The organism is Gryllotalpicola kribbensis, from assembly GCF_039538245.1.
GTDB classification, from domain to species: Bacteria; Actinomycetota; Actinomycetes; order Actinomycetales; family Microbacteriaceae; genus Gryllotalpicola; species Gryllotalpicola kribbensis.
The window spans coordinates 397,284-509,198 of record NZ_BAABBX010000016.1; the positions used below are offsets into that span (position 1 = coordinate 397,284).

The window sequence follows — 111,915 nt, forward strand, 5'->3', positions numbered from 1 at the left end:
AAGCTGCGCGCGCGCCGCGGCACCGTCGCCAGCTAGGCACGCACCCATGAGAAAGGGGCTCCCCATGCGGGGAGCCCCTTTCTCGATGCTCTAGTAGCTCTCGGCGATCAGGTCCTCGGGAACCTCGGCCGCGGCATCCTCGTCGACGAAGAAGACGGTGCGCTTGCGGCCCTTGGCACCGGCGGCCGGCACTTCGAGGTACGACGCGCCCGCGAGGGCGAGGCCGAGGGCGGATGCCTTGTCGGCGCCGGCGAGCACGAGCCACACGCGCTCGGACGAGTTGATCACGGGGCGGGTGAGCGACAGCCGCTCAGGCGGCGGCTTCGGCGAGTTGCGCACCGAGATGACGGGGGCGTCGGTGACGCGGATGCCCGCCAGGTTCGGGAACAGCGATGCGATGTGCCCGTCAGGGCCGACGCCGAGGAAGGTGATGTCGAACCGCGGCCACTGGCCGCCGTCGGGGGAGAAGCGGGCGAGCTCGGCGGTGTACGCCGCGACGCCCTCTTCCAGCGAGGCCACCTCGTCGCTCGCCGCGAAGGGGTGGATGTTCTCGGCAGGAACCGCGATGTGGTCGAGAAGGGCCTCGCGCGCCTGCAGCTCGTTGCGGTCGGCGTCGCCCTTCGGCACGAAGCGCTCGTCGCCCCACCAGAAGTGCACCTTCGACCAGTCCACGCTGTCGCGCGACGGTGACTCGTTGACGGCGGCCAGCGAGCCGATGCCGATGGTGCCCCCTGTGAGCACGACGTGGGCGTCGCCGAAGTCGGCGATGACGTCGACCACCTTGGTGAGGAACCGGGCCGCGACCGAAGCGGCGAGTGCTTGCTTATTCGGGTGGACAAGCACCCGCCGTTCGTTCGTCATAGTCTCCTCAGACTACTGCGGTGGTGGCGCCGACTAGTGACCGAGCAGAGCGATGCCCTTGGTGATGACCTGGCCGTACAGCTCGTCGGGGTCGAGCCGACGCAGCTCCTCGGCGAGGCAGTCGCGCAGGTTCCGGCGGGGGAGCGCCAGGTCGTGCGTGGGCTGCCCCGGCTGCTTCAGGGTCGCGATGCCGGGAACGTCGCGCTCGAGCTCGATGTCACCCGAGGCGCGCGTGAGGCGCACGCCGTGGATGCCGCTCGAGCCGTTCGCGCGGGTGGTGATGTCCTTGTTCACCGGCGCGTCGAGCGCCATGCGCAGCCAGGCCGCGAGCAGGTACGTCGAGGGGGAGTCCTCTGCACCCGTCACGTGCACCTGGGTGACCGGCTCGTACGGCGCCTGGTCGAGCGCCGCCGCGAGCTGCGCACGCCACAGCGTGAGGCGCGTCCAGGCGAAGTCGGTGTCGCCGGGCGCGTACGTGACCGAGTTGTGGCGGATCGCCGCGGCCGGGTCGGGCTGCGTCGAGGCATCCGTGATGCGCCGGGTCGCGATGCGCCCGAGGGGCGAATCGGAGACCTTGATCGGCGCCTTGCGCGGCCACCAGGCGACGACGGGGGCGTCGGGCAGCAGCAGGGCCGTGACGAGGCCCTCCTCGTCGTCCGCGACGTCGCCGTAGGCGCGCAGGATGATGACCTCGGAGGCGCCGGCGTCGGCGCCCACGCGGATCTGCGCGTCGAGGCGGTGGCCCACCGACGCGAGCGCCGGGTCCTCGTCGTCGGCCTTCGCGATGACGATGACGCGCATCGGATGCTCGCGCGAGGCGTCGTTCGCGGCCTCGATGGCCTCTTCCTCTTCGCCCATCGCGGTCGAGATGACCAGGGTGAGCACGCGGCCGAGGGTGACGACGCCACCCTCGTCGCGGATCTTCACCAGGGTCTTCGCGACGCCGTTGGTAGTGGTGTCTGACAGGTCGACGATCACGGACGCCTCCAAACTCGGCCGTCGCGGGCCATCATGTCGTCTGCGGACTTGGGGCCCCACGAGCCCGGCTTGTACTGCTCGGGCTGGCCCTGCTTCGCCCAGAACTCCTCGATCGGGTCGAGGATCTTCCAGGAGAGCTCGACCTCCTCGTGGCGCGGGAACAGCGGCGGGTCGCCGAGCAGCACGTCGAGGATGAGCCGCTCGTAGGCCTCAGGGCTCGCCTCAGTGAACGAGTGGCCGTAGCCGAAGTCCATCGTGACGTCGCGCACCTGCATGCCCGCACCCGGCACCTTGGAGCCGAAGCGGATCGTGACGCCCTCGTCGGGCTGCACGCGGATCACGAGGGCGTTCTGGCCGAGCGCCTCGGTCTGCGAGCCGTCGAACAGCTGCTGCGGGGCGCGCTTGAACACGACCGCGATCTCGGTGACGCGGCGGCCCAGGCGCTTGCCGGTGCGCAGGTAGAACGGCACTCCTGCCCAGCGGCGGGTACCGATCTCGAGCTTGATGGCGGCGAAGGTCTCGGTCGCGGACTGAGGGTTCATGCCCTCTTCCTCGAGGAATCCGAGCACCTTCTCGCCACCCTGCCAGCCGCCCGCGTACTGGCCGCGCGCGGTCGCCGTGGACAGGTCCTCGGGCAGGCGGACGGCGGCGAGCACCTTCTCCTTCTCGGCGCGCAGGTCCTTCGCGTCGAAGCTGATCGGCTCTTCCATGGCGGTGAGCGCGAGCAGCTGCAGCAGGTGGTTCTGGATGACGTCGCGGGCAGCGCCGATGCCGTCGTAGTAGCCGGCACGGCCGGCCACGCCGATGTCTTCGGCCATCGTGATCTGCACGTGGTCGACGTAGTTGGCGTTCCAGATCGGCTCGTACAGCTCGTTCGCGAAGCGCAGCGCCAGGATGTTCTGGACCGTCTCCTTGCCGAGGTAGTGGTCGATGCGGAACACCGAGTCGGGCGGGAAGACCGACTCGACGACCGAGTTCAGCTCACGCGCCGTCTTGAGGTCGCTTCCGAAGGGCTTCTCGATGACGACGCGGCGCCACTGGCCCTCCTTCGAGTCCGCGAGCCCCGACTTCTTCAGCTGCTCGGTGACGAGCGGGAAGGCCTTCGGGGGGATGGACAGGTAGAAGGCGTGGTTGCCGTTGGTGCCGCGCTCCTCGTCGAGGGCGTGGATCGTGTCGGCGAGGCGCTGGAAGGCCTCGTCGTCATCGAACTCGCCGGGGACGAAGCGGATGCCCTGGGCCAGCTGCTGCCACACCTCGTCGTGGAACGGGGTGCGCGCGTGCTGCTTGACGGCCTCGTAGACGACCTGCTCGAAGTCCTGGTCGACCCAGTCGCGTCGAGCGAAGCCGACGAGGGCGAAGCCGGGGGGCAGCAGGCCGCGGTTGGCCAGGTCGTAGACTGCCGGCATCAGCTTCTTGCGCGACAGGTCGCCCGTCACGCCGAAGATGATGAGCCCGGACGGGCCCGCGATGCGGTTCAGCCGTTGATCGTCACGGCTGCGCAGAGGATTGAAATCCTTGGTGATCTCCACCGGGGACATTGAGCTCGCTTACTACTCGTTGACCGCGCCGAAGAGGGTCGCGATGTTCGCCTCAGGGTCGGTCAGGTTCAGGGTGAGCACCGGGCGGCCGTGCTGCGCCAGCACGGCGCCGTCACCGGCGGCCTGTGCGTTGATCAGCTGGCCGAAGGTGAACGGGCGCTCCGGGATCTGCAGGTCCTGCGGGTGCGTCGAGGTGATCTGCAGGAACACGCCGACCGCAGGGCCGCCCTTGTGGAACTGGCCGGTGGAGTGCAGGAAGCGCGGGCCCCACCCGAAGGTGACGGGGCGCTTGGCACGCGCCGCGATCAGGTCGCGGATGCCGGCGAGCTGGGGCAGGGCGATGCGGTCGACGTAGGCCTGCACCGCGACGTAGCCGTCCTCGGGCAGCTGGGCGAGCAGGGCGCCGATGGCGCTGTCGAGATCGGATGCCCCACCCAGCAGCCCCTCGGTCGCGCGCACCTCGATGCCGGCCTCGGTGAACACCGGGGCCGTCTCTTCGGGGGTGGCGTCGAGCAGCGCACGCGCGGCGGCCTTGGCGGCCTCGACGTCGGGCTGGTCGAAGGGGTTGATGCCGAGCAGGCGCCCCGCGACGGCGACGGCGAACTCCCACAGCACGAACTGCGAGCCGAGCGAGCCCGAGACGAGGATCTCGCCCTCGTGACGCGCCTGGGGCAGCAGGTGGAACTCGGTCGCGTCCTCGACGAGGCGGGCGATCTGCAGGTCGTCGAGCGTCTCGGACAGCTCGGGCGCCTCGGTGCCGAGGACCACCGGCAGCACGCCGGTGCCGAGCTTGCCGGTCGACTCGGCGATGAGCTGCTCGGCCCAGTCGCCGAAGCCGACGAGCGGGCTGCCGTCGGTGACGATGCCGAGCTTGCCCTTCGACGCCATCGCGGCGCCGAGGATGAGGCCGGGGTTCTTCTCGTCGTCGATGGCCAGCTCGCGCAGCACGGCCTCGGCCTCGACGAGCAGCTCTTCGAGGTCGACGCCGGCGAGGCCGGAGGGCACGAGGCCGAACGCGGTGAGCGCCGAGTAGCGGCCGCCCACGTTCGGGTCGGCGTTGAAGACCGTGAAGCCGGCTTCACGGGCGCTCTGGTCGAGCGGCGAACCCGGGTCGGTCACGATGACGATGCGCTCGGTCGGCTCGATTCCGGCGTCGCGGAACGCCTTCTCGTAGATGCGCTTGTGGCTGTCGGTCTCGAGCGTGGAGCCCGACTTCGACGAGACCACGACGGCCGTCGTCTCGAGCCGGTCGCCGATCGCGGCGAGCACCTGGCCGGGGTCGGTGGTGTCGAGGATCGTAAGCTCGACGCCCTCGGTGTTGGTGATCACCTCGGGGGCGAGCGACGAGCCGCCCATGCCGCCCAGGACGATGTGATTCACGCCGGCCGCGCGCAGCTTGTCGCGCAGGGCGTAGATGTCGGCGATGAGCGGCCGCGAGATGTTCACGGCGTCGATCCAGCCGAGGCGCTTGCTCGCCTCGGACTCGGCGTCAGGACCCCACAGGGTGGGGTCCTGGGCGAAGATGCCCGACGCGACGAGGTCCTTCACGAGCGCGGGGAGGGCGGCCTCGACGGCCTCCTTCACCGCGCCGCTGACGTGGATCTGGACCGTCACTTGGCGGCCTCCAGCGAGGACTCGAGCGCGCCCTGGACGGACTCGACGAGCTCGTTCCACGAGGCGATGAACTTGTCGACGCCCTCGGTCTCGAGCAGCTGCACGACGTCCTCGTAGCTCACGCCGACCTTGGCGACGGCGTCGAGCACGCTCGCGGCCTCGTCGTAGGCGCCGGTGATCGTGTCGCCGGTCACCTCGGCGTGGTCGAAGGTCGCCTCGAGCGTCTTCTCGGGCATGGTGTTGACGACGCCGGGGGCGACCAGGCCGGTCACGTAGAGCGTGTCGGGCAGGCTCGGGTCCTTGACGCCCGTCGAGGCCCACAGCGGGCGCTGCAGGTTGCCGCCGGCCGCGAGCAGGCCCTGGGCGCGCTCGGTCGCGAACTCCTGCTCGAAGAGCTGGTAGGCGAGAACCGCGTTGGCGACGCCCGACTTGCTCTTGAGCGCGAGCGCCTCGTCGGTGCCGATGGCGGTCAGGCGCTTGTCGATCTCGGTGTCGACGCGCGAGACGAAGAACGAGGCGACGGAGTGGATCTTCGAGATGTCGATGCCGGCGGCCTTCGCGGTCTCGAGCCCCGTCAGGTAGGCGTTGATGACCTCGCGGTAGCGCTCGAGCGAGAAGATCAGGGTGACGTTGACGCTGATGCCCTTGCCGATGACGGCCGCGATCGCCTCGAGGCCGGCCTTCGTGGCGGGGATCTTGATCAGCGCGTTCTCCTTGCCGACCTTCTTCCACAGCTGCTCGGCCTCGGCGATGGTGCCGGCGGCGTCGTTGGCCAGGTTCGGCTCGACCTCGATCGAGACGCGCCCGTCGACGCCGTTCGTCGCGTCGTAGATCGGCTTGAAGATGTCGGAGGCGTCGGCGACGTCGGCCGTCGTGAGCTCGAAGATCGCCTCGGTGGCCGACTTGCCGGCGGCGGCGAGCGACGCGAGCTTCTCGGTGTAGCCCTCGCCCTTGCCGATCGCGGCGGCGAAGATCGTCGGGTTCGTGGTGACGCCCGTGACGTTCTTCTCGTCGATGAGCTTCTGGAGCCCACCGGAGGTGATGCGGGTGCGCGACAGGTCGTCCAGCCAGATGCTGACGCCCGCGGCGGCGAGCTTCGCGGTAGGAGTAGTCATTTGCTTCTCTTCTTTCCTTGAGATCTCTGGGCTCTCAGACGGTCACTTGCCGTTGGCGGCCAAGGACTCCTTGGCGGCCGCGAGCACGGCCTCGGTCGTGATGCCGAACTTCTCGAACAGGGTCTTGTAGTCGGCCGAGGCGCCGAAGTGTTCGATCGACACGATGCGGCCCTTGTCGCCGACCCAGCTGTGCCAGGGCAGGGCGATGCCGGCCTCGACGGCGACGCGGGCGGTGACGGACGCCGGAAGCACGGACTCCTTGTACTCCGCGCTCTGCTCGGCGAACCACTCCTGGCTCGGCACCGAGACGACGCGGGCGTTGATGCCGTCGGCCTTCAGCTTCTCGCGCGCCTCGACGGCGATCTGCAGCTCGGAGCCGGTCGCGATGAGGATGATGTCGGGCGTTCCGTTCGGCGCCTCGGCGAGCACGTACGCGCCCTTGCCCACGAACTTGGCGGAGGCGAAGGTGTCGCCGGATGCCTCGCCGTCGCCGCGCTCGAACACGGGGATGTTCTGACGGGTCAGCGCGAGGCCGACCGGGCCGCCATGGCGCTTGACGGTCTCGAGCCAGGCATACGCCGTCTCGTTGGCGTCACCGGGGCGCACGATCGACAGGTTCGGGATCGCACGCAGCGCGGCGAGGTGCTCGACCGGCTGGTGGGTCGGGCCGTCTTCGCCGAGGGCGATCGAGTCGTGCGTCCAGACGAAGATCGACGGGATGTCCATCAGGGCGGCGAGGCGAACCGCGGGGCGCATGTAGTCGGCGAACTGCAGGAAAGTGCCGCCGTAGGCGCGCGTCTTGCCGTGCAGGGTGATGCCGTTGAGGATGGCGCCCATCGCGTGCTCGCGGATGCCGAAGTGGAGGATGCGGCCGTAGGGGTTGCCCTGGCCCCACTCAGGCGTGGTGATCGAGCTCGGCAGGAACGAGCCGCCGCCCTCGATGGTCGTCAGGTTCGACTCGGCGAGGTCGGCCGAGCCGCCCCACAGCTCGGGCAGCTGCGCGGCGAGGGCGTTGATCGCCTTGCCGCTCGCGGCGCGGGTCGAGACCTCCTTGCCGGCCTCGAACACCGGCAGCGCCGCCTCGAGGCCCTCGGGCAGCTCGCCGGCCTCGAGGCGGTCGAACAGCGCCTTGCGCTCGGGGTTCGCAGCGGCCCAGGCGTCGAAGCTCTTCTGCCACTCGGCGCGCTGCTGCTTGCCGCGCTCGATCGCGCCGCGGGTGTGGGCGAGGACCTCGGGGTCGACGTCGAAGCTCTTCTCGGGGTCGAAGCCGAGGGCCTTCTTGACGCCCGCGACCTCGTCGGCGCCGAGCTTGGCGCCGTGCACCTTGCCCGTGCCCTGCTTGGTCGGCGACGGGTAGCCGATGAGGGTCTTGAGGATGATGATCGACGGCTTGTCGGTGACGGTCTTGGCCGCCTCGATCGTGTCGAACAGCTCCTGCACGTCCTCGTGGTACTCGCCGGTCTTGAACCAGTCGACCACGCGGACATCCCAGCCGTACGCCTCGTAGCGCTTGGCGGTGTCCTCGGACAGCGCGATGTCGGTGTTGTCCTCGATGGAGATGTTGTTCTTGTCGTAGATGACGACGAGGTTGCCGAGCTGCTGCGTGCCGGCGAGCTGGCCCGCCTCGCTCGTGACGCCCTCTTCGATGTCGCCGTCGCCGGCGATGACGTACACGTAGTGGTCGAACGGCGACGTGCCGGCCGGGGCCTCCGGGTCGAAGAGGCCGCGCTCATAGCGCTGGGCGTAGGCGAAGCCGACGGCCGAGGCGAGGCCCTGGCCGAGCGGGCCGGTCGTGATCTCGACGCCCTTGGTGTGGCGGTACTCGGGGTGGCCCGGCGTGAGCGAGCCCCAGGTGCGCAGCGCCTCTAGGTCGGAGAGCTCAAGGCCCCAGCCGCCGAGGTAGAGCTGGATGTACTGGGTCAGGGAAGAGTGGCCGACCGAGAGGATGAACCGGTCCTGGCCGACCCACTGGTCGTCGCTCGGGTCCTTCCGCATGATCTTCTGCCACAGAAGGTAGGCCGCCGGGGCCAGGCTCATCGCGGTGCCCGGGTGGCCGTTGCCCACCTTCTCGACGGCATCTGCCGCAAGCACTCGGACGGTGTCGACCGCCTTGTTGTCAATGGAATCCCATTGCAGAGCTGCCACTGGAACTGACCCTTCACTATTCAGTGCGGCCGGGTCCTGTTGCATACCCGCCGCTTATCGGTTGTGCCGCCACGGACGTCATTGGCAACCGCGGCGCTTCGCAGACTTCTCCCAGCCGGAAGGTTGGAATGTTGTCTCGTCTGTGTAAAGCCTCGGAAGGCGAGCACCCAACAGCATAGTCGCGCCCGTGCACCCCCAGACCACCTGGGCCGTGAACTAGACTCGGTGCGACACAAAACCCCCTCGAGGAGCCATGGGCATTGCCGTAGAGCGTCAGGCGGAAGCCGGCGAACACAGCGCCCCCGCACACATCGGCTTCGGCCGCAAGGCGTCCGCGTACTTCGCGCTGACGAAGCCTCGCGTCATGGAGCTGCTGCTGGTCACGACGATCCCCGTCATGATCCTTGCGGACAGGGGCCTGCCGAACGTCTGGCTCATCATCGCCACGGTCATCGGCGGCGCCCTCTCCGCCGGCAGCGCGGCGGCGTTCAACATGTACATCGACCGCGACATCGACGCCGTCATGAAGCGCACCAAGAACCGACCGATCGTCACGGGCGAGGTCAGCCCGCGCGAGGCCTACGTCTTCGCGTGGACGCTCGGCGTGGTCTCGACGGTGTGGCTCGCGCTCACCACGAACCTGCTCGCCGCCGGTCTCTCGGTCGCCGCGATCCTGTTCTATGTCTTCGTCTACACGCTGTGGCTCAAGCGCCGCACCGCGCAGAACATCATCTGGGGCGGAATCGCCGGCTGCTTCCCGGTGCTCATCGGGTGGTCGGCTGTCACCGACCGCCTCGACTGGGCTCCGTTCATCCTCTTCGCCGTCGTCTTCCTGTGGACCCCGCCGCACTACTGGCCGCTGTCCATGAAGTACCGCGACGACTACAAGGCTGTCGGTGTGCCGATGCTCGGAGTGGTGCGCGGTAGGGCGCAGGTCGGCCTGCAGGTCATCCTCTACGCGTGGGCGACCGTCGCGTGCTCGCTGCTGCTGATCCCCGTCGCGAACATGGGTTGGCTGTACGCCATCGGCGCGGCCGCCGCGGGCGGCTGGTTCATCTACGAGACCCACCGGCTGTACCACCTGGCGATCAAGCACGAAGACGTCTCGCCGATGCGCGTGTTCCACGGCTCGATCACCTACCTCTCGATCCTCTTCCTGGCGGTCGCCATCGACCCGCTCCTCCACTTCTGAGTACCCGGGATGCCTCTACTGAAGACCCCTCTGGGCTGGGCAGCCGACCGCTGGGCGCTGAGCCCGCGCGTCCTGCGCTGGGCGACCACCTTCGCCCTCGTCATGGGCGTGCTCATCGTGCTCGGCGGCGGCATCGTGCGGGTCACCGGCTCGGGCCTCGGCTGCCCGACGTGGCCCCAGTGCCAGGCGGGCTCTCTGACGGCGACGCCCGAGCTCGGCATCCACGGGTTCATCGAGTTCGCGAACCGCACGCTCACCGACGTCCTCGTCATCGCGGTCGCCTGCGTGATCATCGCAGCGCGGCTGCAGCGTCCGCGCGTGCGCAGCATCACGCGCCTCGCGTGGAGCCAGTTCTGGCTCGTCGTCGCGAACGCGGTCGTCGGGGGAGTGAGCGTGCTCGCGAAGCTCAACCCCTACGTCGTCGCGCTGCACTTCATCATGGCGATGGCCCTGCTCACGTCGATCGCGCTGACCTGGCACCGCGTCCACGAGCAGGCCGATCGCCCGCGCGACGTCGCGCCCGCCGCCAAGGCGCTGAGCTGGGTCACCGCCGCTGTGACGCTCGTCCTGATCGCGGCGGGCACCCTCGCGACCGGCTCGGGGCCGCACTCCGGCCAGGCCGCCGACGGGTCGCCCGTGCAGCGCATGGGCTTCGACTGGCTCGCGGTGACCTGGGTGCACGGGCTCCTCGCGGCCGCGACGCTGGCCCTCGGCATCCTGCTCGTTGTCATCCTGCGGGCGCCGGGCGAGCGCGTCGCACGTGAGCGCGCGATCTTCTTCGTCGCAGCGGTCGTGGCGCAGGGGCTCATCGGCGTGGTGCAGGCGGTCACCGGCCTTCCCAACGTGCTCGTGATCCTGCACGTGGTCGGCGCCGGGCTCGTCTGGATCGGCGCCGTGCGGCTCGTGCTCGACGTCCAGCCGGGGCTGTTCCCCTCCGTGCACCTGGGCGAGACATCCGTAACCGCCGATTCGCGCGAGCCGCGCGCAAGTCTTCGATAGACTCAGAAGGTTCATGGGTGCGCGCCCGCGCATCCGCCAGCCATCCGCACAATCGCCTGTCGCGACGGACTCGTGACCGCCGCAGTGGGTACGGGCGAGCCGGTCTGATAACCGGTTACGGGCGGCAGTAAGCGAGGTAAATCAATGTCAGACGTTCTCATCGACCGTCCTGAGCTCGCGGGCCTCGGCCAGTACGAGTTCGGATGGGCGGACCCGGACGCCGCAGGCGCGTCCGCACGCCGCGGCCTGTCGACCGAAGTCGTCAGCGACATCTCGGCCCTGAAGAAGGAGCCGGAGTGGATGCTGCAGCGCCGGCTTCGCGCGCTCGAGATCTTCGGGAAGAAGCCGATGCCCACGTGGGGCGCCGACCTCTCCGAGATCGACTTCGACAACATCAAGTACTTCGTCCGCTCCACCGAGAAGCAGGCGCAGTCGTGGGAAGAGCTTCCCGAAGACATCCGCAACACCTATGAGAAGCTCGGCATCCCCGAGGCCGAGCGCCAGCGCCTCGTCGCCGGCGTCGCCGCGCAGTACGAGTCCGAGGTCGTCTACCACCAGATCCGCGAGGACCTCGAGGCGCAGGGCGTCATCTTCATGGACACCGACACGGCGCTGCGCGAGCACCCCGAGTTCTTCGAGGAGTACTTCGGCACCGTCATCCCCGCCGGCGACAACAAGTTCGCCGCGCTGAACACCGCGGTGTGGTCGGGTGGCTCGTTCGTCTACGTGCCGAAGGGCGTCCACGTCGAGATCCCGCTGCAGGCCTACTTCCGCATCAACACCGAGAACATGGGCCAGTTCGAGCGCACGCTGATCATCGCCGACGAGGGCTCGTACGTGCACTACATCGAGGGCTGCACGGCCCCGATCTACAAGAGTGACTCGCTGCACTCCGCCGTCGTCGAGATCATCGTGAAGAAGAACGCCCGCGTGCGCTACACGACGATCCAGAACTGGTCGAACAACGTCTACAACCTCGTCACCAAGCGCGCCGTCGCCCACGAGGGCGCCACTATGGAGTGGATCGACGGCAACATCGGCTCCAAGGTGACGATGAAGTACCCGTCGATCTACCTGATGGGCGAGCACGCGAAGGGCGAGACCCTGTCGGTCGCGTTCGCGGGCCCCGGGCAGCACCAGGATGCCGGCGCGAAGATGATCCACATGGCGCCGTACACCCAGTCGTCGATCGTCTCGAAGTCGATCGCCCGCGGCGGCGGCCGGGCCGGCTACCGCGGCGAGGTGCGGGTCGACCCCAAGGCGCACCACGCCGCGAACACCGTGCGCTGCGACGCGCTGCTCGTCGACACCATCTCGCGCAGCGACACCTACCCGGCGATCGACATCCGCGTCGACGACGTGCAGCTCGGTCACGAGGCCACCGTCTCGAAGGTCAGCGAAGAGCAGCTCTTCTACCTGATGAGCCGCGGTCTTCCCGAGGACGAGGCGATGGCGATGATCGTGCGCGGCTTCATCGAGCCGATCGCGCGCGAGCTGCCGATGGAGTACGCCCTCGAGCTGAACAAGCTCATCGAGATGGGCATGGAAGGATCGGTCGGCTGAGTTGAGCACGACATACACCGAGACCGAGGTCCCGGCGCTGCCCAGCGTGCCGGTGCAGACCCGCTCAGAGCGCCCGACGTCGACCAATGTCGACGACTTCGCGAAGGTCACCGGCCGCGAGGCCGTGTGGAAGTACACGCCCGTGGACGAGCTCACCGAGCTCACCGAGGGCGCGCTCGACGGGTCGAGCTACGACTTCCGAGTGGCCAACACCCGAGGCATCCGCACCTCATGGGTCGCGCGCGACCACGAGCTGGTCGGCGCGGCGGGCCTCCCCGAGGACCGCGCGAGCGCCAACGCGTGGACGCACTTCGAGCGCGCGCTGCTCATCGAGTTGAGCGGAGACGACGCGTTCGAGGCGACGCTCACCCGCGCGAGCCTCGGCAGCGCTCCGCGCGCCGCGCACACGATCGTGTCGGTCGCGCCGAACACGCACGCGACCCTCGTGCTCGAGAACCAGGGCGACGCCCAGCTCGCCGAGAACGTCGAGATCGTCGTCGGCGAGGGCGCGAACCTCACGCTCGTCACCGTGCAGGACTGGTCGGATGCCTCGAAGCACGTCGCCGCGCACTTCGCGACCGTCGGCCGCGACGCGAAGCTGAAGCACGTCGTCGTCACGCTCGGCGGCAAGATCGTGCGACTCAACCCCTCGGCCCGGCTCGCCGGCCAGGGCGCAGACTCCGAGCTGCTCGGCGTGTACTTCGCCGATGCGGGCCAGCACCTCGAGCACCAGGTCTACGTGTTCCACGAGGCCGCGAACGGCAAGAGTCGCGTGACCTACAAGGGCGCGCTGCAGGGCGAGGCCGCGCACACGGTGTGGATCGGCGACGTGCTGATCGGGCCCGACGCGGTCGGAACCGACTCGTACGAGCAGAACCGCAACCTGGTGCTCACCGAGGGCACCCGCGCCGACTCCGTGCCGAACCTCGAGATCGAGACCGGCGACATCCTGGGCGCAGGCCACGCGAGCGCCACGGGCCGTTTCGACGACGAGCAGCTGTTCTACCTGCAGTCGCGCGGCATCCCCGAGGACGAGGCGCGCCGCCTCGTCGTGCGCGGATTCCTCGTCGAGATCGTGCAGCAGATCGGGGTGCCGTCTCTCGAGGAGCGCCTGAACGCCGCCATCGAGGACGAGCTCGCCGCGGGGAGCGGTGCCGTTTCAGGGGGCGCTGCCTAATGGCATCCGTCAAGGTGTGCGCGTTCGACGACCTCGTCGTGAACCAGGCCAAGCGCGTCGTCGTCGACGGCGTGCCTGTCGCTGTCGTGCGAGACGCCTCCGACCAGGTCTTTGCGATCGGCGACACCTGCACCCACGGCGACATCTCGCTCTCCGAGGGCTTCGTCGAGGGCGAGACGATCGAGTGCTGGGCGCACGGGTCGCAGTTCTCGCTCACCAGCGGCAAGCCGCTCAACCTGCCGGCCTACGAGCCGGTCCCTGTCTTCGAGGTCGAGATCGCCGACGGCGATGTGCTGATCGACCCTTCCCCCAAGAAAGTGAATGTGTAAATGTCTGTTCTCGAGATCCGCGACCTGCAGACCACGGTCGAGACCGAGCAGGGCACCAAGCAGATCCTCCGCGGCGTCGACCTCACCGTGAAGTCGGGCGAGATCCACGCCGTGATGGGCCCGAACGGCTCGGGCAAGTCGACCCTCGCCTACACGATCGCCGGGCACCCGAAGTACACCGTCACGGGCGGCACCATCACGCTCGACGGCGAGGACGTCCTCGCGATGAGCGTCGATGAGCGCGCCCGCGCCGGCCTGTTCCTCGCCATGCAGTACCCGGTCGAGATCCCCGGCGTCACCAACACCAACTTCCTGCGCACCGCGAAGACCGCCATCGCCGGCGAGGCCCCCTCGATCCGCCAGTGGTCGAAGGACGTCAAGGACGCGATGACGAACCTGCGCATGGACCCGTCGTTCGCGGCCCGCAACGTCAACGAGGGCTTCTCGGGCGGCGAGAAGAAGCGCAACGAGATCCTGCAGCTCGAGCTGCTGAAGCCCCGCTTCGCGGTGCTCGACGAGACCGACTCCGGCCTCGACGTCGACGCGCTCAAGATCGTCTCAGAGGGTGTGAACCGCGCGCATCAGGCATCCGATCTCGGCATCCTGCTGATCACGCACTACACGCGCATCCTGCGCTACATCAAGCCCGACTTCGTGCACGTCTTCGTCGCGGGCAAGGTCGCGGAAGAGGGCGGCCCCGACCTCGCCGAGCGCCTTGAGGAAGAGGGCTACGACCGCTTCGTGTCGGCCCTCGACGCGAGCTGACCATGGCCACCGCACTCGCTCCCGAGAAGTTCGACCAGGTGGTCGAGTCGCTCAAGGACGTCGTCGACCCCGAGCTCGGCGTCAACGTCGTCGACCTGGGGCTCATCTACGACCTCGCGTGGGACGACGAGCACGACGCGCTCATCATCTCCATGACGCTGACGAGTGCCGGCTGCCCGCTGACCGATGTGCTCGAGGAGCAGACCGGCCAGGCGCTGGACGGGGTCGTCGAGCGGTTCCGCATCAACTGGGTGTGGATGCCGCCGTGGGGCCCCGAGCGCATCACCGATGACGGGCGCGACATGATGCGCGCCCTGGGATTCTCGATTTGAGGTCTTAATGCTTGCGGTCTCGAACCTCGAGATCCGGGTCGGCGCCCGCACACTCATGGCGGGCGTCGATTTCCGTGTTCAGAAGGGCGACAAGATCGGACTGGTCGGCCGCAACGGCGCCGGGAAGACGACGCTCACCAAGGTCCTTGCGGGCGACCTGCCGCCCACCGACGGCACCGTCACGCGCTCGGGCGAGCTCGGCTACCTGCCGCAGGACCCGCGCACAGGCGACCCCGAGATGCTCGCGCGCACGCGCATCCTCGACGCGCGCGGCCTGGGCACGCTCAACCTCCAGATCCACGAGGCGACGCTGAAGATGTCGGATGCCGACCCGGCGGTCGCCGACAAGGCGATGCGCCGGTACGCCAATCTGCAGGAACGCTTCGAGGCGCTCGGCGGCTACGCGGCCGAGGCCGAGGCCGCGTCGATCGCGTCGAACCTGAACCTGCCCGACCGCATCCTCGACCAGCCCCTCAAGACGCTCTCCGGCGGCCAGCGGCGGCGCATCGAGCTCGCCCGCATCCTGTTCTCGGACGCGGACACGATGATCCTCGACGAGCCGACGAACCACCTCGACGCGGATTCCGTCGTCTGGTTGCGCGAGTTCCTGAAGAACTATCAGGGCGGCTTCATCGTGATCTCGCACGACGTGGTGCTCGTGGAGGAGGCCGTCAACAAGGTCTTCTATCTCGACGCCAACCGCGCGGTGATCGACGTCTACAACATGGGCTGGAAGAAGTACCTGGCTCAGCGGGCCGCCGATGAGGAGCGCCGCAAGAAGGAGCGCGCCAACGCCGAGAAGAAGGCGTCCGCTCTGCAGCTGCAGGCCGCGAAGTTCGGCGCCAAGGCGACGAAGGCGGCCGCCGCGCATCAGATGATGGCGCGCGCTGAGAAGCTGCTGTACGGCCTCGACGAGGTGCGCCAGGCCGATCGCGTGGCGAAGCTGCGGTTCCCCGAGCCGTCGCCGGTCGGGCGCACGCCGCTCAAGGCATCCGATCTGTCCAAGTCCTACGGGTCCCTCGAGATCTTCACGGCCGTCGATCTCGCGATCGATCGCGGGTCGAAGGTGGTCATCCTCGGCCTCAACGGCGCGGGGAAGACGACGCTGCTGCGCATTCTCGCCGGGGTCGACGAGCCCGACACGGGCGAGCTGGAGCCGGGGCACGGCCTCAAGATCGGCTACTACGCGCAGGAGCACGAGACGCTCGACGTGCAGCGCTCCGTGCTGCAGAACATGGTGTCGGCATCGCCGCACCTGACCGAGACGGATGCCCGCAAGGTGCTCGGCTCGTTCCTCTTCTCGGGCGACGACGTGCACAAGCCCGCCGGGGTGCTCTCCGGCGGCGAGAAGACGCGCCTCGCGCTCGCGATGCTCGTCGTGTCGTCGGCGAACCTGCTGCTGCTCGACGAGCCGACGAACAACCTCGACCCGGCGTCGCGCGAAGAGATCCTCGACGCTCTCGCGCACTATTCGGGCGCCGTCGTGCTCGTCTCGCACGACCCGGGCGCGATCGAGGCGCTGAACCCCGAGCGCGTGCTGATCATGCCGGAAGGCACCGAGGACCTCTGGACGCCCGACTACGCCGAGCTCGTCGAGCTCGCGTAGGGCGATGTCAGAGGCATCGGGCACGATGCCGGCCATGACCATGACGGACTCCGCGACATCCTCTTTGACCCGCGAGCAGGCGCTCGCGTCGCTGCGCGCGCTCGTCGGCCGGCCGGGCGCCGAGTTCCACGACGGGCAGTTCGAGGCGATCTCGGCGCTCGTCGATGAGAGGCAGCGGGCGCTGGTCGTGCAGCGCACCGGCTGGGGCAAGTCCGCGGTCTACTTCGTCTCGACGATGCTGCTGCGGGCGCGCGGCGCCGGCCCGACCCTGCTCGTCTCACCTCTGCTGTCGCTCATGCGCGACCAGGTCGAGGCGGCCGCACGCGCAGGCGTGCGCGCTCTCGCGATCAACTCGGCGAATCGTCACGAGTGGGGCGAGGCGACGGCGCGGCTCGCCGACGACAGCGTCGACGTGCTGCTCGTGTCCCCTGAGCGGCTCAACAATCCCGACTTCCGCGATCGGCAGCTGCCGACGCTGATCGCGCGCACCGGCCTGCTCGTGATCGACGAGGCGCACTGCATCTCCGACTGGGGCCACGACTTCCGGCCCGACTACCGGCGGCTGCGCGAGCTCGTGGCGACGCTCCCCGCGCACGTGCCGGTGCTCGCGACGACGGCCACGGCGAACGAGCGCGTCGTCGCCGATGTCGCCGAGCAGCTGGGCGGCGAGAACGTGCGCACCATCCGCGGTCCGTTGGCGCGCACCTCGCTGCGCCTCGGGGTGCTGACCCTTCCCGACGCAGAGGCGCGCCTCGCCTGGCTGGTCGCCAACCTCGGCTCCCTGCCCGGCAGCGGCATCGTCTACACGCTGACGGTGGCTGCCGCCGAAGACGTCGCGCGCATCCTGCGCGAGGCAGGGCACGAGACATACGCATATACGGGGCGAACGGATGCCGAAGAGCGCGCGGACCTCGAGCAGAGGCTCAAGCGGAACGAGGTCAAGGCGCTCGTCGCCACGAGCGCGCTGGGCATGGGGTTCGACAAGCCCGATCTCGGCTTCGTCGTGCATCTCGGCGCCCCGTCGTCGCCGGTCGCCTACTACCAGCAGGTGGGCCGCGCCGGGCGAGCCACCGAAAGCGCCGATGTGCTGCTGCTGCCCGGCCCCGAAGACCAGGCCATCTGGAACTACTTCGCGACCGCCTCGATGCCCGACGAGGGGAAGGCACTCGCCCTGATCGCGGCACTGAGTGACGCGCCCCAGTCGACGGCCGTGCTCGAGAGCCGTGTCGATCTGAAGAAGTCGGCACTCGAGCTGCTGCTCAAGGTGCTCGACGTCGACGGTGCCGCGCGGCGGGTGCAGGGCGGCTGGGTCGCCACGGGCCGACCTTGGGCGTACGACACCGAGCGCTATCGACGGGTCGCCGAGGCGCGCGCGGGCGAGCAGCGCGCGATGCTCGCCTACGAGCGCACGTCGGACTGTCGCATGCAGTTCCTGCAGCTCGCGCTCGACGACGTCGACGCGCGCCCGTGCGGGCGCTGCGACAACTGCGCGGGGGCGTGGTACCCGACCGCCGCGACCGGTGCCGCGCGCCAGGCGGCGGGCAACGCGCTGAAGCGGGCGGGCGTCGAGGTCGAGGTCCGCAAGCTCTGGCCGACCGGCGCCGACAGCGTCGGGGTGCCGGTGCGCGGCAAGATCCCCGCCGATGAGCAGTGCGAGCCGGGGCGCGCGCTGGCGCGACTCAGCGACCTGGGGTGGGGCGGCCGCCTGCGCGAGCTGCTCGCGAGCGGCGCGCCCGACGAGCCGTGCCCGCCCGAGCTGCTGAGCGCGTGCGTCCAGGTGCTCACCGAATGGCGGTGGGCCGAGCGGCCCGCGGCGGTCGTGTCGATGCCGTCGCGCCGGCGGCCGACCTTCACCGCGTCGCTCGCGCGCGGGCTCGCCGACATCGGGCGACTGCCGTATCTCGGCGCGCTGGGGCTGCGGCACGGCGGCCCGGCGGGCGGCCCCGGCGGGAACAGCGTCTTCCGTCTCGGCTCCGTGTGGGGCCGCTTCGACGCCTCCGATCTCGCGCTGCCGCCCGGCGCCCCCGTTCTGCTGGTCGACGACCTCATCGACAGCCGGTGGACGATCACGGTCGCCGCGCGCGAGCTCCGCCGCGCCGGCGCGAGCGCGGTGCTCCCGTTCGCGGCGGCGCTGCAGGGGTAGCGGCGAGCTACCGTAAGAGGAAGCGTTCAGCGAGACGCGAGAGGATCGAAGGCGGCCCGCCGAGCCGCTCCCAGCCCACGCCCGCCCCGACAGAAGCCAGTAGTCCGTGCCAGATCGTCACCCGCATGGGTCGTTGCAGCGCCGCTCAGCACGCGCTGTCGACATTCGCCGCCCGGGGGCTCTCGAGCGGAAGACGGCCGCCGTCTACGACACGACGACCGAGGGCATGGTCGGGTGGGAGTTCACCCGCACGCGCCGCTGGATCGTCTACATCCTCGCCGCAGTGGTGTTCGCCATCGCCTGCGTCTTCCTCTCGCACTGGCAGTACGACCGCGGCCAGCAGGCGACGCGCTATAACGCGCGCGTCGAGCAGAACTTCCACGCGGCGCCGGTCTCGCTCGACACCGTGCTTCCACGACTCGACGCCTACGACGCCCATGACCAGTGGAAACCCGTCGCGGTCACGGGGGAGTACCTCACGAAGGACCAGCTCTTCGTGCGCACCCGCCCCTGCGGCAACGGCACCGGCTTCGAGGTGCTAACGCCCCTCAAGCTCTCAGACGGCAAGATCTTCATCGTCGACCGCGGCTGCATCGGGCCCGGGTCGGACCCTGCCCGGCCCAAGTCCGAGCCCAAGCCACCGAGCGGCACGGTCAGCCTCGTCGCGCGCATCGAGCCGAGCGAAGCGGTCAAGGGCTCGACTCCCGCGATCCGGAACCAGATCGAGTCGATCAACCTCGAGCAGGTCAGGCAGCGGCTCGGCGGCGGTGCCGTCTACACGGGGGCCTACGGTCTGCTCGACACGCAGACGCCCGCGTCGGCGACGGCGCTGACGAAGGTGGTCACGGGCGCGCCCACCGTCGGCACGGTCATCCACTGGTCCTACATGATCCAGTGGATGCTCATCGCGATGATCGGCTTCGGCGGCCTCTGGTACGCGATGCGCACCGAGTTCCGCCGCCTCAACGCCGACCATCCGGAAGAGCGCGAGCGCGCCCGTAAGCGACGGCAGAGGGCGGCGCGCAAGAAGTTCACCGACGCCGAGATCGAGGACGAGCTCCTCGACGGCTACGTGCCGCTGTCCCGCTGGGGCATCGAGGGCACCGTCTCGGTCCTGCCGCCCGCGCCGCGCAGCTTCGGGGCGATCGGCGGGGCGTCCGCGGCAGGCGCGCCGGGGGCCGATGCGTCGGCATCCTCTCAGCAGTCGCCGCGGCGCGGCCCAGACGTGATCGTCATCCAGCCGAGCGAACCTGCGACGGGTCCTGCTGAACCGGCGGATTCCGGCGACTCGACCGGCCCTGATCGTCACCCCGATCGAGTGGACTGACCATCACGGGGAAGCCCCGTGAGCTCAGGAATCCGTTCAGGAACTCGCGATGCTCGTCGCAGGCGAGCCACGTCTTGAGTCGCCCCTCGGCGTGGATCTTGGGGTTCCGCCAGTCGAGCCGCCACGAGGCGGCCTCTCGGCAGCCCGCACGCGAGCACTCGTGAGCCGTCGGCTCGCCGAACAGGCTCACCGCCGGTCCTCGCGCCGCACGAGCGCGCCGGGCCGCTCGACCTGGCCGCGAGCGCCCGACTGGGCCGCGTTCGCGACGACGACCGCGAAATAGGGCAGGAAGATCGCGCCGAGGGCCGGGATCAGCAGCCACCAGCCGCGCACCCAGATGCAGGCGAGGACGCACAGCACGCGGATGCCCATCATGATCGAGTACTCGAGCATTCGCCGGCGCCGCTCCTGATCGGGGGAGGGCGGCAGCGAGGTGATGGTGTGCGACGTGCTCTTCATGGGCTCCGGTCAAGCCTAAGCCGCGGGTGCCAATACGATTCCTATATGCCTGAATCAACTCCTCGCACCGTGCTCGTCACCGGCGGAAACCGTGGTATCGGCTTCGCCATCGCCGAGGAGTTCGTGGCCCAAGGGCACCGCGTCGCCGTCACGGCGCGCTCGGGCGAGGGGCCGGCCGGCGCCCTCACGGTGCGCGCCGATGTGACCGATGCGGATGCCGTCGACGCCGCGTTCACCGAGGTCGAAACCGCCCTGGGGCCGGTCGAGGTCGTGGTCGCGAACGCCGGCATCACCCGTGACACCCTCATGCTGCGCATGAGCGACAAGGACTTCGACGCCGTCGTCGACACGAACCTCGGGGGCTCCTTCCGCGTCGCCAAGCGCGCCCTCAAGGGCATGCTCAAGTCCAAGCACGGCCGCATCGTCTTCATCTCGTCGGTCTCGGGTCTCTACGGCAACCCCGGCCAGGTGAACTACTCCGCCTCGAAGGCGGGGCTCGTCGGCATGGCGCGCTCGATCACCCGCGAGCTCGGCAGCCGCGGCATCACGGCCAACGTCGTCGCCCCGGGCTTCATCGAGACCGATATGACGGCCGAGCTGCCCGAGGAACAGACCGCCGCCTACAAGAAAGCCATCCCCGCCGGCCGCTACGGCACGGCGCGCGAGATCGCGAAGGCGGTCGCGTGGGTCGCCTCCGACGACGCGGCGTACATCTCGGGTGCCGTCATCCCCGTCGACGGCGGCCTCGGAATGGGGCACTGACCCGCGGGCTTCGGCTTCGCCGGAGCGGCCTCAGCCGCGTAGGCCCAGAAGCGGCAGCAGCTGCGACAGGTCCTGCCGGTCGACGATCACATCGGCCTGCTCGCGCACACGCGGCTTGGCGTTGAAGGCGACCGCGAGGCCGGCGATCGCCATCATCTCGAGATCGTTGGCACCGTCGCCGACGGCGATCGTGCGCGAGGCGGGGATGCCGGAGGCATCCGCCCACTCCTTGAGGGCGGTCGCCTTCGCCAGCGCGTCGACGATCGCACCGTCGACCCGACCCGTGAGTCGACCGTCGGCCACCTCGAAGCGGTTGGCTCGCCAGAAGTCGATGCCGAGCTGCGAGGCGATCGGGTCGAGGACCTCGTGGAACCCGCCGGAGACGACGCCGACCTTGCCGCCCGCGGCGTGCACGGCCTCGATCAGCTCACGCACCCCGGCAGTCACGGTCAGACGCGAGCGGACCTCGGCGAAGGCATCCGTGCTCAGCCCCGCGAGGGTCGCCACGCGCTCGCGCAGCGACGCCACGAAATCGAGCTCGCCCATCATGGCGCGCGTCGTGATGTCTGCCACCAGGGCGGTGGTGCCGGCGTGATCGGCGATGAGTTCGATCACCTCATCGTGCAGGAGCGTCGAATCCGCGTCGAGAACGACCAGGAACGGCGCAGCGACCTGCGCGAGCGAGGAACTCATGGAACGACGCGAACTCCCTTTCCGACCACGACGAGGCCGGACTCGGTGACGGTGAAACCGCGCGCACGGTCGCGCGCGAGGTCGATGCCGACCTCGGCGCCCTGCTCGATGACGACATCCTTGTCAAGAATGGCACGGCGCACGTGCGCGTCGGGGCCGATGGTGACGCGGTCGAAGGCGACGGTGTCGGTGATGTTCGCCCCGGAGTCGATGAGCGTCCACGGGCCGAGCACGCTGCGCTCGACATGCGCGCCCGAGATGACCGAGCCGAGCGAGACGATCGAGTCGATGGTCGCGCCGATCGACCCGCGCGCGTCGCGCACGACCTTGGCCGGCGGTGAGTTCAGCTCCTGCGAGTAGATCGGCCACTCGCGGTTGTACAGATTGAAGATCGGCAGCGCCGAGATCAGGTCCTGGTGCGCCTCGAAGAACGACTCGATGGTTCCCACGTCGCGCCAGTAGGCGCGGTCGCGCGCCGTCGACCCGGGCACGTCGTTGTCCTTGAAGTCGTAGACGCCGGCCTCGCCGCGCTCGACGAAGTACGGCACGATGTCGCCGCCCATGTCGTGGTTCGACTCGGGCCGCTCGGCGTCGCTCTCGACCGCCTCGACGAGCGCGTCGGTGTCGAAGACGTAGTTGCCCATCGAGGCGAACACCTCGTGCGGCGAGTCGGGCAGCCCCACCGGGTCGGACGGCTTCTCGCGGAACGCGCCGATCTTGTCGGGGTGCTTGGCGTCGACCTCGATGACGCCGAACTGGTTGGCGAGCGAGATCGGCTGGCGGATCGCCGCGACCGTCGCCCGCGCGCCCGAGGCGATGTGCGCCTCGATCATCTGCGCGAAGTCCATGCGGTAGACGTGATCGGCGCCGACCACGACCACGATGTCGGGCTTGGCGTCACGAAGCAGGTTGAGGTTCTGCAGGATGGCGTCGGCCGAGCCGGAGAACCAGCGCTTGCCGAGGCGCTGCTGGGCGGGCACCGACGAGACGTAGGAGTTGAGCAGTTGGGGGAGGCGCCAGGTCTGCGAGATGTGGCGGTCGAGCGAGTGCGACTTGTACTGCGTGAGCACGACGAGCTGTCGCAGGTCGGAATTGACGAGGTTCGAGAGCGCGAAGTCGATGAGACGGTACTGGCCGCCGAAGGGCACCGCCGGCTTCGCTCGGTCCGCCGTGAGCGGCATCAGGCGCTTGCCTTCGCCGCCTGCCAGAACAACGCCGAAGATCTTCCTGCCAGCCCTCATGAAACCGACATTAGTTGGCCTCGCGTGCCTGTACTAGCGTCTTGACTATGCGAGTCGACCTCATGACACGTGAGTATCCACCCGAGGTTTACGGGGGCGCGGGGGTCCATGTCGCCGAGCTCGTGAAAGCGCTGCGCACGCACATCGAGGTGCGCGTGCACGCCTTCGGAAAGCCCCGCGATGAGGCGGGCGTGTACTCCTACGGGGTGCCTGCGGAACTGGCATCCGCCAACCCCTCGATCACCACGCTCGGCGTCGACCTGCAGATGGCTCAGGCGGCCGGCGGCGCCGACATCGTCCACTCGCATACCTGGTATGCGAACGGTGCAGGCCACATTGCGAAGCTGCTGCACGGAATCCCGCACGTCGTCACGGCGCACAGCCTCGAGCCCCTGCGGCCGTGGAAGGCCGAGCAGCTGGGCGGCGGCTACCGCGTCTCGAGCTGGATCGAGCAGACGGCATATGAGGCGGCGGATGCCGTGATCGCGGTCTCAGAGGGCATGCGCCGCGACATCCTGCGCTCGTACCCGGCGATCGACCCCGCGAAGACGCACGTCGTCTACAACGGCATCGATCTGTCGGCGTGGCAGCCGAACCCCGACCGCGACGCGGCGCGCGCTCTCGGCGTGGACCCCGACCGGCCCGCGGTCGTGTTCGTCGGCCGCATCACCCGTCAGAAGGGCCTGCCCTATCTGCTGCGGGCGGCGAAGTCGCTGCCCGCCGACGTGCAGCTCGTGCTCTGCGCGGGCGCGCCGGACACCCCCGAGATCATGGCAGAGGTGCAGGGCCTCGTCGCCGAGCTGCAGGCCGAGCGCTCGGGCGTCGTGTGGATCGAGCAGATCCTGCCGCGCGACCAGCTCACCGCCGTGCTCTCGGCATCGACCGTGTTCGTCTGCCCGTCGGTCTATGAGCCGCTCGGCATCGTGAACCTCGAGGCGATGGCGTGCGGGCTTCCCGTCGTCGGCACCGCCACGGGCGGCATCCCCGAGGTCGTCGTCGACGGCGTGACCGGCCGACTCGTGCCGATCGAGCAGATGCAGGACGGCACCGGCACGCCGATCGACCCCGATCGCTTCGTCGCCGACCTCGCCGCCGCGCTCACCGAGGTGGTCGCCGACCCTGCGCGGGCGCGGGTCATGGGGCAGGCGGGCTACGAGCGTGCGAGGGATGCCTTCTCGTGGTCGTCCATCGCCGAGCAGACGGCATCCGTCTACGCCGGCCTGCTCTGATCCGAGCCGTGATCTGCCGATAGGGTTGGAGGCATGTCGAGCACCGTCGTCAGCATGCAGTCCGCCGGAGTCGAGCGCTCAGGCACCACGATCCTCGAGGGCATCGACTGGACCGTGACGAGCGACCAGCGCTGGATCGTGCTCGGCCCGAACGGCGCGGGCAAGACCACGCTGCTGCAGCTCGCGGCCGCTCAGCTCGCGCCCACGGCGGGCACCGTCACCCTGCTCGACGAGAACACGGCCGAGATCGACCCGGCCGAGCTCCGCCCCCATATCGGCTTCGCCTCGAGCTCGCTCTCTCGCCGGCTTCCCTATGGCGAGACCGTGCTCGACATCGTGCTCACCGCCGCGTACGGCATCACCGCGCGGTGGAAAGAGGAGTACGAGGACATCGACGAGCGCCGCGCCCACCGCGTGCTCTCGGAGTGGAAGGTCGACCACCTCGCCGACCGGAAGTTCGGCGAGCTCTCCGACGGCGAGCAGAAGCGCGTGCAGATCGCCCGCTCAGTGATGGCCGACCCTGAGCTGCTGCTGCTCGACGAGCCCGCCGCCTCGCTCGACCTCGGTGCCCGCGAAGAGCTCGTGCAGCTGCTCGGCGGCTACGCCAGCTCGCCCTCGGCGCCGGCGATCATCATGGTGACCCACCACGTCGAGGAGGTCCCGGTCGGGTTCACGCATGCCATCGTGCTCGCGGGCGGCCGGGTCGCCGCTGCGGGGCCGATCGGCGAGACGCTGAACTCCGACGTGCTGTCGGGCGCGTTCGGCATCGGGGTCGAGGTCACCGAGACTGAGGGCCGCTTCACCGCCCGCGCCAAGTCGTGATCGCTTCCGCGACCTGATAGAATCGGTGTTTGGCCCCCTCGCGTGACGCGAGATTGTGTCCTTCAGACCTCGGCGGGCCGACGATTTCGCACTTCACACCTATCCATTCGACTGTTTCAAAGGCACTGACTATGAAGGCTGACATCCACCCGAACTACGCCCCGGTGGTCTTCCGCGACCTGGCTTCGGGCGCGACGTTCCTCACGCGTTCGACCGTGAACAGCGACAAGACCATCGAGTGGGAGGACGGCAACACGTACCCCGTCATCGACGTCGAGATCTCGTCCGAGTCGCACCCGTTCTACACCGGCAAGCAGCGCATCATGGACTCGGCCGGTCGCGTCGAGAAGTTCAACCAGCGCTTCAAGGGCTTCGGCGGCAGCAAGTAAGCAGCCACCGCTCAGCACCTCGCGAAAAGGCCCCGGGTTACCCCGGGGCCTTTTCGCATGCCCGGTGACGGTCTCGCCCGTCAGAAGCGCTCTGGCCAGGTGCCCGTCGCGACGAAGTTGAGGTCGCCGAGCTTGTTCCGGCGGAACTCCGCGTAGCTCTCCTCCTGCTGGCGGAACCAGTCGACCTGGCGTGCGTGCAGCTCGGCCGCCGTCATCGCGAGCTCAGCGGCGAACTTGACGGCGATGGCCTGGGCGACGCGGCCGGCGGCGATCGCGTCGTAGCCGGCGTCGTGCGCGTCGTCGCCGAGGTCGACGCCGTAGAACTGCGCCGTGAGCTCGAGCGTGCGCTTGCCCTTGCGGTAGCGGTCGACGGCCTTGTCGATGACGAGCGGGTCGATCACCGGCAGCGGGTTCTCGAGCGGAGTGACCCCGTGGCGCTTCGCCTCGCGGTTGAGCACAGTGAAGTCGTAGGGCGCGTTGTAGGCGACGACCGGGATGCCCCGCTCGAACAACACCCGCAGGGCCGACACGATCTCGGCGACGCCCGTCGCGGCATCCATGCCCTCGAGGCGCACGCGCTCGGTCGTGTAGCCGTGCACCGCAGCCGCACCGTCGGGGATCTCGACCATCGGGTCGATCACCCAGTCTTGCCGCGACACCGTGATGCCCTGCTCGTTGATGACGCCCACGTGCGCCGTCACGATGCGCGCCGTCTCGGTGTCGACGCCCGTCGTCTCGAGGTCGAAGACGCCCAGCTGCTCATGCCATCCGCTCATGCCTCCAGGGTAGAAGCGACCTCTGACACCCGACTGCTGCGACGCTCGGTAGCCTGAGAGGCGATGCACGAGATCGAGCTTCCCGGCGGGGTCACGCGCTGGGTCGCCTACGGCCCGGAGGGCGACTCGGCCCCGATCATCGCGGTGCACGGCTTCCGCGGCGACCACCACGGCCTCGAGCCGATCATCGAGCGTCTCACCGGCCGCCGGGTGATCGCCCCCGACCTTCCCGGATTCGGGGCATCGGATGCCTTCGCCGATCGCCCACACGACATCGACGGCTACGCGCGCTGGCTCGGCGAGTTCCGCCGCGCCGTCGCCCCCGACGGGACCGTCACGCTGCTCGGGCACTCGTTCGGCTCGATCGTGGTGTCCGCCGCCCTTGCCGATCGCCGCGTCGAGGCATCCCTCGCCGTTCTCGTGAACCCCATCGGCGCGCCCGCGCTCAAGGGCCCCAAGGCGATCGGAACGGCTGCCGCGGTCTTCTACTACTGGCTCGCGCGCGCCCTGCCTGCGCGCGCGGGCAACGGGCTGCTGCGCAGCCCCGCCATCGTGCGCGCGATGAGCATCGCCATGGCGACCACGCGCGACCCTCAGCTGCGGCGCTGGATCCACGGCCAGCACGACGCCTATTTCTCGCTGTTCGCCGACCGCAGCTCTCTGCTCGAGGCGTTCCGGGCGTCGGTGTCGCATGACGTGAGCGAGTACGCCGAGCGGCTCCGGCTGCCCGTGCTGCTGGTGGCCGCCGCGCAGGACCAGATCACTCCGCTCTCGGCCGAGCGCCGGCTCGCCGGCCTGCTGCCCGACGGCACGCTCGAGGTGATCGACGGCGTGGGGCACCTCATCCACTACGAGAAGCCGGCCGAGGCGGCCGCCCTCATCGAGTCGTTCCTCGCGAGCCGCGCGGGGCGCCCCTCGTGAGGGTCCTGTTCGACTGCCGCTACGTGCGCACCGGCCGCCACGACGGCATCAGCCGCTACAGCGCCGAGCTCGTGCGCGAGCTCGCGAAGCTCACCCCGGTCGAGATGCTGATCAGCGACGAGGCGCAGCTCGCGAACCTGCCCGAGCTGCCGTGGCACAAGATCGGCTCGCAGACCGGCCCGGGGGAGCCGTGGCGCGCACGCGAGGTGAACCGGCTTCACCCCGACGTCGTCTTCACGCCAATGCAGACCATGGGGTCGCGCGGGCGCACCTACAGGCTCGTGCTCACCGTGCACGATCTCATCTATTACCGGCACCGCACGCCGCCGCGCTCGATGCCGTGGTATGTCAAGATCGCCTGGCGGCTCTACCACCTGTCGTGGTGGCCCCAGCGCCGGCTGCTCGACGGCGGCGACGCCGTCGTCTCGGTCTCGCAGACGACCGCCGATCTCATCGCCGAGCACCGCCTCACCCGACGCCCCGTGCACGTGGTGCCGAACGCTGCCGCCGACCCGTCGCCCGCCGCGCTCGAGGCGGCGGAGCACCGCCTGCCGCCGGCCGGGTTGCCGCGCCGCCTCGTGCATATGGGCCAGTTCGTGCCCTACAAGAACATCGATGCGCTCGTGCGCGCGATGCCGCTGCTCGGTGCGGACTACGAGCTGCACCTGATGAGCCCCGTGACGGATGCCGAGCGGGCGCGCCTCGCCGATCTCGCCCCGGGCGCCGCGCTCGTCTTCCACAACGGGGCGAGCGACGGCGAGTACGAGACCGCACTGCTCGGCGCCCACGCCCTGGTCACGACCTCGTGGGACGAGGGCTTCGGCATTCCCGTCATCGAGGCGATGCGCGTCGGCACGCCGGTCGTCGCGAGCGACATCGCGATCTTCCACGAGGTCGGGGGAGAGGCGGCGGTGTTCGTGGACCCCGCGTCGCCCGAGGACGTCGCGCGCGGCATCCGCTCGCTTGAGCCCGGGGATGCCTGGACAAGCGCAAGCCGCGCGGGAATCGCGCAGGCGGCGAAGTTCACGTGGGCCGCGTCGGCGCGGGCCCTCTTCGAGGTGCTGCGGTCGGTGGCACCGTGACGGCACGGAGTTCGGACTCCTCTTACGCGGTCACAGCGGCGCCCACCGACCCGCGACTGGCGCCCGCGCACCGCTGATCAACCGGCTTCGTCGCGCTCAGGATCGTCATCGTCATCGTCATCGGGCGGCAGGTCGAACGGAGCGGGCACGACGACGCTCTGCGCCCCGGCGAACGGGTTGTCCGGGTACGTGCGATAGGTGCGACCTGAGGGCGCGCGCCAGTCCTGGACTCCGTCGGCGTATTGCGTGAGGGACCAGCCGCCCTCGTGCTTGACGTAGTGGTGACCCTCGCAGAGCTCCGAGGTGTTCGCGAGGCTCGTCGGGCCGCCGCGGGCGTAGTCGACGGCATGATCGACATCGGTGTAGCGGGACGAAAGGGTGCACGCGGGCGCGCGACAGTGCCCGTCGCGGATGCGCAGGACCCGTCTGAGCCCGGCGGGAATGCGGTAGCTCGTGCGATCGAAGTTCAGAACGGCACCCGTGATCGGGTCGGTCAGAATGCGCTTCAGGCTCGGGGCCATGGCCACCAGTTCGCGCGCACGCTGTGGGTCGATCATGCCGAAACCCGGGATGAGGGCGCCCTGCTCGTTCTTTCCGGCCAGGGTCGCGGCCGGGATGAGCACGTCGACGGTCACCGCCGCTCGCCTGGTCACGGGCAGCGGCGCGGCGGCCCCGCCATCGGCTGCCGAGCCGATGGCAATGTTCCCCTCGGTCAGCAGCTCGACCACGAAATCCGCCTCGAGCTGCTTCCTCGACCGAGGGTCGCCGGCCTGCCGCGCCTCGTTCGCGGCGTTCTCGAGCCCGGCCTTGATCAACGCCGCGTCCGCGCCATCGATGTACGCCTCGAGGTGCGCCATTCCGTCGCGACCGGCGGTGATGTCGACACGCCGCTTCGCATATGCACGGTCGTGGCGCTCACCGAAGGAGTCCTTCTCGAGCGCTTCGAGAATCTGCTTGGCCTTGCGCCGGAACGGCGACGGCGCGAGCCGCTTGGCCCAAGGCAGCAGCGCATGCTCTGCCTCGCGCCGGCTGCCGCGCTCGAGGTGCCCGGTCACCGCGATCAGCTCGTGCGCGTGGGCCCGCGAGATCTCACCGGCTTCGAGGCAGGCCAGCGTGTCCGTCAGCTCGTTCGCCAGGGTCCACGCCTCACCGAGCTTCACCTCGACCGCCTGGATCGACGTGTTCGTCGATGCGGCCACCTCCATCGCGATGGATCGCACCGCCAGCTCGTGCCGACGCGTCACCGTCTGCGGGTCACCCGCATCGATGGCGTCTTCGCCGGCTGCACCCTCGGCGTCGTAGAGCAGCCCCGCGAGAATGCGCACCTCGTGTGCTTCGAGACGAGCGATCTCGCGCCGCCCCGCGCACACTCGCTCGTATTGCTCGGCCTGCCACGACTGGCCGAGCACGAATGCGGAATTCTCCACATCGAGATCGAACGAGACTTCTAATGTCATGGCGTCAGTCAACCATGAACCACTGACATCGGCCCAGGAACTTCGAAAGCTGTGGACAACCCATTCGTATTCAGCTACGAATGTGTAGTCGGTTCCGCGAGATACGTCTGATTTACCCAGACGGCGGCATCCGCGAGCTCCACGCGCCTACACCTCGACGTCGACGTCGAGTTCCTCGAGCCCCGCAAGCTCGGCCGCGGCGACGTTGAAGGCGACGAGCCGCAGCTCGCCGTCGACCACCTCAAGATCGTGCACCGACGCGTTCCCGATCGCCTCGCCCTTGGCCGGGCGCGCACCGTCGGTCAGGTGCCTCGCGACGGCCCCGATCACGCCGCCGTGGGCGACGACGAGAATCCGCTCGCCTCGGTGCTGCGCCGCGAGCCCCGACAGCGCCTCGAGAACCCGCCCGAGCAGCGCCGCGTCGTTCTCCCACTCGGGAACGTCGGCGCGGTCGTCGCCGAACGCCGCGCGGATCTCGGGGCCGGTCATGCCCTCGGCGCGACCGTAGCTGCGCTCCTCGAGCCCGGGAACCGCCACCGGGCCCGGCATCCCCAGCTCGCCCGCGATGATCTCGGCGGTCTCGAACGCGCGCACGAGAGGCGAGGCATAGATGCCGTCGAAGCGGCGAGCGCGCAGCGCGCGCCCGGTCTCGTGCGCCTGCTCGCGCCCGGTGTCGTTAAGGGGGATGTCGCTGCGGCCCTGAATGCGCCCGTCGCGGTTCCAATCGGTCTGGCCATGTCGGACGAGGGAGATGCGGGTCACCCGCCCAGTCTGTCAGTCGTGGCTCAGGCGAGCCTGTCAGCCAGCGCCACCAGGTACTCGGTGGTGCCCCCGTCGATCTTCACGGTCGCTCGCGAGTCGCCCTTGGTGACGCCGCGGTTGATCACGACGATCGGCAGCCTGCGCCGCCGCGCCTGCTCGATGAGCCGGATGCCTGTGTTGACCACGAGCGACGAGCCCGCGACCAGTAGCGCGTCGGACGACGCGATGAGCGCCTTCGCCTCGTCGAAGCGGTCGACGGGCACGAACTCGCCGAAGAAGACCACATCGGGCTTGAGCGGGCCGCCGCAGACCGTGCAGTCGGGCACGACGAAGTTCTCGACGTCGGTGACCTCGGCATCGCCGTCGGGGTTGATCACCACCGCCTCGGGCTTCGCGAGCCACGGGTTCGCCGCATCGATGCGGGCTGCGATGTCGGGCCGGGCGAACACCTGCCCGCAGTTCAGGCACACCACGCGGTCCATGGTGCCGTGCAGCGGCACCACGCGGCGCGACCCGGCGCGCACGTGCAGACCGTCGACGTTCTGAGTGACGACGCCCGACACCAGACCGCGCGCCTCGAGCTCGGCGAGAGCCCGATGGCCGTCATTCGGGCGGGCGGCGTCGAACAGGCTGTAGCCGAGGTGCGAGCCCGCCCAGTAGCGCTGCCGGGCGCGGGGCGAGGCGAGGAACTGCTCGATCGTCATCGGGTTGCGCTTCGGGGCCCCGGCGCCGCGGTAGTCGGGAATGCCGGAATCCGTGCTCACCCCGGCGCCCGTCAGCACCGTGATCGTTCGCCCGGCGAGCGCGTCGACGGCGGCGTCGAGCAGGGTGTCGGACTCGGTCTCGAGCATCACGGCGCACCTCCTCGCTGTTACTCAAAATGCTACGGGCAAGATGTTTCCTATGGATGTCCGCCGGATCGACGACCTCGACGACCCCGCCCTCGCCGATTACTCGAAGCTCACCGACGTCGCCCTGCGCCGCGTCACCGAGCCGGCCGGCGGCCTGTACCTCGCCGAGTCGACGAAGGTCATCGCCCGCGCCCTCGAGGCGGGCCACCGGCCGCGCTCGGTCCTCGTGCAGGAGCAGTGGCTGGGCGATGTGGCGCCGCTGCTCGCGGGATTCCCCGACGTGCCCGTCTTCGTCGGCGACGCGCCGCTGCTCGAGCGGCTCACCGGCTACCACCTGCACCGGGGCGCGCTCGCGGCCATGCATCGGCCCACCCTGCCGAGCGTGCCCGAGGTGCTGAGGGATGCCCGGCGCGTGGTCGTCCTCGACGGGCTGGTCGATCACACCAACGTCGGGGCGATCTTCCGCTCGGTGGCAGGACTCGGTGCGGACGCCGTGCTCGTCACCCCCACCTGCGCAGACCCCCTCTACCGCCGCAGCGTGCGCGTCTCGATGGGAACGGTGCTCCAGGTGCCATGGACGCGGCTTCCGGATTGGAAGGACGGCGCCGCCGAACTGCTGCACGCAAGCGGATTCCACATCGCCGCCCTGGCTCTCGCCGAGGACGCGGTGACGCTCGACCGCTTCGCCGCTGCCGCGCCCGAACGCGTCGCGCTTGTGATGGGGGCAGAGGGCGACGGGCTGGGGCGGCGCGCGCTGGCATCCGCCGACACGGTCGTCACGATCCCCATGCTGCACGGCGTCGACTCGCTGAACGTCGCCTCGGCGAGCGCCGTGGCGCTGTGGGCTCTGCGCTGATTCCTGGGCGCAGGCCGTAGCATCGTACGTCGTGAACCTCGCCCTCGACGTCGAACCCGAACCCGGCGTCGGCACGACGAGCGAGGGCGCGAAGAAGGCCCCGCGCGGCCGTCGCCGCGACGCCATCGCCGCCATCGGCTCGGTGGGTGTCGCGACGCTGGCGGCCATCGCGTACGTGGCCGCGAGCCTGATGCATCCCCTGCCGGCAACGGCCGCGGTCGTGCCCGCCGACGCGGTCGCCTCCATCGAGACGGCGCCGGTCGCGCCCGCGTGGCCGGCCGAGGGCGGTGCCGCCATCGCCCTCGAGGGCCAGCCCGGGCTGCTCGGCAGCACGGGCAGCGACGCGAGCGTTCCGATCGCGAGCATCACGAAGACCATCACGGCGCTCGTGCTGCTGCAGAAATACCCGGTGACGACGAGCAACCCGGGGCCGGCGATCGCGTTCGACCAGCACGACGTCGACATCCTGCACCAGGTGTGGTCAGAGGGCGGCTCGTGGGCGACCGTCGAGGCAGGCGAGAAGCTGAACCTCACGCAGGCGATGACGGTGATGATGCTCGAGAGCGCCAACAACTATGCGCGCTCGCTCGCCGAGTGGTCGTACGGCTCGCAGCAGAAGTTCGTGGATGCCGCCAACGCGTGGCTCAAGAGAAATGGGTTCACCCACACCCACATGACCGACCCCTCGGGGTTCGATCCCGGCAGCGTGAGCAACATGACCGACCTGGTCGGCATCGGCGAGCTCGCGATCGCGAACCCGGTGCTCGCCAAGATCGTGAGCACCTCGTCGACGACGCTTCCGACCCTCGGCACGATCAAGAACACCGACCCACTCATCGGGCACGGGGGCATCAAGGGCGTCAAGACGGGCTACACCGAACAGGCGGGGCACTGCCTGCTGTTCGCCGCCGAGGTCACCGTCAACGGCACGAGCCGCACCCTGGTGGGCGTCATGATCGGCCAGCCCAGCTATGCGGCGCTGTGGAGCGGTGTCCCCAAACTGATCGCGAGCTACGAGAAGGCGTTCCACCGGGTCGACCTGACGAACGCCGGGAAGACCGTCTACGCGACGTACTCGACGCCGTGGGGCGCGTCGACGCGGCTCCTGGCCGCCACGCAGCCGAGCGTCGAGATCTACTCGGCGAGCTCGGTCGCCGTGAAGGTGACCACCGACAAGCTCACCACGGCCGACGCGAAAGACGTCGCCGGGACCGTCACCTTCAGCTACGGAAGCAAGAAGGTCGTCGCCGACCTCGTGACCGAGCGCGCGCTCGCCGCACCCGACGCCTGGTGGAGGCTCACGCACCCCCAGGTCGTCTTCGGCTGGCAGGACCTGCCCGTCTGGCGCGACCTGTTCGACAAGCGCAGTCTGCTCGGCTCGTAGCCCCGCTCGCGGGGCCCGGGGCCGGGTTTCAGCCGCGCTCTTCGACGTCCGCCATCGACTCGGCGATCGGCACCAGCGGGGCGAGCGCGGGGCGCTTCGGCGGCAGGCCGTCGCCGCTCGAGACGTGCTTGATGCGGCGCACGACCCACGGCCACGCGTACTCCTTCGCCCACTGCAGGTCCTGCGCACGGGCCTCGCGCCAGGTGCGCGGCGGCACGGGTGCCGGGGTCAGCACGGGCAGGTCGTTGGGCACGCCGAGCGTGCGCAGCACCATGCGCGCGACCGCCTGATGGCCGAGGGGCGACATGTGCAGGCGGTCGATCGACCACATCCGCTGGTCCTGGATCTCTCTCAGCGACCACTGATCGGCGACGAGGCATCCGTATTTCGCCGCGATCTCGCGCACGTCCTCGTTGTACACCGCGACCTTGCCTCTGAGCGCCTTGAACGTGCCCGACCAGCCGACGTCGACCCCGGTGAACACGACGATCGTCGCGCCGGTCGTCGCGAGCCGCGCGATGATCTGCTCGAAGATGCGGGCGATCTCGTCGGGGTCGGTGCCGGGGCGGATCACGTCGTTCCCGCCCGCCGAGATCGTGATGAGGTCGGGCTGCAGCCGCACGGCGGGCTCGACCTGGTCGGCGAGGATCTGGCGCACCAGCTTCCCGCGCACGGCGAGATTGGCGTAGGCGAATTCGGATGCCTGAGCCGCGGCCTGCGCAGAGAGCACTTCCGCGACCCGGTCGGCCCAGCCGCGGAACCCGTCGGCGGCGTCGGGGTAAGGGTCGCCCAAGCCCTCGGTGAAGCTGTCGCCGAGCGCCACATATCGGGTGAAAGTAGATAGTTCGGGCATGTTAAATAGTTTGCCACCGATGTGCGCACCGTGTCTGGCGCGCCCGTGGGGGACACGCCCGGCGGTGTCGGTGCCTCTTGTTAGCATCGCATCCGCATGTCTGATTCGGCTATCTCTGCGCTACCCGACGAGCTGCCCGACCCGGGCGCGGCTTCCGGCGAATCGAGCACGCACACGCCGGGCACCTTCGCCGCCGAGCACCTGTCGCCGGCGTTCCCGGCGCGCGCACCGTGGGGAACGGCCACCCGGCTGCGCGCCTGGCAGCAGGAGGCGCTCGACGAGTACTTCCGCACCGAGCCGCGCGACTTCCTCGCGTCGGCGACGCCCGGCGCGGGCAAGACGACCTTCGCGCTGCGCCTCGCGACCGAGCTGCTCGGCCGCCGCACCGTCGACCGCATCGTCGTCGTCGCCCCGACCGATCACCTGAAGCGTCAGTGGGCAGAGGCGGCCGCGCGCGTCGGCATCCACCTCGATGCCGAGTTCAAGAACGCGCACCGGCGCTTCGCCCGCCACTACCGCGGCATCGCCGTCACCTATGCGCAGGTCGCCGCGAAGGCGTCGCTGCACAAAGAGATCGTCGAAGACGCGCGCACCCTCGTGATCCTCGACGAGGTGCACCACGGCGGCGACGCGCTCTCGTGGGGCGACGCCGTGCGCGAGGCCTTCGAGCGCGCCACCCGGCGGCTGTCGCTGACGGGAACGCCGTTCCGCAGCGACACCGCGCCGATTCCGTTCGTCACCTATCTGCCCGACGCCAAGGGCATCCGCACCTCGCTCACCGACTACAACTACGGCTACGGGCGGGCGCTCGCCGACGGCGTCGTGCGGCCCGTGCTGTTCATGGTCTATGCGGGGCACATGCGCTGGCGCACCCGCGCCGGCGAAGAGATGGAGGCGCGGCTCGGCGAGGGCAACACCAAAGACGTCACCTCGCAGGCGTGGCGCACCGCCCTCGACCCCGAGGGCGACTGGATCCCCGCCGTGTTCTCGGCCGCGACGCGCCGCCTCGACGAGGTCAGGCAGCAGATCCCGGACGCGGGCGGGCTGGTCATCGCGACCGACAAGGAGCAGGCCCGGGCGTATGCCGCGATCCTCGACCGCATGACGGGCGAGAAGACCACCGTCGTGCTCTCCGACGAAAAGGAGGCCTCTGACCGCATCAGCGCGTTCGCGGCATCCGATTCGAAGTGGATGGTCGCGGTGCGCATGGTGTCAGAGGGCGTCGACGTGCCACGCCTCGCCGTCGGCGTCTATGCGACCAACTCGTCGACGCCGCTGTTCTTCGCGCAGGCGATCGGGCGCTTCGTGCGCGCTCGGCGGCGCGGCGAGACCGCCTCGGTGTTCCTGCCCGACGTCGAGCCGCTGATCGCGCTCGCCGGCGCGCTCGAGCTCGAGCGCGACCACGCCCTCGACCGCGACATCTCGTCGGAAGAGGGGGACCTGTACAACCCCGAAGACGCGATGATGCAGGCCGCCGAGAAGGACGACAAGGCGTCGGACTCGCTCGAGGGCGAGTTCTCGTACCAGGCGCTCGGCTCACACGCGGCGTTCGACCGGGTGCTGTTCGACGGCGAGGACTACGGCGGCTACGCCGAGCCCGAGACCGAAGAGGAGCTCGACTTCATCGGCATCCCGGGCATCTTGGAGCCCGAGCAGGTGCACGAGCTGCTGATGCACCGGCAGGCGCGGCAGTCGAAGCGCGCCGCATCGCGGCCGGCGCCTTCCCCCGAGGAGCCGCCGTCGCCGGCCAAGCCCTTGCCGCTGTACCGCACGCTCAAAGAGCAGCGCTCGCTGCTCAACTCCCTCGTCGGGCTGTATGCGAAGGCATCCGATCAGCCTCATGGCCTCGTGCACGCCGAGCTGCGCCGCATCTGCGGCGGGCCCCCCGTGGCGAAGGCGTCGATGACGCAGCTCGAGGCGCGCATCCAGCTGCTGCGGAAGCGCCTGGGGCACACCCACTAATCTCGCCTCATGAGCGAGGACGCGCGCCCCGACAGCTTGAATCGCCCCGGGGAATCGGATGCCCAGCGCTACGACCGCAACTGGCAGGACATCCTGCAGGAGCTGCGCGTCACCCAGACCGGAAACCAGATCCTCACGGGCTTCCTGCTCGCGCTCGCGTTCCAGCAGCGCTTCACGCAGCTTCCGACGCTCGGCATCGTGGTGTACCTGATCCTCGTGGGGCTCGCGTGCGCATCGACGCTTCTCGCCCTCGCGCCCGTGTCGCTGCACCGCTGGCTGTTCCAGCATCACGCCAAGAAGGAGGCGGTGCTGATCAGCAACCGCATCCTGCGCGTGACGCTCTTCGCCGTCGCGCTGCTGATCGTCGGCGTCGCGCTCTTCCTCTTCTACTTCGTGATCTCGCTCACGGCGGGCATCGTCGCGGCGGCGGTCGCGGCGGTGGTGATCATCGGCCTCTGGGTGGTGCTGCCCCTCGACGTGCTGCGCCGAGAGGCGCAGGAGACCCGCGAGTCGCGCGGGCAGACGAGGTGATCGACCACCGCTCATGCGGCGTTCCCCGCGCGGCGTTCTCCTGCGCCGCTTTTCCTCCGCATCTCACATTGTCGCGGGCGGAGGAAATGCCTTCCTGGTCAGAACCGCCTCGTCGCGAAGGCGAGATCGATGAAGCGCAGCTCGTCGCGCGGGACCACCGCCGTCACGCAGCTGGCATCGTCGAGCGCGACGCCGACCCCGTACACATCGGGGTCCGTGTCGATGCGGATGCCTGACCGCTCGTACCCGTTCACGAGCAGCGTCACGCCGTGCTCCGCATGGCGCTCGTCGACGGGGCTGTCGAGCTCGCCGGGGCCGCCGTCTCCACCTGCGCCGCGCACGCGGGTGGCGCGGAAGCCGTTCATCAGGATGTGGTTCACGTGCGCGGCGAGCTGCGCCGGGGCGGCGTCGTGGGCGCTCGGCTCCGCGTTCCAGTGCGTCGTCACGGCCTCCCACAGCAGGGGGTAGCGCATGCGGCGCACGCGCTCGAGCAGCCATGCGGGCCGGTCCCACGGCACGTCCTCGCCGAGCTCGACGCGCAGCGCATCATCGAGCTCGGCGAGGTTCCGCGGGTCGTCGATGTTGTGCGGGTTCCGCCACAGCGTGTAGCTGATCGACACCGCGCACGAATAGAGCTCGCCGTCGTGGCCGCTGCTGGCGATGCCGAACGCGTCCCAGTCCTCGAGGTGGCGCTGCGGCACGAGGCCGAGCACCGGCACAGGCATCCGCTTGACCTGCTCGATGATCTCGAGAGCCGGGTCCGGCGCATCGGACCCGAGATGCCCGCGGAAGTGCATGCGGACAGTCTGGCGCTGCCCGCGCGCTGCGTCACCCGAAGTCGCGAGACTTCGTCTTCGCCGCGAGCGGCAGCCGCTCGAGCTTGTCGGCGACGATGCTGACGACCCCCTCCGGGCTGCGCTCGAGGATGCCGCGCACGACCATCGCCGGCGCCTCGCGCGCCACGCGGCGATACTTCTGCCACACCCCGACCGACACGATCACGTTGACGAGGCCCGTCTCGTCTTCGAGGTTCACGAAGGTGATGCCGGATGCCGTCGCCGGCCGCTGCCTGTGCGTGACGACGCCCCCGACCTGCACCCTGCTGCCGGGGTCCGCCGTCATGAGGTCGGCGGCCGAGAGCACGCCCCCGCCCCGAAGCAGCTCGCGTACGTGCCTGATGGGGTGGTCGCCCGGCGCGACCCCCGTCGCCCACAGGTCGTAGACGACCTGCTCGGCCGGGCTCAGGATCGGCAGCAGCGGCGGCTGCACCACGACGGCGGTGCCCGGCAGGTAGTCGCGGCGCTCGCGCGACGCGGAGCCCGCCTGCCACACCGCCTCGCGGCGCGTGAGCCCGAGCGACTCGAACGCGCCGGCCGCTGCCAGCGACTCGAGCTGCGTCGCGTTCAGCCCCACCCGGCGCGCGAGATCGTGCAGGTCGGCGAAGGGGGCGAGCGCGCGCTCGGCGACGATCCGCTCGGCGACCGCCTCACCGATCGAGTTCACCTCGGCGAGGCCGAGCCTGACGGCGAAGTTCCCGTCGCGGCGGTGCGCGGCCGACTCGTCGGGAGCCTTCGGGTCGAAGGGAGTCGTCTCGTCGAGCACGTCGGGGTCGCCGGAGCCCGTCGCGTGCCAGTGCAGGCACTCGTCCATTCCTGTGGGGGGCGCCGCGGGCGAGGCATCCGTCATCGCCCCTGAATCGAGCGGCTCCAGATCGGCGTGCACGTTCGACCGCATCAGGTCGACGTTCAGCACCGTCACCCCGTGGCGCACCGCGTCGCCCGTGAGCGACTGGGCCGAGTAGAAGCCCATCGGCTGGGCGCGCAGCAGCCCCGCGAGGAACGCGGCGGGGTAGTGCAGCTTGAGCCACGAGCTCGCATAGACGAGCAGCGCGAAGCTCAGCGAGTGGCTCTCGGCGAAGCCGAAGCCGGCGAAGGCCTCGATCTTCTCGTAGATGCTCTCGGCGTCGTGGCCCGTGATGCCGTTCTCGGCCATGCCGGCGAAGAGCTTCGCGCGCAGCGTGTCGATCTTCTCGACGCCGCGCTTCGAGCCCATCGCGCGCCGCAGCTGGTCGGCGTCGGCGGCGGTGCACCCGCCGACCGCCATCGCCATCTGCATGATCTGCTCTTGGAAGAGCGGGATGCCGAGGGTGCGGCACAGCACCGGCTCGAGCTTCGGGTGCAGATAGGTCACCGGCTCGGCGCCCGTGCGGCGCCGGATGTACGGGTGAACCGCCCCGCCCTGGATCGGCCCCGGCCTGATCAGCGCCACCTCGATCACGAGGTCGTAGAACCGCCGCGGCTTGAGGCGGGGAAGCGTGCCGAGCTGGGCGCGCGATTCGACCTGGAACACCCCGATCGCGTCTGCACGGCAGAGCATGTCGTAGACGGCGGGCTCTTCCTTCGGCAGGGTCGCGAGCGTCCAGTGCTCGCCGACGCGGTTCTGCACGAGGTCGAGCATGTACTGCATCGCCTCGAGCATGCCGAGCCCCAGCAGGTCGAACTTCACGAGCCCCATCCACTCGATGTCGTTCTTGTCCCACTGCAGCACGGTGCGCCCGTCCATGCGGGCGTGCTCGATCGGCACGACCTCGCCGATGGGCCGCTCGGTGAGCACCATGCCGCCCGAGTGGATGCCGAGGTGCCGCGGCGCGTGCATGAGCTGCATGGCGAGATCGATGACGGGCTGGGGGATGTCGTGACCGGAGTCCGTCGAGATGTGGGCGCCCCAGCCCTCGACCTGCTTGGTCCACGCGTCCTGCTGGCCGGGGGAGTGCCCGAGCGCCTTCGCCATATCGCGCACCGCCGCCTTGGGCCGATAGCTGATCACATTGGCGACCTGCGCGGCGTTGCGACGGCCGTACTTCCCGAAGACGTACTGGATGACCTCCTCCCGCCGCTTCGAGTCGAAATCGACGTCGATGTCGGGCTCCCCTTCCCGCAGCGACGAGAGGAAGCGCTCGAACGGCAGGTGGTAGAAGATCGCGTCGACGGCCGTGATGCCGAGCACGTAGCAGACCGCCGAGTTCGCCGCCGAGCCGCGCCCTTGGCAGAGGATGCCCCGCTCGCGCGCGAACTGCACGATGTCATGCACGATCAGGAAGTAGCCGGGGAAGTCCTTCTCTTCGATGACGCCGAGCTCGTGGTCGAGCCGCTCGCGGATCTTCTCGATCGGCTCCGGCCGGTTCCCCTCGGGGTACCGCTCGGCGATGCCGAGCTCGACCAGCTCGCGCAGATAGCTCATCGGGGTGTGCCCGGCCGGCACGTTCTGCTGAGGAAGGCGCGGCTTCGCGGTGCGCAGCTCGAAGGCGAGGTCGGATGCCACGTCGACGGCCGTCTCGACCGCCCCGGGGTACCTCGCGAACAGACGCGCCATCTCGGCCCCGCTGCGCAGATGCGCGGCGCCCGCCGCCGGCAGCCAGCCGTCGAGCTCGTCGAGGCTGCGGCGGGCGCGCACCGCGGCGACGGCGGTCGCGAGCGGCCGATCGGCGGGCCTCGCATAGTGCACGTTCCCGGTCGCGACGACGGGCAGCCTGCGCTTCTGGGCGAGCTCGTAGAGCGCGTCGTTGTGGATGCTTGCGAGCGGGTCGCCGTGATCGAACAGCTCGACCAGCACATTGTCGCGGCCGAACAGCTCGATGAGCCGGTCGAGCTCGCGCCCGGCAGCGCCCGGATCGAGCCCCGTCGACGCATCCGCCCCGCCCGTGCCCGCAAGCGCCTGCCGGACCGCGCCCTTTCTGCACCCCGTCAGCACGAGCCAGTGGCCGCCTGCCACGCCCGGCAGCGCGGCGAGGTCGTAGATCGGGCGGCCCTTCTCGGCGCCGCCCGCGAGCTGCGCGTCGGTGATGGCCGCGGCGAGGCGGTGGTAGCCCTCCTGCTTCCGGGCGAGCACGAGCAGGTGCGACCCTTGCGGGTCGGCGACGCCGTTCTGAGGGCCGGTGAGCCCGAGCGAGAGCTCCGCGCCGAACACCGTCGCGACCCGACCCGTGTAGGCCTCGGCCGCCTCAGCCATGCGCACGACGCCGTAGAGCCCGTCGTGGTCGGTGATCGCGAGGGCGGAGAGACGCAGCCGCGCGGCCTCTTCGAGCAGCGACTCGGGGTCGCTCGCGCCGTCGAGGAAGCTGAAGTCGGAGTGCGCGTGCAGCTCGGCGTAGGGCACGTACGGCCCGGTCTCGTAGTCGAGGCGCCGCGGGGTGACCGGCAGCCGCGCCCGGCTCCAGGCGGGGGAGTCGCCGCCGTCTGCGTCCCGATCGGGGCCGCCCGTGGCGCGTCGCCCCGACAGCTTCCGCTCGAACTCGGACCACGGGATCGGCGGGTTGTTGAAGCCCATCAGTCGTATCTCGCTTCCGCGAGCCACGTCTCGCCGTCGAACAGCAGCAGCCAGGCGATGCCGTCGGCGTCGACCACGCTGAAGCGGTGCACGCGCCGTGCCGCCTGCGCGTCCCACCAGCGCTCGTCGACGGTCCACGGGCCGGCCCAGCCGGTGATCGGGCGCGCGAGCCGCAGTGCCTCGGCGTGCGAGCCGATCGGGCGTGCCCCGGGGCCGTACGCGAACAGCGCGGGCTCGCCCAGGGCGAGACCGCGATCGGAGACGGAGACCGGCTCACCGGAATCCGTCAGCAGGGACACCCGCACCCGCGGCAGGAACACCGTCGCGGGCAGCGGGTCGGGCAGGGCGCCCGGCCAGGGCTGCGCCGCCCGCTCGGCCGTTCCCGCGGGGGAGCGGTCGCCCCACGGCACCATCACCTGCCGGTCGTCGAGCAGCCGGCCGCCGCCGAGCGCGGGGGTCACGACGGCGTCGTGCCCGAGCATGCTCTGCACGCGCGAGAGCGCGTGGTGCACGCGCTCGTCGGGCGCGTCGCCCCACAGCCCCTGCTCGTGGTGGTGCGCCGCATCGACGCTCTCCGGCGCGAACACGAGCTGCACGACCGGCGCCTCGAGCGCTCCCGTTCCGGGGCCGACGCCCTGCAGCTGCCACCGCAGCCGGTCGACGAGATCGGCGGCGGTGAACCAGCGCGGGTGCAGCCAGGTGCGCGAGCTCTCGGCGCCGTCCTCCGTCTGGATCGTCACCGTCACGGCCGTCGCCACGAGCTTCGCCTCGGTGAGCCCCGCGATCACGTCGTCTGCGGTCTGCCGGGCGGCGAAGGCGAGCTGGTCGACGCGATCGAGCCCCTCGTCGAAGACGAGTCGGCGCTCGAGCGCCCGCTGCGGCGCCCGCGGCACGACGACCTGCGCGTCACGGCCGGTGACGAGGGCGTGCACCCGCGCGCCCGTCACGCCGAAGCGCTCGACCAGCTCGTCGGCGGCCATGCCGGCGAGCGCCCCGAGCGTGTTCAGCCCGAGGCGCCGGCACAGCGCCGTGAACGCCTCGTCGCCCATGGCCGCGACGGGCAAGGCGGCGAGGAAGGCGGGGGAGCCGCCCTCTGAGACGACGAGGACAGCCCGCTCGGCACTGCCCGTCGATGGATGCCTCGCCGCCTGCTCGGCCGCGAAGGGACCATCGGCCACCCCGGCGCGCGCGTCGGGCACCCCGTGGTCTGCGAGCACACCGAGCAGCACCTCGGCAGCCTCGACCTCACCGCCGTAGTACCGCGCAGGGCCGCGCGAGCGCAGCGCGCACATGCCGGGCCTGATCGGCTGCACCCCGGGCACCGTCTGCTCGACGGCGGCGAGCAGCGGCTCGAAGAACCGCGCGTCGGCCTGCGGGTCGTAGGGCAGCACGACGAGCTCGGGGCAGCGCGCCTGCGCCTCGCGCACCCGCAGCCCGCGCCGCACCCCGGCGGCCCGCGCCGCGGCCGAGCAGGCGAACACGAGCCCCTTCTCGATCAGTGCGATCGCGTCGCCCTCGGCGATCGACGGGTACTTGAGCAGCGCCGCCCGGATCGGCCAGTCGGGGCACCACAGCACGATCGAACGGGTGAGCGCCCCCTGCCCGGCACCCGCACTCATGACACCCGCTCCCAGCGCAGGGCGGGCACGGATGCTGCGGGCTTCGCCTCACGGCCGTAATCACCGGGCAGCCGCAGCTGTGCGACCCGCGGCCGGCCGGAGCGCAGCTCGGAGCGCACCGTGACGAGCCGCTCGCGCGGGTAGCCGTGGCCGCGCCCGATGCCGACCCAGCGGCTCTCGGTCACGGCGAGCGTCGTCTCAGACCCCGGCCAGGCAGGCGCTCCCTCCGGCAGCAGCGAGATCAGCACGGCGCCGCGCTGCCGGAGCCGGGCGGCGAGCTTCGCGGCCTCTGTATCGCTCACCCGGTCGCCGGGCCGCACGACGACGATCGTGAGCGCGTCGGCGAGCGCCGCCGTGACGGGCAGCCAGGCGCGCCCCGGCTCGCGCACGAGCACGAGCCGCCCCAGCTCGATGCCGAAGCGGGCCGCCGCCTCTGCCCCGAACTCGGGAACGCCGACGACCCCGCACCAGGCCCCGTCGGCGCTCGCGGCCGCGAGCAGGCCCATCACGAGCGTCATCGACCCCGCGACCGAATAGACGGAGCCGGCCTGCAGCGCCCCACCGGGCAGCAGCGACAGGAAGGCGGGCAGCGTGGGCAGCGCACGGGTGTCGAGCCGGGTGCGCTCCATTCCCGAGATGCGCGCCTTGAGCTCGCGGATGCGCTCGAGATCGGCCTGCGCCTTCTCGAAGGCGCCACCCGTCTCGATCGTGTTCCGCTGAGCCATCCCCACGCATCCATGTTCGAACTCGCATTCGAACATGTCAAGCCGGGAAAATCCGAACTCATCGAACCTGCCTCGAACACCCAGCTGGCGTCCACCAGGCTTCCACGCGCCTCCGACATCGGGCGAGCGGCGCCGCCAGAATGACACCATGGCACTGCTCGCAGGGGCGACCCGGCGCACCTGGCGCGGCGAAGCGCTCATGGGCGTCACGCTCGCTGCCATGTCGGCCCCCGTGGCGATGGCCTTCGCCCAGTTCGCCGGCCTGCCGCCGGTCGCCGGGCTCTACAGCCTGATCGTGCCCGGCATCGTCTTCGCCTTGTTCGCGGCCACCGGGCGCCTCACGGCCGCCCCCGACGCCGCCGTCGTCGCGCTCCTGGCCGCGACGCTCACCCCGCTCGCGCGCCCGGGAACGAGCGCGTACGCCGAGCTCGCCGCCGCACAGGCGCTCGTCGCAGGCGGCGCCTTCGCCCTCATCACCCTGTTCGGCCTCGGCCGGCTGACGGTGCTGCTGCCGCGCCCCGTGCTGCTCGGATTCGGCGCCGCGGTCGCACTCGATCTGCTCACGCGCGAGATCGCGGCGATGTTCGGCGTCCGGCTGGCGCGGCGGGTGACGGATGCCGCAGCAGACGGCTTCCCGCACCATGCCCGCGCCCTCGTCGCCGGGCTCGGCACGGCGGATGTCTGGGCGATCGCCGTCGCCGCCGGAACGCTCCTCATCCTGCTCCTCGGCCGACGCATCGCCCGGCGGCTGCCGTGGGAGCTCGCCGCCGCCCTCGCCGCCTTCGCGAGCTACCGGGTGTTCGACCTGGGGCCGCGCGGCGTCGCCACCGTCGGCGCGATCGACGGCGGCCGCCCGCCGCTCGGCCTCCCCGCCCTCGCGGCGGGGGACTGGCTCGCCGTCATCCCCGGCGCCCTCGTGATCGCGCTCGCCGCGCTCGCCCTGCATCAGGACGAGGACGCGGGCTACCAGCCCGCCGCGGCGCGCAGCGGCATCGTCTACGGGCTCGCCAATGCGGCGAGCGGCCTCTCGGGCGGCTTCGCGCTCGGCCCCTCGCCGCTGCGCCGCGCCCGCCTCGACGAGCTGCGCTCGACCTCGCAGCTGCCGACACTCGTCGCCGCGCTGCTCGTCCTCGGCGCCGTCGTCTTCGGCGCCGGCTTCCTGGGCGATCTGCCGACGCCGGCCTTCGGCGCCATCGCCGCGGTCGCGACCTGGCCGCTGCTGCGGCTCCGCGACGCCCGCGCGCTCTGGCGCACCACGAAGGGCGAGTTCCTGCTCGCACTGCTCGTGTTCGCGGCCACCCTCGCCTTCGGGCCGCTCTGGGGGCTCGCGGGCGCGGCGGCCATCGGCCTGCTGCGGGTGCTGCGCGCGGCATCCGCCCCGCCCCTCGACGTCATCGACGGCGACGGCCGCCCCATCGCCTCGCTGCGCCGCGGCAGCCCGCCGCCGCGCCCGAGCGCGCCCGGCATCGTCATCGTGCGGCTCGCTGCGCCCGTCGACGCGGCGAGCGCGGGCGCCCTCGCCCGCGGCATCCGACTCGCCGCCTCAGGCGCAGACGCCGGCATCCGCCACCTCGTCCTCGACGGCGAGGCGATCACCGGAATCGACGCGACGGGCGCCGCCGTGCTGCGCACCGCACTGGCCGAGCTCGCCGAGCGCGGCATCTCGGTCGACTACTGCCGGGCGCGCGCCGTGCTGCGCGTCGAGCTCGAGCACCACGGACTGCTCGCCGGAAGCCGGGTGTTCCGCACCTGCCGAGAGGCGCTCGACGAGCTGTCGTGACGCTCCCGCGCCGCGTCGCCCGATAACCTGGCCCAGGCCGCCTGTGACCTTTCTCACAGGGCACCCGAAAGGATCCCCGCGTGAATCTGCTGCAAGCGCTCCTCCTCGGAATCGTCGAGGGCATCACCGAGTTCCTGCCCGTCTCGAGCACGGGCCACCTGACGATCGTCGAGAAACTGCTCGGCCTGCAGGTGAACGACAAGGGCGTGACGGCGTTCACCGCGATCATCCAGGTGGGGGCCATCATCGCGGTGATCGTCTACTTCTGGCGCGACATCGTGCGGCTCATCGCCGCCTGGTTCCGCGGCCTCGCCAACCGCAACGCCCGCGGCGCGGACTACCGGCTCGCCTGGTTCGTCATCATCGGCACGATCCCTGTCGGCATCGTCGGGTTCCTCGGCCGCCACTTCATCTCGGGCCCGCTGCGCAACCTCTGGGTGGTGGTGATCGCGCTCGTCGTCTGGAGCGCGGTCATGTGGTTCGCCGAGCGCGTCGCACTCAAGCAGCGCAACGAGCAGAAGATGAATCTGACGGATGCCGTCTTCATCGGCATCGTGCAGTGCTTCAGCCTCGTGCCGGGCGTCTCGCGCTCGGGCGCCACCATCAGCGCCGGCCTGCTGCGCGGCCTCGACCGCGTGGCCGCGACGCGCATCTCGTTCTTCCTCTCCATCCCCGCACTGGTCGCCGCGGGCGGCTTCGAGGCGCTCACCTCGGCGAGCGACATCTCTGCGACCGTCGGGTGGGGGGCGACGGCCGTCGGCACCCTGGTGAGCCTGATCGTCGCGTACGTGTCGATCGCGTGGCTGCTGCGCCTCGTGCAGCGGCACCCCATCAGCGTCTTCATCTGGTACCGCATCGCGGTGGCGGTCGTGATCGCACTGCTGCTCGGCTTCGGCGTGATCAGCGCGACCTGACGCAGGCGCCGCCGTGTCAAGCGGCTCGCGCGCCCGGCGCGAGTTCTCTAGCGTCGAAATCGTGCCGGCCAACAGCTACCGACTCCAGCTCTCCGCAGACTTCACCCTGTTCGACGCCGCCGCGCAGATCCCGTATCTGCGCCGCCTCGGCGTCGACTGGCTCTACCTCTCGCCCCTGCTCGAGGCGGCGAGCGGGTCGGCGCACGGCTACGACGTGGTCGATCACGGGCGCGTGGATGCCGCACGCGGCGGCGCCGAGGGCCTGGAGCGCCTCGCCGAGACCGCGCACGCGGCCGGCATGGGGGTGCTCGTCGACATCGTGCCGAACCACATGGGGGTCGGTGACCCCGCGGTGAATCCGTGGTGGCGCGACGTTCTCGAGCACGGGCACTCTTCCGAGTTCGCGGACTTCTTCGACATCGACTGGGACGCCGGCGACGGCCGGGTGAAGACCTGGCCGGACGAGGTGAACTACCGCCGCTTCTTCGCCATCAACGAGCTGGCGGCGCTGCGCGTCGAGGACCCGGGGGTGTTCGACGCCTCGCATCGCGAGATCGCGCGCTGGTTCGCGGAGGGGCTCGTCGACGGCGTCCGCGTCGATCACCCCGACGGCCTGCGCGACCCGGGCGCCTATCTCGAGCGGCTCAGCCGGGCGGTCGGCGGCGCCCCGATCTGGGTCGAGAAGATCCTCGAGGGCGACGAGCGGCTGCCGCCGACGTGGCCGGTCGAGGGGACGACCGGCTACGACGCTCTGGGGCTCGTCGACCGGGTCTTCATCGACCCGCGCGGCGAGGCCGAGCTGACCCGCGTCGCCGACGACGCGACCGGCGCACCGTTCGACTGGCCCGCGCTCGCCGCAGACCGGAAGCGCGAGGTGGCCCGGGGCGTGCTGCACCCCGACGTGGCGCGAATCGCGCGCGAGCTCGGTGCGGCCGTAGGCGGCGGCACGGAAGCGGCCCTGGTCGAAGAGGCCCTCGTCGAGCTGGCGGCGGCGCTGCCGGTGTACCGCACGTACCTGCCGTTCGGGCGCGAATACCTCGACGCGGCCGCGGCACGGGCATCCGCCGCCCGCCCCGGGCTCGCGGCGGCGATCGCGCGCACAGTGGCCGGCCTCACCGACCCCGGCAACCCGGGAGCCGCGCGCTTCCAGCAGACGAGCGGCATGATCATGGCGAAGGGCGTGGAGGACTCCGCCTTCTACCGCTACCCGCGGCTCACGAGCCTCAACGAGGTCGGCGGCGACCCGTCGTGGTTCGCGCTCGCCCCCGACGGGTTCCACGAGCGGCAGGCGGCGCGCGCCGCACAGCTGCCCGGCACGATGACCGCCCTCACGACCCACGACACCAAGCGCAGCGAGGACGCCCGCGCCCGCATCGCGGCCCTTTCCGAGGTGCCCGCCGAGTGGGCCGCCCTGTTCGCCGAACTGCGCGAGCTGACCGGCACCGGTCACGCGCCGATCGACGAGCTGGTCTGGCAGGCGATCATCGGCGCCTGGCCGGCGAGCGCCGAGCGGCTCGTCGACTACGCGCTGAAGGCCGCGCGAGAGGCGGGGGATGCCACGAGCTGGACGGCCCCCGACGAAGAGTTCGAGGCGCGCCTCGCCGCCCTCGCACGGTCGCCGTTCGAGAACGGCCGGGTGGGGCGCATCGTGGCCGACTTCGCAGCCCGCATCGCCCCGGCCGGGTGGAGCAACGGCCTCGGCATGAAGCTGCTGCAGCTGCTCTCGCCCGGCATGCCCGACGTCTATCAGGGCACCGAGCGGTGGGATCGCTCGCTCGTCGACCCCGACAACCGCCGCCCGGTCGACTACGCGGCGAGCTCCGAGCTGCTCGCGCGGCTCGACGACGGCTGGCTGCCGCCCGTCGACGACTCCGGCGCAGCCAAGCTGCTCGTCGTCTCACGCGCCCTGCGGCTGCGCCGCGACCGACCCGAGCTGCTGCAGGGCTATGCACCCGTCCGCGCCGACGGGCCCCGCGCCGATCACCTCATCGGCGTCGACCGCGGGGGAGCGGCGGCCCTCGCCACCCGGCTTCCCCTCGGCCTGCAGGCGGCCGGCGGCTGGGACGGCGACACGGTGGTCGAGCTGCACGGCCGCGACGAGCTGACGGGGCAGCGCTTCGACGGTCGCGTGCCTCTCGGCACGGTGTTCGCCCGCTACCCGGTCGCGCTGGTGGTGACGGCGTGAGCACCGACTTCCGCGTCTGGGCGCCCGATGCGGCATCCGTTCGGCTTCTGACTCAGCCCGACGACGTGACCCACGCGCTCACGCGCGGCGATGACGGGTGGTGGGCGCCGGATGCCCAGGCCGCAGCGCTGAGCGAGGTGCAGCGCTACGGCTTCCTCGTCGACGGCGACGGGCCGTTCCCCGACCCGCGCTCGCGCCGCCAGCCCGAGGGGGCGCACGGGCTCTCGGCGCCGTTCGACCCGGCATCCTTCACCTGGTCCGACGGCGACTGGCGCGGGCGCGAGGTGCTCGGCCACGTCATCTACGAGCTCCACCTCGGCACCTTCACGCCAGAGGGCACCCTCGACGCCGCCATCGGCCGCCTCGACCACCTCATGCGGCTCGGCGTCGCCGCCGTCGAGCTGCTGCCGGTGAACGCCTTCAACGGCGCGCACGGCTGGGGCTACGACGGGGTGCTGTGGTTCGCGGTGCACGAGCCCTACGGCGGCCCCGAGGCCTATCAGCGCTTCGTCGACGCCTGCCATGCCCGCGGCCTCGCCGTCATCCAGGACGTCGTCTACAACCACCTGGGGCCGAGCGGCAACCACCTGCCGAAGTTCGGCCCGTATCTCGGCACGGGCAGCAACACCTGGGGCGAGGCGGTCAACCTCGACGGCCCGAGCTCCGACGAAGTGCGTCGCTACATCATCGACAACGCACGCCACTGGCTCGTCGACCTGCACGTCGACGGGCTGCGGCTCGACGCGGTGCACGCCCTGCACGACAGCCGGGCTCTGCCGCTGCTCGAGGAGCTCGCCGCCGCGGCGGCCGGCTGGGAGGCCGAGGTCGGGCGCCCGCTCACCCTCATCGCCGAGAGCGACCTGAACGACCCCAGGCTGATCCGGGCGCGCGAGCGGCACGGCTACGGGCTCGACGCCCAGTGGGACGACGACGTGCACCACGCGATCCATGCCAATCTCACGGGGGAGTCGAGCGGCTACTACGGCGACTTCGCGGATCTCGGCGCGCTCGCCAAGGTCTTCCAGGACGGGTGGTTCCACGACGGCTCGTGGTCGAGCTTCCGGCAGCGGCACCACGGCCGCCCCCTCGACCCCGAGATCGCCTTCCGCCGGCTCGTGGCCTTCGCGCAGGACCACGACCAGATCGGGAACCGCGCGGCCGGCGACCGGCTCAGCGCGCAGGTGCCCGACGAGCTGATCGCCGCGGGCGCCGCCCTGGTGCTGCTCGGGCCGTTCACGCCGATGCTGTTCATGGGGGAGGAGTGGGGCGCGCGCACCCCGTGGCAGTTCTTCACCTCGCACCCCGAGCCCGAGCTCGGTGCGGCCGTGGCCCACGGCCGCACGCGCGAGTTCGCGCAGCACGGCTGGGACCCGGCCCTCGTGCCCGACCCGCAGGACCCGGCGACGTTCACGCGCTCGAAGCTCGACTGGAGCGAGCTCGAGCGCGAGCGGCATCGACGCCTGCTCGCGTTCTTCCGCAGGCTGATCGAGCTGCGCCGGGACATTCCTGTCGACGCGCGCGCGGTCGAGGTCGATGCGGATGCCTCGCGCGGCACCTTCTCGTTCGTTCGCGGCCACGTGCGGGTCTCGGCCCTGCTGCGAGGCGGCGCACTCGAGCTCGGAGGCGGCGTCGGTGTGCTGGCGTCCTTCGGCGCGGCGACGGGCCCGGCCGCCGGGTCGGGCACGTCCGAGTCCATCGTGCTCACCGGCCCGGGCGTCGTCGTGACGCGCGCTGCGTAAGGAGCGCAGGCGGCTACGCCGCGACGGGCGCGACGGGACGGTCCGGCTCGTCGAGCCGCCAGGCCGTCTCGGGCAGGGCCGCGACGAGCGTGACGCGCACCATGCCGTGGCGCACAGCGGGCGCCCTCTCGAAACCGAGCCGCGTGGCGTGGGGAAGCGTCACCAGACCGAAGCCGCGCGCATCGTCGATCGGCGCGAAGGGCAGCGGGCCGCTGACGGCGACGCGCAGACCACGGGTCGGGCGCCCGGCGAGGAGCGCGCCGTCGATCTCGTGTGCGAGCAGAGGCTCGGCGCCGAGCAGCCGCGCCGCGGGCAACACGAGCTCGTAGCGGATCGCACCGTCGACGACGCGGCGCACGCAGGCGAAGGCACTGCGCAGCTGCGCTTCGCGCCCGACGGTCGTCACGCGTTCACGGTAGGCGCACGGTGCAACAGCGCGGCACTCCCCAGTGCGGGTGGTCCGCCGCGGGCCGGCCCCACGCGCTCTGTAACCCGCAGGAAACCCGCGCAGACGTAGCGTGGAAGCGCTCGAGTTCAACAGGACAGCGAGGCCGTGCGGCCGGGAAAGCGGACACCTCCGAGCGTCATCGTCACGCCCTGCCGAAGGAGAACCATCATGAGCGAGTTCCACGTCCCCGTCGTCGACATCAGCCCCTACGTCGCAGGCGGCACTGCCGCCGAGAGGGCCACCGTCGCCGCGGCCGTCGATGCGGCGTGCCGCGAGGTCGGCTTCATCCAGATCACCGGCCACGGCATCGCCCCTGCGGCCGCCGCGGGCCTCGCCGGCGCGATCGACGACTTCTTCGCGCTGCCGCTCGAGACCAAGAAGCGCTGGCTGCGCCCCGCCGCAGAGAACCGCGGTTACACCGCCCCCAAGTCGGAGACGCTGGCGCTCAGCCTCGGCGTGCAGTCCGAGACGCGCATGAAGGACTTCTTCGAGGCCTTCAACGTCGGCTCTGCGGCGTCCGACTATCCCGAGGCGGCACTGCTGGCGGAGCACTACGCCGAGAACACGTGGCCAGAGGTCGACGGCTTCCGCGATCGCGTCGACGCCTGGCGCACCGAGGCCGGGCGCGTCGCCCGGACCATGGTCGGCATCTTCGAGGACGCGCTCGAGCTCGCCCCCGGCACGATCGCGGGTCTCGCCCGGCATCCCATCGAAGTGCTGCGCATGAACAACTACGCCCTGCCCGACGGCACGACGGTCGAGCTCGACGAGGACTTCATCGGAATGGGCGAGCACACCGACTACGGCATCGTGACGATTCTGTGGGCCGACCGCGCCAAGGGCCTGCAGGTGCTGCACGGGGGCGAGTGGCACGACGTCAGCCCGGCCGACGGCGCGCTGCTCATCAACCTCGGCGATCTCACCACTCGCCTCACGAACGAGCAGTGGCTCTCGACGCTGCACCGCGTGAAGCCGCCGATCCACGTGGTGGACGGCATCGGCACGATCCAGCGGCGCCGTTCCGCCGCCTATTTCTTCGACGGCGATGCCGAGGCGACGGTCGGCCCGCTGCCCGGATTCATCGACGAGCGGCACCCGCGGGTCTACCGCGACGTGACGGTCGACGAGCACATCCACGCCAAGCTGCGCGGGTCGCGCGCGGGCGTGGTGAACACGGATGCCGCCCGCGAAGCGGACCGCGTGCTGAACGCCGCTCGCTGACCGGTTAACGAGAAGAACCCCTGGTCACCCAGGGGTTCTTGTCGTTGTGCGCGAGGGGGGACTTGAACCCCCACGCCCTATACGGGCACTAGCACCTCAAGCTAGCGCGTCTGCCTATTCCGCCACCCGCGCGCACTTCCGGCGGTCAGAATCGCTTCTTCCGCCGAAGAAAAACCTTAGCACGGATTCGGGGCCGCCCTGTTCACGCGGCGCCTTCTGCGCCGGGCCGCGAGGGCGCCCGCTAGCGTAGTCGCATGACCGACCTCGCCCGCCCCGAGCTCGACGAAACCGCGAACATCGCGCGCGAGCTGATCCGTTTCGACACGACGAATTACGGGGAGGGGCGGTCGAAGGGCGAGACCGAAGCGGCCGAGTACGTCGCCGCGAAGCTCGAGGCGCTCGGGCTCGCTGCGCAGCTGTTCGACTCGGCCGAGCGACGCACGAGCGTCGTCGCCCGCGTGCCCGGCCGCAACGGCGACAAGCCCGCGCTCGTGGTGCACGGCCACCTCGACGTCGTGCCGGCCGACCCGTCGCAGTGGAGCGTCGACCCGTTCGCGGGCGAGATCAAGGACGGCATGCTGTGGGGCCGCGGCGCGGTCGACATGAAGAACGTGGATGCCATGATCCTCACCGCCCTCGGCGACGTGCTCGCCGGCGGCGGCCAGCCCGAGCGCGACCTCGTCATCGCCTTCTTCGCCGATGAAGAGAACGGCGGCGAGTTCGGCTCGCACTTCATGGTGCGCGAGCACCCCGAGGTGTTCGCGGGCGCGAGCGAGGCGATCAGCGAGGTGGGCGGCTACTCGATCGACATCGAGGGCAAGCCCGCCTACCTGCTGCAGACCGGCGAGAAGGCGATGATCTGGGCGAAGCTCGTCGCCGAGGCGCCCGCCGGGCACGGCTCGCGTCTCGTGCACCGCAATGCGGTCACCGAGCTCGCCGAGGCCGTCGCGAAGATCGGCCGGCTCGAGTTCCCGGTTCAGCTGACCGAGACGACGCGTGAGCTCGTCGCCGAGCTCGCGCGCATCCTCGACGCCGACCCGCAGCAGGTGGGCCCCGACGAGCTCGTGCTGCGCACGGGCTCGGCGGCCGGCTTCATCACCGCGACCCTGCGCAACACCGCGAACCCGACCATGCTCACGGCGGGCTACAAGTCGAACGTCATCCCCGAGCGGGCGGAGGCGCGCATCGACATCCGCCCGCTTCCCGGGCAGGAGGACGCACTGCTCGCGCAACTCGACGAGCTCGTCGGCGAGAACGTCCGGATCGAGCTCGTCGTGAAGGACACGGGGCTCGAGAACCCGACGCGCGGCGAGCTCGTCTCGGCGATCGGCGCGACGATCGAGCGCCACGACCCCGGCGTTCCCGTGCTGCCGTATCTGATGCCGGCGGGCACCGACAACAAGGCGCTGTCGCTGCTCGGCATCCGCGGCTACGGATTCGCCCCGCTCAGGCTGCCCGCCGAGCTCGACTTCCCTGCGCTGTTCCATGGCATCGACGAGCGCGTGCCGCTCGAGGCGCTCACCTTCGGGCGCGCGGTGCTCGCCGACCTTCTGGCGAGCTACTGATGGATGCCTGGCCGAGCCCGGCTCTGCCGGCCGTTCCCGGCCACGGCGTCGCACCGCTCGTCTACGACAGCGCGAGCGACGCGCTCGTGGCGGCGGAACCGGCGGGCGAGACCGCGACCCTCTACGTCTGCGGCATCACGCCGTACGACGCGACCCACCTCGGCCACGCCGCCACCTATCTCGCGTTCGACACACTGCAGCGCGTCTGGCGCGATGCGGGCTACGCGGTGCGGTACGCGCAGAACATCACCGACGTCGACGACCCGCTGCTCGAGCGCGCGGCGCGCGACGGGGTCGACTGGCAGGCGCTCGCCGCGGCCGAGATCGACGGCTTCCGCAGCGACATGGCCGCGCTCGGAATCATTCCGCCCGACGCATACGTCGCCGTCACGGAGCGCATCGAGCCGACGGCGGTCGCCGTCGCCGAGCTGCTCGCGAACGGGCTCGCCTATCGGGCCACGGCCGACGACGCATCCGATGACAGCGACGGCTTCGACGTTTACTTCGACACGACGGCCGCCGCGGATGTCTCGCCGTGGCGCCTCGGTCAGGAGAGCCGGCTCACGCCCGACGAGATGCTGCCGATCTTCGCCGAGCGCGGGGGAGACCCGACCCGGGTCGGCAAGCGGAACGAGCTCGATCCCCTGCTGTGGCGCGCGGCGCGCCCCGGCGAGCCGTCGTGGGATTCCCCCGTGGGGCGCGGTCGCCCCGGGTGGCACATCGAATGCGCCGTCATCGCGCTCAACGAGCTCGGCGAGACCGTCACGGTGCTCGGCGGCGGGTCCGACCTGCTGTTCCCGCATCACGAGTTCAGCGCGGCGAACGCATCGGCGCTCACGGGCGAGCCCGCCGCGCGCGTGTATGCCCACTCCGGCATGGTCGCCTACCGGGGCGAGAAGATGTCGAAGTCGCTCGGCAACCTCGTGAAGGTGAGCGAGCTACGCGCCGCCGGGGTCGACCCGCGGGCCCTTCGACTCGCGCTGCTCGCACACCACTACCGCGACGATTGGGAGTGGACGGATGCCTCGCTTCCGACCGCCCTCGAGCGGCTGCGGCGGTGGCGGGCCGCACCGAGCGCGCCCGGCGAGTACGCTGCGCTGGCCGAGCTGCGCGAGGCGCTGCACCACGATCTCGACACACCGGCGGCGCTCGCGGTGGTCGATGCCGCGGTCGAGGCAGGCGGTCTCTCGCCCGAGCTGCGGTCAGGAATCCACCTGCTCCTCGGCATCGAGCTCTAGCCCCAGCCCAGGGCGTCCCTCTCCCCGCACTTGAACGACAGAACCATTTCTACGTCTGAGAGAACCAATGTCTCTCGGCGGGAGACATTGGTTCTCTCGTTGCAAGAAATGGTTCGCTCGTTCAAGTGAAACGAAAGGGGCCGACCCCCGGCGAGTCAGCCGCGCGGCGGCTCAGCTGTTGGGGCGCCAGGGCTCCGATGGCCCGCCGCCGCCCGCCGTGCCGCCGTCACGGCCATCGCGGCCGTCGGGGTGCCTGCGCAGGTAGCGCTCGAACTCCTGAGCGATCGCCTCGCCGCTCGCCTCCGGCGAATCGACCGTGTCGCGCGCCTGCTCGAGCTGCTCGATGTAGGCCGCCATGTCCTCGTCCTCGCCGGCGAGCGCATCGATGCCGCGCTCCCACTCGGCGGACTCCTCGACGAGCTCGCCGCGCGGGATCGTCACGTCGACGAGCTCCTCGAGCTTGTCGATGATCGCGAGCGTCGCCTTGGGGCTCGGCGCATTGTGCACGTAGTGGGGCACGGACGCCCAGATGGAGATCGTCGGGATGCCGACCGCCTCGGCCGCATGGCCCAGGACGCCCAGAATGCCGGTCGGCCCCTCGTAGCTCGACCGCTCCAAGCCCAGCTCGCGACGCACCGACGCGTTGTCGCTCGTGGCGCCGACCGAGATCGGGCGCGTGTGGGGCACGTCGGCGAGCAGCGCTCCGAGGAAGACGATTGCGTCGATGTCCGCGGCGAGCGCGGCGTCGATGAGCTCCCCGGCGAAGGCCTTCCACGCCCGCGACGGCTCGGTGCCGAGCAGCAGGTAGATGTTGCCGGCGTTGTCGCCCGTGACCGCGAGCTCGGCGTCTTCGGCGAGCTCGCGCGGCATGCGCCCGGGCTCGGACGGGCCATAGAGCACCGCGCCCGGCCATTGCAGGATGCGCTTGCCGTCGTCGTCGAATTTCGAGATGGGCCGGGTGAACTGGAAGTCGTAGAACACCTCGGGGTCGATCTCGTGCAGCGGCACGACGTCGAGCACGTCCTTGAGGGCTCTGACCGCGCCGGTCGCCGCCTCGCCCGCGTCGTTCCAGCCTTCGAAGGCCACGACCAGGATGCGGCCGCTCAGGACGCCCTTGCCACCAGTGCCGTCAGTGCCGTCAGTCAAACGCCACCTCGCCTTTCCTAGCTTGCGGTCAGCGTCACACCAGGATAGGCCCGGGGGCGCAACAGGCCCCCGATAGACTCGAGACCCGTGACCCAGCTCCCAGCGGCCGTCCTCTTCGATATGGACGGCACCATCGTCGACACCGAGCCGTACTGGATGACGGCCGAGACGGAACTGGTGCACAGCTGGGGCGGCACCTGGACGCACGACGACGGCCTCGCGCTCGTCGGCAACGGCCTCGAGGTCTCGGCCGCGGTGCTGCAGTCCCGCGGTGTCGATCTCGACATCGCGACGATCATCGACCGGCTGACCGACCGGGTCACCGCCCAGCTGGCCGAGAACGGAGTGCCGTGGCGCCCCGGCGCGCAGGAGCTGCTGCGCGGCATCCGCGAAGCCGGTGTCACGACCGCGCTCGTCACGATGTCGTTCCGCCGCATGGCCGAGCAGATCGCGAGCTACATTCCGTTCGACCCGTTCGACATCATCGTCGCCGGCGACGAGGTCGAGCACCCGAAGCCGCACCCCGAGGCGTACCTCACCGCGGCGAAGCGCCTCGGCGTCGAGGCATCCGCCTCGGTCGCCATCGAGGACTCGCTGGGCGGCCTCGCCGCCGCGGTCGCGGCCGGCACGATCGCGATCGGCGTGCCGCACCTCGTGCCTCTCCCGGAAACCGGCGACCACACCATCTGGCCGACGCTCGAGGGGCGCACCCTCGCCGACCTTCGCGCGCTGGCCGCGCAGAAAGCACCGCAGGCACCACAGGCATGAGCGACCAGAGCGAACAGACGCAGCCCCAGACCCAGGTCCCCACGAGCACACTCGCCTTCAGCGGCCCGTTCCGCGCCGGCGACCGCGTGCAGCTCACGGGCCCCAAGGGCCGCATGAACACGATCACGCTGAAGCCGGGCGAGAAGTTCCACACCGAGCGGGGCTTCATCGCGCACGACGACATCATCGGCCAGCCCGACGGCACGGTCGTCGCGAACTCGACCGGCGCCCTGCACCTCGCGCTGCGCCCGCTGCTGAAGGACTTCGTGATGTCGATGCCGCGCGGCGCCGCCATCGTCTACCCGAAGGACGCCGCGGCGATCCTCGCGAGGGCCGACATCTTCCCCGGCGCGACCGTCGTCGAGGCGGGCGTCGGCTCCGGGGCGCTCTCGCTGTGGCTGCTGCGCTCCATCGGCGCCGAGGGGCGCCTCGCGAGCTTCGAGCGCCGCCAGGAGTTCGCCGACATCGCGATGGGCAACGTGGCGGGGTTCCTGGGGTACCGTCCCGCGAACTTCGACATCACGGTGGGCGACCTGGCGGATGCCCTTCCCGAGGTCTTCGCGGAAGGGACCGTGGACCGCGTCGTGCTCGACATGCTCGCCCCCTGGGAGCCGCTCGAGGCGGTCGCACGGGCCCTCAAGCCCGGGGGAGTGCTGCTCTGCTACGTCGCGACCGTCACGCAGCTCAGCCGCGTCGCCGAGGCGATCCGCGACACAGGTCACTTCACGCACCCCGACGCCGACGAGACGATCGTGCGCGGCTGGCACGTCGAGGGCCTCGCGGTGCGCCCCGACCACCGCATGGTCGGCCACACGGGCTTCCTGATCACGGCGCGCCGGCTCTCACCGGGGGCGGAACTGCCCGAGCTCAAGCGCCGCGCGAGCAAGAAGAGCTACTCCGACGAGGACGTCGAGCTGTGGACCCCCGGCGCTCTCGGCGAGCGCGGCAAGAGCGCCAAGATCCTGCGCAAGAAGGCCAGAGAGGCTCAGCGCATCGCGGAAGCGCGCGCCGGCGACGGCGCAGCAGAGGCGGGCGCGGATGCCTCGCCGGAGCCGCCTTCCGAAGAGACGCCATAACTTGCTCCACTAGAGTGTCGTCCGCCCCGCCGCCCACCGTCGAAAGAGCACCCGTGCGCCGTACGCTCCCCGCCCTGATCGCCCTCGCCGTCATCGCCGGCGCAGCCCTCACCGGCTGCAGCAGCAGCACCGTCGGCGCGTCCTCCGACTGCACTGTGAAGAGCGGCGGCGGCTCCGAGTCCATCCGTGCCACCGGCGCCTTCGGCAAGGACCCAGAGGCCAAGGTGCCGTCGCCGCTGAACGTGAAGAAGGCGCAGTCGACCACGCTCATCACGGGCGACGGGAAGAAGGTCGGCACCGGCGGCGTCGCCGAGGTCTATCTCACGCTGTTCGACGGTGCGACGGGTCAGCTCGGCGCCCAGACCTCCGCCAACCTCGTGCCGGTGACGTCGAAGTCGCTGGGCGCCGGCCTCGCCGACGCGATCAGCTGCGCCACGGTCGGATCGCGTCTCGCGGTGGTGCTCCCGCCGAAGGAGGCCGCGCTGTTCAACGCGCCCTCCGGCGACTCGCTGGCCGCGATCGTCGACATCTCGAGCGCCTACCCCGACCGGGCGACGGGCAGCAGGCGCGCCGCCACCCCCGGCTTCCCGACCGTGGTGCTCGCCCCGAACGGTCAGCCCGGCATCGTGCTCGGCTCGCACGACGAGCCGACCAAGGTCAAGACCGCCGTCCTCAAGCAGGGCGACGGCGCGGTCGCGAAGAAGTCCGACTCGCTGATCGTGCAGACGCAGACGGTGAACTGGTCCGACCCGCAGACCGCGTCCGGCACGTGGGAGAACGGGTCGGCGACGGCGCAGACACTCAGCGACGGCAGCGCCCTGTCGCAGGCGCTCATCGGCAAGAAGGTCGGCTCGCAGATCATCGTGCTGCTTCCCGCGAGCAAGAGCGACTCGGGGCAGGCATCCGCCACCGTCGTCGACATCCTCGGGCGCCTGCCCGGCACCGCCCAGCAGTAGGCGACGGGAAATGCGCGGGAAGGTGCGCGGGGCTTCCTAGACTGGCTCAGTGCCCCGTATCGTCCCGCCCGAAGAGCGGCAGTTCGCGCTTGTGCTCGCCCTGCTCGCGACCGAGCAGGGGCTGACCAAAGAGCAGATCCTGTCGACGGTCGACGGGTACCACCAGAAGTACGTGCCGAACGGCGACAACGCGAACCTCGAGCGCCAGTTCGAGCGCGACAAGGACACCCTGCGCGAGCTCGGCGTGCCGCTCGAGACGGTCGACGCCCCGGGGCAGCCGGGCAACAACCAGTTGCAGAGCTACCGCGTCTCGAAGGGCGACTACGAGCTGCCGGGCGACATCGCGTTCACCCCGACCGAGCTGTCGCTGCTGCAGCTCGCGGGCACGGTGTGGCGTGAGGGGTCCCTGTCGGGCGACATGCGCCGGGCGATGATCAAGCTGCGCGCCGCGGGCGTCGAGCCCGACGGGCCGATGCTCGGCTACGCCCCGCGGCTCAAGCAGCTCGAGCCCGCGTTCGGCCCGCTCACGCAGGCGATCGAGCGGCGTGAGGCCGTGTCCTTCCCGTATCTGCGCCCCGGCCGCACGGTCGCCCGCACGCATACCATCAAGCCGCTCGCCCTGTTCCAGTTCCGGGGCCGGTGGCTGTTCATGGGGCTCGACTACGCGGACCACAAGCTGACCTTCCTGCTCTCGCGCATCGTGGGCGAGGTGACCTTCACCCGCGAGCGCTTCGAGCCGCCGCCCGGAGACCACAGCGCCGAGGCGCTGCGCGAGCTCGAGCACCTCTGGCAGCGCAACACGGCGACGGTGGCCGTCGAGCCGGGCAGCGACGCCGCGATCCGCCTGGCGCGCCGCTACGGCGGAACGGCCGACGGACGGCTCCTCGTGGTGCACTACAGCGATCTGTCGCTGCTGGCCGACGAGCTCGCCGGCTACGGCCCCGAGGTGACGGTTCTCGAGCCCGACCACCTCAAGCAGGCCGTGGTCTCGCGCCTCGAGGCGACCGAGTGGGCGCACCGCGACGCCGATGCCGCGGCGGGCGGTGCCGCATGAGCCCCCGCCCTGCCTTCGCGTCCGACCGGCTCGCGTTCCTGCTCTCGGTCGTGCCCTACCTGATCGACCACCCGGGCGTCCCCGTCGCCGAGGCCGCCGAGCACTTCGGTCTGACGCCGGCCGAGATGCAGGCCCAGGTCGAGCGCATCACCGGCATGGGCGTTCCCGGCGCCACGAAGACCTACGGCCCCGAGGACCTGTTCGACATCGACTGGGACGCGCTCGACGACGAGGGCCGCATCTACATCACGAACCGCGTGGTCATCGACGACGCCCCGCGGTTCTCGGCCCGCGAGGCCGCGGCCCTCATCGCCGGGCTGCAGTACCTGCAGGCGATCCCCGGAACGGCCGACACCGAGGCGCTCGCGGGGCTGATCGCGAAGCTCTCGCGCGGCGCGTCCGCCACGCCGCCCGCCGTCGCGATCGACCGCGGGGTGGCGGACGACGCGCTCGAGGTCGTCCGCGGTGCGCTGGCCGCCGGCGTCCGCGTCGAATTCGACTACCTCAGCGCGCGCGGCGCGCGCGAGCGCCGCCCCGTCGATCCGCTGCGCCTCGAGAGCCGCGACGACGTCTGGTATCTGCGCGGCTGGTGCCACCTGCGCCAGGATCTGCGCAATTTCCGCGTCGACCGCATGGAGAACCTGACGGCGACGGATGCCCCCGCCGAGCACACGCCGGACGAGATCGCCCTCTCCGAGACCCTGTTCGACCCGAGCGCCGACGACCTCGTGGTCGAGGTGCGGCTCGCGACGAGCGCGATCCCCGGCTTTGCCGAGTATCTCTCAGACGATTCGAAGCTCGTGCCCGACGGTGACGGCTTCGTGCGCACGAGCATCCGGGTGGCTCATTTCCACAGCCTGAAACGGCTGGTCGCCGCCATGGCGGGGCTGCTCACCGTGGTCGCGCCGCCCGAGGCGCGTCGAGCCGTCGCCGACTGGGCGTCCGCAGGTGTCGAACGTTATCGAAACGCTCGCGCAGAAGATGGTTAGACTGCACGGGATGCCCGCACCAGGCATCCTCACAATCCCGCTAAACAAGGAACAACAATGGGCTTTCTCCGCGACCTAGGCGGATGGCATCTGCTGATCATCCTGGTGATCATCGTGCTGCTGTTCGGAGCAACGAGGCTCCCTGCCGTCTCCAAGAGCATCGGCCAGTCCGTCCGCATCTTCCGCCGCGAGGTGAAGACGATGAAGGACGAGCCGAGCGCCGAGGACGAGGCTGCCGCCGAGCGCAAGACCACTTCCAGCACCGCCGCTGACGACAAGAAGTAGTCCGTGAGCGCCACCGCCGCAAAGGCCGGGCGCGCCGCCAAGGACCCCGATGGCCGGATGTCGCTCGGCCAGCACCTCATCGAGCTGCGCAACCGCGCGATGATCGCCGCCATCGGAGTGATCGTGGCGGCGATCATCGGCTGGTTCCTCGAGCCCTTCGTCTGGAGCGCCCTGACCGCCGTCATCGATGACATCGCGAAGCATCAGAACGCCCACATCAACTTCCCGACCCTCACGGCCGCGTTCGACCTGAGGATGCAGCTGACGCTGTACATCGGAATCGTCATCTCGTCACCGCTGTGGCTGTACGAGATCTTCGCCTTCCTCACGCCGGGCCTCACTGGCAAAGAGAAGCGCTACATCTTCGGCTTCTTCTTCTCGGCCGTTCCGCTCTTCCTCGGCGGCTGCGTCTTCGGCTGGTACGTGACGCCCCACATCGTGACGCTCTTCGCGAGCTTCGCCCCGTCCGACAACCTGACGATCCTGAACGCGAGCGACTACTTCACCTTCGTGCTGAAGCTGGTGCTCGCAGTGGGCGTCGCGTTCGTGACGCCGGTGTTCATCGTGCTGCTCAACATGATCGGCGTGATGTCCGCCGCCGCGATCCTCAAGGCGTGGCGCTGGGCGATCCTCGGCTCGATCGTGTTCGCGGCGCTGGCGACGCCGTCGACCGATGTCGTCTCGATGATGATCCTCGCGGTGCCGCTCATCGTGCTGTACTTCGCGGCCGCAGGATTCGCCTGGTTGCACGATCGCCGCAAGAGCCGCGCGGCCGAGCAGCTCGACGCCGAGCTCGCCTGAGCCGTTCGCGGGTCGACTCGGCGAAGCCGCGCGCGGGTCGACTCGGCGAAGCCGAATGGAGACCACGTACTCTGAGCACGTGACCGACCAGCTCTCGCCGTCCGAGCGGTATGCGGCGTCCCGGGCCCGTTCCCGGTCGCCCCAGCTCGACGAATTCCGGTCGCTGCTGCGCTTCGACCTCGACCCGTTCCAGCTCGACGCCTGCGCGAGCCTCGAGGCGGGGCGCAGCGTGCTCGTCGCCGCACCGACGGGCGCGGGCAAGACGGCCGTCGCCGAGTTCGCGGTGCACCTCGCCATGTCGACGCCCGGGCAGAAGGTGTTCTACACGGCGCCGATGAAGGCGCTGTCGAACCAGAAGTACAACGAGCTCGCCGAGCGCTACGGCAGCGACGAGGTCGGCCTGCTGACGGGCGACACCAACGTCAACTCGCGTGCGCGGATCGTCGTAATGACGACCGAGGTGCTGCGCAACATGCTCTACGCGGACTCCGACCTGCTGCCGGGGCTCGCCTATGTCGTCATGGACGAGGTGCACTACCTGGCCGACCGATTCCGCGGGGCCGTGTGGGAAGAGGTCATCATCCACCTGCCCGAGCAGGTTCGGCTCGTCTCCCTCTCGGCGACGGTGAGCAACGCCGAGGAGTTCGGCGACTGGCTGCAGGCCGTGCGCGGCGACACCGACGTCATCGTCTCGGAGGAGCGGCCGGTGCCGCTCGAACAGCACGTGCTCGTCCGCTCGAAGCTGGTCGACCTGTTCGAGGGCGCTGGGCGCGATTCCGCCGTCAAGGTGAACCCCGAGCTCGTGCAGCTCGCCCGCACCGGCGGCCGCCCCTCGGGCGGGCGCGCCGCAGCCGACCGCGGGCGCCGTCACGGCGGGCGGTTCAGCGGGCACGGATTCCGCCTCGACCGCTCCGAGGTCGTGAGCATGCTCGACGGCCGCCGTCTCCTTCCGGCGATCTTCTTCGTCTTCAGCCGCGCCGGGTGCGATCAGGCGGTAAAGCAGGTGCTGCGCGCCGGCATCCGCCTCACCGAGGCGTGGGAGCGCGAGGAGATCCGGCAGGTCGTCGAGGAGCGCACCAGGACCCTGCTCGACGAGGACCTCGCGGTGCTCGGCTACTGGGAGTGGCTCGAGGGCCTGCAGCGCGGTGTCGCCGCCCACCACGCGGGGCTCCTGCCCGCCTTCAAGGAGGTCGTCGAGGAGCTCTTCCAGCGCAAGCTGGTCAAGGTCGTCTTCGCCACCGAGACGCTCGCGCTCGGCATCAACATGCCCGCCCGCACCGTGGTGCTCGAGAAGCTCGAGAAGTTCAACGGCGAGGCGCGCGTGCCGATCACGCCGGGGGAGTACACCCAGCTCACCGGCCGAGCGGGTCGGCGCGGCATCGACGTGGAAGGGCACTCGGTCATCCAGTGGGTGGACGGGATGGACCCCCAGGCCGTCGCCGCACTGGCCTCCCGCCGCTCCTACCCGCTCAACTCGAGCTTCCGGCCGACCTACAACATGGCCGTGAACCTGATCGAGCAGTTCGGGCGCGAGCGCACGCGCGAGATCCTCGAGTCGTCGTTCGCGCAGTTCCAGGCCGACCGCGCGGTCGTCGACCTCGCGCGCACGGTCCGCAAGCGCGAGGAATCCCTTGCCGGCTATGCCACGGCGATGGAGTGCCACCTCGGTGACTTCGCCGAATACGCTGCGCTCCGCCGCCAGGTGAGCGACCTCGAAAAGCAGAACAGCAGGATGCAGGGGCAGTCGGCCGCCGCGAAGACACGCGTGCAGCGCCAGCTCGCCGACCTCAGACAGCGCATGCGGCGCCACCCCTGCCACGGCTGCGCCGAGCGCGAGCAGCACGCCCGCTGGGCGGAGCGGTGGTGGCGCCTCAAGCGCGAGACCGACCAGCTGAACTCGCAGATCCGCAGCCGCACGGGCGCCGTCGCCCGCGTCTTCGATCGGGTCAGCGAGGTGCTCATCGCGATCGACTACCTGCGCGTCGGCGACGACGGGCAGGCGGTGCTGACGCCTCACGGCAGGCGCCTCAGGCGCATCTACGGCGAGCGCGACCTGCTCGTCGCCGAGTCCCTGCGGCACGGCCTCTGGGACGGGCTGGATGCCCCGAGCCTCGCCGCCATGGCCTGCGCGCTGGTCTTCGAGCCGCGCCGCGACGAAGTCGACCCGCCCGAGCATCTGCTGCCCCGCGGCCGCTTCCGCCAGGCGCTCGATGCGACGCAGAAGCTCTGGGCCGAGCTCGACGACCTCGAGCGCGAGCACCGGCTGCCCGGCAGCGACCCCCTGTCGATCGGGCTCGCCCCGGCGATGCACTCGTGGGCTCGTGGCCAGAGCCTCGAGTGGGTTCTCGAGCAGGCCGATCTCGCCGCCGGTGACTTCGTGCGCTGGGCGAAGCAGACCATCGACCTGCTCGACCAGCTGTCGATCGTCGCCGACGGCGAGCTGGGGCGCACGGCGCGCCAGGCGCTCGACGCCGTGCGCCGCGGAATCGTCGCGTATTCGAGCGTGGGCTAGGGATGCCTGAGCGAACCGCCCGCGTCCCGCTCTGGGCCGCCCTGCTCTGCTCCGCCGCCGGGGGAGTGCTGTTCGACGGCGCCTTCCCCGACCACTACTGGTGGCCGCTGGTCTTTCCGGCCGTCGCCCTGCTGCTGTTCGCGCAGCAGGGCAGAGGGGCGTGGAGCGCGCTGCTCGTGGGCTTCGTCGGCGGGCTCGCCTTCTACATCTCCGACATCTACTGGACGGCGCTGTACCTCGGGCCCATCCCGTGGCTCGCCCTCTCGATCACCGAGGCGGCGTTCTGGGCGGTCGGGGCACTGCTCTACACGCTCGCCTACCGCTGGGTGCCCCGCGCCCTGCCCGGTGTCTTCGGCCGGGTCGTTGCCCTGCCGCTGATCCTCGCGGGCCTGTGGACCCTGCGGGAGCTGCAGACCAACCACTGGCCGTTCACGGGCTTCGCCTGGGGGCGCGTCGCCTACACGCAGTCGGCGAGCCCGTTCACCCACCTGGTCGCGTGGGTCGGCGTCTCGGGGCTGACCTTCCTGCTCGTGTGGATCTCGGCGCTCGCCCTCGCCTGCGTACAGGAGGCGGCCCTCAGGCCGCTGACGCGCGGGTTCATTCCCGTCATCACGGTGCTGGCCGTGGCGGCCGTGCCTAGCTGGCCGAGTGCCGCTCACGGCACGACCCGGGTCGCGGCGGTGCAGGGGAACGGACCGGCAGGCTATTTCCAGAAGCACGCGTACGGCGATGTCGAGAACGCGCAGCTCGCGGCCAGCCTGCCGCTCCTCGGCAAGGGCCCCTTCAGCATGGTCGTGTGGCCAGAGGGCGCCGCCGACGCGAACCCCCTGCAGGACTCGAGCAGCGCCTCCGCGCTCAGTGCCCTCTCGACCGCGCTCGGGGCTCCGCTCGTCGTCGGCGCCATCACGCAGGACGGCGCCAAGACGTTCAACTCCTCGCTGCTGTGGAGCGGATTCGACGGCAAGACCGCGCAGTACGACAAGCAGCTGCCCGTGCCGTTCGGCGAGTACATCCCGTATCGCTCCGTGTTCCACGCCATCGCGCCCGGCCTCGTCGACCTGGTGCAGCGCGACTACACGCCCGGCAGCCGCCCCAACGTCTTCGACATCGACGGCATCAAGGCCGGCATCTCGATCTGCTTCGACATCATCGACGACCGGCAGATCCCGCAGATGATCAACGGAGGAGCCCAGCTCATCCTCGCGCAGACGAACAACGCCGACTTCGGGCAGACCGAAGAGAACGTGCAGCAGCTCGCGATCGCCCGCATGCGCGCCGTCGAGGCCGATCGCGCCGTCGTCAACATCTCGACCGTCGGCACGAGCCAGGTGATCGCGCCCGACGGGCACACGATCGCAGCGATCCCCGCCTACAAACCGGGTCGCCTCGTCGCGGACGTGCCGCTCTCGAACGGCATCACGCCCGCTGTCCGCCTCGCATCGGCGATCGAGCTGGGCGCGGCGACGCTCGGGGGAGCGGGGCTGGTCGGATGCCTCGTGCTCGTACTCGCACAAAGAAGACGCCGCCCGGCGGATGCTCCGGCGGACGGCGTCTCACAAGATGCTGCGCGCTACTCGATGGCTGGGCGGCCTTAGGCGTTCTGCTCTTGGCCGCGGCGCGACCGCAGGTAGTTGAGGCGCTCCTGCAGCAGCTCTTCGAGCTCTGCCTCGGTGCGGCGCTCCAGCAGCATGTCCCAGTGGCTGCGCGGGGCCTTGGCCTCGGCGCGGTCGACCTCGACGGGCTTGTCGTCGACCAGCAGCGTGGCCTCGTGACCGCAGTAGCGGCACTCCCAGGTCTCGGGAGCCTCGGCTTCGGCGGCGAACACCATGGTCGTCTCGCGGCCGCAGTTCGAACATGCGTAAGTGTGGGTGGCGCGCGGCGAGAAGCTCACGCCCTCTTCCGTCTGCAGGCTCTGAGCACCGAGCCTCATTCCACGTAGGCTTCGATCTGCCATTCGGGACTCCTTCACGCTCGATACGAATTCCGATACGAATTCATGAAGTGGGAACGTCCAAGCGTCCCATGAGCTTCCCAGTGAAGCGGCAGACTCAGGGGTTTGCCAGGTGCTTGACAACGCGGAGGGCGAGGTCCGCGCGATCCGTGACGATTCCGTCGACACCGAGCTCCACGAGACGGCGCATCTCTGCCTCGTCGTTCACGGTCCACACGTGCACCTCGACGCCGGCCCGATGCGCCGCGGCGATGAATCGGGGAGTGACCACGCGGATCGGCCCCTGCCGCTCGGGCACCTGCACGGCATCGACACCGGCGAGCGCCGCGCGCACGATGAAGCCGAGGCCGAGGCGCACCCCGATGAGCGCGCCGACCACGCCGCGCTGCGACGCAGAGGTCGCGACCGAACCGCGGCCGCCGAGAGCGTCGAGCACGGCCCGGCGCGTCGCGTCGTCGAAGCTCGTGACGAGCACGCGGTCGGCGGCGTGAGCCTCGAGGATCGCCGCGGCCGCGGCATCCGCGGCCGCCCTCGTCTTCACGTCGATGTTGAAGCGCGCCTCGGGCAGTGCCCCAAGCGCCTCGGCGAGCGTGCTGAAGCGCGCCCCGTCACCGAGTTCGACCTCGGCGAGTTCCGCGCGGGTGACCTGATCGATGCGCTCGCGGCGCCCCGCGAGCCGCCTGAGGTCGGGGTCGTGGCTGATGATCGCGATGCCGTCGGCCGAGGCGTGCACGTCGGTCTCGATGTAGACCGCGCCGGCCTCGAGCGCCTTGGCGAAGGCGAGCAGGGTGTTCTCGGGCGCTTCCAGCGCGAGCCCGCGGTGCGCGAGCACGCGCGGACGCGGGGGAGCGAAGTAGCCGCTGCCCGAGTCGCCGGCGCTCAGGGCGCTACTCCGCGGCGGGCGGAGTCGCCGGCGGGTTCGTCGCGGTCGGCACCGAACCGCCGGGAACCTTCGCGCCGAACGCCTGCCCGATGCCGTCGAGCGCCTTGGTGAGCTCGGCGGGGATCATCCACACCTTGTTCGCCTGCCCGTTCGCGATGAGCGGCAGGGTCTGCAGGTACTGATAGGCGAGCAGCAGGTCGTCGGGCTTGCCCTGGTGGATCGCGGAGAAGACGGTGTCGATCGCCTTCGCCTCGCCCTCTGCGCGCAGTATCGCGGCCTGCTTCTCGCCCTCTGCGCGCAGGATCGCCGACTGCTTCGTTCCTTCCGCGTTGAGGATCTCGGCCTGCTTGGTGCCCTCGGCGTTCAGGATCGCGGCGCGGCGGTTGCGCTCTGCGCGCATCTGCTGCTCCATCGAGTCCTGGATCGAGGCGGGCGGGTCGATCGACTTGAGCTCGACACGGCCGACGCGGATGCCCCACTTGCCCGTCGCCTCGTCGAGCACGACGCGCAGCTGGGAGTTGATGTTGTCGCGGCTCGTGAGCACCTCTTCGAGGTTCATGCCGCCGACCACGTTGCGCAGGGTGGTCGTGGTCAGCTGCTCGACCGCGGCGAGGTAGTTCGCGATCTCATAGGTCGCCGCGCGGGCATCCGTCACCTGGAAATAGATGACGGTGTCGATCGAGACGACCAGGTTGTCCTCGGTGATGACCGGCTGCGGCGGGAACGACACGACCTGCTCGCGCAGGTCGATGAGCGGCCGCAGGTGGTCGATGTACGGCACGAGCAGGTTGAGCCCCGGTGTGAGGGTCTTGTGATAGCGGCCGAGCCGCTCCACGACGCCCGCCCGCGCCTGGGGGACGATGCGGATCGCCCGGAAGATCGTCACCAGCACGAAGATGATGACGATCACGATGACGACGCCGATGGTCACTGCGCCTGCGTCCATGCCGACCTCTCTGTCATGTCACGTCTGTTCCGCGCCGCCTCAGCCGAGCGACGCGCTGCTCGCCTCTGGTTCGATGACGACGGATGCCCCGTCGACGGCCAGCACACGCACGAACACGCCCGGGCCGATCGCCGGCGCGGTCTCGCCGCGAAGCCGTGCGCTCCACGTCTCGCCGTTCGCGAGCTTCACCTGGCCGCCCGCCTGCGTGACCTGGGTGAGCACCTGGCCGGTCGTGCCGACGATGGCGTCGATGTTGCTCTTCGTCGGGTCGGAGCTGCGGCGCAGCGCGTTCAGCAGCGGCGGCCGCAGCAGGAAGGTGCCGAGGATCGCGATGACGGCGGCGATGATCGTCGCGAGCCACCAGGGCGCCCCGAGCAGATCGGCGATGAGCCCGCCGAGGGCGCCGAGGGCGAGCAACATGAACTCGATCTCGGCCGTGAGCATCGCGATGGCCACGAGCACGACGATCAGAGCGGCCCAGACGACCCACTCGAACCCACCCATGAGGCTCACCCTACTGTCATTGGTAGGGTCGATGGGGGTTTCTTCGCACCCTATTTCGTCCCCCATTAGGAGTTCCTCGTGACCAACCCTCTCGCCCCCGGATCCCTCGCAGGCAAGCGCGTGCTCGTCACGGGGTCGAGCCGCGGAATCGGCGCCGACACGGTCACCTACTTCGCCGAAGCGGGGGCGAAGGTCGTCATCAACTACCGCAACAAGGCGGCGCGCGCCGAGAAGCTGCAGGCGCAGCTGGCCGAGAAGGGCGCCGAGGCGCTGGTCGTCGCCGCCGATCTGACCGACCCCGAGTCGGTCGCCGCGATGTTCGCGCAGGTGAAGGACGCCTGGGGCGGACTCGACCTGCTCGTGCTGAACGCGTCGGGCGGTATGGAGGCGGGCATGGGCGACGACTACGCGCTGCGCCTCAACCGCGATGCGCAGGTCTCGGTGCTCGAGGCCGCACTGCCGCTGCTGGCAGCGGGCGGCCGCGTCGTGTTCGTCACGAGCCACCAGGCGCACTTCATCCGCACGACGCCGACCATGCCCGAGTACGAGCCGGTCGCGAAGTCGAAGCGCGCCGGCGAGGACGCACTGCGCGAGCGGATTCCCGCGCTCGAATCACGCGGCATCGACTTCGTCGTCGTCTCCGGCGACATGATCGAGGGCACGATCACGGCGACGCTGCTGAACCGCATGAACCCTGACGCGATCGAGGCGCGCCGCCAGGCCGCCGGGAAGCTCTACAACGTGGCCGAGTTCGCCGCAGAGGTCGCGCTCGCCGCTGTCGAGCCGGTGCCGGCGGGCCACACCCGCCTCGTCGGCGACACCTCCGGCTTCGCGGGCGAGTAGCCCGCCCTCAGGAGATGTCGGGCCACGGGGCAACGTCGACCTCGTTGCCCTCGGGGTCCGCGAGCGTCCACCAGTTCGGCCCGTTGTCGCGCACGACGCTGCCGCCTGCCGCGACGGCCGCGTCGATGCGACTGCGCGCCACGTCGCCCGGAACGTAGAGGTCGAGGTGGATGCGGTTGCGCTGCGGCCGGGGCGCATCCATCTGCTGGAACCACATATTGGGGCCGAAGCCGCCGGGGTCGGTGACGTCCTCGTCGAGGAACGGCGCGTAGCCGAGCACCGCCGCCCAGAACGGCCGCACCCTCTGGATGTCCAGCGCGTCGATGGCGATCTGCACCGCCTGCACCCGGCTCGGGTCGGCGGCGGCGCCGAGTTCCCGGGCCACGGCCGAGATCTGCGCCGCGAGCTCGGCGTCTCGGGCGCTCAGCCAGCCGTCGGGCTCGACCTCGTGGGTGCGCAGCCGCACCTGCACGCCGGAGTAGCGCAGGTCGACGTCGGGGTGGTGGTTCGCGGCATCCGCCAGCTCGCCGATGCGCGTCAGCAGCTTGACGCCCGTCGCGAACGAGCCGGTCGCGAAGTAGCACGCGGCGCCGGTGGAGAGGATGCGCCAGTCCTCGACCCCGGGAAAGGCGTGGAACTCGTGCGGGGTGATGGGCTCGACCATGGGGCGCAGGGTACCCGCTGTCGGCGGCCGCCTCTAGCCTCGCGGTATGAGCTCACTCGGAATCATCTTCCAGCCCTCCTCGCCGCCCGAGCGGCTGCGCGCGGCGGCCGTCGCCGCCGAAGAGGCCGGTCTCGACGAGCTGTGGGTGTGGGAGGACTGCTTCAAAGAGAGCGGCATCGCCTCGCTGGTCGCGGCGCTCGCGGCGACCGAGCGGCTCAGGGTCGGCGTGGGCATCCTGCCGATGCCCCTGCGCAACGTTGCCCTTCTCGCGATGGAGCTCGCCACGATCGATCGCCTCTTCCCGGGTCGCGGGCGCTTCGGCGTGGGCCACGGCGTGCAGAGCTGGATGGGGCAGACGGGGACCCGCGTTGCCTCGCCGCTGACCCTGCTGCGCGAATACGTGCCGGCTCTGCGGCGGCTGCTCGCCGGCGACGAGGTCACCGCGTCGGGCCGCTACGTGAGCCTCGACCGCGTGAGGCTCGACTGGCCGCCGGCAGCACCGACGCGCATCCTCGCCGCGGCCGAGGGGCCGAAGACGACCGCTCTCGTCGGCGAGGTCGCCGACGGCATCGTGCTCACCGGCGGCTGGAGCGCAGGCATGGTGCGCGACAGCGTCGCGCGGGCGACGCGGGCCCGGGCGGATGCCGGCGCCGACGGCGCCTTCGAGGTGGCCGTCTTCCTGCTGGCCGACTTCGGCGACGGTGCGCACGAGCGCATGGAGGCCGAGTTCGATCGCTGGCGGTTCACGGGGGAGCGGCGCTACGCAGCCGTCGGATCGGTCGACGACGTCGCGGCAACGGTGCGCGACGTGTTCGCAGCGGGGGCGACCTCGGTGCTGTTGCAGTCCCGCATGGGCGACGACGACGTCGAGGGCTTCGCGCGGAACGCAGGCCGGGTGCGAGAGGTGCTCGGGGTCAGTGCTTCTTCGCGGCCGTGAGCGCGGTCTGCAGCTCGTCGAAGTCGAGCGCCTCGACCGGCAGCTTGCCGCACGGGGTGGCGCGCAGCCCGTCGAGCAGCAGCCAGAGGTATCGCTTCCAGACCGGCCGGCCGACGGCCTCGCTCATGGTGAAGTTCACGCCCATCATGAACAGGATGGCGGCGATGTCGGTGGGGGCCGCGTCTGCGCGCAGGCATCCGTTCTTCTTCGCCCGCTCGACGAGAGCGGTGACGGGCTCGAACAGCGCGTCGCGCATCGTCTCGAGCTTGCCGTCGACGTGAATCGGCTGCTCGGCCATGGTTCCGGCGGTCATCAGCTCGTGCAGTCCGCGGTCGTCGGCCTGCTTCGCCACCGTCGTCTCGATGAACCCGACGAGCGCCTGCCACGGGTCGTCGACCTCGAGGGCCGCGCGCGCCGAAGCGGCGAGTTGCTCGAAGTCGTCGGCGAAGATCGCGGCGGCGAGCTCCTGCTTGTTGGCGAAGTGCCGATAGGCGGTGCCGACGCCGACTCCGGCGTGGTGCGCGATCTCGTCGAGGGTCGCCTCGAGGCCCCGCGCGGCGAACACCTCGCGGCCCGCGTCGAGCAGAAGGCGGCGGTTGCGCGCCGCGTCACGACGAAGCGGCCGGGTAGGGGAATCCGCAGTGCTTGTCACACTCGTCACTCCTTCCCAGCCGCGTCGTCGCATCGCTATGCGTGAATCATTGCAGGCTCGCCTGAGGAGTGGACGAATTCCTCCGGCACGCCGCGACGCAGCACGATCGCGGTGACCACGGCGCCGCCCGCGAAGATCGCGGCCGCGAGCCAGAACGCCACATGGTAGCCCTCGATCGCACCCTGCGCCTGGACGCCGAGCTGAGCCTGCTTGGTCAGCGCCTTCGCGATGTGATCGGTGATGTAGGCCGTGATGGTGGTGCTCGCGATGGTGTTGAGCAGGGCGGTCCCGATGGAGCCGCCGACCTGCTGCACCGTGTTGACGGTGGCAGAGGCCACGCCGGCGTCTTCGGGGTTCACGCGCAGCGTCGAGATGCTCATGGCGATCGAGAACAGCGTGCCCATGCCGAGACCGAGCAGGATGAGGCTCGGCAGCACGTCGGCCGCGTAGTCGCCGACGACCTCGATGCGCGTGAGCAGGGCGAGGGCGATGGCGCCGAGGAGCATGCCGATGGGCACGAGGATCTTCGGGCTCACCCTGCGCTGCAGACGCGGCATGATGACCGCCGCCGTCAGCACGATGGCCGCCGGCAGCGGCAGGAAGGCGACTCCGGTCTTGACCGCGCTGTAGCCGAGGTTCGACTGCAGGTAGTAGGTCATGAAGAGGAAGACACCGAACATGCCGGTCGTCGCGAGGAACATCGCGATCAGGCCGCCGCCGCGGTTGCGGTCGAGCAGGATGCGCAGCGGGAGCAGGGCGTGCTTCGAGTAGGCCTCGATGACGACGAACGCGACGAGCAGAACCCCCGAGGCGATCAGGAAGCCGAGGGTCTTGACGTCGCCCCAGCCGTCGGTGTCGGCGAGCGAGAAGCCGTAGACGAGGGCGAACAGACCGGCGGTGATGGTGATGGCGCCGGGCAGGTCGAGCCGCGGTCGGTGCGCACTCGCGCTGTGGCGCAGCAGCACGAACGCGCCGATCAGGGCGGGAATCGCGAAGAAGATGTTCACGAACATGGTGGCGCGCCACGAGAAGTACTCGGTCAGCACGCCGCCGAGCAGCAGGCCAAGGGCGGCGCCGCCACCGCCGATGGCGCCGAAGATGCCGAAGGCGCGCCCGCGCTCTCGGCCGTCGACGAAGGTCGTGGTGAGGATGGCGAGGACGGCGGGCGCGAGGATCGCGCCGAACGCGCCCTGGATGACGCGCGCGGTGACGAGCATCTCGAAGCTGGTCGCGAAGCCGCCGAGGGCGGATGCCAGGGCGAAGCCCGCGAGGCCGATGATGAGCGCCCACTTGCGGCCGAACAGGTCGGCGAGGCGGCCGGCGAAGAGCAGCAGGCTGCCGAAGGCGAGGGTGTAGCCGGTGATGATCCACTGACGGTCGTTGTCGCTGAACGCGAGCGCCTTCTGCGCGGTCGGCAGGGCGATGTTCACGACGGTGGAGTCGAGGATAACCATGAGCTGGCTGAGCGCCAGCACGACGAGGATGACCCAGCGACGCGAGTGATGGTGCTCTGCATGCGGGTCGGCGCTCGCAGTGGGCGCGGTGGCGGTAGCGGACAAGAGGGCTCCCGAGGACTAGAGCTTGATTCGGAGATTGATACTCCGGTTACTCTAGGTGCAAAACGGAACCACTACCTCCGGATTAGCTGAGGGTCTGGTTTCGCGCTGATGAACTGCGGGGGAGTGAGCCGATTCAGTCGTCGAGGCGACGGCGCAGCAGGCAGAACTCGTTGCCCTCGGGGTCCTGCAGGACGTACCAGGATTCCTCGCCGGTCTGGCCGACGTCGGCGTGCCGGGCGCCGATGCCGAGGAGCCGCTCGAGTTCGGCATCCTGATCGCGGTCGGTCGGGTTCACGTCGATGTGAATGCGCAGCCGCTCGGGCCTCGGGTCGGTGCTGCGGCTGAAGATCAGGGTCGGCTGCAGGCCGCCGAAGCCGCTCGCCGGCCCGATCTCGACCTCGTCGCCGTCATCGTCGAGGGTCGTGAATCCGAGCACCTCGCTCCAGAAGTCCGCGAGCCGTTGCGGATCGACGCACTTGATCACCAGTTCCGAGAGCCGTGATGCCATGTGCGGAACGCTAGCGGCGATCGGTGCGATCCGCGCAGGTCACGCGCGGTCCTGCCACATCCACTCCATCTCGTCGACGACGGCGGCGTGCGCCTCGGCCCCCGCGAGCTCGGCGACGACCGCCAGGGCGAGATCGGTTCCCGCCGAGACCCCTGCTGAGGTGCGGATGCGGTCGGAGGAGCGCACGAAGCGCCGCCCGCGCACGACCGTGGTCGTCGGCGAGGCCGCCTGCAACTCGTCGAAGGCGCTGTGGTGCGTGGTGGCCTCGAGGCCGGCCAGCAGGCCGGCAGAGCCGGCGACGAGGGCGCCGGTGCACACGGTGAGCAGCAGCGAGGCATCCGCACTTCGCTCGCGCAGCCACGCGAGAACGCGCTCATCGCGCTGCAGTGCGCGACTGCCGCGCCCGCCGGGGATCACGAGGATGTCCGCGCGCGGAGCATCGTCGAGCGTGAAGTCGGGAACGACGGCGAAGCCACCCCGGCCGATGGGCTGCGGCGTGACGCCGACGGATGCCACGGCGAAGGCGCTGGGGTCGGTGACCTCGCCGGCGACGTTGAACACCTCGTAGGGGCCTGCATAGTCGAGGACTTCCATGCCGTCGAAGGCGAGGATCTGAACGGACCAGGGGAGAGGCATGCCGCAAACGTACCGGCAGCGCGGCTCCTGGCAGAGAGCGGCAGACCCGTCATCCATCTCGATCCAGACGGATTCCATAATGTGAGGGAAATTCGACACAGGCGGGGGAGAGACTCGGCTCGCGGCTACTACGACGACGCGTTCGACTTCGAGTCGTTGAGGCGGCTCACGCTCGACCCGCTCGGGCCCGGTGGCAGTCTCAGGTACGCGGCGCGCCTGCACGACCTCGAGACCGACGAGCTCGCACCGAGCTTCGCCGACGCACCGGCCGACGCGATCGTCGTGTTCGACGAGACGTTCCTGCAGCGCGACGCGCGGGCGAGCGTCGTGATCGACAACACCGACCCGCAGCGACCAGCGCTCGTCACATCGGCCTGACACCTGGTTTGCGGCCGCTCCTCTCCAAACCGATCTGATCTCCGATAATGCCAGTTATGTCAACAAGGCCATTCCTGCCGCTCCCCGCCGCGCACGCACGGACGTAGGCTCGAAAGGATGAGCACTGCGGAGCAGATGGAAGACCTGAACGGCGTGCGCGCCCTGATCACCGGCGGAACCTCGGGGCTGGGGCTCGCCATGGCCGCGGGGCTCGCCGAGGCCGGCGCTCGGGTCGCGATCACGGGACGATCGGCGGATCGCGTCGCCGAGGTCGCCTCGACCATCGGGAACGACGCCATCGGCATCGCGATGGACAGCCGCGACGAGACGTCGGTCGAGGCCGGAGCGACGCGGGCGTGGGACGCGCTCGGCGGGATCGACCTGCTGGTCAACAACGCCGGCATCGGAATGCGCACGGTGAACCCCGACTTCATGACGACGCCGCAGGGTTTCTGGGAGGTCGCGCCCGCCGCCTTCCGGGACATGGTCGAGACGAACCTGACGGGGTACTTCCTGGTCGCTCGGGCAGTGGTCCCCCGCATGCTCGACGCGCGCAGTGGACGCGTGGTGACGATCAGCATGAACCACAGCACGATGAACCGACGCGGCTTCGTCCCCTACGGCCCGTCGAGGGCCGGCGCCGAGGCACTCGCGCGCATCATGGCCGCGGACCTCGCCGACACTCCCGTGCGGGCGAACATCCTGCTGCCGGGCGGCGCGACGGCGACGGGGATGCTCGACGGCACGGCTCGCCCTGGTGGTCTCGCCGTGCTCTCCCCCGACGTCATGCGCCCGCCGATCCGCTGGCTGGCCTCGAAGGAGGCTGCCGACGTGCACGACGAACGGATCGTCGCGACGGAGTTCGCGGACTGGCTGGCCGCGCGGCGCGCATGAAGGCCGGCGGCACGCGTCAGCGCGCCAGGAGTTCTCCGAGCGCCGCAAGCGCCTGATCGCGAGCTTCCGCGTCGCCCACGGTGCCGCCGCCGACGAATCCGTGCCCGACGCCCTCGAGCAGAATCAGCCGGCCCGGCACGCCTGCGGCGCTCAATCGCTCGTGCATGTGCACGGCCTCGGGTCGCAGCGCGTCACGGGTGCCGACGGCGATGAGCGTGGGCGGCAGGCCGTCGATGGGCGTCCTCGCCGGGTCGACCCCCGGGGCCGCGGCGTCGCTCCCGGCCCACGCGGCCACGGCGTCGGCGAGCAGGTCGAGGTCGGGGCCGCCGTCGACCGTGCGATCGGCCACCGCCAGGCTGAGGTCGAGGCTCGGATTCGTGAGGAAGAGCGCGGCGACCGGCATCCCCTCGTCGCGCAGCCGCGCCGCGGCCACGAACGCGATTGCCCCGCCGGCCGAGTCGCCCGACAGCACGAGGGCCCCGTCCAGGTGCTCGGAGTGGGCCAGCCTGGCGGCCGCCAGGAAACCGGCGATCGACTCCTCGGCACGCGCCTCGGGCGCGAGCGCGTAGTCCACCGAGTACACGACGCCGCCGATCGCCGAGGTGAGACGGCGGCAGTAGGCATCCTGCGAATCGAGGTCGCCGACGACGAAGTACCCGCCGTGCGCGTAGACCGCGACCACGGCCGGCTCGCCGGGCTGAGCCGCATAGCGGCGCACGCGCACTCCCCCGGCGTCGAGGTCGTCGACGGCCGCGACCTCGGGGCCGGGCGCGCGCGCCGCCGCTCGTGCTCTCGACTCTCGGCGCAGACGCTCGGCCGTTCCCTGGTCCATGGGCGAAAGTCTTGCAGAACGCCTAGGCCGCAGAGCGCTCGCCGGGCACCCGGCGACGCAGGCGCGGGTCGCCGACCTCGGGGCCGCGATAGACCATGTCCATCGCCCCGACGCTCTCCCCCGGCGGCACGATCGCGTCGATGCGGTCGAGGATCTCGTCAGAGAGTGCGACGTCGGTGCCGGCCAGCGTGTCCTCGAGCTGCTCCATCGTGCGCGGCCCGGCGATCGCCGAGGTCACGCCCGGGTGCGCGATCACGAACGCCATCGCAAGATGCGTGAGCGTGATGCCCACCTCGTCCGACAGCGCGACAAGCTGCTCCACGGCGGCCAGCCGGCGCTCGTCGCGGAAGTGGCGCATCCCGGTGCGGGTCGAGCGGAAGTTGTCGTTCTCGCGCCCGGCGCGGTAGCGACCCGTCAGCGTGCCGCCGGCGAGCGGGCTGTAGACCAGGGTGCCCATGCCGTAGCGCTGGGCGACCGGCAGGATCTCGCGCTCGATCTCGCGATCGAGGATCGAGTAGTTCGGCTGCTCGGTGCGGAAGCGCTCGAAGCCGCGCCGCTCGGACACCCACTGCGCCTCGACGATCTCGGAGCCGCGCATCGACGACGACCCGATCGCGCGCACCTTGCCCTGCCGCACGAGGTCGGTGAGCGCCGAGAGGGTCTCGTCGATGTCGGTGTCGGGGTCGGGCCGGTGCAGCTGATAGAGGTCGATGTAGTCCGTCTGCAGGTTGCGCAGCGAGCGCTCGACGGCCTGGACGATCCAGCGGCGCGACGCGCCACGGTGGTTCACGTCGTCATCGACCGCGCCCCAGAACTTCGTCGCGAGCACCACCTCGTCGCGGCGGCCCCTGAGGGCCTCCCCCACGACCTGCTCCGAGTCGCCGTAGCGGTCTGCGGTGTCGATGAAGTTGATGCCGCCGTCGAGCGCGCGCTGGATGATGCGGATGCCCTCCTGGCGGTCCGGGTTGCCGAGCGAGCCGAGCATCATCGCGCCGAGCGCGTAGGGGGTGACCTTGATGCCGGTGCGGCCGAGGGTGCGGTACTGCATGACTACTCCCTAGTGGCATCCGCTCGGATGCCGTGAGACGATTGGAAACGGGACATCGTTCCGATACACCTCACTATATGGGACATTGTTCCGTTTATCAACGAGTCAGGGAGAACCGCGGATGCCTCGGGCCGATGCGCAGCGCAATGTCGACGCTCTTCTCGCCGCCGCGAAGGAGGAGTTCACGACTCACGGCGTCGACGTGGGGGTGCGCGCCATCGCCGCACGCGCGGGGGTCGGCACGGCGACCCTCTACCGCCACTTCCCCCTGCGCTCCGACCTGATCGTCGCCGTCTTCCGGCGCGAGATCGACGACATCACGGCCCTGGCGACGCAGCTCGCCGAGACGCATGAGCCCGATGCGGCCGTTCGCCAGTGGGTGCAGCGCTACACGGAGTTCGTGGCCACGAAGCACGGGCTCGGTGCGGCGCTGCACTCGGGCGACCCCGCTTACAGCGGGCTGCGCGAGTACTTCGAGAGCAACGCCGGCCCCGCGCTGCAGCGTCTGCTCGACGCGGCGGCAGCGGCGGGCGCCATGCGCGGCGGTATCGACGCGATCGACCTGATCGGCGCCGTCGCCAATCTGTCGGTGCCGCCGCCCGGCAGCACCGACACGTCGCGCGCCGCACGCATGGTCGGGCTGCTGCTCGACGGGCTGCGCTACGGGGCGCGCGCTTCCCGGTTGTAGTCCGCCTGCGCTCGTCTTCGACGGGGTCTACACGCTGGCAGGAATCGCGCTGTCGGCCGAATCCCTGCTCGCCTCCCGGGCTGCTGCTTCCGCGCTTCGACGTCTGGGCCTCCGTCGAGCTCACGACCGACGAGGGCCTCGCCTCCTGAGCGGTCAGCGGCTCAGCCGACGCGCTCGCCGTCGGCGAAGATCGCACCCGACGGGGACCCGGCGGGCAGCGTCGCCGCCGCGACGACCCACTTCGCGGCCTCCGTGGGCGGCACATCCTCGTCGTCGGTGCCGAGCTCGGGGTGGGTGTCGACGCGGCCGGGGTCGACGGCGTTGACCAGAACGCTCGTGTCGTGGAACGCGGCGGCAAGCATCTTCGTCAGAACGTTGAGGGTGTGCTTCGCGAAGGAGTACGCAGGGGCGCCGACGTCGCCCGGGTTCTGATCGAGGTACGTGATCTGCTGATACGCGCCGCTCGACAGGTTCACGACGCGAGCCGCCGGCGCCGCCTCGAGCAGCGGACGCAGCGCGACCGTGAGCAGCCAGGGGCCGATCACGTCGACATCGAACGCGGCCTGCACATGCTCGATCGAGACATCGAGAGCGGAACCCGTGTTCATGTCGGGGAAGACGCTCGCGTTGTTGATGAGCACGTCGAGGTGGCCGTGCGCCGCGCGGATCCGCTCGGCGGCGCGCCCGAACTCGGCCGGGTCGCCCAGGTCGAGGCGATAGCCCTCGGCGCTGAGCCCCTCCGCCTGAAGCGCCTGCACCTGCGCGGCGGACTGCGCGTCGCTGCGCGAGGTCACGATCACGTGGAATCCCTGCTGCGCGAGCCCGCGCGCCGTGGCCATGCCGAGGCCGCCGGGGCGCCCTGCGCCGGTGACGAGTGCGATCTTCTGGCTCATGCCGTTCCTCTTTCTTCTTTCTTCCGTTACCCCCATGCTTCCCTATTCGCGCTGCTCGGTTCCTCTCGACGCTGCTCGGGCCCGGGCAGCGCGAAGCGGATCTGAGCAGCGCAACCGGCGGGGTGGGGATGCGGGGCGGCTGGCTAGGCTCGACGGATGACCGACGCCCAGGCATCCGCTCAACTGCCCATCGCCCTCGTCACCGGCGCAACGCGCGGAATCGGGCGCGCGATCGCCGAGGAGCTGGGGCGCACGCACCACATCCTCGTCGGCGGCCGCCGCGTCGACCGGGTGGCCGAGGTGATCACGGCGCTTCCCTCCGCAGAGGGGTACCTCGCCGACCTGGCCACGGGCGACCTTCCGCCTCTCCCCCGCCGGCTCGACGTGCTCGTGCACTCGGCCGGCGTCGAGGCGGGCGACCGCATCGCCGACACCGACCGCGCTACCTGGGAGCGCGTCTTCGCCACCAATGTGTTCGCGGTCGCCGAGCTGACCCGCGCGGCGCTTCCGGCTCTGCGCGCTGCGCGCGGCATCGTCGTCGCGATCAACAGCGGCTCGGGCTTCGTCAGCGGGCCGCGCGGCGGCGTCTATGGCGCGTCGAAGTTCGCGCTGCGCGCGCTGACGGATGCCCTGCGCGAAGAGGAGCGGCCGAACGGCGTGCGCGTCTCGAGCGTGCACCCCGGTCGCACGGACTCCGACATGCAGCGCGCGCTCACCGACAAGCTCGGCGAGGACTACGACACCGACTACTTCCTCGCACCGCAGGACGTGGCCGCCGCCGTGCGGCTCGTGGTCGATCTGCCCGAGCGCGGCACCGTCGAGACGCTGTCGGTGCGGCCGACGCGGCGACGCTAGCTCACTCGTCGACCGCCGTGGCGCCCGCGAGGGTACCGCGCAGCTCGATCGCGATCTCGGACGCGTCCAGGTTCAACAGCGCGCTCTCGAGGATGTCGGCGTCGAACGTGCCCGTATCGCGCGCGTCGAGGAGCGCGGCGCGCTGAGCCGAGATCACGGCGAGGCGGTGCGCCCTGGCCGCCTGGAAGCGCTCGGCCGTGGGCTTTCCCTCGAGCTGCGGCAGGTCGGGAACCGTCTGCGCGCTGGATCGCAGGATCTCGAAGATGCTGTTCCGCTCGGCCTCCGCCTGCGCGGCCGCTGCCTCCTCGTCCCGCCTTGGGGCGAGCAGCTTCACCACCCAGCCGACCGTTCCGCCCTGGACGAGCAGGGACAGCGCCGCGACCGTGAAGGCGATGAGCACGAGCACCGAGCGCTGCGGCGTGCTGTCAGGCAGGGTCTGCGCGGCCGCGACGGTGACGGCGCCGCGCATTCCGGCCCAGACGACGATGCCGCCCTCGCGCCAGCCGAGCGGCTGACGGCGGAAGTAGTCGATGTCGGCGAGCAGCTGGGCCACGCGCCGAGCCATCAGGTCGAGTCGCCGCTCGGAGGCGGGGCGGCCGAGGGTGTTCGCGCGCTCGATCACCTCCTGCTTGCCATCTGGCGAGCTCAGCTGGTCCTGCATGGTCAGCAGGCGGTCCTGCGAGCGCCTGCCGCGATGCGTGCGCCGCCCGAGCACCAGCAGGAGCGGCACGACGTATGCCGCGCGCACCAGGATCGTGACCCCGAGCGCCGCCGCCGCGATGGCCACGGCGACGAGCACGCCGGCGTGATCGCCTTCGACGCGCGCGACGATCTGCTTGATCTGGATGCCCATCGTGAGGAAGACGACCCCCTCGAGCACGAGCTCGACCGTGCGCCAGTTCTGCGAGTCGGAGAGGCGGTTCTGGGGCGAAAGGTCGCGAGGCGCGCGGATGCCGGTGACGAGACCCGCGACGACCGCGGCGACGAGCCCCGACGCGCCGAACAGCTCTGCCGGAACCGATGCGAGGAACGGCACCGTGAACGAGATCAGCGTGTTGACCGCGGGCTGCCGCACGTGCTTGCGGGCGATCAGGCCGAGCCAGCCGACCGCCCACCCGATCAGGCTGGCGATGAGCACGGAGAGGGCGAAGCTGCCGACGGCTCCCCAGAACGAGAACGACGCGGCCACCGCGACGACGGCGGTGCGCAGCAGGACGAGGGCGGTCGCGTCGTTGAGCAGGCTCTCGCCGTCGAGCAGTGCGACGACGCGCTTCGAGACGGGGCTGCGCTTGATGATCGACGTCGCGACGGCATCCGTCGGGCTCACGATCGCGCCGAGCGCGACACCCCACGCGAACCCGAGCCCGGGCACGACGAGCGCGAAGAACGCTCCGAGCACGAGGGAGCTGCCGACCACGAGCAGCACCGACAGGCCGCTGATCGCGCCGAACTCGCGCCGGAAGTTCATGGCGGGCATCGACACCGCCGATGAGTACAGCAGCGGCGGCAGCACCCCCGCGAGGATCAGCTCGGGCTCGACGTGAACGTGCGCGAAGAACGGCAGGAAGCTCGCCCCGACCCCGACCGCGACCAGCACGAGCGGGGCCGCGATGCCGAGCCGCGGGCCGAACACGCTCGCGCCGGCGATCGCCACGAAGGCGGCGACCATCACGATGAGCAGTTCCGTCACGGCTACCAGATTGGCATGCGCCCGCTCAGCCGAGGCGGAAGATCGCCGTCGTGATGCCGAGCGCCACGAAGACCAATCCCCCGACGATCAGCGCCCAGGTGAGCAACGGGCGCAGGTCGCGGCTCATGATGCGCGAGTACGCGCGCCGCATCCGCACCGACAGCCGCGGCATCCGTCGCCACACATAGCCGGCCGCCAGGTACGGCGCGACGACGAAGAAGAGGAACCAGGCATAGCCCGCGAGCTGCAGGGTCAGATGCTCGGTCGCGCCCGCGATGACGCGGCCGGTGACGTACATCGTCACGGGTGGCACGAAGCCGATCGCCGTGTTCGCGAAGCCGACGCCGAGCATGGCCTGCGGGTGCTCGTCACGGGCGCTCACCCGGGTGGGCGGCGCTTCGCGAGGCGAGCGGCGCGCGTACCAGCCGAAGACGAGCCCCCCGACGATCAGCAGACCGCCGGCCACGAAGTCCACGACGGACTGGACGAGCAGCCGTGCGACCTGCCCCTGCAGCTGATGGGCGATGGTGGTCGGGTCGAAGGTGCGGAAAGCGAGCAGCAGCACCGTCGCGCTGAGCGCCATGCCCCCGGTGAGGAAGAGGATCGAGCGTCGAGGGCTGCCGCCGCGTGCAAGCAGGTGCAGGGTCACGCCGTACAGCGGCGGACTGAAGCCGAAGGTGAGACCGAGGAAGATCAGGCTGACCAGCGCGCCGAGCCCGCGCGCCAGTTCACCGCCCACTCATCGATGGTAGGCGGAACGGTCGGCCCCGTGCGAACCGCGCTGCCCCGTCGACGCAGGCGTTCCTGTCGGCTGCGACGAGCGGGCGGCGGCCCCGGCCGCCGGCGTCTCGCGCGCCGGCGTCGGAGGTGTCGTCTGCTGGGGCGCAGGGCCGGCTGAACCGGATCCGCTCTGCCCAGGTCTCGAAGAATGCGTCCGGGGATCGGTCGGCGCCGCCCCGGGCTCCGTCGCCTCCGCCGCGCCGTCGCCCGCATCGGTCGCGTCGGACGGTGCAGGGGACGACGTGGGCGTCGGGTAGCCCGTGTCGTCGCCGGTGGTGGGGTACGGCGAGGATGCCGGGGAGGACGACTCGTCCGTGTCGGGTGCAGACGGGTGGCTCGACCACTGCGCGGCCGTTCCTGACCGCTCATCGCTGTCGCGCGAGGGGTAGTCGCGCGACCGTGCGCCGTGCTCCGAGGCAACGCCCGTTCCCCCGGCGCCGCGCTGCTCGACGGCTCGGTGCTCAACGGCGCGGAGGCGCGCGTTCCCCGGCCACCAGACCCGCTCGGCGTCAGGCCGCGATGCACGGCGGAATGCGCCGCTCTGCTCGGATGCTCCGGAGCCCTGCTCGGGGTCTTCGGCCCCGACGGCAGGAACGGCCGCCGAAACCGCCTCGGCCGGTGCCGCGGCAGCAGGCGGTGCGGCCTGGCCGACGTCGGCCGCGAGGCGCTGCACCGGCTCGGGAAGACGGCCGGTCGCCGCGGCGCTCAAGCCGCCGCTCGCGGCGACGGCGATCGACACGCCGAGCGTGACTCCCCACAGGCCGCTGCGGCGACCGGGGCGCTGCCCCTCGTCCCCGCCGCCGCGGGGTTCGGCCCCACCGCCGTCAGGGGCGAGTTCATCGACCGCGAGCACGATCTCTGCGAGCAGACGCGCTGCCGGGTCCTCCCCCGTGCTCTCACCGGCGGCGATGGCCGAGAGCAGGGCGTCATCGGCCTCGATCCGCGCGAGGCCGTCGTCGTCCGGGGTCATCACACCCCCTCCGTCGTGTCGTCGGTGCGCCCGGTGATCCCGGCGCGCAGGGTGGACAGCGCACGATGCTGGATCACGCGCACGTTCGCCGCCGTCGTGCCGAGCGCCTCGCCGACCTGTTCGGCGCTCAAGTCGGCGACGATGCGCAGCAGCAGCACGTCGCGGTGGCGGTCAGGCAGTCCGTCGAGCCGCGCCAAGAGCCCTCGCAACGCGTCATCGCGCTCGGCCCGCTCGAGCGGCCCCGGTGCCGCGGAACTCACGTCTGGCACATCCGCAACCGCGACCTCGGGGCGGCGCCCGCGCGAGCGCTGCGACATCAGCACCTTGTTCGACGCGATGCCGAAGACGAAAGAGGTGAACCGGCTCGCGTCCCCATCGAATCGCGGCAGGGCCTCGGTCAGCGCCACGCACGTCTCCTGCGTCACGTCTTCTGCTTCCTCTCTGGCTCCGATCCGCGCCATTGCGTACCGGAAGATGCGAGGGCGGACCCGGCGGATGACATCGCCCACCGCGGCTGGGTCGCCGGCTTGCGCGCGGGCCACCAGCCCCGACAGCTCGTCTCCCCCGTCTCCCTGTCGCATCGCTGCCTATTGTCCCCCATATGGGGGTCCGATTATCAAGATCGGTTCCGATCGGCGCGACCTGCAGCACCGATCGGAACTCAGGGACGTCAGTGGCGGCCGCCACCGAAGGCGCTACCCCCGCGCCCGTCGCTCTGGATGCCGGCACGATGCCGCGCGGGCACCGCGTGGCCGCCCGCGCGATGGCTCGACGGCGCCTCGCGCTGCACCGGCACCGACGACCGATGCGCAGGAGCCGGCGACCTCGCCGGGGCCGGCGCCGCGACGACCGGGGCCTGAGTGCGGCCGGTCGGTACCTGCCGCTGCGCCGCGCTCACCGGTGTCTTCGCTCGGGTCGAAGACACCGGCGCCGGAGCGGCGGACGCCGCAGCCGTCGACGCCGCCCCCGAAGACGCCGCGCCACCGGAAGACGGCTCGCGCGCCGTCGTGATCGCCGGAACGACGAGAGGGGCGCCCAGCCCGCCGGTCGGAGCGGGACTGGGCGCCGGGTCTGAGGGGTGCGCGCGCGGCGCCGCGGCGCCCGTTTCCCGAAGCGCGTCCGCACGCGGACGCTCCGGCGAAGCGAGCAGCGGTGTCGCCGCGGCGGGTGCCGCGGCCGCCTCGGCCGACGTAGAGACCAGAGCTCTCGGCGTGTGCGCGTTTGCGGCCAGCGCCGCGGCCGCGCCGCCACCGGCGGCGACGGCAAGGCCTGCTGAGAGCGTGATGATCCTCCCGGGTCGGTGCATGGTCGGATGCCTCCGTTCCGTTCCCCCTACGGCGGCCGAGGCGGCCGTCATACGAGTGCATTGCCACGACCCCCGAATGCGTTACACGCGATTTTCCGATCGCTGCCGCGGGGCCTGGCGGAGCCGGCATCCGCCCCCTACGACGACCGCGTCTCGGGGCGCGTGCCGGCATGCTCGATCATGCGCTCGAGCAGAGCCTGCAACTGCAGCCGCTCCCCCTCTTCGAGGCCGCCGATGAGCGGCGCGAGCGCCTGCTCGAGGTCCGCACGCACTTCCTGCGCGAGCCGCGCGCCGGCTGGTGCGATCGTGACCAGCGCCGCGCGGCGATCGCCGTCATCGGGCACGCGCTGCAGAAGCCCGCGCTTCTCCGCTCGCACGACGAGACCCGACAGGGTCGACTTCTCGAGACCCAGCACCTGCGCGAGTTCGCTCATGCGTAGCCCGCGATCGCGCAGGATGCCGATCGCGCGCGCCTGAGTGAGTGAGAGATCGCGATCGGATGCCGCAGCGCTGAGCACCCCCGTCGTCACGAAGGCGACCTGGGCGAGCGCGTCGATGAGGTCTTCCCGTTCTGCAGCCACGCGGCCAGTGTAGTTGACACGGTTCGCATCACCAACTACTTTGATTCGTAACGCGAACTAACCGGAGGTGTGCCATGAAAGCCGCAGTCGTCACCGATTTCTCTCAGCCCCCGCGCTGCGCCGACTTCCCCGAGCCGGCCGCCCCGAGCGGCGGCGAACTCGTCGTCGACGTGCTCGCCGCCGGACTGCACCGCCGGGTGCGCTCGCAGGCCGACGGGTCGCACTACACGAGCACCGGAACTTTGCCCATGGTTCCCGGCGTCGACGGCGTGGGGCGCGACGCCGAGGGCCGCCTGAGGTACTTCGTGCTCGACGAGCCGGTGCTCGGCGCCATGGCCGAGCGCACCGTCATCGACGCGCGACGCAGCGTCGTGCTGCCCGCGGGGGCCGACCCGGTCGCGGTCGCGGCTGCGGTGAATCCCGTGATGTCCTCGTGGCTCGCTCTCCGCGCACGGGCCGCATTCCAGCCCGGCCAGAGCGTGCTCATCATCGGCGCGACCGGTTCCGCGGGCCGCATGGCCGTGCAGGTCGCACGGCACCTCGGCGCCGGCCGGGTCGTCGTCGCCGGGCGGAACTCCGAGCGCCTCGCACGCGCCGTGCAGGCCGGCGCGCAGGCATCCATCTCGCTGCTCGGCACGGACGACGAGATCGCCGCCGCCGTCGCGCGCGAGGCGGCCGATGTCGACGTGGTGCTCGATTACGTCTGGGGGCCGCTCACCGCGGTCGCGATGACGGCGCTCGTCACCGCGCGACCCGATCGCAGCAGGCCGCTCACGTGGGTCGAGATCGGGTCCGTCGGGGGCGCCAGCGCGGCGATCCCCTCCGCAGCGCTGCGCCAGGCGCGGCTCACCCTCGTCGGCAGCGGTCAGGGCTCGGTGGGTGTGCGTGAGATCCTCGGCGAGCTGCCCGCCATGATCGACGCCGTCTCCTCCGGCGCGTTCGCGATCGACGCCGTGCGCGTGCCGCTGGCCGACGTCGAGCGCGCCTTCGTCGACCCCGCGCTGGCGGATGCGCGCGTGGTGATCGTTCCCTAGCCCGCGGCGAGCGCGGGCAGCACGTTGAACTGCAGCATCGGAGCGAGGTCGCCGGGCAGTTCGGCCGCCGGGTCGAGCCACCGCAATTCGGCGATCTCGGCCGCCGGGCCCGCGATCGCGATGGGCGGATGCGTGAACACCGCGCTCTCGAGCAGGTGACCGGGCTCGTTGGCAGCCGCGGAGTGGAAGACGCCGAGCGGCGTGAGCAGTGACGGGTCCAGCTGCACGCCGAGCTCCTCGCGGGCTTCCCGCACCGCCGTCTCTGCTGCGGTCTCGCCCGCTTCGGGCTTGCCGCCGGGGAGCATGAAGCGGGCGGTGCCGCGCTTGCGCACGGTGAGCACGCGGCCCGCGTCGTCGCGCAGGACGACCGCGCTCACGCGGATGAGGTTCGAGTCGGCCACCCCTCCAGCCTAGATTCGAGTCATGACCAAGAGCTCGCCGCGTGTCGTCGCGGTCCATCTCAGCCCGACCCACTCGTTCTCGAAGCACGACGTGGACGAGATTGAGCTGCATGAGGGGCTCGGCGTCGCCGGTGACGCGCACTACGGCGCCACGGTGCAGCACCGCTCGCGCGTGCGAGCCGACCCCTCGCAGCCGAATGTCCGGCAGGTGCACCTGATGCACGCCGAGCTGTTCGACGAGCTCGCCGCAGCAGGATTCCAGGTCCAGCCGGGTCAGCTCGGCGAGAACGTGACCACGCGCGGCATCCCCCTGCTCGACCTGCCTGTCGGCACCCGGCTCGCCATCGGCGACGCGGCGATCACCGTCACCGGGCTCCGCAACCCGTGCCAGCAGATCAACGACTTCCAGGACGGGCTGCTGAAGCGGCTCGTCCACACCGACGACGAGGGCAACGTCGTGCGCCTCGCCGGAGTCATGGGCATCGTCTCGCGGTCGGGAACCGTGCGGCCCGGTGCCGAGATCGCCGTGGAGCTGCCGCCCGAGCCGCGCTTCCCGCTCACCCGCGTCTGATGCGCTTCTTCGTGGTGGTGCTGCCGCTCGAGCCGCTCGCGGTCGGGGCCGGCTTCCGGCGGGACAGCTGGCCGCCGCACGTCACGCTGATACCGCCGTTCGAGACGGATGCCCACGCCGGCCCGGTGCTGGAGGCGATCCGCGCCGCGGCCGCGGGCCACGCCCCGCTCGTCGCGCGCGCCGACGGGTCCGCGAGATTCGGCCGACGCCGCGACGTTCCGGTCACGACGATCGAGCTCACCCCCGAGTTCGAGGCGCTGCACGTCGAGGTGCTCGACGCCGTCGGGCGGTTCCTGCGCGGTGAGGCTCAGCCACGTCGGCCCGCGCGGCTACCGGCCGCACGTGACGGTGCAGGCCGGCGGCGGGCTCGAGCCAGGGGCATCCGCCACGCTCACGCAGCTCGCCGTGGTCGACATGCGCCCGCACGGCGACGCCCGCCACCGCGCGGTCGTGGCCACGGTGCCGCTCACGCAGCTCAGCTGAGCTCGCGGGCCGTGGCCTCGGCCGCGCGCTTCAGGGCTCCGAGCTGACGCTGCCACGAGTCGGCGAGGGACTCGAGCCAGCGCGCCGTGCCGACCAACACCTCGGGCCGCGCCGCGAACACGTGCTCGCGGCCACGGCGGCTGCGGTCGACGAGCCCCGCGTCTTCGAGCACGGCCAGGTGCTTGACGAGGGCCTGCCGCGTCAGGGGCATCCGCTCGGCCAGTCGCGACGCGCTCGCCGGGCCTCGGGTCAGCTGCTGCATGATGGCACGCTTCGACGGCTCGACGAGCGCCGCCATGACGGCGATCTCCCGGCCCGGGGCTGCGCCGACCGCGGCCGTCACGCCGCCGCCCGCTGCAGCGCTGCGAGCTCGGCCGCCCAGCCCTCGGTGTTGTCGTCGTAGTTCGCCACGACCTTCTCGGGCGAGATCGTCAGGGCACTGAACCCGCTCTCGACCACCTGTACGACGACGTGATCGGATGCCTCACGCAGGGTGAACTCGACGAGGGTCGACCCCGTCGCGCCGCGCGCATCGCGGTCACCCGCGGCGTGCGGCGCCCAGCGGAACGCGGCGTACTCGCGCTCGCGCAACTCGACGACGATGAGTCGCCAGACGCCGGCGCGATGGCCGCGCACCTCGGCGGTCACGGTGCCGTCTGCGTCGGTCGTCGTGGTGATGTCGTGCTCTTCGAGCTCGCCGTCGTTGATCCACCACCCGGGCTCGCTCACGAGCCGCCAGACGACGTCGAGCGGCGCCGCGATCTCGATGCTCTGCCTGATGACGTCGGCAAGTTGCTGCTCCGTCATGTCCGCGACCTTCCCCTCGACCCCTAGTGCAACTTCACAGTTGCACTAGGCGGGCCCGGCCGCAAGTCCGAATGTCGGTGGCTGGGCCTAGCGTCTGAATCGGGAAGGCAGGAGGGCCTGTGATGGACTGGAAGATCGAGCTCATCTTCGTGCCGGTGTCAGACGTCGACCGCGCGAGGGATTTCTATGTCGACCAGGTGGGGTTCCACCTCGACTACGACCAGCGCGTCAGCGACGAGCTGCGGTTCGTGCAGCTGACGCCGCCCGGCTCCGCCTGCTCCATCGCTTTCGGCACGGGCCTCGGCATCGACATGCCGGTCGGCGGGCAGCGCGGCATTCAGGTAGTGATTCCCGATGCGGATGCCGCGCGCGAGCACCTCGTCGCGAACGGCGTCGACGCGAGCCCCGTCGAAGACCTGTCGTGGGGGCGCTTCGTCACCTTCTCAGATCCCGACGGCAACCGCTGGGCGCTGCAGCAGCTGCCTCAGCGCGGCTGACCGCGCCCGCCCGCACGCGCTCACTCGTCGAGAATGCCCCGCAGCATGCTGATCGCCGCGACGCGCTCGTCATGCGTGCGGTCGGCGGGCTGCACGAGCAGCGTGGTGACCCCTGCCGCTAGCAGCGCATCGACACGCTCGGCGATCTCGTCGCGCGTGCCGATCAGCGACACCGCGCGGGCGAGCTCCTCGGGAACCGCGAACGCCGCGTCGTCCTTCTCCCCCGCGAGGAAGAGCCGTTGGATCTCGGCGGCCTCGGTCTCATAGCCGTAGCGCACCGCGAGGTCGAAGTAGAAGTTCCGGCCGCGGGCGCCCATGCCGCCGACATAGAGCGCGATCTGCTTCCGCACCTCCATGAGGGCGTACTCGGTGAACTCCCCCGTGTACAGCGCGACCGGCACGAGCACGTCGAGCGGCCCGAGCTCGGGTGCGCGCTTGGCGCGGCCCGCGGCAAGCGCCTCGCCCCAGACCTCCCCCGCCCGCTCGGGGTGGAAGAAGAGGGGCGTCCAGCCGTCGGCGATCTCGGCGGCCTGTGCGACCGACTTGGGCGACAGGGCGGCGATGTGCACGGGCACGGCCGGGCGCACGGGGTGGTTGATGAGGCGCAGCGACTTCCCGGCGCCGACGGCGCCAGGCGCCGAGGCGGGCAGGGGCAGCTCGTAGTAGCGCCCCGCGTGCGCAAGCGGCTCGCGCCGCCACACCTGACGGCAGATCTCGATGATCTCGCGCGTGCGACCGAGCGGTGCGTCGAACGGCACGCCGTGGAATCCCTCGATCACCTGCGCGCCGCTCGACCCGAGGCCGAGCTCGAACCGGCCGCCCGACAGCGCGTCGAGCCCCGCGGCCGTCATGGCGAGCAGTGCGGGCGTGCGCGTGTAGATCGGGACGATGTCGGTCGCGAGAGTCGCCGTCTTCGTGATGGCGGCGAGGTAGCCGAGCTGGCTGATCGCATCGAACGAGTACGTCTCGCTCACGCTGAACAGCTCGGCCCCCGCTGCTTCGAAGTCCGGAACCTCGCCCGCCGTCTGCAGGAAGTCCTGTGCATAGCCGAGCACGACGCCCAGCCTGGCTCGCCCCATTGCGATCCCCTCTCGTTGCATGAACGCGCGGCTACGGCCGCGACGCGTATTCCTCGGCCTGCTCGATCTGCTCGGGCGTCGGCGTGACGCCCGTGTAGAGCTCGAACTGCGCCGCCGCCTGCAGCGCGATCACCTCGCCGCCGGTGACGACGTGCGCGCCCGCCGAGCGCCCTGCGCGGATGAGCGGCGTCTCGACCGGCAGTGCGACGACGTCGAACACGACGGATGCCGCAGCGACCTGCTCCTCCGAGAAGGCCAGCGCCTCGGCATCCGGCCCGCCTGCCATGCCGATCGGCGTGACGTTGACGATGATCGGGGCGCCGAGGCCGTCAGGCGACTCCGCCCACTCCCAGTCGAGCTCAGCCGCGAGCCCCTGCCCGGCGAGCGGGTTGCGCGCAGCGATCGTGCCCTCGAAGCCGGCGTCGCGGAAGGCGCTCGCGACGGCGCGCGCCATGCCGCCGCTTCCCCGCAGCAGCACCCGGTCGTCGCGCGAGAGCCCGTGCGCCGCGATGAGCTGCTCGATCGCAAGGTAGTCGGTGTTGTACGCGGTGAGCACGTTCCGGCCGTCGACGACGTCGTTCACGATCGTGTTGACGGACTGGATCGCCGCCGCCGACGGCGTCAGCTCGTCGACGAGCGGGATCACCGCCTCCTTCCACGGCATCGACACCGAGCACCCGCGGATGCCGAGCGCGCGGACACCGGCGATCGAGCCCTCGATGTCGTTCGTGGTCATCGCCTTGTAGACGAAGTCGAGCCCGAGCTGCTCGTACAGCCAGTTGTGGAACCGGGTGCCGTGGTTGCTGGGGCGCGCGGCGAGCGAGATGCACAGTCGCGTGTCGCGGTTCAGTTCGGGACGGGTCACTCTGCGGGCCTTTCGAATCCGGAGGTCACGAGCGCGGCCAGCGCGTCGACCGCGGCGCGGCCGCCGGGCTCCTCGGTGGCGATCTCGATGGTCGTTCCCTTCGTCAGCCCGAGCGAGAGGATCGCGAGCAGGCTGCGCGCGTCGCGCCCGTTCACGGTGACGCGGGCGGGGAAGGTCGCGGCGAGCTTGACGAATTCCGCGGCGGGGCGCGCATGCAGGCCGTCGTCGTTGACGAGCGTCATGGTGCGCGCGTAGTGCCCGGATTCCGGCGGGGCGGATGCCGGTCGCGGGCGCTTTCCGGCGCCCTCCGCCGCGGTGCGCACCGCGCCCAGATCGGCGCCGGTCTGCGCCGCCACGGCTGCGGCCACCGCACCCTCGACGATCGGCGCGTCGGCGACGGCCACGCGGGCGGCGTCGTCTTCGGGCAGCTGCTCGATGGCGGTCTCAGCGGTCATCACGGCCGAGCCGAGGTCGGCGAGCACCAGCACTCCCGCTCCGGCGTCCGCGGCGCGCAGCGCGACGAGCACGCTGTCGAAATCGGTGCCCAATCCGCCGCCCGCGGCCCCGCCGACGGGGAGCACCCGCACCTCACCGGCCACCTGCGCCGCCATGTCGGCGGCGCCGCGCGCCACGAAGGAGCTGTGAGAGACGAGGACGAGCCCCACGCGCGCGCCCGTCATCGGGCGGCCGCCACCCACTCCTCGAGCTTCGCCGCGGCGGCGCCGGAGTCGACCGTCTCAGCGGCGAGCTCGAGGTTCTCACGGAAGCGGTGGAGGATGGGCCGGTCACCCTGGGCCGGGTCGGCCGCCAGCTGGTACGCGGCGAGCCCCGCGGCGGCATTCAGCATCACGATGTCGCGCACGGCCCCGCGTTCGCCGTCGAGGAAGCGGCGGATGACCGCCGCATTGTGCTCAGGGTCGCCGCCCGTGATGTCGGCGATCGACGCGCGGGGCAGCCCGAGGTCGCGCGGCTCGATGTCGTGCTCGGTGACGAGGCCGTTGCTGATCTCCCAGATGTGGCTGTGGCCCGTCGTCGAGAGCTCGTCGAGCCCGTCGTCACCCCGGAAGACGAGCGCGGTCGCCCCGCGGGTCTGGAAGACGCCGGTGATGAGCGGCACCCTGTCGAGGTTCGAGACGCCGACGGCGGACGCCTCGGGCCGCGCCGGGTTGCACAGCGGGCCAAGGAAGTTGAACACGGTGGGAACGCCGAGGTCGCCGCGCGTCTTGGCCGCGTTGCCGAACCCGGGGTGGAACAGCGACGCCCACGCGAAGGTGATGCCCGCCCTTCGGAAGGTCTCGGCCACAGCCTCGGGCGAGCGCGACAGATCGATGCCCAGCGCGGCCAGCACATCGGACGCCCCGGAGGACGACGACACCGCCCTGTTGCCGTGCTTGATGATCGGGATGCCTGCGGCAGCGCACACGATGGATGCCATCGTCGAGATGTTCACGGTGCGGAAGCGATCGCCGCCGGTGCCCACGATGTCGAGGGCCATGGGGTCGAGCGGTAGCGGCTTCGCGTGCTCGAGGATCGCGTCGCGGAACCCCACGATCTCGTCGACGGTCTCGCCCTTGACGCGCAAAGCCACGAGGAATCCGGCGATCTGGGCATCCGTTGCAGCGCCCAACATGATCTGGTCCATCGACCAGGTCGCCTCTGTGATGCTCAGATCCTCCCCCTCGAGCAGCGAGCCGATGATCGCAGGCCACGTGAGGGATTCCGCCATGCCGAGAATCCTAACGGGCGCGAGCCCTCTCGGGATTCGGACATAATGGGGTTTGTGACGAGCACCTCCATTACTCCGCAGGCGGCTCCGGTCGTCTCTCGACCGAACGTCGTCGCCGTCGGCACGATCGTGTGGCTGGGCAGCGAGGTGATGTTCTTCGCGGGACTTTTCGCGATCTACTTCACCCTGCGTTCGACCTCGCCCGAGCTGTGGGCAGCCTCGACCCCTCACCTCAACATCCCGTGGGCGACGGGCAACACGATCATCCTTGTGCTGAGCTCGTTCACCTGCCAGGCGGGCGTCTTCGCCGCTGAGCGGCTGCAGGCCCGCAAGACCGGCGGCTTCTTCAACGTCGCCAAGTGGGGCATGGTCGAGTGGTTCACGCTGACCTACGCCATGGGCGCAGTCTTCGTCTGCGGCCAGATCGTCGAGTACGCGAACCTCGTGCACGAGGGCGTCTCGATCGGGTCGAGCGCCTATGGCAGCGCGTTCTACCTGACCACGGGCTTCCACGCCATGCACGTGACGGGCGGTCTCATCGCCTTCCTGCTGACCATCGGGCGTGCCTTCGCCGTCAAGAAGTTCGGCCACAAGGAGGCCACCACCGCGATCGTCGTGTCGTACTACTGGCACTTCGTCGACGTGGTGTGGATCGGCCTGTTCCTTGTCATCTACGTCCTCAAGTAAGCACCTCGGAGAGATCCCCCTCACATGGCAAAGCTGAACCAGCCGACGACGAGCGGACGCACCAAGTCCGCCCAGCGCAAGACCGGCCGCCGTCACCCCCTCGCCACCCTCGCGCTGATCGCCATCGGCCTCGGTCTCACCGGCGGTGTCTACGCCGTCGCGACCTCCACCTCCTCCGCCTCGGCTGAGACCGCCACCGCCTCGCAGCAGCAGGTCGACGACGGTCAGAAGCTCTTCGAGGCGAACTGCGCCACGTGCCACGGCATGAACGCCGTCGGCACCACCGTCGCCCCGAGCCTCATCGGCGTCGGCGCGGCCGCCGTCGACTTCCAGGTCGGCACGGGCCGCATGCCGATGGCCGCCAACGGCCCGCAGGCGCTCGAGAAGACGCCGCAGTTCACGCAGAAGCAGACCGACGAGCTCGCGGCCTACGTCGCGTCGCTCGCCCCCGGGCCCGCCGTCCCCGCCAAGAAGTACACCGACGGCACGGGCGACGCCGCCGCGGGCGCCGAGCTGTTCCGCATCAACTGCGCCATGTGCCACAACGTCGCAGGCGCCGGCGGCGCGCTCACCGAGGGCAAGTTCGCGCCCGCGCTGAAGGGCGTCAGCCCCGTGCACATCTACGAGGCGATGCTGACCGGCCCGCAGAACATGCCCGTCTTCAACGACAGGAACATCACTCCGTCGCAGAAGGCCGACATCATCACCTACCTGACGTACCTCGAGAAGAACCCCTCGCCCGGCGGCTTCGCGCTGGGTGACCTCGGCCCGGTCGCCGAGGGTCTGTTCCTCTGGATCTTCGGTCTCGGATCGGTCGTGGGCCTCGCCGTGTGGATCACGGCGAAGACCAACTGACGACTGAACGACGACACAACAGCAGCGCAAGAAGGAGAGCAATGGCACAGGACGATAGCGGGAGCGTCGAGCTCACCGAGACGTCGTCGACGGCCCTCGAGCACCCGGTCGAAGATGAGCGCCTCGGTGACCCCGGCACCGCGGTCATCCTCTCGGATGCTCCGGTCAACCCCGGTTTCCCGCCGCACCGGCCGCGTCTGACCGACACCGACCCGAAGCAGAACCGGCGTACCGAGCGCACGATCTTCACGCTCTTCTACCTGTCGATCGCCGGCAGCGTCTGGGCGATCGCGGCGTATCTCGCCTTCCCCATCGAGTCGGGCAACATGCACGACGTGCGCCTGTCCACGATGTTCATCGGCCTCGGCATGGTGCTCGCGCTGCTCGGCATCGGCATCGGCGCGGTGCACTGGGGCAAGCAGCTCATGGTCGACCACGAGGGCATCGACATCCGCCACCCCGTGCGCGGCACCGACGAGACCCGTGAGCGCTCCATCGAGATCTTCGAACAGGCGAACGAGGAGTCCGGCTTCGGCCGCCGCACGCTGATCCGCAACTCGCTCATCGGCGCGCTGGTCGCCTTCCCGCTTCCCGCCGTCGTGCTGTTCCGTGGCCTCGCGCCGCAGGACCAGGATCCGATCAAGGACCTCAAGTACACGATGTGGAAGAAGGGCGTCCGCCTCACGAAGGACCCGACGGGTCTTCCCATCAAGGCATCCGACGTCACCATCGGCTCGGTCTTCCACGTCATCCCCGACGGGCTGAACGACGCCGAGGACATGCTCGACGAGAAGGCCAAGGCGGCCGTGCTGCTCATGCGCCTCAAGCCGGAAGAGCTGCACGTCTCACCCGACCGCAAGGACTGGAACTACCACGGCATCGTGGCCTACTCCAAGATCTGCACCCACGTCGGCTGCCCCGTCGCCCTGTACGAGCAGCAGACCCACCACCTGCTGTGCCCGTGCCACCAGTCGCAGTTCGACATCACGCACGAGGCGCGCGTCATCTTCGGCCCGGCCGGTCGGCCGCTGCCGCAGCTGCCCATCACGGTGGACGACGAGGGCTACCTCGTCGCGCAGAGCGACTTCCACGAACCCGTCGGCCCGAGCTTCTGGGAGCGCAACTCATGAGTACCGAAACCCCTCGCGCTGAGTCCGCTGACGGCAGCATCCCGCGCATCAAGCGCGACGGCTTCTTCGGCGCCACCGCCAACTACCTCGACGAGCGCACGAGCATCTCGGCCGTCGTCAAGGAGTTCGGCCGCAAGATCTTCCCCGACCACTGGTCGTTCCTGCTCGGTGAGGTCGCGCTCTACAGCTTCGTCGTCATCCTGATCACGGGCGTCTTCCTGACGTTCTTCTTCCAGGCGTCGATGGCCGAGGTCGTCTACAACGGGCCGTGGGTGCCGCTCAAGGGCATCACGATGTCGAGCGCGCTCGACTCGACGCTGCACATCAGCTTCGAGGTGCGCGGCGGTCTGCTGATGCGCCAGATCCACCATTGGGCGGCGCTGCTGTTCGTGGCATCCATCGGCCTGCACATGCTGCGCATCTTCTTCACCGGTGCGTTCCGCAAGCCGCGCGAACTCAACTGGGTGATCGGCTTCACGCTGTTCGTCCTCGCCATGGCCGAGGGCTTCACCGGCTACTCGCTGCCCGACGACCTGCTGTCCGGCAACGGTCTGCGCATCATCTCGGGCATGATCGAGGGCATCCCGCTCGTCGGCACCTGGATCAACTTCCTGCTCTTCGGCGGCATGTACCCGGGCACCGCGATCGTCGGCCGCCTCTACACCCTGCACATCCTGCTGCTTCCCGCGCTGGTCGTCGCGTTCATCGCGATCCACCTCGTGTTCGTGGTCGTGCACAAGCACACCCAGTTCGCGGGCCCGGGCCGCACGCAGAACAACGTGGTCGGCTACCCGATCCTCCCCGTCTACGCGGCGAAGGCCGGCGGCTTCTTCTTCATCGTGTTCGGCGTGATCGTCCTGATCGCCTCGCTCTTCACGATCAACCCGGTCTGGGAGTACGGCCCCTACGACCCGTCGCCGATCTCGGCCGGTACTCAGCCCGACTGGTACATCGGCTTCGCCGACGGCATGCTGCGCCTCATCCCGCCGCACCTCGAGACGTACTGGCTGCACCGCACGTGGTCGTGGTTCATCATCATTCCGGTGTTCATCCTGGTGGCGTTCATCGTGCTCGTCGCGATCTATCCCTTCATCGAGGCGTGGGTCACGGGCGACAAGCGCGAGCACCACATCCTCGACCGTCCGCGCAACGCAGCCACGCGCACGGCCATCGGAGCGGCCGGCGTGACGTTCTACGCGGCCATGTGGGCAGCGGCGTCCGGTGACCTCATCGCGACGCACTTCAAGCTGTCGATCGAGGGCGTGACGCACGCGATCCAGATCTCGCTCATCCTGGGCCCGATCCTGGCGTACTTCATCACGAAGCGCGTCTGCCTCGCTCTGCAGAAGAAGGACCGCTCGCTCGCGCTGCACGGCTACGAGTCCGGCCGCATCGTGCGCCTGCCCGGTGGCGAGTTCATCGAGGTGCACCAGCCGGTCGACGAGTACCAGCGCTGGCACCTGGTCAGCCAGGAGGGCTACGCGCCCCTGGTCGTGCGCCCCGACTCGCGCGGCCGCATCTCGCAGGCCACGCGCTTCCGCGCCGCGATGTCGCGCTGGTTCTTCCAGGACCGCCTGACGCCGCTCAGCCAGGCCGAGATCGAGGCTGCCGCGCACCACGGGCACGGCGCCGAGACCCCCGAGCTCGAGGGCGCCTCGCACTAGGCGTCCGCGACGCACCCGCCGTTCGGGCACCGCATGTCTGTGCAGACTCTTGCTGCATGGCTGCGGTGCCCGAACTGCGTTAAAGCCCTCGAGCCGATCGAGGATGCCGCAGGCGAGGTGCTCGGCTGCGCGTCCGGCCACCGCTTCGACGTCAATCGGCGCGGCTACGTGACCCTGCTGCCGCCGCGCAGCCGGGTCGTCGGCGACAGCGCCGCGATGCTCGACGAGCGCGAGGCCCTCCTGGCGTCCGGCGCATATGCGCCGATCCGCGACGCTCTGATCGCCGCCGTGCGCCCGTCTCGGCCCCGCACGGTGCTCGACTCGGGCACGGGCACCGGGTGGTACTTGCACGGGCTTCTGGACGCGATCTCCGCCGCGTCCGGGCAGCAGGCGCGCGGGCTCGCCAGCGACCTCTCCCCCGCCGCGGTTGCCCGGGCGGTGCGCGGCCGGCCCGACGTCGACGGGCTCGTCGCCGACGTGCACGCTCCCCTTCCCGTGCGCGATGCAGTGGCGGATGCCGTGACGGTGGTCTTCGCTCCCAGGAATCCGGCCGAATTCGCCCGTGTCCTGCGCTCAGGCGGTGTTCTCGCGATCGTCGTGCCGCGAGCCGACCACCTTGCCGAGCTGCGCGCGATCGGCGGCATGCTCGACGTGCCGGACGGCAAGGCCGGCTCGGTCGAGGCATCCCTCGCCGAGTGGTTTCTTCCCACCGCTGCCCAGCACGTGCGTTACGAGCTGCCGCTCAACCCCGAGCGCGCCCGCCAGCTGCAGGGCATGGGCCCGTCGGCGCACCACGTGGTGCGCTCCCCCGAGTCGGCTGCGCAGCTGGCGGCATCCGACCTTCCGGCATCCGTCACCGTCTCCGTCGACGTCCTCGCCTTCACCCGCCGCTGACGGCTCCCCGCGGCCCGGGCGCAGTGTCCGGCGAGATAGGTGCCGCGCGCAGAACCCTCGATCGCGCGCACGCGTGCGCTGTTTCAGTACGCGGAACCGTGTGTTCTACGCGCGGCGCGCGCAAGAGCGGGCGGAAACCTGCGGCCCGGAACGCCCGCACCACCCACACGCCCCGCACGCCCACGCACGAAAGCGCCCCTTCGCCAAAGCGAAGGGGCGCTCGTGTGAAGCGGTCTAGCGGGCGAAGTTGCCGCGGTAGTACTCGAAGACCCAGCCGGCCAGTGCGACGAGCAACAGAGGGACGCCGATGAACGCCACCCAGAAGCCAACCGCGAGGCCCAGCGCCATGACGGCGACGGCGCCGCCGAGGAAGAAGGGCCACCAGCTCCACGGGCTGAAGTGACCGATCTCGGGGTCGGCGTCGTCGATGTTGGCGTCGAGCCGATCCTCGGGAAGCAGCTGGCCGTAGCCCTTGGCCGTGCGCCCCAGGAAGAAGGCGAGGAACACGCCGAGGATCGCCGACAGGGTCAGCGCGACCGTACCCACCCACTCGATGTGGCCGCCGTAGTAGATCCACGACCAGACCGAGTAGGTCGCCGCCATCAGCGCGAAGAAGACGGCGAGGATCCAGAAGATAATCGAGTTAGAGCGCACTGGGGTTGCTCACCTTCTCGCCGACAGTGGCGTTGCCTGCAGGGTCGATGATTCCCGAAACCTCGGGGTGGTTGAGGTCGAACGCCGGCGACTCCGAGCGGATACGCGGGATCGACGTGAAGTTGTGTCGCGGGGGCGGGCAGCTGGTCGCCCACTCGAGCGAGCGGCCATAGCCCCACGGGTCGTTCACGGTGACCTTCGGCGCGTTGCGGGCCGTGATGTACACGTTCAGCAGGAACGGGATCATCGAGACCGCGATCGTCATGGCGCCGATCGTCGACAGCTGGTTCATCCAGGTGAAGCCATCGGATGCCGCGTAAGTGTAGTAACGACGCGGCATGCCCACGACACCCAGCCAATGCTGGATGAGGAAGGTCGTGTGGAAGCCGATGAACAACAGCCAGAAGTGCCAGACGGCCAGCTTCTCGTTGAGCATCTTGCCGGTCCACTTGGGCCACCAGAAGTAGAAGCCGGCGAACATCGCGAAGACGACGGTGCCGAAGACCACGTAGTGGAAGTGCGCGACGACGAAGTAGGTGTCTGAGACGTGGAAGTCGAGAGGCGGGGAGGCGAGGATGACACCGGTCAGGCCGCCGAAGGTGAAGGTGATCAGGAAGCCGAGCGCGAAGAGCATCGGCGACTCGAAGGTGAGAGATCCGCGCCACATGGTGCCGATCCAGTTGAAGATCTTCACACCGGTCGGCACCGCGATGAGCATCGTCATCAGCGAGAAGAACGGCAGCAGCACCGCACCCGTGACGTACATGTGGTGCGCCCACACCGAGACCGACAGGGCCGCGATCGAGATCGTCGCGTAGATCAGGGTCTTGTAGCCGAAGATCGGTTTTCGACTGAAGACCGGGAAGATCTCGGAGACGATGCCGAAGAACGGCAGCGCGATGATGTACACCTCGGGGTGGCCGAAGAACCAGAACAGGTGCTGCCAGAGCAGGGCTCCGCCGTTGGCCGCATCGAAGATATGCGCTCCGAACACGCGGTCGGCGCCAGCACCGAAGATCGCAGCCGCGAGCACCGGGAACGCGAGCAGCACGAGGATCGAGGTGACCAGCGTGTTCCACGTGAAGATCGGCAGGCGGAACATCGTCATGCCGGGGGCACGCAGCGTGATGATCGTCGTGATGAAGTTCACGGCGCCGAGGATGGTTCCGAAGCCCGAGATGCCGAGGCCGAAGAACCACAGATTCCCGCCGTCGCCTGGTGAGAAGCTCTCATTTGCGAGCGGCTGGTAGGCGAACCACCCGAAGCTGGCCGCGCCCTGCGGGGTGAGGAATCCGAGGACGGCGATCGCTGAACCGAAGTTATAGAGCCAGTACGCGAACGCGTTCAGACGCGGGAACGCCACGTCGGGGGCGCCGATCTGCAACGGCATGAGCGCGTTGGCGAAGCCGGCGAACAGCGGCGTCGCGAACATCAGCAGCATGATCGTGCCGTGCATCGTGAACAGCTGGTTGTACTGCTCGCGCGTGGGCACAACGTCGAGGCCGGGCTCGAACAGCTGCGCGCGGATGATGAGTGCCATCACGCCGCCGATGCAGAAGTAGACGAACGACGTGATCAGGTACATGTACGCGATCGTCTTGTGATCGGTCGACGTGATCCAGTTGACGAGGATATTGCCCTTACGGTCTGCCTTGTTCTTCGTGTAGGGCAGCGCGGCGGTTGTTGCAGTCATGATCCTTGTTCGCCTCAGTCCGTGCCGTTGCTGGTGAAGCCGGAGTCGGTCCCGTTGCCGGGGAGGTTCTGGTTGCGGTTCTGCTCGTCACCGAGCGAGCCGGTGAAGCCCTTGGCCTTCAGCTCGTCGATGTGGGCCTGGTAGTCGGCCTGCGAGACGACCTTCACGCGGAAGAGCATCGCCGAGTGGTACTCGCCGCAGAGCTCGGCGCAGTCGCCCTTGTACGTGCCGATCCTGGTCGGCGTGACATACATGTGGTTGACGTGGCCGGGGATGACGTCCTTCTTGTAGAGGAACGCCGGAACCCAGAACGAGTGGATGACGTCGCGCGACTTGAGCGTGATGTCGACCTTCTCGTTCACGGGCAGGTACAGGGTGGGCAGCTCGTCTTCGACGACGTTGCCGTGGGTCGGGCCCTGAGCGGCGTTGGAGGCCGGCTGGGCTTGGATGCCCGGGTCGTAGACGTTGTCGCTCGTGTAGTCCCAGTCCCACGCCCACTGCTTGCCGTAGACGGTGACCTTGAGGTCGGGGTGCGCGTAGGGCTTCTCGATCGCGTCCTGGTCCTTCGCGGTGAAGGCGAAGAAGCCGATGATCAGGATGAACGGCACGATCGTGTAGAAGATCTCGATCGGCATGTTGTAGCGCAGCTGCACCGGCAGACCGGTCTGGCCCTTGCGGCGGCGGTAGACGATCGTGGCCCAGATGATGAGGCCCCAGACGATGATGCCGACGACCAGAAGGACGATCCAGCTCGTGACCCAGAGGCCGGCGACCCGGCTCGTCATCGTGGTGACGTCCTTCTCGCCCTCCACGAAGCCGGGGAGGTAGCCGTGCAGCTGATCCTGCGAACAGCCGGCGAGTACCAAAGCGAGCGACGCTGCGATCGGGATCGCGGCCCATCGGAGACGACGAGTGTGACGCACCGGTGACCTTTCGTGTGGAACGTTGGGGGACCTTCGCTTAGCCTAGCGCGCTCCCGAAGCGCCGCTGATGTGATAAGGATGCCCCGGCGAGCCGTTAAACGAACTCAGGCCGCCTGGAAAGGCGGCCTGAGCACGGGTTTTGAGTTGCGCGCAGCAACCGAAGAACGACTAGTGGAACGAGTCGCCGCAGGCGCAGGAACCCTGCGCGTTGGGGTTGTCGATCGTGAAGCCCTGCTTCTGGATCGTGTCCTCGAAGTCGATGGTCGCGCCGTCGAGGTAGGGCTGGCTCATCTTGTCGACGATGACCTCGACGCCGTCGCCGAACTCGACCACGCCGTCGCCGTCGAGCATGCGCTCGTCGAAGTACAGCTGGTAGATGAGGCCAGAGCAGCCGCCCGGCTGAACGGCGAGGCGCAGGCGCAGGTCCTCACGCCCCTCCTGCACGAGCAGGCTCTTCACCTTGTCGGCTGCGGCGTCGCTCAGAAGGACTCCGTGTGCCTTCTCGTCGACCTGGGGTGCCACTGCGGTGTCGGTCATACCGAACTCCTTCCGGGTACGTCTGCGCTCAGTGTAAGCAGGGATCCGCCAAGATCGCCGGTTCAGCCCGCGTTGAGTCGCCCGAGCAGCAGCGCCTCACTCAGGATGGCGCGCTTGAAGACGCCGAGGTGCAGCGACTCGTTCGGGCTGTGCGCGCGCGTGTCGGGGTCCTCGACGCCCGTCACGAGGATCTGCGCCTCGGGGAAGACCCGCACGAGGTCGGCGATGAACGGGATGGAGCCGCCGATGCCCGCCTCGACGGGTGCCGTGCCCCAGGCATCCGCCATCGCCTGCTTGGCCGCGGCGACGGCCCAGCCGCGCGTGTCGACGAGGAACGGATCGCCGCCTTCGAAGTCGTGGAACTCGAGTCGCGCGCCGAACGGCGCGTTGGCCCTGAGGTGCGCGACGAGGGCGTCGCGGGCGTCATCGGAGGTCTGCCCCGGCGCGACCCGCATGCTGAGGCGAACCGTCACCTGCGGCGACAGCGTGTTGGACGCGTTGGCGATGGACGGCGCGTCGATTCCCGTCACCGTGATCGAGGGCTGGAACCAGAGGCGGCTGAGCACGCTGCCCGTGCCGATCGGGCTGACCCCGTCGATGAGGGCCGCGGATGCCCTGAGCTCGGCCTCGTCGAAGTCGGGGGTTCCGGCGTCGTGGCTCGCGAGCCCCGGCACCGCGACCGAGCCGTTCTCGTCCCACAGGGTCGACAGCAGCTTGATGGTCGCGAGCATGGCGTCGGGCGCCGCGCCGCCCCACATGCCCGAATGCGAGGCGTGCCCGAGCGTCGACACCGTGAGGTTGAATGCGCAGGCGCCGCGCAGCGCGACGGTGAGGTTGGGGGTCTCGGTGTCCCAGTTGTCGCTGTCGGCGACGATGATGACGTCGGCGGCGAGGGCGTCGCGGTTGTCTTCGAGGAAGTTCACGAAGGAGTGGGAGCCGTGCTCCTCCTCCCCCTCGATGAACACCGCAAGGCCGAGTTCGAGTTCGCTGCCCGCCCCCGCGACGGCCTCGGCCAGCGCGCGGATCGCCGCGACGTGCGAGACGACGCCCGCCTTGTCGTCGGCGGCGCCGCGGCCGTAGAGCCGATCGCCGACGACCGTCGGCTCGAAGGGCTTGGTCTGCCAGCCGGCCTCGTCACCGGGCGGCTGCACGTCGTGGTGCGCATAGAGCAGCACGGTCGGCTTCCCGCCCCGCGCGGCACGCGTCGCGAGCACAGCGGGGTGGCCGAGCTCGCCCTCGGGGAATCCAGCCTTCTGCGCGCGCTTGACCTCGACGCTGTCGAAGACGCCGGTGCCGCGCAGCAGCTCGGCCACCGCGTCGGCGCTCTGCGCGACGAAGGCGGGGTCGAAGGCCGGCCACGAGACCGACGGGATCCGCACGAGATCGCCCAGGTCGGCGACGGCGGCGGGAAGACCCCCCGCGACGGCCTCGGCGATGGACTGATCCGGAGAGGTGGCTGAAGGGTCGGCATCCGTCATGCGGCTAAGCTTAATCAGATAGGAAAAGCCGAGGATCGCCGTGTTCAACCGCTCGAAAACTGAAGCTCCGACCGCCGGAAGCGCCGCCGACGAGGCCGCGCGCGCCCAGGCCGAAGTGATCGCCAGCGGCAAGGGCCGCGCCACCCCCAGCCGGAAGGAGCGCGAGGCCGCGAACCGGCGTCCGCTCGTCCCCGCCGACCGCAAGGTCGCCCGCACCGCCGACCGCGAGCGCCTGCGCATCGAGCGCGAGCGCCAGCAGGCCGGGCTCGCCGCCGGCGACGAGCGCTATCTTCCCGCCCGAGACAAGGGCCCCCAGAAGAAGTTCGCGCGCGACTTCGTCGACGCCCGCTGGAGCGTCGGCGAGTTCCTCGTTCCGATCGTCGTGGTGCTGCTGCTCGTGACCTTCCTGCCCTTCCCCTCAGACATCAAAAACACGATCTCGTCGTATGTGCTGATCGTCGTCTGGGGCTTCTTCCTGCTCACGGTGATCGACTGCCTCGTCATGGGCGCCATGCTCGCCCGCCGTCTGCGCGACAAGTTCGGAAGCGCCGAGCGCGGCGTGCGCTGGTACGCCTCGATGCGCGCCATCCAGCTGCGCCCGCTGCGCATGCCGAAGCCGCAGGTCAAGCGCGGCCAGTCCCCCGCGTGATCGGCGCCGCGTGACGATCGTCGCCGCCGCAGACGGGTCTGCCCTCGGCAACCCCGGGCCCGCAGGCTGGGCGTGGTACGTCGACGACTCCTGCTGGGCTGCGGGCGGCTGGCCGCACGGCACCAACAACATGGGCGAGCTCATGGCCGTCGTCGATCTGCTCGAGCAGACCGAGGCCGCCGGGCTCGCCGGCGAGCCGCTCAAGGTGCTCTGCGACAGCCAGTACGTGATCAACACGGTCACGAAATGGATTCCCGGCTGGAAGCGCAAGGGCTGGCGCAAGGCCGATGGGAAGCCCGTGCAGAACCTCGAGCTCGTGCAACGGCTCGATGAGCTCGTCGCGGGGCGCAACGTCGTGTTCGAGTGGGTCAAGGGCCACGCGGGGCACGAGCTGAATGAGGCGGCCGACCTGCGCGCCCGTGCGGTCGCGACCGCCTATCAGCGCAAGAGCGCGGCGATTCCGACCGGGCCCGGCTGGGCGGGGGCCGCGATGCCCGGCGCGGATGCCTCGGCCAAGGCATCCCCCGCCCGGGCTGTCGCACCGGCAGACCCCGAGCCCGCGCTCTTCGACGCCGCCCCGCTGCGCGACGAGCCGGCCACCGACGAAGAGACCGTGGTGCGCCTCGAGACGTCGCTGCTGACGGCCGAGGTCCGTGCGGACGCGTCGCGCCTCGCCGAGTTGCTGCACCCCAACTTCGAAGAGATCGGCGCCTCGGGCCGGCTGTGGGACCGCGACACGACGATCCAGGCGCTCACCTCCTCCCCCGCCGCCGACGCCGAGCTGTCCGCCGTGCTCGGGGTCTCGCGCGTGGCATCCGATGCGCTGCTCGTCGTCTTCGAGACCTCGGGCTCGCGCGGCCTCGCCCGCCGCTCGTCGCTGTGGGTGCGCACCGCCTCGGGCTGGAAGCTGCGCTTCCACCAGGGGACGCCGGCGGTCTGAGTTCGCAGAGCCCTTACGCCGAGCGCTCGTACTCGGCGCGGGCGTCGAGCACGCCGCCCATGTGCGTCGTCGCCCAGTCCTCGAGGGCCTTCAGCGGGCCCTGCAGGCTGCGCCCGGCATCCGTCAGCTCGTATTCGACCTTGGGCGGAATCTCGGGGTAGACCGTGCGCGTGACCAGACCGTCGCGCTCGAGCGCGCGCAGGGTCTGGGTGAGCATCTTCTGCGAGATGCCGTCGATGCGCCGCTCGATCGCCGAGTAGCGCGCGGGGCCGGCGGCGAGCGTGCCGATCACGAGCACGGTCCAGGTGTCGCCGATGAGGTCGAGCAGGCGGCGCGTGGGGCAGTCGCTGCTGTAGGGGTCGAACTCGGTCATCTGCGCGCCTCCGGTGGTTGCGGTGTCAACGAGGTGGGTTACGCACCAAATAGTAGGTACTTCCCCATTGGGCGGCAACAACCTAGCGTTGCTGTGCGCCCCGTCGATCAGCCGGCGGGCGCAGAGAGGAACCACCTATGTCGATCATCGTCACCGGCGCCACCGGGCAGCTCGGCGGCCGCGTCGTCGCCGGACTGCTGCGTGCGCAGCTCGAGCCGGGTCAGATCGTCGCCCTCGGGCGTGACTCCAGCAAGCTCGCCGCCCTCGCAGACTCCACGGGGGTCCACACGCGCCAGGTCGACAACGACGACCGCGAGGCCGTGCACGCGGCGCTGCGCGGTGCGAAGCAGGTTCTGCTGATCTCAGGCGCCGTCCCCGGAGCCCGCGTCGAGCAGCACCGCAACGTCATCGACGCCGCGGCGGCAGCGGGGGCTCAGCGCATCGTCTACACCAGCGTTCTCGGGGTGGAGCACAGCTCACTCCCGATCGCCCCCGACCACCAGGCCACCGAGCGCCTCATCGCCGAGTCCGGGGTTCCCGCGATTCTGCTGCGCAACGGCTGGTACCACGAGAACCAGCTGCCCGAGGCGCAGCTCGCCGCTGCGACCGGTGTGCTGCTCTCTGCGGCCGGCACCGGCCGGGTCGCGACCGCCGCGCGCGAGGACTACGCGCAGGCCGCCGTCGCCGCGCTGCTCGGCGAGGTCGAGCCCGGCGCCTACGAGCTGAGCGGGGACCACGCATGGGACTACCGCGAGTTCGCCGCGGCGATCGCCCATGTCACGGGGCGCGAGATCGAGGTGCGCGAGGTCGACAGGGCCGAGCTCCGCGCTGGCCTGGTCGCGGGTGGCTTCCCTGAGCCGTACGCCGACTTCCTCGCCGGCATCCACGAGCAGATCGCCGCAGGCGCACTTGCGGATGCCCCGGGCACGCTCGCGCGCATCATCGGCCGGCCGACCACGCCCTTCGTCGACGCGCTGAGCGGAGTCTCGGTCCCGGCGTGACCGCACGCCGTTGATGCTGCGGCCTCGGCCGGCTATTTCTTGAGGAGCCGGTCGAGGCCGCGGTTGATCGACCGCACCCAGAGCGGGCCGGCGTAGATGAACTCGCTGTAGCCCTGCACGAGCGTCGCGCCGGCCGCGAGCCGCTCGGCGACATCCGCCGCGGTGCGCACGCCGCCGACGGAGATCACGCACAGGGACGCGGGAACGTGCTGGCGGATGAGCTTCAGCACCTCGAGCGAGCGCGCGGCGAGCGGCGCGCCCGAGAGGCCACCCGCGCCGATGGCCGCGACGGCGGAGGCATCCGTCTTCAGCCCAAGCCCCTCGCGCGCGATCGTCGTGTTCGTCGCGATGATGCCGTCGAGCCCGAGCTCGACCGCCATGCCTGCGATGCGGACGATCTCGTCATCGGTGAGGTCCGGTGCGATCTTGACGAGCACGGGGGTGCCGGCGGAATGCCGCCGGACGGTCTCGAGCAGCGGCGCGAGCTTGTCGATCTCCTGCAGCCCGCGCAGGCCCGGCGTGTTCGGCGACGAGACGTTCACCGCGAGATAGTCGGCGACCGGGGCGAGAACGGATGCCGACTCGCGATAGTCCTGCACCGCGTCCTCGACGGCGACGACACGGCTCTTGCCGATGTTCACCCCGAGCACCGGGCGGGGACGAAGCCTCTCGAGGTGGCGCAGCCGCTGCGCGGCCACCGCCGCGCCCTGGTTGTTGAAGCCCATGCGGTTGATCAGCGCGCGATCGGCGATCAGGCGGAAGAGGCGGGGCTTCGGATTCCCGGGCTGCGCGATCGCGGTCAGGGTGCCGACCTCGACGTGGCCGAAGCCGAGGCCACCGAGGCCCATCACGATCTTGCCGTCCTTGTCGAACCCCGCAGCGAGCCCGAACGGCGTCTCGAAAGTGCGGCCGAGCGCATGCACCGTGAGGTCGGTGCGCGGGCGGGTGAAGTCGTGCACCAGCCGCGAGAGGCCGAGAGCCTGGATCACCTGGATGAAGACGTACGCGAGGTGGTGGGCCCGTTCCGGGTCCATGCGTTTGAAGACGAGGTTGAAGATGATCCGGTACATGCCGTGATCAGAATACTGGTCCCCCGGCGCGACGGGACGGCGGGGCCGCACGGCGCGCGGCCCGGGGCCCGGGCGCCTCTATTCGGAGCGCAGGGCCGCGTGGTCGCGGCGCAGCTGCTCGATCGCCGACTCGAAGTCGTCGAGCGAGTCGAACGCCTGATAGACGCTCGCGAAGCGCAGGAACGCGACCTCGTCGAGCTCGCGCAACTCGGGAAGCACCGCGATGCCGATGTCGTTGGCGTCGATCTGCGAGGCACCGGTTGCACGGATGGTCTCTTCGACCTTCTGCGCCAGCACGGCGAGGTCGCTGTCGGTGACGGGTCGGCCCTGGCATGCCTTGCGCACCCCCGAGATGACCTTCTCGCGGCTGAACGGCTCGACGACCCCCGAGCGCTTGATCACGTTGAGGCTCGCCGTCTCGATCGTCGAGAAGCGGCGGCCGCATTCCGGGCACTGCCGCCGACGCCGGATCGACAGCCCATCGTCGCTCGTGCGGGAGTCGATCACGCGGGAGTCGGGGTGGCGGCAGAACGGGCAGAACATGCAGAAACCCTAACCGTCGAACCGCACAGCGACCGCCTCGCCGTGCGCCGGCAGCGCCTCGGCCCCGGCGAGATCGATGATGCGGTCGCGAACGGATGCCAGTGCCGAGCGGTCGTACTCGATGACCTGCTGGGGGCGAAGGAACGAATACGCCCCGAGCGCGGAGGAGAAGCGCGCCGCGCCGCCCGTCGGCAGCACGTGGTTCGACCCGGCCATGTAGTCGCCGAGGCTCACGGGCGAGTAGTTCCCGAGGAAGATCGCACCGGCGTCGGTGATCCTCGCGAGGGTCGCGCGCGGGTCGGCCGTGTGCAGCTCGAGGTGCTCAGGGGCGTAGGCGTTGCTGACGGCGGCGGCCGCCACCTCGTCGTCGACGAGCATGATCGCCGACTGCGGGCCCGCGAGGGCGGTCGCGGCTCGTTCCGAGTTGGCGGTAGAGGCCACCAGCTTCTCGAGGGCCTCTGTCGTGGCATCCGCCAGCGCCGACGAGTCGGTGACGAGAACGCTCGCCGCCGCCTCGTCGTGTTCGGCCTGGCTCAGCAGGTCGGCGGCGACCAGCTTGGGGCTCGCCGTGCCGTCGGCGATGATCAGGATCTCCGTGGTGCCGGCTTCCGCGTCGATGCCGACCGTGCCGCGCACGAGCCGCTTGGCCGCGGCGACGTAGATGTTGCCGGGGCCGGTGATGAGCTGCACGGGGGCGAGACCCGCGTCGGGAACGCCATGGGCGAGGGCACCGATCGCACCGGCGCCGCCCATGGCCCACACCTCGTCGACGCCGAGAAGTCCCGCCGCGGCGAGGATGGTCGGGTGCGGCAGACCGCCGAACTCCTTCTGCGCGGGGCTCGCGAGCGCGAGCGACGGCACGCCGGCGACCTGGGCGGGGACGACGTTCATGACGACGCTCGACGGGTAGACGGCCTTGCCGCCCGGCACGTAGAGGCCCGCGCGCGTGACCGGCTGCCAGCGCTGCACAACGACGCCGCCGTCTGCCAGCGTCGTGGTCTGGGGTGCGGGCACCTGCGCGGCACTGGCGGCGCGGACTCGGACGATCGTCTCCTCCAGTGCGGCCCGCACCTTGGGGTCGAGTGCGTCGACCGCCGCGCGGATCGCCTCGGCCGGCACCCGCAGCGACGCGGGCCGCACGCCGTCGAAGCGCTCGGACTGGTCGTGCAGCGCCTCGGACCCATGCTCGCGCACCGCCGCGATCAGCTCGCCGGCGGCCCGCGACGCCACCTCGATGTCGACGACGGGGCGGGGTGCGAGAGTGCGCAGATCGGCCGTGATCAGGTCGATTCCGCGCAGGTCGATGGTGCGCATCATGATGCGCTCAGCCTACCGGGATCACACGAGGCAGGCCGGGCCCAGCAGGCCCTTCAGCTCGCCGAACAGGTCGGGCGAGACCGACACCTTGTACGGCAGCTCGAAGACGCGCGCCACGCCCCCGCGGGTGAGCCTCAGACGCACCTCGTTCTCCCCGGCGTGCCGGATCAGCACGTCGCCGAGCTCGGTGACCACGTCGACGGTCGCGCGCTGCTCGGGCATCGAGATGAGCAGCGGCCCCGCGACACCGCCCGTCTGCTCGAACTGCAGTGTCGTGAGGCTGTAGGCATGCAGGTTCATGCCGTCGTCGCGCATCGAGACCCGGCCGCGCACGGTCACGATCGAGTCGGCGATCAGCGCCGGCGCGAACTCCTGGTAGGCCTTGCCCATGAACATGACCTGGATCTCGCCGCCGAAGTCCTCGACGGTGATGATTCCGTACTGATTGCCGGACTGCTTCGCGACGCGGTGCTGCACGCCGGTCACCAGCCCGGCGATCGTCACCTGATCGCCGTCTTGCGTGGCGTCGGACGTCGTGAGGTCGGTGATCGAGGTCGACGCCTGCTTCGCGAGGTCGAGCTCGAGCCCGGCGAGCGGGTGGTCGGAGACATAGAGCCCGAGCATCTCGCGCTCGAAGGCGAGCTTGTCGCGCTTGCTCCACTCCGGCCGCTCGGGAACGATCGAGATCGGCCCGGTGCCGCCGTCGGCCGCGGCATCCGCCATCAGCATGTCGAAGTCGAAGCCGGCCTGGCCTGTGGCCTCGACCCGCTTCTCGTTGACGACGGACTCGACGGCGCCCTCGTGGATCTCGAGCAGGGCGCGCCGGGATGCCCCGAACGAGTCGAACGCGCCGGCCTTGATCAGCGACTCGACCGTGCGCTTGTTCGCGACGTGCAGCGGCACCTTCTTGAGGAAGTCGTGGAACGACTCGAAGCGGCCCTTCTCGGTGCGTGCGGCGACGATGCCGTCGACGACGTTCATGCCGACGTTGCGCACGGCGCCCAGGCCGAAGCGGATGTCGGCGCCGACGGCCGCGAAGAAGCCGATCGACTCGTTGACATCGGGCGGCAGGACCTTGATGCCCATGCGGCGGCACTCGTTGAGGTAGAGCGCCATCTTGTCTTTCGAGTCGCCGACGCTGGTCAGCAGCGCGGCCATGTACTCGGCGGGGTAATGGGCCTTGAGGTACGCGGTCCAGTAGGAGACGACGCCGTATGCCGCCGAGTGCGCCTTGTTGAAGGCGTAGTCGGAGAACGGCAGCAGGATCTCCCACAGCTTGTCCATCGCGGCCTTCGAATAGCCGCGCTCCTTCATGCCGGCGTAGAAGCCGGCCTGCTGCTTGTCGAGCTCGGACTTCTTCTTCTTGCCCATCGCGCGGCGCAGGATGTCGGCCTGGCCGAGCGAGAAGCCCGCCACCTTCTGCGCGATGGCCATGACCTGCTCCTGATAGATGATCAGGCCGTAGCTCGTGTCGAGGATGTCCTTCAGCGGTTCCTCGAGCTCGGGGTGGATCGGCGTGACCTCTTGCAGCCCGTTCTTGCGCAGCGCGTAGTTGATGTGCGAGTTCGCACCCATGGGGCCCGGCCGGTACAGGGCGATGAGTGCCGAGATGTCTTCGAAGTTGTCGGGCTTCATCTGGCGCAGCAGGGCGCGCATGGGGCCGCCATCGAGCTGGAACACGCCCAGGGTGTCGCCCCGGGTCAGCAGGTCGTAGGCGTCTCGGTCGTCGAGGGCAAGGCCCTCGAGGTCGAGCTCGGTGCCGGTGTTCGCCTTGATGTTGTCGAGCGCGTCGCTGATGATCGTCAGGTTTCTGAGGCCCAGGAAGTCCATCTTGATCAGGCCGAGCGACTCGGCGGCCGGGTAGTCGAACTGGGTGACGATCTGCCCGTCCTGCTCGCGCTTCATGATCGGGATGATGTCGATGATCGGGTCGCTCGACATGATCACGCCCGCGGCGTGCACACCCCACTGGCGCTTCAGCCCCTCGAGGCCGAGCGCGGTGTCGAAGACGGTCTTCGCCTCTGGATCGTTCTCGACGACCGCGCGGATCTCGCTCGCCTCTTTGTAGCGCGGGCTGTCTTTGTCGAAGATCTGGTAGAGCGGGATGTCTTTGCCCATCACGGCCGGCGGCATCGCCTTCGTGAGCTTCTCGCCCATCGAGAACGGGAAGCCGAGCACGCGACCGGCATCCTTCAGGGCCTGCTTCGCCTTGATCGTGCCGTACGTCACGATCTGCGCCACACGCTCGGCGCCGTACTTCTCGGTCACGTACTTCACGGCCTCGAGGCGGCGGCGGTCGTCGAAGTCGACGTCGAAGTCGGGCATCGAGACGCGGTCGGGGTTGAGGAAGCGCTCGAAGATGAGGCCGTGCTCGAGCGGGTCGAGGTCGGTGATGCGCAACGCGTACGCCGCCATCGAGCCCGCACCGGAACCACGGCCCGGCCCGACGCGGATGCCGTTCCGCTTGGACCAGTTGATGAAGTCGGCGACCACCAGGAAGTAGCCGGGGAACCCCATCTGCGTGATGATGCCGATCTCGTAGTCGGCCTGCTTGCGCACCTTCTCGGGAACGCCGCCCGGGTAGCGGCGCTCGAGACCCGCGTTGACCTCTTTGACGAACCAGCTGTCTTCGGTCTCACCCTCTGGCACGGGGAACTTCGGCATGTACTTGCCGGTCGACAGCTCGAACTCGACGTTGCACCGCTCGGCGATCGCGAGCGTGTTGTCGCACGCCTCGGGGTGGTCGCGGAACAGCTGCCGCATCTGCTCTGGGGTCTTGAGATAGAACTCGTCTGCGTCGAACTTGAAGCGGTTCGGGTCGTTGAGCGTCGAGCCCGACTGCACGCACAGCAGCGCCGCGTGGCTGGTGTGGTCTTCCGCGTGCGTGTAGTGCAGGTCGTTCGTGGCGACCAGCGGCAGACCGAGGTCCTTCGCGAGCTTGATCAGGTCGCCCATGATGCGGCGCTCGATGCCGAGGCCGTGGTC

At 70.4% G+C, this 111,915-nt stretch carries 109 protein-coding genes, 1 tRNA gene and 1 pseudogene (2 of these 111 running past the window's edge); 56 read left to right on the forward strand and 55 right to left on the reverse strand.

Annotated elements, in window-relative coordinates:
* On the forward strand, positions 1-36 hold the end of the coding sequence (locus ABD716_RS14190) for an RNA polymerase-binding protein RbpA (RefSeq protein ID WP_344777962.1). The gene continues 327 nt to the left of window position 1, outside the view; the window shows 36 of its 363 coding nt (coding positions 328-363); its start codon lies beyond the left edge, outside the window; the stop codon is at positions 34-36.
* 54 nt (positions 37-90) lie between these two features.
* Here the strand turns inward: ABD716_RS14190 and pgl are convergent, their stop codons facing one another.
* The 6 genes from pgl to tkt are packed head-to-tail and all read right to left on the reverse strand — an operon-like array spanning position 91 to position 8,251.
* Positions 91-861, reverse strand: coding sequence for a 6-phosphogluconolactonase (pgl, locus tag ABD716_RS14195; protein ID WP_344777964.1), 771 nt, complete (start codon positions 859-861; stop codon positions 91-93).
* A gap of 33 nt (positions 862-894) precedes the next feature.
* Positions 895-1,839 (reverse strand): glucose-6-phosphate dehydrogenase assembly protein OpcA, encoded by a 945-nt coding sequence (locus ABD716_RS14200; protein WP_344777966.1) that lies wholly within the window; start codon positions 1,837-1,839, stop codon positions 895-897.
* Positions 1,836-3,377 (reverse strand): glucose-6-phosphate dehydrogenase, encoded by a 1,542-nt coding sequence (gene zwf, locus ABD716_RS14205; RefSeq protein WP_344777968.1) that lies wholly within the window; start codon positions 3,375-3,377, stop codon positions 1,836-1,838. Before zwf ends, ABD716_RS14200 begins: the two co-directional genes overlap by 4 nt.
* 12 nt (positions 3,378-3,389) lie before the next feature.
* Positions 3,390-4,991 (reverse strand): glucose-6-phosphate isomerase, encoded by a 1,602-nt coding sequence (locus ABD716_RS14210; RefSeq protein ID WP_344777970.1) that lies wholly within the window; start codon positions 4,989-4,991, stop codon positions 3,390-3,392.
* Positions 4,988-6,106 (reverse strand): transaldolase, encoded by a 1,119-nt coding sequence (gene tal / locus ABD716_RS14215; RefSeq protein ID WP_344777972.1) that lies wholly within the window; start codon positions 6,104-6,106, stop codon positions 4,988-4,990. Before tal ends, ABD716_RS14210 begins: the two co-directional genes overlap by 4 nt.
* Positions 6,107-6,148: 42 nt before the next feature.
* Positions 6,149-8,251, reverse strand: a complete 2,103-nt coding sequence (gene tkt / locus ABD716_RS14220) for a transketolase (RefSeq protein ID WP_344777974.1) — start codon at positions 8,249-8,251, stop codon at positions 6,149-6,151.
* 253 nt (positions 8,252-8,504) lie between these two features.
* Here tkt and ABD716_RS14225 point away from each other — a divergent pair, with 253 nt between their 5' ends.
* The 10 genes from ABD716_RS14225 to ABD716_RS14270 all read left to right on the forward strand — a co-directional run bounded on the left by ABD716_RS14225 (position 8,505) and on the right by ABD716_RS14270 (position 19,684).
* Positions 8,505-9,443 (forward strand): heme o synthase, encoded by a 939-nt coding sequence (locus tag ABD716_RS14225; RefSeq protein WP_344777976.1) that lies wholly within the window; start codon positions 8,505-8,507, stop codon positions 9,441-9,443.
* A gap of 9 nt (positions 9,444-9,452) precedes the next feature.
* On the forward strand, positions 9,453-10,442 hold the full coding sequence (locus ABD716_RS14230; protein WP_344777978.1) for a COX15/CtaA family protein: 990 nt from the start codon (positions 9,453-9,455) through the stop codon (positions 10,440-10,442).
* Between the two features lie 144 nt (positions 10,443-10,586).
* Positions 10,587-12,005 carry a Fe-S cluster assembly protein SufB gene (sufB, locus tag ABD716_RS14235; RefSeq protein WP_344777980.1) on the forward strand — a complete coding sequence of 473 codons (1,419 nt, stop codon included), beginning with the start codon at positions 10,587-10,589 and terminating at the stop codon, positions 12,003-12,005.
* Between the two features lies 1 nt (position 12,006).
* Positions 12,007-13,182, forward strand: a complete 1,176-nt coding sequence (gene sufD, locus ABD716_RS14240; protein WP_344777982.1) for a Fe-S cluster assembly protein SufD — start codon at positions 12,007-12,009, stop codon at positions 13,180-13,182.
* Positions 13,182-13,511 carry a non-heme iron oxygenase ferredoxin subunit gene (locus ABD716_RS14245; RefSeq protein WP_344777984.1) on the forward strand — a complete coding sequence of 110 codons (330 nt, stop codon included), beginning with the start codon at positions 13,182-13,184 and terminating at the stop codon, positions 13,509-13,511. Before sufD ends, ABD716_RS14245 begins: the two co-directional genes overlap by 1 nt.
* Positions 13,512-14,276: a Fe-S cluster assembly ATPase SufC gene (gene sufC / locus ABD716_RS14250; protein WP_344777986.1), complete on the forward strand. Its 765-nt coding sequence runs from the start codon at positions 13,512-13,514 to the stop codon at positions 14,274-14,276.
* A gap of 2 nt (positions 14,277-14,278) precedes the next feature.
* Positions 14,279-14,608, forward strand: a complete 330-nt coding sequence (locus ABD716_RS14255; RefSeq protein ID WP_344777988.1) for a metal-sulfur cluster assembly factor — start codon at positions 14,279-14,281, stop codon at positions 14,606-14,608.
* A 7-nt stretch (positions 14,609-14,615) separates the two neighbouring features.
* On the forward strand, positions 14,616-16,214 hold the full coding sequence (locus ABD716_RS14260; RefSeq protein ID WP_344777990.1) for an ABC-F family ATP-binding cassette domain-containing protein: 1,599 nt from the start codon (positions 14,616-14,618) through the stop codon (positions 16,212-16,214).
* 40 nt (positions 16,215-16,254) lie between these two features.
* A complete protein-coding gene (locus ABD716_RS14265) occupies positions 16,255-18,357 on the forward strand; it encodes a RecQ family ATP-dependent DNA helicase (RefSeq protein WP_344778434.1) in 2,103 nt (700 codons plus the stop codon).
* A 106-nt stretch (positions 18,358-18,463) separates the two neighbouring features.
* Positions 18,464-19,684, forward strand: a complete 1,221-nt coding sequence (locus tag ABD716_RS14270; RefSeq protein ID WP_344777992.1) for an SURF1 family cytochrome oxidase biogenesis protein — start codon at positions 18,464-18,466, stop codon at positions 19,682-19,684.
* Positions 19,685-19,870: 186 nt separating this feature from the next.
* Here the strand turns inward: ABD716_RS14270 and ABD716_RS14275 are convergent, their stop codons facing one another.
* On the reverse strand, positions 19,871-20,143 hold the full coding sequence (locus tag ABD716_RS14275; protein WP_344777994.1) for a DUF3099 domain-containing protein: 273 nt from the start codon (positions 20,141-20,143) through the stop codon (positions 19,871-19,873).
* 45 nt (positions 20,144-20,188) lie between these two features.
* Here ABD716_RS14275 and ABD716_RS14280 point away from each other — a divergent pair, with 45 nt between their 5' ends.
* Positions 20,189-20,905 carry a beta-ketoacyl-ACP reductase gene (locus ABD716_RS14280; protein WP_344777996.1) on the forward strand — a complete coding sequence of 239 codons (717 nt, stop codon included), beginning with the start codon at positions 20,189-20,191 and terminating at the stop codon, positions 20,903-20,905.
* A 30-nt stretch (positions 20,906-20,935) separates the two neighbouring features.
* Here ABD716_RS14280 and serB read toward each other — a convergent pair whose 3' ends face one another.
* Both serB and glgC read right to left on the reverse strand, forming a co-directional pair.
* Positions 20,936-21,598, reverse strand: a complete 663-nt coding sequence (gene serB / locus ABD716_RS14285) for a phosphoserine phosphatase SerB (protein ID WP_344777998.1) — start codon at positions 21,596-21,598, stop codon at positions 20,936-20,938.
* A complete protein-coding gene (glgC, locus tag ABD716_RS14290; RefSeq protein ID WP_344778000.1) occupies positions 21,595-22,839 on the reverse strand; it encodes a glucose-1-phosphate adenylyltransferase in 1,245 nt (414 codons plus the stop codon). The genes serB and glgC overlap by 4 nt, the downstream gene beginning before the upstream one ends.
* Positions 22,840-22,886: 47 nt before the next feature.
* On the opposite strand from glgC, the gene glgA reads away from it, so the two are divergent.
* The 3 genes from glgA to ABD716_RS14305 all read left to right on the forward strand — a co-directional run bounded on the left by glgA (position 22,887) and on the right by ABD716_RS14305 (position 25,279).
* Positions 22,887-24,068: a glycogen synthase gene (gene glgA, locus ABD716_RS14295; protein ID WP_344778002.1), complete on the forward strand. Its 1,182-nt coding sequence runs from the start codon at positions 22,887-22,889 to the stop codon at positions 24,066-24,068.
* 33 nt (positions 24,069-24,101) lie between these two features.
* Positions 24,102-24,890 carry an ABC transporter ATP-binding protein gene (locus tag ABD716_RS14300; RefSeq protein ID WP_344778004.1) on the forward strand — a complete coding sequence of 263 codons (789 nt, stop codon included), beginning with the start codon at positions 24,102-24,104 and terminating at the stop codon, positions 24,888-24,890.
* 131 nt (positions 24,891-25,021) lie between these two features.
* Positions 25,022-25,279 carry a type B 50S ribosomal protein L31 gene (locus tag ABD716_RS14305; RefSeq protein WP_344778006.1) on the forward strand — a complete coding sequence of 86 codons (258 nt, stop codon included), beginning with the start codon at positions 25,022-25,024 and terminating at the stop codon, positions 25,277-25,279.
* A gap of 80 nt (positions 25,280-25,359) precedes the next feature.
* Here the strand turns inward: ABD716_RS14305 and ABD716_RS14310 are convergent, their stop codons facing one another.
* Positions 25,360-26,055 carry a 3'-5' exonuclease gene (locus ABD716_RS14310; RefSeq protein ID WP_344778008.1) on the reverse strand — a complete coding sequence of 232 codons (696 nt, stop codon included), beginning with the start codon at positions 26,053-26,055 and terminating at the stop codon, positions 25,360-25,362.
* A gap of 63 nt (positions 26,056-26,118) precedes the next feature.
* Between ABD716_RS14310 and ABD716_RS14315 the strand changes: the two genes are divergently transcribed.
* Both ABD716_RS14315 and ABD716_RS14320 read left to right on the forward strand, forming a co-directional pair.
* Positions 26,119-26,976 (forward strand): alpha/beta fold hydrolase, encoded by an 858-nt coding sequence (locus tag ABD716_RS14315; RefSeq protein ID WP_344778010.1) that lies wholly within the window; start codon positions 26,119-26,121, stop codon positions 26,974-26,976.
* Positions 26,973-28,058: a glycosyltransferase family 4 protein gene (locus tag ABD716_RS14320; protein WP_344778012.1), complete on the forward strand. Its 1,086-nt coding sequence runs from the start codon at positions 26,973-26,975 to the stop codon at positions 28,056-28,058. Before ABD716_RS14315 ends, ABD716_RS14320 begins: the two co-directional genes overlap by 4 nt.
* A 77-nt stretch (positions 28,059-28,135) precedes the next feature.
* On the opposite strand, the gene ABD716_RS14325 is transcribed toward ABD716_RS14320, so the two are convergent.
* From ABD716_RS14325 to ABD716_RS14335, 3 genes are all read right to left on the reverse strand, one after another.
* The gene (locus ABD716_RS14325; RefSeq protein WP_344778014.1) at positions 28,136-29,515 is read right to left on the reverse strand and encodes an HNH endonuclease; all 1,380 of its coding nucleotides are present in this window, start codon (positions 29,513-29,515) and stop codon (positions 28,136-28,138) included.
* A gap of 147 nt (positions 29,516-29,662) precedes the next feature.
* On the reverse strand, positions 29,663-30,277 hold the full coding sequence (locus ABD716_RS14330) for a histidine phosphatase family protein (protein ID WP_344778016.1): 615 nt from the start codon (positions 30,275-30,277) through the stop codon (positions 29,663-29,665).
* Between the two features lie 23 nt (positions 30,278-30,300).
* A complete protein-coding gene (locus ABD716_RS14335; RefSeq protein ID WP_344778436.1) occupies positions 30,301-31,128 on the reverse strand; it encodes a Sir2 family NAD-dependent protein deacetylase in 828 nt (275 codons plus the stop codon).
* 52 nt (positions 31,129-31,180) lie between these two features.
* Between ABD716_RS14335 and ABD716_RS14340 the strand changes: the two genes are divergently transcribed.
* The gene (locus ABD716_RS14340; RefSeq protein ID WP_344778018.1) at positions 31,181-31,984 is read left to right on the forward strand and encodes a TrmH family RNA methyltransferase; all 804 of its coding nucleotides are present in this window, start codon (positions 31,181-31,183) and stop codon (positions 31,982-31,984) included.
* A 31-nt stretch (positions 31,985-32,015) separates the two neighbouring features.
* Positions 32,016-33,368: a D-alanyl-D-alanine carboxypeptidase family protein gene (locus ABD716_RS14345; RefSeq protein ID WP_344778020.1), complete on the forward strand. Its 1,353-nt coding sequence runs from the start codon at positions 32,016-32,018 to the stop codon at positions 33,366-33,368.
* Between the two features lie 28 nt (positions 33,369-33,396).
* Here the strand turns inward: ABD716_RS14345 and ABD716_RS14350 are convergent, their stop codons facing one another.
* On the reverse strand, positions 33,397-34,221 hold the full coding sequence (locus ABD716_RS14350) for an SGNH/GDSL hydrolase family protein (protein WP_344778022.1): 825 nt from the start codon (positions 34,219-34,221) through the stop codon (positions 33,397-33,399).
* A 96-nt stretch (positions 34,222-34,317) separates the two neighbouring features.
* Here ABD716_RS14350 and ABD716_RS14355 point away from each other — a divergent pair, with 96 nt between their 5' ends.
* Both ABD716_RS14355 and ABD716_RS14360 read left to right on the forward strand, forming a co-directional pair.
* Positions 34,318-36,183: a DEAD/DEAH box helicase gene (locus ABD716_RS14355; protein WP_344778024.1), complete on the forward strand. Its 1,866-nt coding sequence runs from the start codon at positions 34,318-34,320 to the stop codon at positions 36,181-36,183.
* 9 nt (positions 36,184-36,192) lie between these two features.
* Positions 36,193-36,714, forward strand: a complete 522-nt coding sequence (locus ABD716_RS14360) for a DUF6328 family protein (protein ID WP_344778026.1) — start codon at positions 36,193-36,195, stop codon at positions 36,712-36,714.
* Between the two features lie 98 nt (positions 36,715-36,812).
* On the opposite strand, the gene ABD716_RS14365 is transcribed toward ABD716_RS14360, so the two are convergent.
* Genes ABD716_RS14365 through ABD716_RS14380 form a run of 4 tightly spaced genes read right to left on the reverse strand, consistent with a single transcriptional unit; the run spans position 36,813 to position 43,384 of the window.
* Entirely contained in the window at positions 36,813-37,511 is a 699-nt protein-coding gene (locus tag ABD716_RS14365) for a hypothetical protein (protein WP_344778028.1), read from the reverse strand.
* 31 nt (positions 37,512-37,542) lie between these two features.
* On the reverse strand, positions 37,543-41,040 hold the full coding sequence (locus tag ABD716_RS14370; RefSeq protein ID WP_344778030.1) for an error-prone DNA polymerase: 3,498 nt from the start codon (positions 41,038-41,040) through the stop codon (positions 37,543-37,545).
* The gene (locus ABD716_RS14375; RefSeq protein WP_344778032.1) at positions 41,040-42,659 is read right to left on the reverse strand and encodes a Y-family DNA polymerase; all 1,620 of its coding nucleotides are present in this window, start codon (positions 42,657-42,659) and stop codon (positions 41,040-41,042) included. The genes ABD716_RS14370 and ABD716_RS14375 overlap by 1 nt, the downstream gene beginning before the upstream one ends.
* Positions 42,656-43,384 (reverse strand): hypothetical protein, encoded by a 729-nt coding sequence (locus tag ABD716_RS14380; protein ID WP_344778033.1) that lies wholly within the window; start codon positions 43,382-43,384, stop codon positions 42,656-42,658. Before ABD716_RS14380 ends, ABD716_RS14375 begins: the two co-directional genes overlap by 4 nt.
* 148 nt (positions 43,385-43,532) lie before the next feature.
* Here ABD716_RS14380 and ABD716_RS14385 point away from each other — a divergent pair, with 148 nt between their 5' ends.
* From ABD716_RS14385 to treZ, 4 genes are all read left to right on the forward strand, one after another.
* Positions 43,533-45,164, forward strand: a complete 1,632-nt coding sequence (locus ABD716_RS14385; protein WP_344778035.1) for a SulP family inorganic anion transporter — start codon at positions 43,533-43,535, stop codon at positions 45,162-45,164.
* Positions 45,165-45,244: 80 nt separating this feature from the next.
* On the forward strand, positions 45,245-46,078 hold the full coding sequence (locus tag ABD716_RS14390; RefSeq protein WP_344778037.1) for an undecaprenyl-diphosphate phosphatase: 834 nt from the start codon (positions 45,245-45,247) through the stop codon (positions 46,076-46,078).
* Between the two features lie 61 nt (positions 46,079-46,139).
* The gene (treY, locus tag ABD716_RS14395) at positions 46,140-48,263 is read left to right on the forward strand and encodes a malto-oligosyltrehalose synthase (protein ID WP_344778039.1); all 2,124 of its coding nucleotides are present in this window, start codon (positions 46,140-46,142) and stop codon (positions 48,261-48,263) included.
* Positions 48,260-50,002, forward strand: a complete 1,743-nt coding sequence (gene treZ, locus ABD716_RS14400; RefSeq protein ID WP_344778041.1) for a malto-oligosyltrehalose trehalohydrolase — start codon at positions 48,260-48,262, stop codon at positions 50,000-50,002. The genes treY and treZ overlap by 4 nt, the downstream gene beginning before the upstream one ends.
* Before the next feature lie 13 nt (positions 50,003-50,015).
* Here the strand turns inward: treZ and ABD716_RS14405 are convergent, their stop codons facing one another.
* Entirely contained in the window at positions 50,016-50,408 is a 393-nt protein-coding gene (locus ABD716_RS14405) for a hypothetical protein (protein WP_344778043.1), read from the reverse strand.
* A gap of 210 nt (positions 50,409-50,618) precedes the next feature.
* Between ABD716_RS14405 and ABD716_RS14410 the strand changes: the two genes are divergently transcribed.
* Positions 50,619-51,671 (forward strand): isopenicillin N synthase family dioxygenase, encoded by a 1,053-nt coding sequence (locus ABD716_RS14410; protein WP_344778045.1) that lies wholly within the window; start codon positions 50,619-50,621, stop codon positions 51,669-51,671.
* 47 nt (positions 51,672-51,718) lie between these two features.
* Here the strand turns inward: ABD716_RS14410 and ABD716_RS14415 are convergent.
* A tRNA-Leu gene (locus tag ABD716_RS14415) sits at positions 51,719-51,803 on the reverse strand.
* 122 nt (positions 51,804-51,925) lie between these two features.
* On the opposite strand from ABD716_RS14415, the gene ABD716_RS14420 reads away from it, so the two are divergent.
* Together ABD716_RS14420 and mshC are read left to right on the forward strand one after the other, a co-directional pair.
* The gene (locus tag ABD716_RS14420) at positions 51,926-53,236 is read left to right on the forward strand and encodes a M20/M25/M40 family metallo-hydrolase (protein WP_344778047.1); all 1,311 of its coding nucleotides are present in this window, start codon (positions 51,926-51,928) and stop codon (positions 53,234-53,236) included.
* Positions 53,236-54,474: a cysteine--1-D-myo-inosityl 2-amino-2-deoxy-alpha-D-glucopyranoside ligase gene (gene mshC / locus ABD716_RS14425; protein WP_344778049.1), complete on the forward strand. Its 1,239-nt coding sequence runs from the start codon at positions 53,236-53,238 to the stop codon at positions 54,472-54,474. The genes ABD716_RS14420 and mshC overlap by 1 nt, the downstream gene beginning before the upstream one ends.
* A 171-nt stretch (positions 54,475-54,645) precedes the next feature.
* Here mshC and ABD716_RS14430 read toward each other — a convergent pair whose 3' ends face one another.
* Positions 54,646-55,620: a PAC2 family protein gene (locus tag ABD716_RS14430; RefSeq protein WP_344778051.1), complete on the reverse strand. Its 975-nt coding sequence runs from the start codon at positions 55,618-55,620 to the stop codon at positions 54,646-54,648.
* A gap of 87 nt (positions 55,621-55,707) precedes the next feature.
* Between ABD716_RS14430 and ABD716_RS14435 the strand changes: the two genes are divergently transcribed.
* From ABD716_RS14435 to lnt, 9 genes are all read left to right on the forward strand, one after another.
* Positions 55,708-56,388 (forward strand): HAD family hydrolase, encoded by a 681-nt coding sequence (locus ABD716_RS14435; protein WP_344778053.1) that lies wholly within the window; start codon positions 55,708-55,710, stop codon positions 56,386-56,388.
* Positions 56,385-57,464 carry a tRNA (adenine-N1)-methyltransferase gene (locus ABD716_RS14440; protein WP_344778055.1) on the forward strand — a complete coding sequence of 360 codons (1,080 nt, stop codon included), beginning with the start codon at positions 56,385-56,387 and terminating at the stop codon, positions 57,462-57,464. The genes ABD716_RS14435 and ABD716_RS14440 overlap by 4 nt, the downstream gene beginning before the upstream one ends.
* 53 nt (positions 57,465-57,517) lie before the next feature.
* Positions 57,518-58,420 carry a GreA/GreB family elongation factor gene (locus ABD716_RS14445; RefSeq protein ID WP_344778057.1) on the forward strand — a complete coding sequence of 301 codons (903 nt, stop codon included), beginning with the start codon at positions 57,518-57,520 and terminating at the stop codon, positions 58,418-58,420.
* 49 nt (positions 58,421-58,469) lie between these two features.
* On the forward strand, positions 58,470-59,474 hold the full coding sequence (locus tag ABD716_RS14450; protein WP_344778059.1) for a helix-turn-helix transcriptional regulator: 1,005 nt from the start codon (positions 58,470-58,472) through the stop codon (positions 59,472-59,474).
* Entirely contained in the window at positions 59,471-60,463 is a 993-nt protein-coding gene (locus tag ABD716_RS14455) for a helix-turn-helix transcriptional regulator (protein ID WP_344778061.1), read from the forward strand. Before ABD716_RS14450 ends, ABD716_RS14455 begins: the two co-directional genes overlap by 4 nt.
* Before the next feature lie 57 nt (positions 60,464-60,520).
* Positions 60,521-60,748, forward strand: a complete 228-nt coding sequence (tatA, locus tag ABD716_RS14460) for a twin-arginine translocase TatA/TatE family subunit (RefSeq protein ID WP_344778063.1) — start codon at positions 60,521-60,523, stop codon at positions 60,746-60,748.
* 3 nt (positions 60,749-60,751) lie between these two features.
* Complete coding sequence (tatC, locus tag ABD716_RS14465) at positions 60,752-61,549, forward strand: twin-arginine translocase subunit TatC (protein WP_344778065.1); 798 nt, start codon at positions 60,752-60,754, stop codon at positions 61,547-61,549.
* 79 nt (positions 61,550-61,628) lie between these two features.
* Positions 61,629-64,061, forward strand: a complete 2,433-nt coding sequence (locus ABD716_RS14470) for a DEAD/DEAH box helicase (protein WP_344778067.1) — start codon at positions 61,629-61,631, stop codon at positions 64,059-64,061.
* Positions 64,062-64,063: 2 nt separating this feature from the next.
* Positions 64,064-65,656, forward strand: a complete 1,593-nt coding sequence (gene lnt / locus ABD716_RS14475) for an apolipoprotein N-acyltransferase (protein ID WP_344778069.1) — start codon at positions 64,064-64,066, stop codon at positions 65,654-65,656.
* Here the strand turns inward: lnt and ABD716_RS14480 are convergent.
* The 4 genes from ABD716_RS14480 to ABD716_RS14495 all read right to left on the reverse strand — a co-directional run bounded on the left by ABD716_RS14480 (position 65,653) and on the right by ABD716_RS14495 (position 68,345).
* On the reverse strand, positions 65,653-66,015 hold the full coding sequence (locus ABD716_RS14480) for an RNA polymerase-binding protein RbpA (protein WP_344778071.1): 363 nt from the start codon (positions 66,013-66,015) through the stop codon (positions 65,653-65,655). The genes lnt and ABD716_RS14480 overlap by 4 nt on opposite strands.
* A gap of 94 nt (positions 66,016-66,109) precedes the next feature.
* Positions 66,110-66,844: a glycerophosphodiester phosphodiesterase family protein gene (locus tag ABD716_RS14485; protein ID WP_344778073.1), complete on the reverse strand. Its 735-nt coding sequence runs from the start codon at positions 66,842-66,844 to the stop codon at positions 66,110-66,112.
* A 55-nt stretch (positions 66,845-66,899) separates the two neighbouring features.
* Positions 66,900-67,841, reverse strand: a complete 942-nt coding sequence (locus ABD716_RS14490; protein WP_344778075.1) for an SPFH domain-containing protein — start codon at positions 67,839-67,841, stop codon at positions 66,900-66,902.
* A 39-nt stretch (positions 67,842-67,880) separates the two neighbouring features.
* Positions 67,881-68,345: an NfeD family protein gene (locus ABD716_RS14495; protein ID WP_344778077.1), complete on the reverse strand. Its 465-nt coding sequence runs from the start codon at positions 68,343-68,345 to the stop codon at positions 67,881-67,883.
* A 78-nt stretch (positions 68,346-68,423) separates the two neighbouring features.
* Here ABD716_RS14495 and ABD716_RS14500 point away from each other — a divergent pair, with 78 nt between their 5' ends.
* Entirely contained in the window at positions 68,424-69,188 is a 765-nt protein-coding gene (locus ABD716_RS14500) for an SDR family oxidoreductase (protein WP_344778079.1), read from the forward strand.
* A gap of 7 nt (positions 69,189-69,195) precedes the next feature.
* Here the strand turns inward: ABD716_RS14500 and ABD716_RS14505 are convergent, their stop codons facing one another.
* Positions 69,196-69,852 (reverse strand): VOC family protein, encoded by a 657-nt coding sequence (locus tag ABD716_RS14505; RefSeq protein ID WP_344778081.1) that lies wholly within the window; start codon positions 69,850-69,852, stop codon positions 69,196-69,198.
* A 46-nt stretch (positions 69,853-69,898) separates the two neighbouring features.
* Here ABD716_RS14505 and ABD716_RS14510 point away from each other — a divergent pair, with 46 nt between their 5' ends.
* Positions 69,899-70,789: an LLM class flavin-dependent oxidoreductase gene (locus tag ABD716_RS14510; protein WP_344778083.1), complete on the forward strand. Its 891-nt coding sequence runs from the start codon at positions 69,899-69,901 to the stop codon at positions 70,787-70,789.
* Here the strand turns inward: ABD716_RS14510 and ABD716_RS14515 are convergent.
* The 4 genes from ABD716_RS14515 to ABD716_RS14530 form a co-directional block, all read right to left on the reverse strand.
* On the reverse strand, positions 70,767-71,441 hold the full coding sequence (locus ABD716_RS14515; RefSeq protein ID WP_344778085.1) for a TetR/AcrR family transcriptional regulator: 675 nt from the start codon (positions 71,439-71,441) through the stop codon (positions 70,767-70,769). The genes ABD716_RS14510 and ABD716_RS14515 overlap by 23 nt on opposite strands.
* A gap of 35 nt (positions 71,442-71,476) precedes the next feature.
* A complete protein-coding gene (locus ABD716_RS14520) occupies positions 71,477-73,000 on the reverse strand; it encodes an MFS transporter (protein WP_344778087.1) in 1,524 nt (507 codons plus the stop codon).
* A gap of 133 nt (positions 73,001-73,133) precedes the next feature.
* The gene (locus ABD716_RS14525; RefSeq protein WP_344778089.1) at positions 73,134-73,508 is read right to left on the reverse strand and encodes a VOC family protein; all 375 of its coding nucleotides are present in this window, start codon (positions 73,506-73,508) and stop codon (positions 73,134-73,136) included.
* 39 nt (positions 73,509-73,547) lie between these two features.
* The gene (locus ABD716_RS14530; RefSeq protein WP_344778091.1) at positions 73,548-74,144 is read right to left on the reverse strand and encodes a DJ-1/PfpI family protein; all 597 of its coding nucleotides are present in this window, start codon (positions 74,142-74,144) and stop codon (positions 73,548-73,550) included.
* Positions 74,145-74,225: 81 nt separating this feature from the next.
* Between ABD716_RS14530 and ABD716_RS14535 the strand changes: the two genes are divergently transcribed.
* A complete protein-coding gene (locus tag ABD716_RS14535; RefSeq protein ID WP_344778093.1) occupies positions 74,226-74,522 on the forward strand; it encodes a nucleoside/nucleotide kinase family protein in 297 nt (98 codons plus the stop codon).
* Positions 74,523-74,639: 117 nt separating this feature from the next.
* Complete coding sequence (locus ABD716_RS14540) at positions 74,640-75,416, forward strand: SDR family NAD(P)-dependent oxidoreductase (RefSeq protein ID WP_344778095.1); 777 nt, start codon at positions 74,640-74,642, stop codon at positions 75,414-75,416.
* Between the two features lie 16 nt (positions 75,417-75,432).
* Here ABD716_RS14540 and ABD716_RS14545 read toward each other — a convergent pair whose 3' ends face one another.
* Positions 75,433-76,248, reverse strand: coding sequence for an alpha/beta hydrolase fold domain-containing protein (locus ABD716_RS14545; protein ID WP_344778097.1), 816 nt, complete (start codon positions 76,246-76,248; stop codon positions 75,433-75,435).
* Positions 76,249-76,270: 22 nt separating this feature from the next.
* Entirely contained in the window at positions 76,271-77,296 is a 1,026-nt protein-coding gene (locus ABD716_RS14550; protein WP_344778099.1) for an aldo/keto reductase, read from the reverse strand.
* Positions 77,297-77,417: 121 nt separating this feature from the next.
* On the opposite strand from ABD716_RS14550, the gene ABD716_RS14555 reads away from it, so the two are divergent.
* On the forward strand, positions 77,418-77,984 hold the full coding sequence (locus ABD716_RS14555; RefSeq protein WP_344778101.1) for a TetR/AcrR family transcriptional regulator: 567 nt from the start codon (positions 77,418-77,420) through the stop codon (positions 77,982-77,984).
* Between the two features lie 161 nt (positions 77,985-78,145).
* On the opposite strand, the gene ABD716_RS14560 is transcribed toward ABD716_RS14555, so the two are convergent.
* Positions 78,146-78,877, reverse strand: coding sequence for an SDR family NAD(P)-dependent oxidoreductase (locus tag ABD716_RS14560; RefSeq protein WP_344778103.1), 732 nt, complete (start codon positions 78,875-78,877; stop codon positions 78,146-78,148).
* Positions 78,878-79,033: 156 nt separating this feature from the next.
* On the opposite strand from ABD716_RS14560, the gene ABD716_RS14565 reads away from it, so the two are divergent.
* On the forward strand, positions 79,034-79,732 hold the full coding sequence (locus tag ABD716_RS14565; RefSeq protein ID WP_344778105.1) for an SDR family oxidoreductase: 699 nt from the start codon (positions 79,034-79,036) through the stop codon (positions 79,730-79,732).
* Position 79,733: 1 nt separating this feature from the next.
* Here the strand turns inward: ABD716_RS14565 and ABD716_RS14570 are convergent, their stop codons facing one another.
* From ABD716_RS14570 to ABD716_RS14590, 5 genes are all read right to left on the reverse strand, one after another.
* Complete coding sequence (locus ABD716_RS14570; protein ID WP_344778107.1) at positions 79,734-81,422, reverse strand: cation:proton antiporter; 1,689 nt, start codon at positions 81,420-81,422, stop codon at positions 79,734-79,736.
* 25 nt (positions 81,423-81,447) lie between these two features.
* Entirely contained in the window at positions 81,448-82,161 is a 714-nt protein-coding gene (locus ABD716_RS14575; RefSeq protein ID WP_344778109.1) for a GAP family protein, read from the reverse strand.
* Entirely contained in the window at positions 82,162-83,172 is a 1,011-nt protein-coding gene (locus ABD716_RS14580; protein ID WP_344778111.1) for a hypothetical protein, read from the reverse strand.
* Positions 83,172-83,753, reverse strand: coding sequence for a sigma-70 family RNA polymerase sigma factor (locus ABD716_RS14585; protein WP_344778112.1), 582 nt, complete (start codon positions 83,751-83,753; stop codon positions 83,172-83,174). Before ABD716_RS14585 ends, ABD716_RS14580 begins: the two co-directional genes overlap by 1 nt.
* An 862-nt stretch (positions 83,754-84,615) precedes the next feature.
* A complete protein-coding gene (locus ABD716_RS14590) occupies positions 84,616-85,059 on the reverse strand; it encodes a MarR family winged helix-turn-helix transcriptional regulator (RefSeq protein WP_344778114.1) in 444 nt (147 codons plus the stop codon).
* 74 nt (positions 85,060-85,133) lie between these two features.
* Between ABD716_RS14590 and ABD716_RS14595 the strand changes: the two genes are divergently transcribed.
* On the forward strand, positions 85,134-86,093 hold the full coding sequence (locus ABD716_RS14595) for a zinc-binding dehydrogenase (protein ID WP_344778116.1): 960 nt from the start codon (positions 85,134-85,136) through the stop codon (positions 86,091-86,093).
* On the opposite strand, the gene ABD716_RS14600 is transcribed toward ABD716_RS14595, so the two are convergent.
* The gene (locus ABD716_RS14600; protein WP_344778118.1) at positions 86,090-86,494 is read right to left on the reverse strand and encodes an NUDIX hydrolase; all 405 of its coding nucleotides are present in this window, start codon (positions 86,492-86,494) and stop codon (positions 86,090-86,092) included. The genes ABD716_RS14595 and ABD716_RS14600 overlap by 4 nt on opposite strands.
* Positions 86,495-86,516: 22 nt before the next feature.
* On the opposite strand from ABD716_RS14600, the gene ABD716_RS14605 reads away from it, so the two are divergent.
* From ABD716_RS14605 to ABD716_RS14615, 3 genes and pseudogenes are all read left to right on the forward strand, one after another.
* The gene (locus tag ABD716_RS14605; protein ID WP_344778120.1) at positions 86,517-87,065 is read left to right on the forward strand and encodes an MOSC domain-containing protein; all 549 of its coding nucleotides are present in this window, start codon (positions 86,517-86,519) and stop codon (positions 87,063-87,065) included.
* A pseudogene (locus ABD716_RS16390) lies at positions 87,065-87,301 on the forward strand (2'-5' RNA ligase family protein); the annotation flags it as partial. The gene ABD716_RS14605 and the pseudogene ABD716_RS16390, both read left to right, overlap by 1 nt.
* A 64-nt stretch (positions 87,302-87,365) precedes the next feature.
* Positions 87,366-87,548 (forward strand): hypothetical protein, encoded by a 183-nt coding sequence (locus ABD716_RS14615; RefSeq protein ID WP_344778124.1) that lies wholly within the window; start codon positions 87,366-87,368, stop codon positions 87,546-87,548.
* Here the strand turns inward: ABD716_RS14615 and ABD716_RS14620 are convergent.
* Entirely contained in the window at positions 87,541-87,891 is a 351-nt protein-coding gene (locus ABD716_RS14620) for an ArsR/SmtB family transcription factor (protein ID WP_344778126.1), read from the reverse strand. The two genes, ABD716_RS14615 and ABD716_RS14620, sit on opposite strands and share 8 nt — an antisense overlap.
* Positions 87,888-88,355 carry an SRPBCC family protein gene (locus ABD716_RS14625; protein WP_344778128.1) on the reverse strand — a complete coding sequence of 156 codons (468 nt, stop codon included), beginning with the start codon at positions 88,353-88,355 and terminating at the stop codon, positions 87,888-87,890. Before ABD716_RS14625 ends, ABD716_RS14620 begins: the two co-directional genes overlap by 4 nt.
* A 122-nt stretch (positions 88,356-88,477) precedes the next feature.
* Between ABD716_RS14625 and ABD716_RS14630 the strand changes: the two genes are divergently transcribed.
* Positions 88,478-88,852: a VOC family protein gene (locus ABD716_RS14630; RefSeq protein WP_344778130.1), complete on the forward strand. Its 375-nt coding sequence runs from the start codon at positions 88,478-88,480 to the stop codon at positions 88,850-88,852.
* A 20-nt stretch (positions 88,853-88,872) separates the two neighbouring features.
* Here ABD716_RS14630 and ABD716_RS14635 read toward each other — a convergent pair whose 3' ends face one another.
* The 4 genes from ABD716_RS14635 to trpD are packed head-to-tail and all read right to left on the reverse strand — an operon-like array spanning position 88,873 to position 92,522.
* Positions 88,873-89,931 (reverse strand): LLM class F420-dependent oxidoreductase, encoded by a 1,059-nt coding sequence (locus ABD716_RS14635; RefSeq protein WP_344778132.1) that lies wholly within the window; start codon positions 89,929-89,931, stop codon positions 88,873-88,875.
* Positions 89,932-89,962: 31 nt separating this feature from the next.
* Positions 89,963-90,796 (reverse strand): shikimate 5-dehydrogenase, encoded by an 834-nt coding sequence (locus ABD716_RS14640; protein WP_344778134.1) that lies wholly within the window; start codon positions 90,794-90,796, stop codon positions 89,963-89,965.
* Complete coding sequence (gene dhaM / locus ABD716_RS14645; protein ID WP_344778136.1) at positions 90,793-91,476, reverse strand: dihydroxyacetone kinase phosphoryl donor subunit DhaM; 684 nt, start codon at positions 91,474-91,476, stop codon at positions 90,793-90,795. Before dhaM ends, ABD716_RS14640 begins: the two co-directional genes overlap by 4 nt.
* A complete protein-coding gene (trpD, locus tag ABD716_RS14650; RefSeq protein ID WP_344778138.1) occupies positions 91,473-92,522 on the reverse strand; it encodes an anthranilate phosphoribosyltransferase in 1,050 nt (349 codons plus the stop codon). The genes dhaM and trpD overlap by 4 nt, the downstream gene beginning before the upstream one ends.
* A gap of 45 nt (positions 92,523-92,567) precedes the next feature.
* Here trpD and ctaE point away from each other — a divergent pair, with 45 nt between their 5' ends.
* From ctaE to ABD716_RS14675, 5 genes are read left to right on the forward strand one after another with little or no spacing between them, the layout of a single operon-like run.
* Positions 92,568-93,209, forward strand: a complete 642-nt coding sequence (gene ctaE, locus ABD716_RS14655; RefSeq protein ID WP_344778140.1) for an aa3-type cytochrome oxidase subunit III — start codon at positions 92,568-92,570, stop codon at positions 93,207-93,209.
* 24 nt (positions 93,210-93,233) lie between these two features.
* Positions 93,234-94,064 carry a cytochrome bc1 complex diheme cytochrome c subunit gene (gene qcrC / locus ABD716_RS14660; RefSeq protein ID WP_344778142.1) on the forward strand — a complete coding sequence of 277 codons (831 nt, stop codon included), beginning with the start codon at positions 93,234-93,236 and terminating at the stop codon, positions 94,062-94,064.
* Positions 94,065-94,105: 41 nt separating this feature from the next.
* Positions 94,106-95,194, forward strand: coding sequence for a cytochrome bc1 complex Rieske iron-sulfur subunit (qcrA, locus tag ABD716_RS14665; protein WP_344778144.1), 1,089 nt, complete (start codon positions 94,106-94,108; stop codon positions 95,192-95,194).
* Positions 95,191-96,858, forward strand: coding sequence for a cytochrome bc1 complex cytochrome b subunit (gene qcrB, locus ABD716_RS14670; protein ID WP_344778146.1), 1,668 nt, complete (start codon positions 95,191-95,193; stop codon positions 96,856-96,858). The genes qcrA and qcrB overlap by 4 nt, the downstream gene beginning before the upstream one ends.
* A 33-nt stretch (positions 96,859-96,891) precedes the next feature.
* Positions 96,892-97,752: a putative RNA methyltransferase gene (locus ABD716_RS14675; protein ID WP_344778148.1), complete on the forward strand. Its 861-nt coding sequence runs from the start codon at positions 96,892-96,894 to the stop codon at positions 97,750-97,752.
* Positions 97,753-97,986: 234 nt separating this feature from the next.
* On the opposite strand, the gene ABD716_RS14680 is transcribed toward ABD716_RS14675, so the two are convergent.
* The 5 genes from ABD716_RS14680 to ABD716_RS14700 form a co-directional block, all read right to left on the reverse strand.
* The gene (locus ABD716_RS14680; protein ID WP_344778150.1) at positions 97,987-98,406 is read right to left on the reverse strand and encodes a cytochrome c oxidase subunit 4; all 420 of its coding nucleotides are present in this window, start codon (positions 98,404-98,406) and stop codon (positions 97,987-97,989) included.
* A complete protein-coding gene (gene ctaD, locus ABD716_RS14685) occupies positions 98,396-100,099 on the reverse strand; it encodes an aa3-type cytochrome oxidase subunit I (protein WP_344778152.1) in 1,704 nt (567 codons plus the stop codon). The genes ABD716_RS14680 and ctaD overlap by 11 nt, the downstream gene beginning before the upstream one ends.
* Positions 100,100-100,113: 14 nt before the next feature.
* Positions 100,114-101,022 carry an aa3-type cytochrome oxidase subunit II gene (gene ctaC, locus ABD716_RS14690; protein WP_344778154.1) on the reverse strand — a complete coding sequence of 303 codons (909 nt, stop codon included), beginning with the start codon at positions 101,020-101,022 and terminating at the stop codon, positions 100,114-100,116.
* Positions 101,023-101,190: 168 nt separating this feature from the next.
* A complete protein-coding gene (locus tag ABD716_RS14695) occupies positions 101,191-101,559 on the reverse strand; it encodes a HesB/IscA family protein (RefSeq protein ID WP_344778156.1) in 369 nt (122 codons plus the stop codon).
* 62 nt (positions 101,560-101,621) lie between these two features.
* Complete coding sequence (locus tag ABD716_RS14700) at positions 101,622-103,037, reverse strand: dipeptidase (protein WP_344778158.1); 1,416 nt, start codon at positions 103,035-103,037, stop codon at positions 101,622-101,624.
* Between the two features lie 40 nt (positions 103,038-103,077).
* Here ABD716_RS14700 and ABD716_RS14705 point away from each other — a divergent pair, with 40 nt between their 5' ends.
* Positions 103,078-103,686 (forward strand): DUF3043 domain-containing protein, encoded by a 609-nt coding sequence (locus tag ABD716_RS14705; RefSeq protein WP_344778160.1) that lies wholly within the window; start codon positions 103,078-103,080, stop codon positions 103,684-103,686.
* Between the two features lie 10 nt (positions 103,687-103,696).
* Positions 103,697-104,626: an RNase H family protein gene (locus ABD716_RS14710; protein ID WP_344778162.1), complete on the forward strand. Its 930-nt coding sequence runs from the start codon at positions 103,697-103,699 to the stop codon at positions 104,624-104,626.
* A gap of 13 nt (positions 104,627-104,639) precedes the next feature.
* On the opposite strand, the gene ABD716_RS14715 is transcribed toward ABD716_RS14710, so the two are convergent.
* Positions 104,640-104,999, reverse strand: coding sequence for a winged helix-turn-helix transcriptional regulator (locus tag ABD716_RS14715; protein WP_344778164.1), 360 nt, complete (start codon positions 104,997-104,999; stop codon positions 104,640-104,642).
* 137 nt (positions 105,000-105,136) lie between these two features.
* Between ABD716_RS14715 and ABD716_RS14720 the strand changes: the two genes are divergently transcribed.
* Entirely contained in the window at positions 105,137-106,000 is an 864-nt protein-coding gene (locus ABD716_RS14720) for an NAD(P)H-binding protein (RefSeq protein ID WP_344778166.1), read from the forward strand.
* Between the two features lie 32 nt (positions 106,001-106,032).
* Here ABD716_RS14720 and ABD716_RS14725 read toward each other — a convergent pair whose 3' ends face one another.
* The 4 genes from ABD716_RS14725 to dnaE all read right to left on the reverse strand — a co-directional run.
* On the reverse strand, positions 106,033-107,070 hold the full coding sequence (locus ABD716_RS14725; protein ID WP_344778168.1) for a quinone-dependent dihydroorotate dehydrogenase: 1,038 nt from the start codon (positions 107,068-107,070) through the stop codon (positions 106,033-106,035).
* Between the two features lie 78 nt (positions 107,071-107,148).
* Positions 107,149-107,613 carry a transcriptional regulator NrdR gene (nrdR, locus tag ABD716_RS14730; protein WP_344778170.1) on the reverse strand — a complete coding sequence of 155 codons (465 nt, stop codon included), beginning with the start codon at positions 107,611-107,613 and terminating at the stop codon, positions 107,149-107,151.
* A 9-nt stretch (positions 107,614-107,622) separates the two neighbouring features.
* A complete protein-coding gene (gene hisD, locus ABD716_RS14735; protein ID WP_344778172.1) occupies positions 107,623-108,930 on the reverse strand; it encodes a histidinol dehydrogenase in 1,308 nt (435 codons plus the stop codon).
* Between the two features lie 21 nt (positions 108,931-108,951).
* Positions 108,952-111,915 carry the 3' portion of a DNA polymerase III subunit alpha gene (gene dnaE, locus ABD716_RS14740; protein WP_344778174.1) on the reverse strand. Its footprint extends 570 nt past the window's final position, so 2,964 of the gene's 3,534 nt are visible here — the last part of the coding sequence; its start codon lies beyond the right edge, outside the window; the stop codon is at positions 108,952-108,954.

Excerpts from the sequence above, each read along its gene's own strand:
- ABD716_RS14490 (WP_344778075.1), bottom strand. The coding sequence starts at position 67,841 with ATGGACGCAGGCGCAGTGACCATCGGCGTCGTCATCGTGATCGTCATC.
- ABD716_RS14580 (WP_344778111.1), bottom strand. The coding sequence starts at position 83,172 with ATGACCCCGGACGACGACGGCCTCGCGCGGATCGAGGCCGATGACGCC.
- trpD (WP_344778138.1), bottom strand. The coding sequence starts at position 92,522 with ATGGCGGAATCCCTCACGTGGCCTGCGATCATCGGCTCGCTGCTCGAG.
- ABD716_RS14370 (WP_344778030.1), bottom strand. The coding sequence starts at position 41,040 with ATGGGCTTCAACAACCCGCCGATCCCGTGGTCCGAGTTCGAGCGGAAG.
- pgl (WP_344777964.1), bottom strand. The coding sequence starts at position 861 with ATGACGAACGAACGGCGGGTGCTTGTCCACCCGAATAAGCAAGCACTC.
- ABD716_RS14335 (WP_344778436.1), bottom strand. The coding sequence starts at position 31,128 with ATGCTCGAGACCGAGTCCGACACCCTGCTCGACGCCGCCGTCGACGCG.
- ABD716_RS14565 (WP_344778105.1), top strand. The coding sequence starts at position 79,034 with ATGACCGACGCCCAGGCATCCGCTCAACTGCCCATCGCCCTCGTCACC.
- ABD716_RS14340 (WP_344778018.1), top strand. The coding sequence starts at position 31,181 with ATGGATGTCCGCCGGATCGACGACCTCGACGACCCCGCCCTCGCCGAT.
- ABD716_RS14380 (WP_344778033.1), bottom strand. The coding sequence starts at position 43,384 with ATGGCTCAGCGGAACACGATCGAGACGGGTGGCGCCTTCGAGAAGGCG.
- ABD716_RS14585 (WP_344778112.1), bottom strand. The coding sequence starts at position 83,753 with ATGCGACAGGGAGACGGGGGAGACGAGCTGTCGGGGCTGGTGGCCCGC.
- ABD716_RS14260 (WP_344777990.1), top strand. The coding sequence starts at position 14,616 with ATGCTTGCGGTCTCGAACCTCGAGATCCGGGTCGGCGCCCGCACACTC.
- ABD716_RS14245 (WP_344777984.1), top strand. The coding sequence starts at position 13,182 with ATGGCATCCGTCAAGGTGTGCGCGTTCGACGACCTCGTCGTGAACCAG.
- sufC (WP_344777986.1), top strand. The coding sequence starts at position 13,512 with ATGTCTGTTCTCGAGATCCGCGACCTGCAGACCACGGTCGAGACCGAG.
- ABD716_RS14315 (WP_344778010.1), top strand. The coding sequence starts at position 26,119 with ATGCACGAGATCGAGCTTCCCGGCGGGGTCACGCGCTGGGTCGCCTAC.
- ABD716_RS14325 (WP_344778014.1), bottom strand. The coding sequence starts at position 29,515 with ATGACATTAGAAGTCTCGTTCGATCTCGATGTGGAGAATTCCGCATTC.
- ABD716_RS14635 (WP_344778132.1), bottom strand. The coding sequence starts at position 89,931 with ATGGGGCGAGCCAGGCTGGGCGTCGTGCTCGGCTATGCACAGGACTTC.
- glgA (WP_344778002.1), top strand. The coding sequence starts at position 22,887 with ATGCGAGTCGACCTCATGACACGTGAGTATCCACCCGAGGTTTACGGG.
- ABD716_RS14440 (WP_344778055.1), top strand. The coding sequence starts at position 56,385 with ATGAGCGACCAGAGCGAACAGACGCAGCCCCAGACCCAGGTCCCCACG.
- ABD716_RS14375 (WP_344778032.1), bottom strand. The coding sequence starts at position 42,659 with ATGAGTGCGGGTGCCGGGCAGGGGGCGCTCACCCGTTCGATCGTGCTG.
- ABD716_RS14365 (WP_344778028.1), bottom strand. The coding sequence starts at position 37,511 with ATGCACTTCCGCGGGCATCTCGGGTCCGATGCGCCGGACCCGGCTCTC.
- ABD716_RS14280 (WP_344777996.1), top strand. The coding sequence starts at position 20,189 with ATGCCTGAATCAACTCCTCGCACCGTGCTCGTCACCGGCGGAAACCGT.
- ABD716_RS14630 (WP_344778130.1), top strand. The coding sequence starts at position 88,478 with ATGGACTGGAAGATCGAGCTCATCTTCGTGCCGGTGTCAGACGTCGAC.
- ABD716_RS14360 (WP_344778026.1), top strand. The coding sequence starts at position 36,193 with ATGAGCGAGGACGCGCGCCCCGACAGCTTGAATCGCCCCGGGGAATCG.
- ABD716_RS14560 (WP_344778103.1), bottom strand. The coding sequence starts at position 78,877 with ATGAGCCAGAAGATCGCACTCGTCACCGGCGCAGGGCGCCCCGGCGGC.
- ABD716_RS14530 (WP_344778091.1), bottom strand. The coding sequence starts at position 74,144 with ATGCCTCTCCCCTGGTCCGTTCAGATCCTCGCCTTCGACGGCATGGAA.
- ABD716_RS14420 (WP_344778047.1), top strand. The coding sequence starts at position 51,926 with ATGACCGACCTCGCCCGCCCCGAGCTCGACGAAACCGCGAACATCGCG.
- ABD716_RS14310 (WP_344778008.1), bottom strand. The coding sequence starts at position 26,055 with ATGAGCGGATGGCATGAGCAGCTGGGCGTCTTCGACCTCGAGACGACG.
- ABD716_RS14255 (WP_344777988.1), top strand. The coding sequence starts at position 14,279 with ATGGCCACCGCACTCGCTCCCGAGAAGTTCGACCAGGTGGTCGAGTCG.
- lnt (WP_344778069.1), top strand. The coding sequence starts at position 64,064 with ATGCCTGAGCGAACCGCCCGCGTCCCGCTCTGGGCCGCCCTGCTCTGC.
- ABD716_RS14350 (WP_344778022.1), bottom strand. The coding sequence starts at position 34,221 with ATGCCCGAACTATCTACTTTCACCCGATATGTGGCGCTCGGCGACAGC.
- ABD716_RS14695 (WP_344778156.1), bottom strand. The coding sequence starts at position 101,559 with ATGACCGACACCGCAGTGGCACCCCAGGTCGACGAGAAGGCACACGGA.
- ABD716_RS14505 (WP_344778081.1), bottom strand. The coding sequence starts at position 69,852 with ATGGTCGAGCCCATCACCCCGCACGAGTTCCACGCCTTTCCCGGGGTC.
- ABD716_RS14230 (WP_344777978.1), top strand. The coding sequence starts at position 9,453 with ATGCCTCTACTGAAGACCCCTCTGGGCTGGGCAGCCGACCGCTGGGCG.
- ABD716_RS14540 (WP_344778095.1), top strand. The coding sequence starts at position 74,640 with ATGAGCACTGCGGAGCAGATGGAAGACCTGAACGGCGTGCGCGCCCTG.
- nrdR (WP_344778170.1), bottom strand. The coding sequence starts at position 107,613 with ATGTTCTGCCCGTTCTGCCGCCACCCCGACTCCCGCGTGATCGACTCC.
- ABD716_RS14480 (WP_344778071.1), bottom strand. The coding sequence starts at position 66,015 with ATGGCAGATCGAAGCCTACGTGGAATGAGGCTCGGTGCTCAGAGCCTG.
- qcrA (WP_344778144.1), top strand. The coding sequence starts at position 94,106 with ATGGCACAGGACGATAGCGGGAGCGTCGAGCTCACCGAGACGTCGTCG.
- ABD716_RS14510 (WP_344778083.1), top strand. The coding sequence starts at position 69,899 with ATGAGCTCACTCGGAATCATCTTCCAGCCCTCCTCGCCGCCCGAGCGG.
- ABD716_RS14225 (WP_344777976.1), top strand. The coding sequence starts at position 8,505 with ATGGGCATTGCCGTAGAGCGTCAGGCGGAAGCCGGCGAACACAGCGCC.
- ABD716_RS14385 (WP_344778035.1), top strand. The coding sequence starts at position 43,533 with ATGGCACTGCTCGCAGGGGCGACCCGGCGCACCTGGCGCGGCGAAGCG.
- tatA (WP_344778063.1), top strand. The coding sequence starts at position 60,521 with ATGGGCTTTCTCCGCGACCTAGGCGGATGGCATCTGCTGATCATCCTG.
- ABD716_RS14275 (WP_344777994.1), bottom strand. The coding sequence starts at position 20,143 with ATGAAGAGCACGTCGCACACCATCACCTCGCTGCCGCCCTCCCCCGAT.
- qcrB (WP_344778146.1), top strand. The coding sequence starts at position 95,191 with ATGAGTACCGAAACCCCTCGCGCTGAGTCCGCTGACGGCAGCATCCCG.
- ctaE (WP_344778140.1), top strand. The coding sequence starts at position 92,568 with ATGGGGTTTGTGACGAGCACCTCCATTACTCCGCAGGCGGCTCCGGTC.
- dhaM (WP_344778136.1), bottom strand. The coding sequence starts at position 91,476 with ATGACGGGCGCGCGCGTGGGGCTCGTCCTCGTCTCTCACAGCTCCTTC.
- ABD716_RS14675 (WP_344778148.1), top strand. The coding sequence starts at position 96,892 with ATGTCTGTGCAGACTCTTGCTGCATGGCTGCGGTGCCCGAACTGCGTT.
- ctaD (WP_344778152.1), bottom strand. The coding sequence starts at position 100,099 with ATGACTGCAACAACCGCCGCGCTGCCCTACACGAAGAACAAGGCAGAC.
- mshC (WP_344778049.1), top strand. The coding sequence starts at position 53,236 with ATGGATGCCTGGCCGAGCCCGGCTCTGCCGGCCGTTCCCGGCCACGGC.
- qcrC (WP_344778142.1), top strand. The coding sequence starts at position 93,234 with ATGGCAAAGCTGAACCAGCCGACGACGAGCGGACGCACCAAGTCCGCC.
- serB (WP_344777998.1), bottom strand. The coding sequence starts at position 21,598 with ATGAGTTCCTCGCTCGCGCAGGTCGCTGCGCCGTTCCTGGTCGTTCTC.
- ABD716_RS14595 (WP_344778116.1), top strand. The coding sequence starts at position 85,134 with ATGAAAGCCGCAGTCGTCACCGATTTCTCTCAGCCCCCGCGCTGCGCC.
- hisD (WP_344778172.1), bottom strand. The coding sequence starts at position 108,930 with ATGATGCGCACCATCGACCTGCGCGGAATCGACCTGATCACGGCCGAT.
- glgC (WP_344778000.1), bottom strand. The coding sequence starts at position 22,839 with ATGAGGGCTGGCAGGAAGATCTTCGGCGTTGTTCTGGCAGGCGGCGAA.
- ABD716_RS14495 (WP_344778077.1), bottom strand. The coding sequence starts at position 68,345 with ATGGGTGGGTTCGAGTGGGTCGTCTGGGCCGCTCTGATCGTCGTGCTC.
- ABD716_RS14605 (WP_344778120.1), top strand. The coding sequence starts at position 86,517 with ATGACCAAGAGCTCGCCGCGTGTCGTCGCGGTCCATCTCAGCCCGACC.
- ABD716_RS14715 (WP_344778164.1), bottom strand. The coding sequence starts at position 104,999 with ATGACCGAGTTCGACCCCTACAGCAGCGACTGCCCCACGCGCCGCCTG.
- ABD716_RS14700 (WP_344778158.1), bottom strand. The coding sequence starts at position 103,037 with ATGACGGATGCCGACCCTTCAGCCACCTCTCCGGATCAGTCCATCGCC.
- ABD716_RS14355 (WP_344778024.1), top strand. The coding sequence starts at position 34,318 with ATGTCTGATTCGGCTATCTCTGCGCTACCCGACGAGCTGCCCGACCCG.
- ABD716_RS14720 (WP_344778166.1), top strand. The coding sequence starts at position 105,137 with ATGTCGATCATCGTCACCGGCGCCACCGGGCAGCTCGGCGGCCGCGTC.
- ABD716_RS14555 (WP_344778101.1), top strand. The coding sequence starts at position 77,418 with ATGCCTCGGGCCGATGCGCAGCGCAATGTCGACGCTCTTCTCGCCGCC.
- ABD716_RS14550 (WP_344778099.1), bottom strand. The coding sequence starts at position 77,296 with ATGCAGTACCGCACCCTCGGCCGCACCGGCATCAAGGTCACCCCCTAC.
- ABD716_RS14455 (WP_344778061.1), top strand. The coding sequence starts at position 59,471 with ATGAGCCCCCGCCCTGCCTTCGCGTCCGACCGGCTCGCGTTCCTGCTC.
- ABD716_RS14300 (WP_344778004.1), top strand. The coding sequence starts at position 24,102 with ATGTCGAGCACCGTCGTCAGCATGCAGTCCGCCGGAGTCGAGCGCTCA.
- ABD716_RS14725 (WP_344778168.1), bottom strand. The coding sequence starts at position 107,070 with ATGTACCGGATCATCTTCAACCTCGTCTTCAAACGCATGGACCCGGAA.
- ABD716_RS14305 (WP_344778006.1), top strand. The coding sequence starts at position 25,022 with ATGAAGGCTGACATCCACCCGAACTACGCCCCGGTGGTCTTCCGCGAC.
- ABD716_RS14625 (WP_344778128.1), bottom strand. The coding sequence starts at position 88,355 with ATGACGGAGCAGCAACTTGCCGACGTCATCAGGCAGAGCATCGAGATC.
- sufB (WP_344777980.1), top strand. The coding sequence starts at position 10,587 with ATGTCAGACGTTCTCATCGACCGTCCTGAGCTCGCGGGCCTCGGCCAG.
- ABD716_RS14265 (WP_344778434.1), top strand. The coding sequence starts at position 16,255 with ATGACGGACTCCGCGACATCCTCTTTGACCCGCGAGCAGGCGCTCGCG.
- ABD716_RS14410 (WP_344778045.1), top strand. The coding sequence starts at position 50,619 with ATGAGCGAGTTCCACGTCCCCGTCGTCGACATCAGCCCCTACGTCGCA.
- ABD716_RS14545 (WP_344778097.1), bottom strand. The coding sequence starts at position 76,248 with ATGGACCAGGGAACGGCCGAGCGTCTGCGCCGAGAGTCGAGAGCACGA.
- tal (WP_344777972.1), bottom strand. The coding sequence starts at position 6,106 with ATGACTACTCCTACCGCGAAGCTCGCCGCCGCGGGCGTCAGCATCTGG.
- ABD716_RS14525 (WP_344778089.1), bottom strand. The coding sequence starts at position 73,508 with ATGGCATCACGGCTCTCGGAACTGGTGATCAAGTGCGTCGATCCGCAA.
- zwf (WP_344777968.1), bottom strand. The coding sequence starts at position 3,377 with ATGTCCCCGGTGGAGATCACCAAGGATTTCAATCCTCTGCGCAGCCGT.